General features: G+C 62.1%; 95 protein-coding genes and 1 tRNA gene (2 of these 96 cut by a window edge). 46 read left to right on the forward strand and 50 right to left on the reverse strand.

Annotation, left to right across the window (positions count from 1 at the left end):
• From ACP7D4_RS04920 to ACP7D4_RS04935, 4 genes are all read left to right on the forward strand, one after another.
• Window positions 1-52 carry the 3' portion of a glycosyltransferase gene (locus tag ACP7D4_RS04920; protein ID WP_426207973.1) on the forward strand. Its footprint begins 1,211 nt before the window's first position, so only the last 52 of its 1,263 coding nucleotides appear in the window; the start codon falls outside the window, past its left edge; the stop codon is at window positions 50-52.
• A gap of 41 nt (window positions 53-93) precedes the next feature.
• Window positions 94-2,829, forward strand: coding sequence for a bifunctional [glutamate--ammonia ligase]-adenylyl-L-tyrosine phosphorylase/[glutamate--ammonia-ligase] adenylyltransferase (gene glnE, locus ACP7D4_RS04925; protein WP_426207974.1), 2,736 nt, complete (start codon window positions 94-96; stop codon window positions 2,827-2,829).
• A gap of 404 nt (window positions 2,830-3,233) precedes the next feature.
• Window positions 3,234-6,254, forward strand: coding sequence for a TonB-dependent receptor (locus ACP7D4_RS04930; RefSeq protein ID WP_426207975.1), 3,021 nt, complete (start codon window positions 3,234-3,236; stop codon window positions 6,252-6,254).
• Window positions 6,255-6,437: 183 nt separating this feature from the next.
• Window positions 6,438-9,332, forward strand: a complete 2,895-nt coding sequence (locus ACP7D4_RS04935) for a TonB-dependent receptor domain-containing protein (protein WP_426207976.1) — start codon at window positions 6,438-6,440, stop codon at window positions 9,330-9,332.
• A 102-nt stretch (window positions 9,333-9,434) separates the two neighbouring features.
• Here the strand turns inward: ACP7D4_RS04935 and gap are convergent, their stop codons facing one another.
• Both gap and tkt read right to left on the reverse strand, forming a co-directional pair.
• Entirely contained in the window at window positions 9,435-10,445 is a 1,011-nt protein-coding gene (gene gap, locus ACP7D4_RS04940) for a type I glyceraldehyde-3-phosphate dehydrogenase (RefSeq protein WP_426105581.1), read from the reverse strand.
• A gap of 72 nt (window positions 10,446-10,517) precedes the next feature.
• Window positions 10,518-12,515, reverse strand: coding sequence for a transketolase (gene tkt, locus ACP7D4_RS04945; protein ID WP_426207977.1), 1,998 nt, complete (start codon window positions 12,513-12,515; stop codon window positions 10,518-10,520).
• Window positions 12,516-12,642: 127 nt separating this feature from the next.
• On the opposite strand from tkt, the gene ACP7D4_RS04950 reads away from it, so the two are divergent.
• On the forward strand, window positions 12,643-13,368 hold the full coding sequence (locus tag ACP7D4_RS04950; RefSeq protein WP_426207978.1) for a 16S rRNA (uracil(1498)-N(3))-methyltransferase: 726 nt from the start codon (window positions 12,643-12,645) through the stop codon (window positions 13,366-13,368).
• Between the two features lie 92 nt (window positions 13,369-13,460).
• Here the strand turns inward: ACP7D4_RS04950 and ACP7D4_RS04955 are convergent, their stop codons facing one another.
• Window positions 13,461-16,601, reverse strand: a complete 3,141-nt coding sequence (locus ACP7D4_RS04955; protein WP_426207979.1) for a TonB-dependent receptor — start codon at window positions 16,599-16,601, stop codon at window positions 13,461-13,463.
• A gap of 402 nt (window positions 16,602-17,003) precedes the next feature.
• On the opposite strand from ACP7D4_RS04955, the gene ACP7D4_RS04960 reads away from it, so the two are divergent.
• The gene (locus ACP7D4_RS04960; RefSeq protein ID WP_426207980.1) at window positions 17,004-18,647 is read left to right on the forward strand and encodes an NAD(P)/FAD-dependent oxidoreductase; all 1,644 of its coding nucleotides are present in this window, start codon (window positions 17,004-17,006) and stop codon (window positions 18,645-18,647) included.
• Window positions 18,648-18,687: 40 nt separating this feature from the next.
• On the opposite strand, the gene corA is transcribed toward ACP7D4_RS04960, so the two are convergent.
• From corA to glnA, 5 genes are all read right to left on the reverse strand, one after another.
• Window positions 18,688-19,653: a magnesium/cobalt transporter CorA gene (gene corA / locus ACP7D4_RS04965; RefSeq protein ID WP_426207981.1), complete on the reverse strand. Its 966-nt coding sequence runs from the start codon at window positions 19,651-19,653 to the stop codon at window positions 18,688-18,690.
• 164 nt (window positions 19,654-19,817) lie between these two features.
• A complete protein-coding gene (gene ntrC, locus ACP7D4_RS04970) occupies window positions 19,818-21,305 on the reverse strand; it encodes a nitrogen regulation protein NR(I) (protein WP_426207982.1) in 1,488 nt (495 codons plus the stop codon).
• 79 nt (window positions 21,306-21,384) lie between these two features.
• On the reverse strand, window positions 21,385-22,494 hold the full coding sequence (gene glnL, locus ACP7D4_RS04975; protein ID WP_426105595.1) for a nitrogen regulation protein NR(II): 1,110 nt from the start codon (window positions 22,492-22,494) through the stop codon (window positions 21,385-21,387).
• The gene (locus tag ACP7D4_RS04980; RefSeq protein ID WP_426207983.1) at window positions 22,491-23,006 is read right to left on the reverse strand and encodes a DUF4124 domain-containing protein; all 516 of its coding nucleotides are present in this window, start codon (window positions 23,004-23,006) and stop codon (window positions 22,491-22,493) included. Before ACP7D4_RS04980 ends, glnL begins: the two co-directional genes overlap by 4 nt.
• A 191-nt stretch (window positions 23,007-23,197) precedes the next feature.
• Window positions 23,198-24,613, reverse strand: a complete 1,416-nt coding sequence (glnA, locus tag ACP7D4_RS04985; RefSeq protein ID WP_426105597.1) for a type I glutamate--ammonia ligase — start codon at window positions 24,611-24,613, stop codon at window positions 23,198-23,200.
• A 314-nt stretch (window positions 24,614-24,927) separates the two neighbouring features.
• Between glnA and ACP7D4_RS04990 the strand changes: the two genes are divergently transcribed.
• Window positions 24,928-25,386, forward strand: coding sequence for a rhodanese-like domain-containing protein (locus ACP7D4_RS04990; RefSeq protein WP_426207984.1), 459 nt, complete (start codon window positions 24,928-24,930; stop codon window positions 25,384-25,386).
• Between the two features lie 99 nt (window positions 25,387-25,485).
• Here the strand turns inward: ACP7D4_RS04990 and ACP7D4_RS04995 are convergent, their stop codons facing one another.
• The 4 genes from ACP7D4_RS04995 to ACP7D4_RS05010 all read right to left on the reverse strand — a co-directional run bounded on the left by ACP7D4_RS04995 (window position 25,486) and on the right by ACP7D4_RS05010 (window position 32,224).
• On the reverse strand, window positions 25,486-26,805 hold the full coding sequence (locus tag ACP7D4_RS04995) for a TAXI family TRAP transporter solute-binding subunit (protein WP_426208164.1): 1,320 nt from the start codon (window positions 26,803-26,805) through the stop codon (window positions 25,486-25,488).
• A gap of 185 nt (window positions 26,806-26,990) precedes the next feature.
• Complete coding sequence (locus ACP7D4_RS05000) at window positions 26,991-30,074, reverse strand: transglycosylase domain-containing protein (protein WP_426208167.1); 3,084 nt, start codon at window positions 30,072-30,074, stop codon at window positions 26,991-26,993.
• A gap of 479 nt (window positions 30,075-30,553) precedes the next feature.
• Window positions 30,554-31,345 carry a competence/damage-inducible protein A gene (locus ACP7D4_RS05005; protein ID WP_426105599.1) on the reverse strand — a complete coding sequence of 264 codons (792 nt, stop codon included), beginning with the start codon at window positions 31,343-31,345 and terminating at the stop codon, window positions 30,554-30,556.
• A 60-nt stretch (window positions 31,346-31,405) separates the two neighbouring features.
• On the reverse strand, window positions 31,406-32,224 hold the full coding sequence (locus ACP7D4_RS05010; protein ID WP_426105600.1) for an EI24 domain-containing protein: 819 nt from the start codon (window positions 32,222-32,224) through the stop codon (window positions 31,406-31,408).
• Window positions 32,225-32,349: 125 nt separating this feature from the next.
• Here ACP7D4_RS05010 and ACP7D4_RS05015 point away from each other — a divergent pair, with 125 nt between their 5' ends.
• Both ACP7D4_RS05015 and ACP7D4_RS05020 read left to right on the forward strand, forming a co-directional pair.
• Entirely contained in the window at window positions 32,350-32,706 is a 357-nt protein-coding gene (locus tag ACP7D4_RS05015; protein WP_426105602.1) for an FKBP-type peptidyl-prolyl cis-trans isomerase, read from the forward strand.
• A 2-nt stretch (window positions 32,707-32,708) separates the two neighbouring features.
• A complete protein-coding gene (locus ACP7D4_RS05020) occupies window positions 32,709-32,942 on the forward strand; it encodes a hypothetical protein (protein WP_426207985.1) in 234 nt (77 codons plus the stop codon).
• Between the two features lie 126 nt (window positions 32,943-33,068).
• On the opposite strand, the gene ACP7D4_RS05025 is transcribed toward ACP7D4_RS05020, so the two are convergent.
• On the reverse strand, window positions 33,069-34,541 hold the full coding sequence (locus ACP7D4_RS05025) for a wax ester/triacylglycerol synthase family O-acyltransferase (RefSeq protein WP_426207986.1): 1,473 nt from the start codon (window positions 34,539-34,541) through the stop codon (window positions 33,069-33,071).
• A gap of 145 nt (window positions 34,542-34,686) precedes the next feature.
• Here ACP7D4_RS05025 and ACP7D4_RS05030 point away from each other — a divergent pair, with 145 nt between their 5' ends.
• Window positions 34,687-34,941 (forward strand): acyl-CoA-binding protein, encoded by a 255-nt coding sequence (locus ACP7D4_RS05030; RefSeq protein ID WP_426105605.1) that lies wholly within the window; start codon window positions 34,687-34,689, stop codon window positions 34,939-34,941.
• A 115-nt stretch (window positions 34,942-35,056) separates the two neighbouring features.
• On the opposite strand, the gene ACP7D4_RS05035 is transcribed toward ACP7D4_RS05030, so the two are convergent.
• A complete protein-coding gene (locus tag ACP7D4_RS05035; RefSeq protein WP_426105606.1) occupies window positions 35,057-35,338 on the reverse strand; it encodes a polyhydroxyalkanoic acid system family protein in 282 nt (93 codons plus the stop codon).
• Between the two features lie 93 nt (window positions 35,339-35,431).
• Between ACP7D4_RS05035 and ACP7D4_RS05040 the strand changes: the two genes are divergently transcribed.
• The 7 genes from ACP7D4_RS05040 (at window position 35,432) to nth (ending at window position 42,962) form a co-directional block, all read left to right on the forward strand.
• Entirely contained in the window at window positions 35,432-36,685 is a 1,254-nt protein-coding gene (locus ACP7D4_RS05040) for a putative Na+/H+ antiporter (RefSeq protein WP_426207987.1), read from the forward strand.
• 97 nt (window positions 36,686-36,782) lie between these two features.
• Window positions 36,783-38,237 (forward strand): hypothetical protein, encoded by a 1,455-nt coding sequence (locus ACP7D4_RS05045; RefSeq protein ID WP_426105609.1) that lies wholly within the window; start codon window positions 36,783-36,785, stop codon window positions 38,235-38,237.
• Between the two features lie 212 nt (window positions 38,238-38,449).
• Window positions 38,450-38,773 (forward strand): ferredoxin FdxA, encoded by a 324-nt coding sequence (gene fdxA / locus ACP7D4_RS05050; RefSeq protein WP_426105610.1) that lies wholly within the window; start codon window positions 38,450-38,452, stop codon window positions 38,771-38,773.
• Window positions 38,774-38,860: 87 nt separating this feature from the next.
• Window positions 38,861-39,952 carry an NAD(P)/FAD-dependent oxidoreductase gene (locus ACP7D4_RS05055; RefSeq protein ID WP_426105612.1) on the forward strand — a complete coding sequence of 364 codons (1,092 nt, stop codon included), beginning with the start codon at window positions 38,861-38,863 and terminating at the stop codon, window positions 39,950-39,952.
• Between the two features lie 257 nt (window positions 39,953-40,209).
• Window positions 40,210-41,445 carry a polyhydroxyalkanoate depolymerase gene (locus ACP7D4_RS05060; protein ID WP_426105614.1) on the forward strand — a complete coding sequence of 412 codons (1,236 nt, stop codon included), beginning with the start codon at window positions 40,210-40,212 and terminating at the stop codon, window positions 41,443-41,445.
• Window positions 41,446-41,652: 207 nt separating this feature from the next.
• Window positions 41,653-42,318, forward strand: coding sequence for an electron transport complex subunit RsxB (rsxB, locus tag ACP7D4_RS05065; protein ID WP_426207988.1), 666 nt, complete (start codon window positions 41,653-41,655; stop codon window positions 42,316-42,318).
• Window positions 42,315-42,962, forward strand: coding sequence for an endonuclease III (gene nth, locus ACP7D4_RS05070; RefSeq protein ID WP_426207989.1), 648 nt, complete (start codon window positions 42,315-42,317; stop codon window positions 42,960-42,962). Before rsxB ends, nth begins: the two co-directional genes overlap by 4 nt.
• Window positions 42,963-42,985: 23 nt before the next feature.
• Here the strand turns inward: nth and ACP7D4_RS05075 are convergent, their stop codons facing one another.
• Window positions 42,986-43,681: a hypothetical protein gene (locus tag ACP7D4_RS05075; RefSeq protein WP_426207990.1), complete on the reverse strand. Its 696-nt coding sequence runs from the start codon at window positions 43,679-43,681 to the stop codon at window positions 42,986-42,988.
• 379 nt (window positions 43,682-44,060) lie between these two features.
• A complete protein-coding gene (locus ACP7D4_RS05080) occupies window positions 44,061-44,435 on the reverse strand; it encodes a hypothetical protein (protein WP_426207991.1) in 375 nt (124 codons plus the stop codon).
• Between the two features lie 124 nt (window positions 44,436-44,559).
• Here ACP7D4_RS05080 and ACP7D4_RS05085 point away from each other — a divergent pair, with 124 nt between their 5' ends.
• Window positions 44,560-44,766: a hypothetical protein gene (locus ACP7D4_RS05085; protein WP_426207992.1), complete on the forward strand. Its 207-nt coding sequence runs from the start codon at window positions 44,560-44,562 to the stop codon at window positions 44,764-44,766.
• A gap of 98 nt (window positions 44,767-44,864) precedes the next feature.
• Here the strand turns inward: ACP7D4_RS05085 and ACP7D4_RS05090 are convergent, their stop codons facing one another.
• From ACP7D4_RS05090 to ACP7D4_RS05120, 7 genes are all read right to left on the reverse strand, one after another.
• Complete coding sequence (locus ACP7D4_RS05090) at window positions 44,865-45,947, reverse strand: DUF4272 domain-containing protein (RefSeq protein WP_426207993.1); 1,083 nt, start codon at window positions 45,945-45,947, stop codon at window positions 44,865-44,867.
• Between the two features lie 5 nt (window positions 45,948-45,952).
• Window positions 45,953-47,071: a glutamate 5-kinase gene (proB, locus tag ACP7D4_RS05095; protein ID WP_426105621.1), complete on the reverse strand. Its 1,119-nt coding sequence runs from the start codon at window positions 47,069-47,071 to the stop codon at window positions 45,953-45,955.
• On the reverse strand, window positions 47,068-47,481 hold the full coding sequence (locus ACP7D4_RS05100; RefSeq protein WP_426105622.1) for a DUF4345 family protein: 414 nt from the start codon (window positions 47,479-47,481) through the stop codon (window positions 47,068-47,070). Before ACP7D4_RS05100 ends, proB begins: the two co-directional genes overlap by 4 nt.
• Window positions 47,482-48,591, reverse strand: coding sequence for a GTPase ObgE (gene obgE, locus ACP7D4_RS05105; RefSeq protein WP_426105623.1), 1,110 nt, complete (start codon window positions 48,589-48,591; stop codon window positions 47,482-47,484).
• Window positions 48,592-48,705: 114 nt separating this feature from the next.
• On the reverse strand, window positions 48,706-48,993 hold the full coding sequence (gene rpmA, locus ACP7D4_RS05110; protein WP_426105625.1) for a 50S ribosomal protein L27: 288 nt from the start codon (window positions 48,991-48,993) through the stop codon (window positions 48,706-48,708).
• 52 nt (window positions 48,994-49,045) lie between these two features.
• Complete coding sequence (rplU, locus tag ACP7D4_RS05115) at window positions 49,046-49,357, reverse strand: 50S ribosomal protein L21 (RefSeq protein ID WP_038500602.1); 312 nt, start codon at window positions 49,355-49,357, stop codon at window positions 49,046-49,048.
• Window positions 49,358-49,491: 134 nt separating this feature from the next.
• A complete protein-coding gene (locus tag ACP7D4_RS05120; protein ID WP_426207994.1) occupies window positions 49,492-50,286 on the reverse strand; it encodes a substrate-binding periplasmic protein in 795 nt (264 codons plus the stop codon).
• 190 nt (window positions 50,287-50,476) lie between these two features.
• Here ACP7D4_RS05120 and ispB point away from each other — a divergent pair, with 190 nt between their 5' ends.
• The 7 genes from ispB to ACP7D4_RS05155 all read left to right on the forward strand — a co-directional run bounded on the left by ispB (window position 50,477) and on the right by ACP7D4_RS05155 (window position 59,571).
• Window positions 50,477-51,466, forward strand: a complete 990-nt coding sequence (gene ispB, locus ACP7D4_RS05125) for an octaprenyl diphosphate synthase (protein ID WP_426207995.1) — start codon at window positions 50,477-50,479, stop codon at window positions 51,464-51,466.
• 96 nt (window positions 51,467-51,562) lie between these two features.
• Window positions 51,563-52,462, forward strand: coding sequence for a hypothetical protein (locus ACP7D4_RS05130; protein WP_426207996.1), 900 nt, complete (start codon window positions 51,563-51,565; stop codon window positions 52,460-52,462).
• 331 nt (window positions 52,463-52,793) lie between these two features.
• On the forward strand, window positions 52,794-55,607 hold the full coding sequence (locus ACP7D4_RS05135) for an AMP-binding protein (RefSeq protein WP_426207997.1): 2,814 nt from the start codon (window positions 52,794-52,796) through the stop codon (window positions 55,605-55,607).
• A gap of 13 nt (window positions 55,608-55,620) precedes the next feature.
• Entirely contained in the window at window positions 55,621-57,399 is a 1,779-nt protein-coding gene (locus tag ACP7D4_RS05140) for an AMP-binding protein (protein WP_426207998.1), read from the forward strand.
• A 142-nt stretch (window positions 57,400-57,541) separates the two neighbouring features.
• Window positions 57,542-58,309, forward strand: a complete 768-nt coding sequence (locus ACP7D4_RS05145; RefSeq protein WP_426207999.1) for a hypothetical protein — start codon at window positions 57,542-57,544, stop codon at window positions 58,307-58,309.
• Window positions 58,309-59,421, forward strand: a complete 1,113-nt coding sequence (locus ACP7D4_RS05150; RefSeq protein WP_426208000.1) for an MBOAT family O-acyltransferase — start codon at window positions 58,309-58,311, stop codon at window positions 59,419-59,421. The genes ACP7D4_RS05145 and ACP7D4_RS05150 overlap by 1 nt, the downstream gene beginning before the upstream one ends.
• A gap of 9 nt (window positions 59,422-59,430) precedes the next feature.
• Window positions 59,431-59,571, forward strand: a complete 141-nt coding sequence (locus ACP7D4_RS05155) for a hypothetical protein (protein WP_426208001.1) — start codon at window positions 59,431-59,433, stop codon at window positions 59,569-59,571.
• Between the two features lie 71 nt (window positions 59,572-59,642).
• On the opposite strand, the gene ACP7D4_RS05160 is transcribed toward ACP7D4_RS05155, so the two are convergent.
• Window positions 59,643-60,788, reverse strand: coding sequence for a hypothetical protein (locus ACP7D4_RS05160; protein ID WP_426208002.1), 1,146 nt, complete (start codon window positions 60,786-60,788; stop codon window positions 59,643-59,645).
• A 242-nt stretch (window positions 60,789-61,030) separates the two neighbouring features.
• On the opposite strand from ACP7D4_RS05160, the gene ACP7D4_RS05165 reads away from it, so the two are divergent.
• Window positions 61,031-61,107, forward strand: a tRNA-Pro gene (locus ACP7D4_RS05165).
• Between the two features lie 186 nt (window positions 61,108-61,293).
• Here ACP7D4_RS05165 and ACP7D4_RS05170 read toward each other — a convergent pair.
• The 4 genes from ACP7D4_RS05170 to ACP7D4_RS05185 form a co-directional block, all read right to left on the reverse strand.
• A complete protein-coding gene (locus ACP7D4_RS05170) occupies window positions 61,294-62,466 on the reverse strand; it encodes a hypothetical protein (protein ID WP_426208003.1) in 1,173 nt (390 codons plus the stop codon).
• Between the two features lie 133 nt (window positions 62,467-62,599).
• Window positions 62,600-63,280 carry a hypothetical protein gene (locus ACP7D4_RS05175; protein ID WP_426208004.1) on the reverse strand — a complete coding sequence of 227 codons (681 nt, stop codon included), beginning with the start codon at window positions 63,278-63,280 and terminating at the stop codon, window positions 62,600-62,602.
• 302 nt (window positions 63,281-63,582) lie between these two features.
• On the reverse strand, window positions 63,583-64,326 hold the full coding sequence (locus tag ACP7D4_RS05180) for a LytR/AlgR family response regulator transcription factor (RefSeq protein WP_426208005.1): 744 nt from the start codon (window positions 64,324-64,326) through the stop codon (window positions 63,583-63,585).
• Window positions 64,327-64,328: 2 nt separating this feature from the next.
• A complete protein-coding gene (locus ACP7D4_RS05185) occupies window positions 64,329-65,819 on the reverse strand; it encodes a sensor histidine kinase (protein WP_426208006.1) in 1,491 nt (496 codons plus the stop codon).
• Between the two features lie 711 nt (window positions 65,820-66,530).
• On the opposite strand from ACP7D4_RS05185, the gene ACP7D4_RS05190 reads away from it, so the two are divergent.
• The gene (locus ACP7D4_RS05190; RefSeq protein ID WP_426103938.1) at window positions 66,531-67,952 is read left to right on the forward strand and encodes a methyl-accepting chemotaxis protein; all 1,422 of its coding nucleotides are present in this window, start codon (window positions 66,531-66,533) and stop codon (window positions 67,950-67,952) included.
• A 49-nt stretch (window positions 67,953-68,001) separates the two neighbouring features.
• Here ACP7D4_RS05190 and ACP7D4_RS05195 read toward each other — a convergent pair whose 3' ends face one another.
• A complete protein-coding gene (locus ACP7D4_RS05195; RefSeq protein WP_426208007.1) occupies window positions 68,002-70,629 on the reverse strand; it encodes a molybdopterin-containing oxidoreductase family protein in 2,628 nt (875 codons plus the stop codon).
• 4 nt (window positions 70,630-70,633) lie between these two features.
• Window positions 70,634-71,350: a 4Fe-4S dicluster domain-containing protein gene (locus ACP7D4_RS05200; protein WP_426208008.1), complete on the reverse strand. Its 717-nt coding sequence runs from the start codon at window positions 71,348-71,350 to the stop codon at window positions 70,634-70,636.
• A gap of 451 nt (window positions 71,351-71,801) precedes the next feature.
• Here ACP7D4_RS05200 and ACP7D4_RS05205 point away from each other — a divergent pair, with 451 nt between their 5' ends.
• The 3 genes from ACP7D4_RS05205 to ACP7D4_RS05215 are packed head-to-tail and all read left to right on the forward strand — an operon-like array spanning window position 71,802 to window position 74,389.
• The gene (locus ACP7D4_RS05205; RefSeq protein ID WP_426103941.1) at window positions 71,802-72,440 is read left to right on the forward strand and encodes a choice-of-anchor J domain-containing protein; all 639 of its coding nucleotides are present in this window, start codon (window positions 71,802-71,804) and stop codon (window positions 72,438-72,440) included.
• Between the two features lie 60 nt (window positions 72,441-72,500).
• Window positions 72,501-72,926 carry a post-PEP-CTERM-1 domain-containing protein gene (locus ACP7D4_RS05210; RefSeq protein ID WP_426103942.1) on the forward strand — a complete coding sequence of 142 codons (426 nt, stop codon included), beginning with the start codon at window positions 72,501-72,503 and terminating at the stop codon, window positions 72,924-72,926.
• A 5-nt stretch (window positions 72,927-72,931) separates the two neighbouring features.
• Window positions 72,932-74,389, forward strand: coding sequence for a PA domain-containing protein (locus ACP7D4_RS05215; RefSeq protein WP_426208010.1), 1,458 nt, complete (start codon window positions 72,932-72,934; stop codon window positions 74,387-74,389).
• Between the two features lie 183 nt (window positions 74,390-74,572).
• On the opposite strand, the gene ACP7D4_RS05220 is transcribed toward ACP7D4_RS05215, so the two are convergent.
• On the reverse strand, window positions 74,573-76,309 hold the full coding sequence (locus ACP7D4_RS05220) for a M4 family metallopeptidase (RefSeq protein WP_426103944.1): 1,737 nt from the start codon (window positions 76,307-76,309) through the stop codon (window positions 74,573-74,575).
• A 513-nt stretch (window positions 76,310-76,822) separates the two neighbouring features.
• Between ACP7D4_RS05220 and ACP7D4_RS05225 the strand changes: the two genes are divergently transcribed.
• Window positions 76,823-77,086 (forward strand): hypothetical protein, encoded by a 264-nt coding sequence (locus ACP7D4_RS05225; RefSeq protein ID WP_426103945.1) that lies wholly within the window; start codon window positions 76,823-76,825, stop codon window positions 77,084-77,086.
• Between the two features lie 190 nt (window positions 77,087-77,276).
• Here the strand turns inward: ACP7D4_RS05225 and ACP7D4_RS05230 are convergent, their stop codons facing one another.
• Window positions 77,277-78,533: a M20/M25/M40 family metallo-hydrolase gene (locus ACP7D4_RS05230; RefSeq protein WP_426208012.1), complete on the reverse strand. Its 1,257-nt coding sequence runs from the start codon at window positions 78,531-78,533 to the stop codon at window positions 77,277-77,279.
• A gap of 30 nt (window positions 78,534-78,563) precedes the next feature.
• A complete protein-coding gene (locus tag ACP7D4_RS05235) occupies window positions 78,564-79,781 on the reverse strand; it encodes a urate hydroxylase PuuD (protein ID WP_426208013.1) in 1,218 nt (405 codons plus the stop codon).
• Between the two features lie 136 nt (window positions 79,782-79,917).
• On the opposite strand from ACP7D4_RS05235, the gene ACP7D4_RS05240 reads away from it, so the two are divergent.
• From ACP7D4_RS05240 to ACP7D4_RS05250, 3 genes are all read left to right on the forward strand, one after another.
• The gene (locus ACP7D4_RS05240; RefSeq protein WP_426103948.1) at window positions 79,918-80,856 is read left to right on the forward strand and encodes a LysR substrate-binding domain-containing protein; all 939 of its coding nucleotides are present in this window, start codon (window positions 79,918-79,920) and stop codon (window positions 80,854-80,856) included.
• Window positions 80,857-80,933: 77 nt separating this feature from the next.
• Window positions 80,934-82,691, forward strand: coding sequence for an allantoate amidohydrolase (locus ACP7D4_RS05245; protein WP_426208015.1), 1,758 nt, complete (start codon window positions 80,934-80,936; stop codon window positions 82,689-82,691).
• Between the two features lie 61 nt (window positions 82,692-82,752).
• Window positions 82,753-84,096, forward strand: coding sequence for a sensor domain-containing diguanylate cyclase (locus ACP7D4_RS05250; protein ID WP_426208017.1), 1,344 nt, complete (start codon window positions 82,753-82,755; stop codon window positions 84,094-84,096).
• Here the strand turns inward: ACP7D4_RS05250 and ACP7D4_RS05255 are convergent.
• The 8 genes from ACP7D4_RS05255 to ACP7D4_RS05290 form a co-directional block, all read right to left on the reverse strand.
• On the reverse strand, window positions 84,080-85,240 hold the full coding sequence (locus ACP7D4_RS05255) for a zinc-dependent alcohol dehydrogenase (protein WP_426208019.1): 1,161 nt from the start codon (window positions 85,238-85,240) through the stop codon (window positions 84,080-84,082). The genes ACP7D4_RS05250 and ACP7D4_RS05255 overlap by 17 nt on opposite strands.
• Window positions 85,241-85,360: 120 nt before the next feature.
• Window positions 85,361-86,611, reverse strand: coding sequence for a Zn-dependent hydrolase (locus ACP7D4_RS05260; RefSeq protein WP_426208020.1), 1,251 nt, complete (start codon window positions 86,609-86,611; stop codon window positions 85,361-85,363).
• Between the two features lie 16 nt (window positions 86,612-86,627).
• Entirely contained in the window at window positions 86,628-88,019 is a 1,392-nt protein-coding gene (gene hydA, locus ACP7D4_RS05265) for a dihydropyrimidinase (RefSeq protein ID WP_426103953.1), read from the reverse strand.
• Entirely contained in the window at window positions 88,016-89,488 is a 1,473-nt protein-coding gene (locus tag ACP7D4_RS05270) for an NCS1 family nucleobase:cation symporter-1 (RefSeq protein WP_426104108.1), read from the reverse strand. Before ACP7D4_RS05270 ends, hydA begins: the two co-directional genes overlap by 4 nt.
• A gap of 148 nt (window positions 89,489-89,636) precedes the next feature.
• Entirely contained in the window at window positions 89,637-90,917 is a 1,281-nt protein-coding gene (preA, locus tag ACP7D4_RS05275) for an NAD-dependent dihydropyrimidine dehydrogenase subunit PreA (protein WP_426103954.1), read from the reverse strand.
• Window positions 90,917-92,284 carry an NAD(P)-dependent oxidoreductase gene (locus ACP7D4_RS05280; protein WP_426103955.1) on the reverse strand — a complete coding sequence of 456 codons (1,368 nt, stop codon included), beginning with the start codon at window positions 92,282-92,284 and terminating at the stop codon, window positions 90,917-90,919. Before ACP7D4_RS05280 ends, preA begins: the two co-directional genes overlap by 1 nt.
• Before the next feature lie 155 nt (window positions 92,285-92,439).
• Window positions 92,440-93,942, reverse strand: coding sequence for a CoA-acylating methylmalonate-semialdehyde dehydrogenase (locus tag ACP7D4_RS05285; protein ID WP_426103956.1), 1,503 nt, complete (start codon window positions 93,940-93,942; stop codon window positions 92,440-92,442).
• Between the two features lie 5 nt (window positions 93,943-93,947).
• Window positions 93,948-95,264, reverse strand: a complete 1,317-nt coding sequence (locus ACP7D4_RS05290) for an aspartate aminotransferase family protein (protein WP_426208022.1) — start codon at window positions 95,262-95,264, stop codon at window positions 93,948-93,950.
• Window positions 95,265-95,437: 173 nt separating this feature from the next.
• On the opposite strand from ACP7D4_RS05290, the gene ACP7D4_RS05295 reads away from it, so the two are divergent.
• From ACP7D4_RS05295 to ACP7D4_RS05345, 11 genes are all read left to right on the forward strand, one after another.
• Complete coding sequence (locus tag ACP7D4_RS05295; RefSeq protein WP_426208023.1) at window positions 95,438-96,865, forward strand: PLP-dependent aminotransferase family protein; 1,428 nt, start codon at window positions 95,438-95,440, stop codon at window positions 96,863-96,865.
• Window positions 96,866-96,870: 5 nt separating this feature from the next.
• On the forward strand, window positions 96,871-98,142 hold the full coding sequence (locus ACP7D4_RS05300; protein ID WP_426208024.1) for a GNAT family N-acetyltransferase: 1,272 nt from the start codon (window positions 96,871-96,873) through the stop codon (window positions 98,140-98,142).
• Entirely contained in the window at window positions 98,142-98,897 is a 756-nt protein-coding gene (locus tag ACP7D4_RS05305) for a carbon-nitrogen hydrolase family protein (RefSeq protein ID WP_426103959.1), read from the forward strand. Before ACP7D4_RS05300 ends, ACP7D4_RS05305 begins: the two co-directional genes overlap by 1 nt.
• 113 nt (window positions 98,898-99,010) lie before the next feature.
• Window positions 99,011-99,292, forward strand: a complete 282-nt coding sequence (locus ACP7D4_RS05310) for a hypothetical protein (RefSeq protein WP_426103960.1) — start codon at window positions 99,011-99,013, stop codon at window positions 99,290-99,292.
• Window positions 99,293-99,296: 4 nt separating this feature from the next.
• The gene (locus ACP7D4_RS05315) at window positions 99,297-100,187 is read left to right on the forward strand and encodes a sensor histidine kinase (RefSeq protein ID WP_426208025.1); all 891 of its coding nucleotides are present in this window, start codon (window positions 99,297-99,299) and stop codon (window positions 100,185-100,187) included.
• A 1-nt stretch (window position 100,188) separates the two neighbouring features.
• Window positions 100,189-100,965, forward strand: coding sequence for a LytR/AlgR family response regulator transcription factor (locus tag ACP7D4_RS05320; protein ID WP_426103962.1), 777 nt, complete (start codon window positions 100,189-100,191; stop codon window positions 100,963-100,965).
• Between the two features lie 36 nt (window positions 100,966-101,001).
• A complete protein-coding gene (locus tag ACP7D4_RS05325; protein WP_426208027.1) occupies window positions 101,002-101,550 on the forward strand; it encodes a hypothetical protein in 549 nt (182 codons plus the stop codon).
• 13 nt (window positions 101,551-101,563) lie between these two features.
• Window positions 101,564-102,100: a hypothetical protein gene (locus ACP7D4_RS05330; RefSeq protein ID WP_426103964.1), complete on the forward strand. Its 537-nt coding sequence runs from the start codon at window positions 101,564-101,566 to the stop codon at window positions 102,098-102,100.
• Window positions 102,101-102,175: 75 nt separating this feature from the next.
• Window positions 102,176-102,598, forward strand: coding sequence for a VOC family protein (locus tag ACP7D4_RS05335; protein ID WP_426208029.1), 423 nt, complete (start codon window positions 102,176-102,178; stop codon window positions 102,596-102,598).
• Window positions 102,599-102,610: 12 nt separating this feature from the next.
• On the forward strand, window positions 102,611-102,997 hold the full coding sequence (locus ACP7D4_RS05340; protein WP_426208031.1) for a VOC family protein: 387 nt from the start codon (window positions 102,611-102,613) through the stop codon (window positions 102,995-102,997).
• Window positions 102,994-103,386, forward strand: coding sequence for a YybH family protein (locus ACP7D4_RS05345; RefSeq protein ID WP_426103967.1), 393 nt, complete (start codon window positions 102,994-102,996; stop codon window positions 103,384-103,386). The genes ACP7D4_RS05340 and ACP7D4_RS05345 overlap by 4 nt, the downstream gene beginning before the upstream one ends.
• Window positions 103,387-104,009: 623 nt before the next feature.
• On the opposite strand, the gene ACP7D4_RS05350 is transcribed toward ACP7D4_RS05345, so the two are convergent.
• The 9 genes from ACP7D4_RS05350 to xapA form a co-directional block, all read right to left on the reverse strand.
• Window positions 104,010-104,354: a YnfA family protein gene (locus ACP7D4_RS05350; RefSeq protein ID WP_426103968.1), complete on the reverse strand. Its 345-nt coding sequence runs from the start codon at window positions 104,352-104,354 to the stop codon at window positions 104,010-104,012.
• Window positions 104,351-104,860, reverse strand: a complete 510-nt coding sequence (locus tag ACP7D4_RS05355) for a MerR family transcriptional regulator (protein ID WP_426103969.1) — start codon at window positions 104,858-104,860, stop codon at window positions 104,351-104,353. The genes ACP7D4_RS05350 and ACP7D4_RS05355 overlap by 4 nt, the downstream gene beginning before the upstream one ends.
• Window positions 104,861-105,953: 1,093 nt before the next feature.
• Entirely contained in the window at window positions 105,954-107,171 is a 1,218-nt protein-coding gene (locus tag ACP7D4_RS05360) for a nucleoside deaminase (protein WP_426103970.1), read from the reverse strand.
• Window positions 107,172-107,576 (reverse strand): cytidine deaminase, encoded by a 405-nt coding sequence (locus ACP7D4_RS05365; protein WP_426103971.1) that lies wholly within the window; start codon window positions 107,574-107,576, stop codon window positions 107,172-107,174. It lies immediately after the preceding gene.
• 12 nt (window positions 107,577-107,588) lie between these two features.
• Window positions 107,589-108,911, reverse strand: a complete 1,323-nt coding sequence (gene deoA / locus ACP7D4_RS05370) for a thymidine phosphorylase (RefSeq protein WP_426208034.1) — start codon at window positions 108,909-108,911, stop codon at window positions 107,589-107,591.
• 133 nt (window positions 108,912-109,044) lie between these two features.
• Window positions 109,045-111,423, reverse strand: coding sequence for an aldehyde dehydrogenase family protein (locus ACP7D4_RS05375; protein ID WP_426208036.1), 2,379 nt, complete (start codon window positions 111,421-111,423; stop codon window positions 109,045-109,047).
• Window positions 111,424-111,463: 40 nt separating this feature from the next.
• Window positions 111,464-112,420: a deoxyribose-phosphate aldolase gene (deoC, locus tag ACP7D4_RS05380; protein ID WP_426208037.1), complete on the reverse strand. Its 957-nt coding sequence runs from the start codon at window positions 112,418-112,420 to the stop codon at window positions 111,464-111,466.
• A complete protein-coding gene (locus tag ACP7D4_RS05385) occupies window positions 112,417-113,610 on the reverse strand; it encodes a phosphopentomutase (RefSeq protein WP_426208039.1) in 1,194 nt (397 codons plus the stop codon). Before ACP7D4_RS05385 ends, deoC begins: the two co-directional genes overlap by 4 nt.
• Window positions 113,611-113,644: 34 nt before the next feature.
• Complete coding sequence (gene xapA / locus ACP7D4_RS05390; protein WP_426103976.1) at window positions 113,645-114,487, reverse strand: xanthosine phosphorylase; 843 nt, start codon at window positions 114,485-114,487, stop codon at window positions 113,645-113,647.
• A 280-nt stretch (window positions 114,488-114,767) separates the two neighbouring features.
• On the opposite strand from xapA, the gene ACP7D4_RS05395 reads away from it, so the two are divergent.
• On the forward strand, window positions 114,768-115,343 hold the 5' portion of the coding sequence (locus ACP7D4_RS05395) for a carbohydrate kinase (RefSeq protein WP_426103977.1). 570 nt of this gene lie beyond the right edge of the window; only the first 576 of its 1,146 coding nucleotides appear in the window; its start codon is at window positions 114,768-114,770; its stop codon lies off the right edge, out of view.

Raw genomic sequence — 115,343 nt, forward strand, 5'->3', positions numbered from 1 at the left:
CATCACGCTGGCGTGTGACGTCCTGCTGGCAAAAGTGATTCAAGCGCTATAGTACGTGATGTACGCCTTCGACATTCCACCTAAAGCACCGACATGACAACACCCTCCCTGACCGCCGCCTCGCGCTTCTATCAACGCTGGCTGGCCGCCGCCCCCACGCGCGGCGCCGCCATCGATGAACTGGTGCTGCACAAGCTGGCCACGCTCGACTTGGCGGCGGCCCTGGCGCGCGAGGCGGCCACCGGCCTGCCCCTGCCGCGCGCCATGCGGCGCCTGCGCAACTTGCTGGTGTGCGGCCTGATCCGGCGCGACCTCGACGGCCAGGCCGACCTGGCCGAGGTGGTCGAGAGCATGACGCGCTTCGCCGACTTCGCCATCCGTACCCACCTCGACGCCCTGATGGCCGAGATGGTCGCCAGCCATGGCATGCCGATGGGCTATGAATCGCTGCTGCCGCAACACATGCTGGTGCTGGCCATGGGCAAGCAGGGCGGCGGCGAACTGAACGTGTCGTCCGACATCGACCTGATCTTCGTCTATCCCGAGGATGGGGATACGCTGCTGGCCGAACCGGGCCAGCGCCAGCTGTCGAACCACGAATTTTTTGCGCGGCTGGGCAAAAAGCTGATCGCGGCGCTGTCGGAAATCATCGAGGACGGTTTTACTTTTCGTGTCGACATGGCACTGCGGCCAAACGGTAATTCGGGGCCGCTGGTGGCCAGCCTGAACATGGTCGAGGAATACCTGATCGTCCAGGGCCGAGAGTGGGAGCGCTATGCGTGGGTCAAGGCGCGCGCCGTCACCGGCACGCCTGACGACATCGCCGCGCTCGACGCTATCGTACGGCCCTTTGTGTTTCGGCGCTACCTCGATTTTGGCGTGATCGACGCGATCCGCAACATGCACGCGCAAATTCGCGCCGAGGTCGACCGCCAGGAGCGCCTGCACCCGGACCGCAGCAACAATGTCAAGCTGGGGCGCGGCGGCATCCGCGAAATTGAATTTTTGGCGCAAGTGTTCCAGTTGATCCGTGGCGGGCGCGACGCCGCGCTGCGCGAGCGTTCCACCCGCGCCACCTTGCGCGTGCTGGCCGACAAGGACCTGCTCACGCCCGACACCGTCGAGCGCCTGCTGGCCTCCTACAGTTTCTTGCGCAACCTGGAACACCGCCTGCAATACCTGGACGACGCCCAGACCCACACCCTGCCCGCCAACGACGCCGACCGCGCCACCGTGGCGCGGATGATGGGCTTGCCCGATACGGCCACGCTGCTCGCGCGCCTGGACGCGGAACGGTCCTTCGTGGCCGGCCAGTTCGACGCCATCTTCAGCGACAAGGCCGGCAATGGCAACAGCGCCGGCAATGTCGACCCGCAGTCATCCAGCGAACTGGCCGACCTCGACCGCCAGCAAGCGATCCAGGCGCGCCTGGCCGAACTGGCCTTCGACGACCCGGCAGGCGCGGCGCGGCGCCTGATGGCGACCTGGCAAAGCCCGCGCGTCCAGGGTTTGCCGGAGGCGTCGCGCACGCGCCTGCTGGCGCTGGTGAACGCGGCGCTGCCGCTGATCGGCAAAACGGCGGCCACCAGCGCCGGCGGCAGTTCGAGCGCCACGCTGGGGCGTCTGCTCGACTTTTTCGAGGCCATCGCGCGCCGGTCGGCCTATCTGTCGCTGCTGACCGAATACCCGCACACGCTCGAACGCGTGATCCGCATGATGTACGCGTCCGGCTGGGCGGCCACGTTCCTGACCCGGCACCCGATCGTGCTCGACGAACTGCTCGACGACCGCATGCGCCACGCCGCGCCCGACTACGCGGCGCTGGCGCTTGAACTGCGCGCCCAGCTGCTGGAAGCTGCCGGCGACACCGAACGCCAGATGGACATCCTGCGCGAAGCCCACCATGCCCAGCTGTTCCGGCTGCTGGCGCAAGACCTGGCGGGTGACCTGTCGGTCGAGCGCCTGGCCGACTATCTGTCGGCGCTGGCCGACACCATCGTCGCGGCCACCATCGACGCCGCCTGGAACACGATCGCCAGCCGCCACTGCGACGTGCCGCGCTTTGCCGTGATCGCTTACGGCAAGCTGGGCGGCAAGGAACTCGGCTACGTCTCGGACCTCGACGTGATCTTTTTGTTCGACGATGACGACCAGGACGCGAGCGCCAATTACGCCAAGCTGGCGCAGCGTTTTATTACGTGGATGACGGCGCACACCTCGGCCGGCATCCTGTTCGACATCGACACCGCGCTGCGCCCGGATGGCGCGAGCGGCATGCTGGTCTCAAAACTGACTGCGTTCGAGCGCTACCAGGACAACGCGGCCTGGGTGTGGGAGCATCAGGCGCTCACGCGCGCCCGTTTTTGCGCCGGGGATGCTGCCATCGGCGCGCGCTTTGAAGCCATCCGCGAGCGCGTGCTGCGCAAGGAGCGCGCCACGCAAGAACCGCAACTGAAGGCGGAAGTGCTCAAGATGCGCAAGAAGATGCGCGACGCCTACCCCAACCGCGGCGCGCTATTCGACCTCAAGCACGACGCGGGCGGCATGATCGACATTGAATTCATCGTCCAGTATCTGATACTGCGCCACGCGGCGCAGTATGCGCAGCTGACCGCCAACGCCGGCAATATTGCCCTGCTGCGCGTGGCCGGCGAACTGGGGCTGGTCGATGCCGCCCTCGGGCTGGCGGTGGGCGACGCCTACCGCGCAATGCGCCGGATGCAGCACCAGTTGCGCCTGCAGGGGCAGGACAATGCACGCATCGATCCGGCGCTGGTGGCCCAGCACAGCGCCAGCGTGGTGCAACTGCGGCGCCAGATTCTGGGATGAGGGCTGCCGTGGCCGGTGGACGGCGCAAGTTGTGCTACAAGCGACGGCGTCGTTGCACAAATATTGCTTGTATTGACCCGGCCATGTCGGCAATTTCTGCGCACCAGACGACGCACCACCACCCTCGCTTGACGGTGCCGACTGCGCTGCGCGCGATCATACCGCCTGTAACGACAGGTGCCCCCGCATTGATACCATAGTGAAAACAGGATACCGGAATTGGCACCTCCGGCGGCTCCAAGCGTTGTTTCTTGCGCAGTTGGCATGCATATAAATTGACATCAAATTGCAATAGTGTTGAGATAGCTCTAGGCGCAATCTTGTATAGAAGACTTATAGCCGGACCTGCCCTTACGCAGTTCTAACAGAACTCACGAGCGACATAATAATTTAAGGAAATTAGAATGAAAAAAATTGCATTTCGGCAGTCTGCCTTGACCCGTACCGCACTGGCCGTCGCCGCCAGCTTGCTAGTTTCAAGCGTAGCCTACGCGCAGCAGTCAGAAGGTTCCATTTTCGGCAAGGCGGCCGCCGGCCAAAAAGTCACCATCACGAGCGTGGATACCAATACCTCGCGCCAGCTCGTGGCGGATGCCAACGGTTCGTTCGTACAATCGAAGCTTCCGCCAGGCCAGTACACGGTAACATCGAACGGCATCGCCCGCGAAGTCACCGTGTCGATCGGTACCGGCACCCAAGTCGTACTGACCGAAGCCGGTCAAATCCAACGCGTGCTGGTTTCGCGCCGCCGCAACAAGATTGACGTCTCGAGCGTGGAATCGACCACCGTATTTACCGCCGAGCAGATGCAGGCGCTGCCAGTGGCGCGCGACGTTAACGCGATTGCCATCCTGGCCCCTGGCGTGGTCAAGGGCGACGCCGACCTCGGCGCCGGCAACCTGCCAGCCTTTGCGGGCGCGTCCGTTGCGGAAAACGGGTATTACATCAACGGCTTTGACGTTACCAATATCCGCAACTTCTTGTCCTACGCCAACCTGCCATTCGACGCTATCGGTTCGCAGCAGGTGAAAGTGGGCGGCTACGGCGCCGAGTTCGGCCGCTCGCTCGGAGGCGTGATTTCGCTCGCGACCAAGCGCGGCACCAACACCTGGAAAGGCGGCGCTTCGGTCATCTACAGCCCGGACGCGGGTAGAGCCAAGGGCCAGAACGTCGAGAACCTCGATTCGCCTGGCGAGTACACGGTTCACCGCGCATACGACCGGTTTAACGATATCAGCGCCAACGTCTTCCTTGGTGGCCCGATCATCAAGGACAAACTGTTCTTCTTCGGTGTCGTCGAAGGCAAGCGCGATTCCGAGCACCGCTTTCGCGGTTCGAACAGCAACACGTTCATTGACACGACCCCGAACGGCATGATCAAGCTCGATTTCACGCCGAGCGACAAACATCGATTCGAGTTCACCGGCATCACGAACAAGAAAGAAATCGACGTCACTGATTACAAGAACGCGCTGACCAACCAGTATGCCTCCAGCCACGTGGGTACCGGCAAGGAATCGAAGCTGACTTCGGGCGGACATACCCTGATCGGCAAATACACCGGCTACCTGACGGATGCGTTGACCTTGTCGGCCTTGGTGGGTTCCGTGGACGACAAGGTAGAAAAAACCACGGGCTTCCGCGTGGCCGACCAGTCTTGCCCTGTCGTCGTGGATGACCAGACCGAAATCGGCTGCTGGACCGGTCCTTTCCCAGGTGAATCGATCCGTGACCCGTCCGCAAAGGACGACAAGGACAGCCGCCGCGCCTTCCGCATCGACGTCGACTACGTGTTGGGCGACCACACCCTGCGCGGCGGTATCGACACCCAGAAGTTCACGTCGGCTGCAGCCGGTTCCTCGACCTACTCGGGCGGCCTCTACTGGCGCTATATTCCTTCGCCCACCGGCACTGTGAATGGCGTGCCCAATACCGTGGCACCCGGCGCGAAATATGCGCGCAAGCGCATCATCACCTCGACCTCGGGTGAATTCGAAGTCAAGAACACGGCGCTGTACATCGAAGACAGCTGGAAAATTACCAAGAACGTGCTCACGTACGGTGGCCTGCGCTGGGAATCGTTTGACAACAAGAACTCCGACGGCGTGAGCTTCGTCAAGGCCGAACGCCTGCTGGCCCCGCGCCTGGGCGCCGCTTGGGACGTCAATGGCGACGCGTCCATGAAGGTGTATGGCAACCTGGGCCGCTACTATATTCCAGTCGCTGCCAACACCAACATCCGCGCCACCCGCGGCGAACTGTTCACCCATCAGTTCTACACCTACACCGGCCGCGACCCGGTCACCCAGGCGCCATTGGGCACGGTTGAAATCGGCAATAAGCAGGTCAATGGTGACGGCGCTTTGCCATTGCCCTCGACCATCGCCGACGTCAACCTGAAGCCGATGTCCCAGGATGAACTGATCCTGGGCGCCGAGAAGCTGGTGTTCAACGGCTGGCGCGCCGGCATCAAAGGCACTTACCGCAAGGTCCAGAACGGCATGGATGACTACTGCTCGCACCTGGGCTTTGAACGCTGGGCCGCCGATAACGGCCACCCGGACTTCGACTCCAGCACCATGGCACCGTGTGCCATCGTCAATCCGGGCAACGACGTGACGCTCAACGTTGACCTGGACAACAACGGCAAGCTGGCCCAGACCACCTTTCCAGCCAGCTACGTCGGCCTTGAAAAGTACAGCCGTAGCTACAAGGCGCTGGAATTCACTTTGGATCGTCCATGGGATGGCAAGTGGAGCGTTAACGCGTCGTACACGCTGGCCAAGACCAAGGGGACCGCTGAAGGCTATGTGAACTCGGTCATCAACCAAGAAGACGCCGGCGTATCCCAAGACTTCGACTTCCCTTCGCTGACCCATGGCTCGAATGGCTACACGTCGAACGACCGCCGCCATGTGCTGAAGGTATTTGGCAACTACGCGCTGACCGATACCCTGCGCCTCGGCATCAATGCCACCGCATCGTCGGGCCGTCCAACCAGCTGCATCGGCTTCGTTCCAGGTACCCAGCCTGATTTCTCCGACGCAGAAGGCTACTCGACCGCATCGTCGTACTATTGCCTGCGCTCGGATGGTCCGGACGCCGGTCGCACTTCCGTGCTGGGTCAGCGCGGAACGGCAGGCCGTACGCCTTGGACCAACAGCCTGGATGTCCAGCTGGCTTACATGCCAAAGATCTCCAAGGGAAAGCTGAGCTTGCAGATGGACATCTTCAATCTGTTTAACACACAGAAGGTTGTGGAATGGAACGAGACGCGCGACTACAGCCGCGCAACTACAGTCAATGAAATCGATCCCGACACGGGCACGCGCATTATCGAAGGTCAGCTGAGCAACAACTACCGGCGCCCTACGTCGTTCCAGCAGGTGCGTAGCGTTCGCTTGACGGCGCGCTACGAGTTCTAAGCACAATTTCGTTGAACGCTAAAAACCGCCTTCGGGCGGTTTTTTTTGCCCTGTTTTTCGTCGGCGGATTGACTGGCCTCAAGCCCGAAGCATTTCCCAGAACTCCGTCAACAGGGCCATTGTCCATTGATTGATGCCGCGATGTGCCCGGCCTGCCCCCACCTTTACAGAGAGAACAACATCATGCCGTTTCCTTTTCGTCTAAAAAAGATTGTCCTTGCCGTCGCCCTGACCTTCGGCCCGGCGCATGCTGTGCTGGCCCAGGATGCTGCCGCGCCGAACGCTCCGGTCCAGCGCGTGGTCATCACCGGTTCCAACATCGCGCGCATCGATGCCGAGACTGCCACGCCGCTGCAAGTGATCAAGCGCGCCGAGATCGATCGCCTCGGCGTCAATTCGGTGCGCGAACTGGTCGACACCATGACCGCCTCGACCAGCAGCCTGTCGGACGTCGGCGGCAGCAGTTCCTTCGCCGGCGGCGCCTCGTCGGCGTCGCTGCGCAACCTGGGCAAGCAGTCAACGCTGGTGCTGCTCAATTCGCGCCGCGTGGCGCCGTACGCGCTGGCCGACTACAACGAAGTGTTCACCAACCTCGACAGCCTGCCGCTGGACGCGATCGAGCGCGTCGAAGTGCTGCGCAGCGGCGGCTCGTCGATCTACGGCTCGGACGCGGTGGCCGGCGTCATCAACATCATCACCCGCGGCGACTACCGCGGCCTGACCGCGCGCGCCACGCACGAGCAGGCGAGCAAGCACAGCGGCTTTCACGAGTCCACTGCCAGCCTCACCGGCGGCATTGGCGACATGGCCGTGGACGGCTACAACGTGCTGGCCAACGTTGAATTCTTCAAGCGCGGCAACGTGTTCTGGCGCGAGGTCGTCGACGATATCAATCCGGCCTACGGCAGCAAGTTCGCCACCCTGCGTCCCGCCAGCGGCCTGATGTTCGGCAACCGTGGCGCGCCGTCCACCTTCAGTTTTCCGGGCAACCTGATCGGCCAGGGCGCCCTGCCCGGCTGCACCACGCTCAATGCAGCAGGCCTGTGCGTGTACGATCGCTTCAGCCGCTTTGAAGTCCAGCCAAAGGCCGATCGCGCCAACCTGCTGTTGTCCGGCAAACTGCGCTTTTCCGACACCATGGAAGGCTTTGCCGAAGTGTTGTACTCCAAGACCAAGACCACCTACGGCAGTACTTACGCCACCTACGATTCGGCCGCCGGCGTGACCACCTGGGGCAACCCGGCCACAGGCCAGGCCCGCACTTTCGACCATGGTCCGATCCCCGCCGGCCACCCGCTGAACCAGTCGGGCCGGGACCTGGACCTGCGTTACCGCTTCCTCGACGACCCGGGCTTTCGCCAGTCCGACAGTTCGCAATACCGGGCGCTGGCTGGCCTGAAAGGCAACTGGCGCAACTACGACTGGGAAAGTGCGATCGGCATCATGGGCAGCAAGTCGACCGACCGCAGCCGCGGCACTTTTTTCAGCGTCAACGGTTTCACGCAGGTCATCGGCACGCCCGGCTATGACGAAGACGGCAACCTGCGCGACCAGCAATTCTTCAACCGCAGCTACCGCCTGGGCCAGCTCAATTCGCCCGAAGTGATCAACGCGCTGTTTCCCGAAAACGGCTATGACGGCAAGATCACCCAGCAATTCTGGGATGGCAGGATCAGCGGCGAAGTTGGCCAATTTCGGGGCCGCAAGGTGCTGATGGCGCTGGGCGCCGACATCCGGCACGAGAAATTCCTGATCTCACCGACGGCGAACCTCCTGGCCGGCGACATCGTCAGCAACGGCGCAGCCAGCGCCGACGCCGCGCGCACCTCGACCTCCGCCTTCGCCGAGGCCGAGGTGCCGCTGACGGACGCGCTGAGCATGACCGGCGCGGCGCGCGTCGACAAGTTTCCCGGCTTTGGCGCGCACGTCTCACCCAAGCTGGCGATGCGCTTCGAAGCGTCCAAGGCGCTGCTGCTGCGCGGCACCATCGAGACCGGTTTTCGGGCGCCCAACCTGACCGAGAGCGCGCAGTCGAGCAAGTTCGCCTTTTCCAGCGGCACCCAGGACCCGCAGCGCTGCTCGCAAGCACAGGCCTACGCCAACGACTTGCGCGCCCGCTCCGACGCCCTGCCCGAGACCGATCCGCTCAAGGCGATCACCTCGGCCAAGGCCGACGCGGTCGAGAGCAAGGAATGCTTTGGCGGCGTGCCCAGCATCGTGCGCAACAATCCCGACCTGAAACCGGAAGTCTCGCGCAGCGCCACCATCGGCTTCGTGCTGGAACCGATGAAGGGTTACAACCTGTCGCTGGACTACTGGCGCATCCGGCGCAAGGATGAAATTTCGCTCAAATCGAACGACGAGCTGCTGGCCGCCGAGGCGCAGCAAGCGCCGGGCGTGATCAACCGCCTGCCGCTCACGCAAGAGTCGACCTTCACCTCGGTCGAGGGCGAAAGCACGGCCACCGTGCAGCAGCGCTACGGCGTCACGGCCGGCCCGCTGTCGTCGATCAACGGCACCTTTTTGAACGTGTCCAAGACGCGCACCAGCGGCTTTGACGTGGGCGCGGCAGCGCGCATCGATTCAGGCATCGGGCGCTGGGACTTGACGTTCAACGCTACGCGCCTGCTCGACTTCAAGACCTTCTTTGCCGAGCGCGACGGTGGCAGCTACGGCGACAACCTGGCCGGGCGTTATGGCTACTCCAAAACGGTGGCCAATTTCACGGCCGCGCTGCAGACCGGCAGTGTGAACAACAGCTTGCGCTTCGCCTGGAACAGCCCGACCACGCTCAACGGCGACTATTTCGACGACCAGTACACGGACGCCGGCTGCGCCGAGCGCGACTGGTCGGCGCAGGAATGCCGCGTCGCCTCGTATGTGCGTGCGGACTACAACGTCAGCTACACGGGGATCAAGAACCTGACCTTGTCGGCGCACGTGGGCAATTTGTTCAACCGGCGCCCGCCGATCGACTACCGCTCGATCAACGAGTCGGGCGGCGGCGTGATTCCGCAAGACCGGGAAGATGTGCAGGGACGCAATGTGCGGGTGACGCTGGTGTACAAGTTCAAATAGCCGCCGCACGCATTGACCGCATGGGCACGCGGACGATGCGCGGACGATGATGGCAAAAAAACGCCCGGCAAGCCGGGCGTTTTTGTGTACAGCCAAGAACGATTACTTCGCGTTCATCAGCGCCACGGTGGTGTCGAGCATGCGGTTCGAGAAACCCCACTCGTTGTCATACCACGACGATACCTTGACCAAACGGCCCGACACTTTCGTCAGCGTCGAATCAAAATTCGACGACGCCGGGTTGTGATTGAAGTCGATCGATACCAGCGGCTCGGTCTGGTACGTCAGCACATCCTTCATGGCGCCTTCGGCGGCCGCCTTCATCAGCGCGTTGACTTCATCGACTGTCGTGTCGCGCTTGGCGATAAAGGTCAGGTCGACCAGCGAGACATTGATGGTCGGCACGCGAATTGCGAAACCGTCCAGCTTGCCATTGAGCTCAGGCAGCACCAGGCCGACCGCGGCGGCAGCGCCGGTCTTGGTCGGGATCATGCTCATCGTGGCCGAACGGGCGCGGCGCAAGTCTTCATGCATCACGTCCGACAGCACCTGGTCGTTGGTGTACGCGTGGATGGTTGTCATCAAGCCAGTTTCCAGGCCAATGGCGTCATTGAGCGGCTTGACCAAAGGAGCCAGGCAGTTGGTGGTGCACGACGCGTTCGAGATCACGGTATCCGTGCTTTTCAGTACGTCCTGGTTCACGCCGAACACGATGGTGGCGTCGACATCCTTGCCGCCCGGAGCCGAAATGATGACTTTCTTGGCGCCGCCCTTCAGGTGAGCCGATGCCTTTTCCTTGGTGGTGAAAAAGCCCGTGCACTCCAGGACCACGTCCACACCCAGGTCGCCCCAAGGAATTTCAGCAGGATTGCGCTGTGCAAACACGCGGATCACGTCGCCGTTGACGATCATGTTCTCGCCCTCGACCGTCACGGTGCCGGGAAACTTGCCGTGGGCCGTATCGTAGCGGGTCAGGTGGGCGTTCGACTTGGCATCGCCCAGGTCGTTGATGGCCACGATCTGGATGTCATGTTTCTTGCCGCCTTCGTAGAAAGCGCGCAGTACATTGCGGCCGATGCGGCCATAACCGTTGATTGCAACTTTGATCGTCATGCTTATGCTCCTGATGATTAAAAAAAGAGGGTCCCTGAAGTTGTTGATGCGCCTGCCAGTTGTTTGTCAGTTCTATGCAGCCAGTACGATTTTGGCCTTGGCCACGACGTTCTCGACCGTAAAGCCGAAGTGCTTGAACAGCACTGGCGCCGGGGCCGATTCGCCGAAGGTGTCGATGCCGACCACTGCGCCTTCAAGGCCCACGTACTTGTACCAGAAGTCGGTCACGCCGGCCTCGATCGCCACCCGCGGCACGCCGCGCGTAAGCACCGACGCCTTGTAGGGGGCGTCTTGGCGGTCGAACACGTCGGTCGACGGCATCGACACCACGCGCACGGCCACGCCTTCGGCCGTCAGGGCGGCAGCGGCCTTGGTGGCCAATTCGATTTCGGAACCGGTGGCAATCAGGATGATCTTGGCATCCGGTGCATCTTGCAGCACGTAGCCACCGCGGGCGATGTCGGCAATTTGCGCCTCGCTGCGTTCCTGGAACGGCAGGTTCTGGCGCGAAAAGATCAGCGTCGACGGGCCATCCTTGCGGCGCACGGTGGCACCCCAGGCAACGATTGACTCGACCGTGTCGCACGGACGCCAGTTATCCAGGTTCGGGATCAGGCGCAGCGACGAGACGTGTTCAATCGACTGGTGCGTCGGGCCATCTTCGCCCAGGCCGATCGAGTCGTGCGTGAACACAAAAATCGAGCGCAGTTTCATCAAGGCAGCCATGCGCAGCGCATTGCGGCTGTAGTCCGAGAACGTCAGGAAAGTGGCGCCGAAGGGGATATAGCCGCCGTGCAGGGCAATGCCATTCATGATGGCGCTCATGCCAAATTCGCGCACGCCGTAATTGATGTGGTTGCCCGGCTTGCCGGAACGCAGCGCGACGCACTCTTTCCAGTTGGTCAGGTTGGAACCGGTCAGGTCGGCCGAGCCGCCTAGAAATTCCGGCAGCGCGGGCGCGAGCGCTTGAATGGCGTTCTGGCTGGCCTTGCGGGTGGCGATGTTTTCCTTCTTTTCCACGCACGAGGCAATGGCAGCGGCCAGCACGGCATCAAAACTGGCCGGCAAGTCGCCCTGCATGCGGCGCTCAAATTCAGCCGCCAGCGCTGGAAACTGCGCGCGGTAAGCGGCAAACTTGTCGTTCCAGGCAGCTTCAGTAGCTGCGCCCTTGGCCTTGGCGTCCCAGGCCGTGTACACCTCGGCCGGGATCTCGAACGGGACCGAAGTCCACAGCAGGTGCTCGCGCACGGCCGCCACTTCCTTGTCGCCGAGCGCGGCGCCATGCACCTTGTCGCCGCCCTGCAAATTGGGCGCACCCTTGCCGATGATGGTCTTGCAGCAGATCAGGGTGGGCTTGTCGGCCAGCTTGGCTTGCGCAATGGCAGCGTCGACCGCGGCCACGTCATGGCCGTCGACGGCGCGAATCACATTCCAGCCGTATGCTTCAAAGCGCTTGGGCGTGTCGTCGGTAAACCAGCCTTCGACCTTGCCGTCGATGGAAATGCCATTATCGTCGTACAGCGCGATCAGTTTGTTCAGTTTCAAGGTGCCGGCCAGCGCGCACACTTCGTGCGAAATGCCTTCCATCAGGCAGCCGTCGCCCAGGAACGCATAGGTGTAGTGGTTGACCACGTCGAAACCGGGCTGGTTGAATTCAGCCCCCAGCAGGTATTCCGACAACGCCATGCCGACCGCGTTGGCGATGCCCTGACCGAGCGGACCGGTGGTCGTCTCAACGCCCGGCGTGATGTCCACTTCCGGGTGACCAGGGGTTTTGGAATGGAGTTGGCGAAATTGCTTGATGTCATCCATGCTCAAGGCGTAGCCCGACAGATGCAACAGCGCGTAATGCAGCATCGAGCCATGCCCGTTGGAGAGCAGGAAGCGGTCGCGGTTGGCCCACTTCGGGTTGGCCGGGTTGTGCTGGTAATGGCCGGCCCACAATGCCACGGCGATGTCGGCCATCCCCATCGGCATGCCGGGGTGGCCGGAATTGGCCAGTTGAACTGCGTCCATTGCCAGTGCGCGGATCGCGTTGGCCATCAAAGTCGTCGGTAGCGTAGGTGTCATGGTAGCTTGGGTCTGAGGATTGGGAATGCGGGGCGGCGTTGCAAGAGATCTGAGCCAACTATTTTACCAGACCAAGAGGGGTCGAATTAAAATGAAGCTTTGTTTCTGATCGACGAACAGGATTTGCATGCCCCGTTTCTACTGTGATACCCCGCTCGCTGCCGGCCTGACCATCGCCCTTCCCGACGCCGTGGCCCACCACCTGCACGTGCTGCGCCTGCTGCCGGGCGCCGAACTGCGCCTGTTTAACGGCGACGGCGCCGAGTATGTCGCCCGGCTCGACAGCGTCGAGAAGCGCCGCGCCAGCGCCAGCATCAAGGCGCAGGTGGCGCGCGACGTCGAGCTGCCCTTTGAAATCACGCTGGTGCAGGCTCTGCCCGAAGCGTCCAAGATGGACTGGATCATCGAAAAAGCGGTCGAGCTGGGCGTGGCGGCGATTCAGCCGCTGACAACGCAGCGCTGCGTGGTGCGCCTGGCTGGCGAGCGCGCCGAGAAAAAACTGGCGCACTGGCGCGGGGTCATCGTGGCCGCGTCCGAACAAAGCGGACGGAACCGGCTGGCGCGGATCGCGCCGATGGAAGATTTTCATGCATGGACGGGCCAGCAGAGCATGCACAAGCGCATCCTGCTGACACCGCGCGCGGAAAAAACCGTCTCGGTCTGGGCGCGCCACCAGCCGCCCCAGGCATTGTCGCTGATGATCGGCCCGGAGGGCGGTTTCACGCTGCAGGAAGAAGACGCAGCCATTGCCAGTGGCGCGCTGGCGCTGTCGATGGGACCGCGCATTCTGCGCACTGAAACGGCTGGCATGGCGGTGGTGGCGGCGCTGGCCGCGCTGTGGGGCGGCCTGTAGCAAAAACGCTGCGCGCATAAAAAAACGCAGGCCGAGGCCTGCGTTTTTTGTTGCAGATGCGAAGCGGGTTTGCACCCGCCTCCCAACGGCAATTAGAACTTCATGCTGTATTCCGCGGTGAAGCGGAAAGCACGTGGGTTGGAGTAGCTCTGGATGCGGTTGTATTCTGGGGCGACAACGTTGGGACCGCTGTTGTAGGTCTCGTCCACACGCTGCACAACTTGCCTGTCAAACAGGTTGAACACATCCATACGCAGCGTCAGGCCCTTGACTTCCAGTGGACGGTAGGCCACGTTCATGTCGAAACGCACATCCTTCGGCAATTCACCCAGCGAGCCGCGTGGCGTTGGTTTGTTAGCAGCGCTGGAGAGACCACCGCCGCAGTAGTGGTAGTTCGAACCGTAGTCGTACGATGGATCGACGGTCGGATGATTACCGAAGCAACTCTTTGGACGACCCGACGCGAGCAGCGCGTTACCGCCCAGCGTAACAGTTGGGCTAACTTCCCAGAAACCAAAGGCTTTGATCTGGTGCTTGCGGTCGTTTGGCAGGCGCCCATAGGTGTACTCCGGCAGTTCGCGAGTATCCCAGGTCGTCGTTGCACCAGGGTTTGCCTGGGCGTTATCCGAACGCGTCTGGCCTTCAGTGTTGCCTTCGCTACGCGACAATGTGTAGTTCACGCGACCATACCAGCCGTTGCGCAGTGGATGCTCGGCAAACACGTCGACTGCCTTGTAGACGCGCTTGGCCATTGGCAAACCGATTTGCGCTGCGGTCAGCTTAACCGTGGTGTACGTCTTGCGGGCCAACGCCGGATCGGTATCGTTCAGGTCGACGAGGAAGGTGTTGTCTTCGCCCGGATTGAACGTTGCGCAACCGAAACCGCCGTATTTGCTGGTGTCGAGTGTCGGATGGGCTGCGAAATACTCCTCGAACGGACGTGCATCGCACAGGTCGTCCAGCGTCGACTTCAGCTTGCGGTACGTTGCCTTAACGCCGAAGTTGAGCGATGGCGAGTAAGCTTTTTCAAAGCCGACCGTCATTTCATCCTGGAAGTTCGGCTTCATCTTGAGCGCGCTGACAACCAGCGGGTCCTTGGCCTGGTTGTACTCGTTGTTGGTCGAGAACGGTTCGGTCAACTTAACGAGGCCGGTTGGGGCACCGTTGGCGTCCATCCCGGTGTAGCTGAAACCTTGACGCGTGAACAGCGAGCGCGCTGCACCACGCACACCGATACTGCCTGGAACTTGCAGGTAGTAACGACCGGCAGTACCGAACACTTTCAAGCTGGCATCACCGTTGACGTCCCAAGAGGCACCCAGACGCGGGGAAATCTGATTTTTCATTTCCAGGAATGTTTCGCCGTCGCCGTTGATGTTTTTGAACTGCTCATTGCGCAAGCCAAGTGACAACAGGACGTTCTTGCTGACTTGCCATTTATCTTCGATAAATTGCGATGTCTGCTCCGACCCTACTGGCGTTGCCGAGCTGAAAATCTCCTGACGTGCCCAGTAACCCTGAGCAGCCAATGGACCGCTGCCTTTGGTTGCCACGGCAACTTTGGCGCCGGTGGAAGACAGGCTCTGAGCCACGGTCGGGTTGGCCTGCTTGTAATAGCGCCAGATCGAGCCACCGGCCGTAATGAAGCCCGTGTTTTCGTTGAGCAACTCAACCTTGTCGGCGCCGACGCGCAGGGTGTGCGCGCCAACTTTCCACTCCAAGTCCAGACGGGTGTTCTTGACCGTGTCTTTACCGCCTTTAGGCATGATGGTGCCGGTCAGTGGCTGGTTGTTCACGCATGGCAGCGATGGCGGGCACACCGACAGCGACGACACTTGTGGAACCGCCGAGGCCAGGTTGTACACGTCATAGCCGTCGAACGTGTTCGAGTGCTCCGAGGTCAACTTGCCATGCATGGCGGTCAGGGTCAGGTTCTCGGTCAGGTTACCGGTGTACTTGAGCTGATTGAAGTCGCCGCCCACACCTTGGGTTGTGGCTGGATCGTTACGATAGTGTTCACCGGAATTGACAACCGAACCGCGGGCCCGGGTGTTGTAGTTGTAGCCGTAGTATTCGGCGTCAAGCTTGCTGTTGTCGCCGACCGACAGGAATTCCAGGCGATGGTTGTCGGTGAGGTTCCAGTCGACTTTGGCAACGTAGCGGGTGATCGTGTCTTTCAGTTCGCCGAAGCCCCATTTGCTGATCGCATTCAGGCCGCCGTTGTTAGCCCGCGAAACGATGTCGCGATCAACCCGGTTTTGCTCAGCAGCCACGAACATGAACAGCTTATCCTTGATGATCGGGCCGCCAACAAAGGCGCCCACGCGCACTTCTTGGCGCTCGTTGTCTTCGCGACGGGTACGCAGCAAGCCGTCGGTACGGTTTGTCGTTGGAAAGCCGTTAGCATTCACATCAGGCGCGGTGGCTGGATAGAAACCGGTGTCCGCGTAATGGAAATCCTTGTATTTGGCGCGCATCCTAGACGGCTCGACGCTTACCATGCCGCCCGCTTCCCAAGTATTCGTACCACCCTTGGTGGTAATGTTGACAACGCCGCCGATCGAACGGCCGAATTCGGCACCGAAACCGCCGGTCAGGATCTGTGCCTGGGCAACGGCGCCGAACGGCAGTTCGGACGAACCGAGACCGGTGATCGGGTTGGTGACAGGGAAACCGTTGATGTAGTACGCGTTCTCGGACGCGCCCGCGCCGCCGAACGATGCGCCTGCATAGCGGTCATCTGCGCGCGTGGTGTTCGGCGCGAGCTGGATGATGGCGTCGACGGTAGGACGGATTGGCAACTTGGCCAGTTCTTTGGCCGAGAAAACGGCGCCGTTGTTGGTGTTCGACACGTCGATACGCTTGCGCCCGCCGGTCACGCGCACCGTTTGAACGCCGCTCACGCTGGCCGAAGCGTCAACACCCTGCCCCAGCAATACATCGACTTCCGACGTTTTGACGACGGTGTCGCCCTTCATGACGTCAACTTTGTAGCGGCCGACCGGCAATGCGGTAACGGTGTAGCGGCCCGACGCGTCAGGCGTGGCGCGACGCTGCAGGTTGGTTTCCAGATTACGAACAACAACGGTGGCGCCGGTAGCGCCTTCGACGTTGCCGTAAATCGTACCGGCAGCGTTCGACTGGGCCATGGCAGGCTGAACAACTGCTGCACTCAGCGCCGCAGCGCTGAAAGCCAATGACAGTGCGCGGACCAAAACTGATTTTCTCAACATGTGATTTCCTAATTAATTTTAAGCGTTTCGGTAGATCTGCTCGTGCAGTATTGCTTTCATTGAATCATTGCGTTTGAAATAACGCTCAAAGCTTTTGAAAGCCACCTCATGGGTGTTCTATTAAACATTGTCTGAGTTGATCAACAATATTCAAGTCAGACATAAAACCATAGCGCCCCGAACGGTGTCAAATTTCGCTATCGAATAGTATGCGGAGAAACAACACATTTAGAAATTTGGCCTCTCTGTCAATTCTGCTCAGCTCGCTTCTGCACAGCTCGTAATCGAAGTCAACCCAAGTTTTGGAACCATTTCAAGGCCCCGGACACACTTACTGCCACCGCCTCCATACCGGGTAGAATAGTTCCCTCGAATGCTTGCGAAACTGTTTCCACTTACTCTATGTTGCGAATTAATGAACTAAAACTTCCACTCAATCATTCGGACGAGGAACTGCGGTCTGCGGTTCTGGACCGGCTCGGTATACCCCACACCGAATTACTTGGATTTACGGTTTTCAAGCGCAGTTACGATGCGCGCAAGCGCAGTGCGATCCTGCTCATTTACGCCATCGACGCCGACCTTGCCAACGAAGCGCAAGTGCTTGCACGCCTTCAGCATGACGTCCACGTCATGCCATCCCCCGACACCAGCTACCGCTTCGTCGCCGGCGGCTTGCAGGCGCAAGGCCACGACAGTGGAGAGCGCCCGATCGTCATCGGCACCGGCCCCTGCGGCCTGTTCGTGGCGCTGGTGCTGGCCCAAATGGGCTTGCGTCCCTTGATCCTCGAACGCGGCAAGGTAGTGCGCGAACGCACCGTCGACACCTTCGGCTTTTGGCGCAAGCGGGAACTCAATCCCGAGTCCAACGTGCAGTTCGGCGAAGGCGGCGCCGGTACATTTTCAGACGGCAAGTTGTATAGTCAAATCAAGGATCCCAAGCATTACGGACGCAAGGTGCTGACCGAGTTCGTCAAAGCCGGCGCGCCGGAAGAGATCATGTACGTCAGCAAACCGCACATCGGCACCTTTCGCTTGGTCAAGATGGTCGAGCAAATGCGCGAGAACATCATCGCGCTGGGCGGCGAATATCGCTTCAGTTGCAAAGTCACCGATATCGACGTCGAAGGCACGGGGGACGCGCGCCAGATCCGCGGCGTGACCCTGGCCAGCGGCGAGCACATCGCCAGCCGCCATGTGGTGCTGGCGATTGGCCACAGCGCGCGCGACACCTTCGAAATGCTCCATGCGCGCGGCGTGTATGTGGAAGCCAAGCCGTTTTCGATCGGCTTTCGGGTCGAGCATCCGCAGTCGCTGATCGACGCCTGCCGTTTTGGCCCCAGCGCGGGCAACAAGATATTGGGCGCAGCCGACTACAAGCTGGTACACCACGCCAGCAACGGCCGCTCGGTCTACAGTTTTTGCATGTGCCCGGGCGGCACCGTGGTGTCGGCCGCGTCCGAACCGGGGCGCCTGGTCACCAACGGCATGAGCCAGTATTCGCGCAACGAGCGCAACGCCAACAGCGCCATCGTGGTCGGCATTACGCCTGCCGATTACCCGGGTCACCCGCTGGCCGGCATCGAACTGCAGCGGCGCCTGGAGGAAGGTGCTTTTGCGCTGGGCGGGGGCACCTACGACGCGCCGGGCCAGCTGATGGGCGACTTCGTCAAGGGGCGCGCCTCGAGCGCCTTTGGCTCCGTGGTGCCGTCGCTCACGCCCGCAGTGCGCCTGACCGACCTGGCCACGGCGCTGCCCGATTACGCGATTGTCGCCATGCGCGAAGCATTTCCCGCCTTTGACAAGCAGATCAAGGGCTACTACCAGGAAGACGCGCTGCTAACTGGCGTGGAAACGCGCACCTCGTCGCCGATCCGCATCAAGCGCAACGACGGCGACCTGCAAAGCCTGAATACGCGCGGCCTGTTCCCGGCCGGCGAAGGTGCCGGTTACGCGGGCGGCATCCTGTCGGCGGCGGTCGATGGCATCAAGGTGGCCGAGGCGGTGGCGCTGGCAATGCTCTCCTCTAAAGCCAGCCGGTGTTAGCGGGGAATGAGGATCGCATGCGATTTTCCCGCGCAACAGCTTATAACCAGCCAGACTTCCTGAAGCGGTAGTACAGGTAGCCGCACAGGCTGAACATGAACGTGATCGCCAGCGGATAACCCCAGCGCGATTTCAGTTCGGGCATGTACTCGAAATTCATCCCCCATACGCCGGCAAAGGCGGTGAACACGGCAAAGATCGCGGCCCATGCGGCCAGGCGTTTGTTCACTTCGCCCTCGTCGATGGCCACCATCGACAGGTTGACCTGGATCGCGGTACTGATCGTCTCGCGGATGGTGTCGAGCGCCGAATTGATGCGGTACAGATGGTCGTGCACGTCGCGGAAGTATTCCTGAGTATCCATGCAAAAGGCGGGCACGCGCCCGCCGTGCAGCTTGCCCACGGCGTCTAGCATGGGCGCGACTGCATGGCGCAGCAGCAGCACCTTGCGTTTAAGCTCATACAGGCGCTCGATGTTGGCGCGCTGCGAACCCTTGATGAAGATCCGGTCTTCGATTTTTTCCAATTCTGATTCGAGCAAGTCGACCACGGGAAAATAGCGGTCGACGACCGCGTCCATCAGCGCGTAGAGCACGAACGACGAGCCTTTGGCAAGCAGGTGCGGCTCGCGCTCGGCGCGTGCACGCACGCCCAGAAAGCCGAGGTTGACGTTGTTGCGGCACGAGAGCACGTAGTTGGCGGCGACAAAAATATCGACCTCGCCGATATTGAGTTCGTCGCCCGCCAATTCAACGGTCTGGATGACGACGAACAGCGACTCGCCGTATTCCTCGATCTTGGGGCGCTGGTTGCCGCGCATGGCGTCTTCAACCGCCAGTTCGTGCAAGCCAAATTCTTCCTGCATGGTGAGCAGTTCACCGTTTTCGGGCTCGCGCAAGGCAACCCAGACGAAGGTTTCGGGCATTTCGATGTAATCGCTGATGGCCTCGACCGTGATGTCGGAAAGTTTTTTGCCCTCTTGGTAGGCGACGCAGTTAATCAGCATACAGCTCCGTGAAATGACTTTTTTCTTGAGAGCAGAGCTTACTACATTGGCCGGGGAGCGTAGGGCGCAAAAGCGCAGCGCATTGCGCCATGCTCGCGTCGCGTTGACGCTGACATGGCGCATTGCGCTATCGCTTATGCGCCCTACATTCGTGCGCTTTGCCTCTACTCGTCCTTCGCGCCGTCGATGCCCAGCTCCGCGATCTTGCGGGTGATCGTGTTGCGCCCGATCCCCAGCCTGACAGCCGCATCGTTCTTGCGCCCGTGCGTATGGCGCAGCGCCGTCTTGATCAGCGCCGACTCGAACTGCCGCCCCAGCGCATCCATGATGTCGGACTGCCCCGCCGCCAGCATCCCGGCCGCCTGCAGTTCCAACAGCCCGATCCAGCCGCCGCTGTTTTCCAGCGAGGTCAGCGAAGGCAGCGAGGTCAGACCCGCGCCGCCGGCCGCAAGCGCGTCCTGCACCGGCGGCGCCGCACTGGCGGCAATGGCGCCCTCCTGCCCCTGGGTCAGCTCGAACGGCATGTCTTTCACTTCCACCGTCTGCCCCGGCGCCATCACGGTGATCCAGTTGCACAGGTTTTCAAGCTGGCGCACATTGCCCGGCAAATCGAGCGAGGCCAGAAACGCCATCGCCGGCTCGCTCATGCGCTTGGTCTCCACGCCCAGTTGCTTGGCGCTTTGCACCAGAAAGTGGCGCACCAGGATGGGGATATCTTCGCGCCGCTCCCGCAAACTGGGCAGACGCAAGCGGATCACATTCAAGCGGTGAAACAAGTCTTCGCGAAACAGGCCCTCGCGCACGCGCTGTTCCAGGTTCTGGTGGGTGGCGGTAATGACGCGCACATTGGCCTTCATCGGCTGGTGCCCGCCGACCCGGTAAAAGTGCCCGTCCGACAGTACGCGCAACAGGCGCGTTTGCAAATCAAAAGGCATGTCGCCGATCTCGTCCAAAAACAGCGTGCCGTTTTCAGCCTGCTCGAAGCGCCCGCGGCGCGTGGTCTGGGCGCCGGTAAAGGCGCCGCGCTCATGGCCGAACAGTTCGGACTCGAGCAAGTCCTTGGGGATGGCCGCCGTATTGAGCGCAATGAAGGGTTGCTGCGCGCGCGGGCTGTGCTTGTGCAGGGCGCGCGCGACGAGCTCCTTGCCGGTGCCCGATTCGCCCGTGATCAGCACCGTCACATTCGATTGCGACAGGCGCCCGATGGCCCGAAACACTTCCTGCATCGCCGGCGCCTGGCCCAGAATTTCGGGGGTGTCGGTGGGGCCGGCTTCGACGCTGGTTTCGCGCAGGCTCTCGTCGAGCGCGCGCCGAATCAGCTCGACCGCCTTGTCGATATCGAAGGGCTTGGCCAGGTATTCAAAGGCGCCGCCCTGAAAGGCGGCAACGGCCGAATCAAGATCCGAAAACGCGGTGATGATGATAACCGGCAGCCCGGGATACTTGGTCTTGACGGTCTGCAGCAAGTCCAGGCCCGATTCGCCCGGCATGCGGATGTCCGAGACCAGCACTTGCGGGGTCTCCAATTCGAGCGCGGCCATGACGTCGCGCACGTTCGAAAAACTCTTGGTGGCCAGGTTTTCGCGCGCCAGGGCTTTTTCGAGCACCCAGCGAATGGAGGCGTCGTCGTCGACTATCCAGATTGGTTTCATGTATTCAAGCTTCCTGCGATAGGGTCTGCGATGTGGTCGGACCCGGGTCCAGGACGTGCCGCCTGCCGCTTTTCACCATTTATGGCAGTGGCAACAGAATCCTGAAATCCGTCAATCCAGGCCGGCTTTCGCACTCGATTACACCCATGTGCTGTTGCACGAAGGTTTGCGCGAGGGTCAGTCCCAGGCCACTGCCGCCCTCCCGTCCCGATACCAGGGGATAGAAGATGCGCTCGCGAATCTGGGGCGAAATGCCCGGTCCATTGTCGATGATATGCAAGTCTAATGCCAGGGCGTAGCGGACCTTGGCCAACGTGACCTGGCGCGCCACGCGCGTGCGAAATATGAGTACGGCGTCGCCGCCGGCAATCTGTCCGGCCAGCGCCTGGGCCGCATTGTGGGCGATGTTGAGCACGGTCTGGATCAACTGTTCCTTGTCGCCGCGGAACTCGGGAATCGACGCATCGTAATCGCGCTTGATGGAGAGGCCCACGGGAAACTCGGCCAGCATCAGGCTGCGCACGCGTTCGCACACTTCGTGGATATTTACGTCGCCCACGATGTGCGGACGCCGGTGTGGCGCCAGCAAGCGGTCGACCAGGGTTTGCAGCCGGTCCGCTTCCTTGATGATGACCTGGGTGTATTCGCGCAGCGCCGTCAAGTGCAGCGCCGGCAGCTCAAGTTCGAGCAACTGGGCGGCGCCGCGAATGCCACCCAGCGGGTTCTTGATTTCGTGCGCGAGGTTGCGCACCAGTTCCTTGTTGACCTGGCTCTGGTCGAGGATGCGCTCCTCGCGATCGAGCTTTAATTGCTGCACGTTTTCGCGCAGCTCCACCACAATGCCGGCGTCGCCGGCGGCGCTGACGATGCTGTGCACATGCAAGGGCGCGCGCCCGTTGCGCTCGAGCGTGAGGTCCTGGCGCAGGTCGGCGTATTTGTGCGCGAGCGCTTGCGCGCACAGGCTGAGCAGCTCGTCGGCATTCACGAACAGCATACTGAGCTGCTGACGCTGGAGCGCCTTGAGCGAGCTTTCGAGCAAGTTTTCAGCGGCCGCGTTGGCAAACGTGATCATGCCGTCGGCGTCGACCAGCAGCACCGACGAGGCCAGCAAATCGAGGCCCGCCAGCTCGCCGTTCTTGTATGGTCCGTGCTGCCCGTTTTGCCCGGGTTGCACTTGTCGCTCCGTCATTTGATGTTCGCGATTTCGCGTTTCAGCGCCTCGATGTTTTTCTCGGTACGGCTAATACTGTCACGCATCATTTCCACGCGCTCCTGGTACTTGGCAAAGTTGCGCTCATTACCCTGGCGCTCCGGCTCGCCGCCGTTGAATTCCTTGCGCGCTTCGGCCAGCTTTTTTTCTTCACCGCGCAGCTCGTCGTTCAAAATTTCGCGGCGGTCATTGTCGCGCGCCTTTTGCTGGGCGTTGTCCACTTTCGGGAAATCGGTGGGCGTCGACACGGGCGCGGCCGGCGCGCGCGGCGCGCCCGACTGGCGCGCTCTGGACGGCGCGGGGATGGAATTGGGCAGGTTCAGCGTCTTGCAACCGGGCCTGTAGCTATCGGTCAATTCCCTGCCGCCGCTGGCGTTGGTGCAAAGATAGACGCCGTTCTGGGCCTGGGCAGGCGCTTGCGCGAACGCGCCGCACAGCAGGGCCAGCGCGACGGCCAGCTTGCGCATCCTGATCTGTGGCTTGATCGTCATCGTCTCCATCGCTTTCCGTTTGTCCGTACAGTAATTAAGTTCACCGAATATACAACATCCAATGCAAAACGCGAGGAAAGCCGTAGCGATCCTCGCGTTTTTCTCACCACAATTACAATGCGCTTACACTTTCGATGTCGGCACGACTACAGGTGCTAACAGCTTAACAATGCGCGCAATGACAATGGCACTTACAGCGAATAGTACATGTCAAATTCGACAGGGTGGGTGGTCATGCGCATGCGCTGCACGTCCTGCATTTTCAGTTCGATGTAAGCATCGATCATGCTGTCGCTGAACACGCCGCCGCGGGTCAGGAATTCGCGATCCTTGTTGAGCGCGTCGAGTGCTTCTTCGAGCGATGCGCACACCGTCGGGATCAGCGCGTCTTCTTCAGGCGGCAAATGGTACAGGTCTTTGGATGCCGCTTCGCCCGGGTGGATCTTGTTGGCGATACCGTCCAGGCCAGCCATCAGCAGCGCGGAGAAACACAGGTAGACGTTGGCCAGAGGATCGGGGAAACGCGTTTCAATGCGGCGCCCTTTTGGATTGGCAACGTGCGGAATGCGGATCGAGGCCGAACGGTTTTTAGCCGAGTACGCCAGCTTGACCGGTGCTTCGTAGCCAGGCACAAGGCGCTTGTACGAGTTGGTGCCCGGGTTGGTGATGGCGTTCAATGCCTTGGCATGCTTGATGATGCCGCCGATGTAGAACAGCGCATCGTCCGACAGGCCGGCATAGCCGTCGCCGGCGAACAGGTTCTTGCCGTCTTTCCAGATCGACTGGTGCACGTGCATTCCCGAGCCGTTATCGCCAACGATAGGTTTTGGCATGAAAGTGGCGGTCTTGCCGTAGCTGTGGGCCACGTTCCAAACCACATACTTCAGGTTCTGGGTCCAGTCGGCGCGCTCGACCAGGGTCGAGAACTTGGTGCCGATTTCATTCTGGCCGGCGCCTGCCACTTCGTGGTGGTGCACTTCAACCGGGATGCCCAGCGATTCGAGGATCAGGCACATTTCCGAGCGCATGTCCTGGAACGAATCGACCGGCGGGACCGGGAAGTAGCCGCCCTTGACGGTAGGACGGTGGCCGCTGTTGCCGCCTTCGGTCTTGGCGTCGGTCGCCCACGACGACTCGTCGGAGTCGATCTTGACGAAGCAACCCGACATGTCGATCTTCCAGCGCACGGAATCAAAAATGAAGAATTCAGGCTCAGGGCCGAAAAAGGCGGTGTCGCCGATGCCGGTCGACTTCAGGTACGCTTCGGCGCGCTTGGCGATCGAACGCGGGTCGCGGTCGTAGCCCTTGCCGTCGGCAGGCTCGATGACGTCGCACTGCATGAACAGGGTCGTCTCTTCCATGAACGGATCGATGTTGGCCGTGTTCGGATCTGGCATCAGGATCATGTCCGACGCTTCGATACCCTTCCAGCCGGCGATCGACGAACCGTCGAACGCATGGCCCGACTCGAACTTGTCGAGGTCGAAGTGGGAAACAGGCACGGTCACGTGCTGCTCTTTACCACGGGTGTCGGCGAAGCGGAAATCAACGAATTTGACTTCGTTGTCTTTTACCATTTTCAAGACTTCTGCGGCGGTCATTGCCATGCGTAACTCTCCTGATTGAAATAAGGGGCTTGTCGAAGCTGCGACAAAACTCAAGGGGATCATAGCAGAAACCATGCCAGTCACATGCGGCGGGGCTTTTGCACATTGCGTCGTTGAATCTGCTGGCAATTGATCTTAAAATTGCATGTTCCCGTTTTGACACCGTCATTGCACACCATCAACAACGCACTTGTTTGGTGCGAAATCAAAAATCTGCACCGAAATTGGGCGCACTGCACAACAATGGCGAAAATGCGTCCTGTTGGTGCAGGGTTGCTTATATTAAACCTGTTTCCTCACTTTGGAGCAACGCCATGAGTACCGTTGAACAACTTTTAGCCGCCGCGCGTGCGCGCGCGCCAGGCCCAGGGTACGCGGGTGCGGTCACGCCGCACGAGGCCTATGAGCTGGTGCAAGCCGACACGCGCGTGGTGCTGGTCGACGTGCGCACCAATGCCGAGCGCGACTGGGTGGGACGGGTGATGCTGCCCGAGAACCAGCACCGCGCCGTGCAGTGGAGCACCTGGCCGGGCGGCGTGCCCAATCCCGATTTTGTGCAGCAACTGGAGGCGGTGGCGCGCAAGGACGACGTGCTGCTGTTTTTGTGCCGTTCGGGGGTCAGGTCGCGCCATGCGGCCACGCTGGCTACGCAGCACGGGTTTGCCAACAGCTATGACATTCTGGAAGGCTTCGAAGGCGACAAGGATGGCGAGGGGCACCGCAAGACCGTGGGCGGATGGTGCCACGCCGGTTTGCCGTGGATGGGCGCCTGAGCAGTTCCGCCAATGCACGCGGTAACGTAACGCATGCATTGGCGGAATGCGAGGGGAACTCAGAGCCCGGAGCTTTTCCGCCCTACATTGTGCTTGCGACTACGCTGGCGCCATCGCGCTCTTGACCCGGTTGCGAACAAAATTGATATGGCTGCGCAGTCCGTACAAGCCATCGGCAAAGGCCAGCGGAATCGAGATCTGGTTCACCAGCTCTTCAATCTCATCGAGTCGCTTGAGCAATCCCGCGCACACCTCTTCCTTGCCCTGCCCCGCCTCGAGCTCCTGCTCCACCGTGCGCAACTGCCCGTACCAGCGATATACGCGCGAGCGGATACGCCACACGTACAGCGGCGGCACGATTTTCGACAGCGGCAGCAGCAGCGCGGCGAGCGCCACCACGACCACCCACATGCGGTCGAAGAAATTGGCCAGCCAGAACGTCATGTAACGCTGCAGCAGCGGCGGGCCATCCTTGTAAAACTTGGCCGCTTCGCGCGAGACGGGAATTTCGGTATAGCGCTCCGACGGAAACTGCCCCTGCTGCTGGAACCAGCCGGTGCCGCCGTGGATCTGGCTGGCCGCCTGCACGAACAAATCGATCAGCGCCGGATGCAAGTCGTGGCGTGCGACCAGCGTGGCGGTGGGCGCGATCAAGTGGTAATCCTGGGACGGCAAGTCGCGCCCCACGTCCACGATCCCGCGCGGCAGCACCACGTGCGACATGAACGGCAAGCGCCGCGTGTAAGCCTCGGCCTGGGCAAAGTCGAACAATTTTATCCCCGGCGTTTGCAGCAGCATCTGCACCATCAGCGCGTCCGGTCCGGACGAAAACACCAGGCCGTCGATGCGCCCTTCGAGCAGCTCCACCGTGCCGGGCGTGTTTTCAAGTGCTCCCAGGGTCAAGTCGGTGGGAGCGACGCCGTTCAATTCCAGCACCTGGCGAAACAGCTTGGGCACGCCCGTGCCTTCGGGCCCGACATTGATTTTCAAGCCCTTTAGCTCGTTGATCTGGGTGACCTTGGTCGGCTCGCGCAAAAACAGCCACACCGGCTCGGTGAACAGGCTGCCAAGCGACACCAGGCCCGTCTTGGAGGCGGCGCGCTGGTCGGTCGAGCCGCTTTGCACAAAGGCGATATCGACCTTGCCGTCATCCAAGCGCTGCAGGTTTTCCTGCGAGCCCAGTGTGCGCACCAGCGTGACCTTGATGCCCTGCTTGGCCAGCAGGACCGCGTATTTTTTGCCCAGCTCCTCGTAGGCGCTGTTTTCCTGGCCGGTAGCGAGCGTGACGCTGCGCGGCGGCGTCGGGTCGACCAGGAAGTAGGCCAGCAGGCACAGGCCCGCGATGACCAGCACGGTGGGACCGGCCGCCGCCACCAGGTCCCGAAACGAGAACTGGGTGAACTTGCGAATTTTTGACATGGCGCGTTGCAGTGGTTTCATGGGACTGGACAATGCCAACATTTGTCGAAACATGCAAGTGCTCATGAGCAGGGTGCAAAAGCAGGACGCAAAAGCAAAAGCGCATTGCGCCAGAGGCGTGCGTCGCGTTGACACTCGCCTTTGGCGCAATGCGCTTGCGCTTTTGCGCCCTACAACATGTCAGGTCAGCGGATGCATTCCTTGGCGCCGCTCTCCACCGGCGGCTCGATCAGCGGCATCAGCGAAGGCGCCAGCGCCGTGAGCAACTGCACCGGCAAGGCGCTGGTGAAGTCGTACTTGCCGGCCTGGGGGCCGTGCACATAGGCCGTCATGCTGCCGAAAAAACGCTCGCCGATATTAAAGACAAAGGTCGCCGAACGGTTCACGAAGCGCGATTCGATCAGCCGCCCGCCGGCGCCATAGACTTCAAAGCGCTGGTCGCCGGTACCGGTCTTGCCGCCCACGGCGATGATCGAGCCGTCGCGCATTTTGAAGGCGTTCTTGACGCGCTTGGCAGTGCCTTCCGAGACTACCGCGCGGACCGCGTCGGCCGCCGCGCGCGCGACAAAAGGATTGAGGATCTGTTCACCCTTGGGCGCCTGCGCGTGGCGCACCAGCGTTTCGTAGGGCGTGCCCATAGCGAAATGCAGTGAGTCGATGCGCTGCACCGGTTTGCGCATGCCGTTGTTGACGATCACGCCCATCAGTTCGGCCAGCGCAGCCGGGCGGTCGGCCGACGCGCCCAGCGTGGTGGCGTAGGACGGCACCAGCGAATCGAAGGGATAACCCATCTTCTTCCATTGCGCGTGGATCTTGAGGAACGCTTCGACTTCCAGCAGGCCGGCGATGCGGCTGTCCTGGGCATGCTTGCGGTGCGTGCTGAACAGCCACGAATAAACTAGCTGGCGTTCCTTGACGCTGGCAGCGACGATGTCGGCAAAGGTGGCCTTGTCGTGCGCGCGCATGTAGCCGACCATCCACAATTCAAGCGGGTGGATGGTGGCGACGTAGCCGCGGTCGGCCAGCGACATAGTGGCCACCGAGTACTGGTCGTACATCTTGGCAATGCGCTCGTCGGGCACTTCATTGGCCGACGGCAGGTTGGCCTTGATGAAGGCGCCAAAATCCTGCAGCGACGCATTCGGCGCGATCGTGCGGTGCACCGTGGCAAGGCGCGAAGGGGTCGGGCGCAAGCTGGCCAGCAAGACCTTCTCGGCTTCGGCCGCCGTCTTGCCGCGGTACTTGGCGTAAAACCTGTTCATGAACTCGCGCCCTTCGCGGTCGGCGAAGCGGGCCAGGTATTCGGCGCGGCGCGGGTCGTCCGCATCGTGCAGCAGCGCCGCGGACGAACCGGGCAGCTGGAACATGTAGTAGCGCACCACGTCGCGCATCAGGCGCACGAACACCAGGTTGTTCGACGTTTTCAGCCCGTCGCGCACCATCATGATTTTGCCGTTGTCGTTCTTGTTGAAGTTGCCGAAGGTGTGCAGGCCGCCGCCGGTAAAAAAGCTCTCGCCCGGGTTGGCCGAATACTTGCGGTCGAGCGCTGCCTGCAGCATTGGCGGCAGCGTGCGCTCGTCGTTCGAGGGCAGCGCCAGGAAGTAGGCAACCGCCCACTGGGACAGCATGTCCTTGGGATCGACGACGACTTTTCTCAGCCCCGCCGCGTCCATGTTGCCGTAGCGCTGGTGCAGCTGGTCGACGATGTCAAGATAGGTAACCAGCGTGCGCAGCTTGGCCGTGGAACCGAGGTCGAGCTTGGCGCCTTCGTTGATGTCGAGCGGCTGGTCGTAGTTATCGGTCTGCACGCGCAGGTAGTTGACGTTCTCGCCGCGCTCCATCAGCGTAAAGCTGTAGACCACCGCGGCCGGGTCCCCATTGCCGAGCATGCCCTTGCCGGTCAGGCCGGCAGCTTCGGCCGAGACGGCGTCGCGCAATTCGCGCAGCTTGGCTGTCACGGCCTGCTGCGCGTCCGAGTCCAGCGTGCTGACCACCGACAGGTCGAGCCGGTCGACGTTGTACAGGCGGCCGTCGCCCAGCAGGTTGCCCAGGTGGGTGCGCACGGCGTTGGTGGCCTTGCGCGAGACAAAGGTATTGGCCGCCGGGGGCGTGACGCCCGAACCGGTGGACGGCGCCAGCTTGACCTTGAGCGCGGCGTCGCGCAGCGCGGGCGGGATCACGCCGGCCTGGGCCAGCACCCGCAGGTGCGTGTTGGTCAGTTCTTCCAGGTCCTTGTCGCCGGCGCCAAGGTAGTGGGCGGGGCGGCGCTGGGCGATCATCAGCGAGAGCGCCTGCTTGTAGGTGAGGGCCGCGTCCGGGCTGTCGATCCTGCCCTTGAGGGTTTTGTTGACGGTGGCGAAATCGCGCCCGTACCAGACCCACATGCCGTCGCCGATGCCGTTCACTTCGCCGTAACCGGGCTTGGCCGACAGCGGCACGGTATTCAAGTAATCGATGACGATCTGGCGCCGCGCCAGCGTGGTGTCTTCGCCGTACTGGTAGGCGCGCAGCGTGGCCGATCCCATCTGGATGAACTTTTCGGACAGCGAGCTGGTACGCCCGTCCGGCGAGTGGCGGTATTTTTCGATCTGGGTGGCCAGCGTGCTGCCGCCGGCCGAGCGCTTGTCGTCGCCCGGGATGAACATTTGCAGCACCTTGTCGAACACCGCCTTTGAGAAGCGGTCCCACTCCACCGCCGGATTGCGCTTGGGGTAGGTGGTGTCGAGCAGTTCGCGGTTTTCAATGAACAGCAGGCTTTGCACCAGCAGCGTGGGCGCGTCGGTAAAGCCGGCGTAGTAACGCTCCGGGAACAGGCTGGTAAACAGCGGCTGGCTCTTGCAGTCGAGGATGGTCAGGCCGACCTTGGTCTTTTCGCGGTAAGTGGCGAACAGGCCGCGGTCGGCCAGCTCCACCATCTTGGGCGAGATGCGGGCCTGGGCGGCAATTTCATAATCGCGCGTTTTCAGTTTGCCCAGGTAGTCGGGCAAATTGGCGTAGCCGAGCCGCTCGTCGTACGGACTGTCGTGCGGGAAGCGGATCGCATTGCTCGGTCCCTTCTCGACCTTGTAGCTGATTTTTTTCGCCATCTTGGCGAACACCTTGGCCTGCATCGACGAGGTGCGCGATTCGCGCCAGGCCCAGACCGAGGCGATCGAGAGCAGCATCAACAGCAGCAGAATCAGCGCCGGCTTGATGCGGCTGCGCCTTTTAGGCGGCGCGGGCGGGGTCGGCGTCGTCGCGACCTCGGGGATGTGTGTCTGTTCCAGCATGCCTTCACCTTCCAATTGCGGTCCCTCGGGCACCAGCGACAGGTGGGGATGCGGGGTCGGGAGCTCGGCCTGGCCGGGCTCGCCGTTGGCAGTCATCGATGCAGACCGGGCGCGCAATTTGCGCACCGCGTGCACCACAATGCGGGGTCGTCGAATTCGACGATTACTTTCCATGATGGCTCAACCGGTCTGAATCAATCGTACCTGCAATCACCGCACCACCCTTGCCATCTGCTACAGGCCTGTCGGTAGGATCGAGTGGTCAATCTTGTCGCTTTGTTTTACTTAAAATGTCACTGGAATGTCATCTTACTTCCAGTGTACGCAGGACTACCATTCCACCACATCGGGACGACCGGCACGCAGCAGTGTTCAAGAAATGTTGGCGCAGTGGTTTGTTTTTCGCAAAAAAACAACGGCTGAGTATACCGGGCGAAATGCACGCGCCGAAATGCGGTAGCGCCGTTGTCATAAACTCTTCACGTTCCGACATCGCGGTATTCGGCCTGCATCTGGTCGAGCGCGGCGCGCAGGTGCGCGAACGCGGCCGCCGTTTGCGCCGGCTCGCCCTTCACCCCCAGTTCGATGTGCGCGCGCGTGTCGGCATCGCCCACGCTTGGCAGGCTGAACGCCTTGACCTGCGGCCAGGTGGCCTCGATATATTCCATCAGCGGCACCAGCGCCGACTCGGCCTTGGCGAACACGATCACCGAGCGCTCGCTGCGCGGCGCCTGGTTGAACAGGTGCGCATACAGATTGTCGAGCACCCAGGCGATCATCGGTGTGGCCATCACGGGAAAGCCCGGCACGAAATGGTGGGTACCGAGCGTGAAGCCGGCGATCTTGTTGAAGGGATTCGGGATCAGCGTGGCGCCCTGCGCGAACACGGCCATTTGCAGGCGCTGCTGGTTTTCCGGCGAATCGAGCGCCGGCACAACGCCCGCTTTTTCGGACATCTCGATGATGCGCTCTTCGATATTGCGGCGCCCTTCCGGATGCAGCACCAAAGGGCGGCCGAGCGCGCGCGCGGCGCACTGGCGCGTATGGTCGTCGGGCGTCGAGCCAATCCCGCCGCATGAAAAGACAATGTCGCCAGTAGCCATGGTGCGCTCGAAGGTAGCGCTCAAGCGCTGCGGATCGTCGCCCAGATATTCGGCCCAGGCCAGCTGCAGGCCGCGCTCGGCGAGCAGCTTGAGCACGGCCGAAAAGTGCGCATCCTGGCGCTTGCCCGACATGATTTCGTCGCCGATGATGATCAAACCGATTGCCATGCGCGTTTCCTTCAGTTGAGGTGATTCAGTTGCCGGCGATGTGGGCCGAAAACTGCCGGCTCAGTCATGGACCGCTACCGCGTCCTTGCCGCGCCGCGCCGCGCGCAGTTCTTCCAGCGCCTGCATGCAGTAGTACTGGAACCACAGCGCCGTGAAAATGAACACCATGATGAACAGCCAGATCGACAGCGGCGCCAGGACCGGGAACATCAGCGTGATGGCGCCGCCCAGCCACACCAGGCCGGGAATGGCGCCACAGGCGCCGGAGATGACGCCGATGGTGGTCAGGTCGCGCGCATGCAGCTTGACGATGGCGGCAAACTCCTCGGCGCTGGCATGGTCGGCCAGCGCATCGTAGGCCATCACGCGCGCGTTCAGGCGCCCGAACAGGATCACTTGCACCGCAATGGCCAGCGGCGGAAAAATATACAGCGGCAGCGTGACCAGCCAGATCGGCACGAACTTGAGCATGGTGACCAGATTAAGCCACAGGCCGCCGGTCATGGTGCCACCCTTTTTTTCTTCCAGGCCGGCATACTGGCGCGCGGCCACGTGCTTGACGATGGCCGGCATGGCCGCCACGTTCATGATCAGGGTGACGATGACGAGCGTGAGCGGCAGCAGCAGCACCATCAGGATCAGCGGCACCACGATCATCTTGAACATGCTCGCGCCCGTATAGTCGTTCAGGTTGTAGCGCGAGAAAATCGACTGGATCACGTCCATCAGGGGATTGGCCGCGAAATACAGGATCGTAAAACCGATCACCAGCGACAGCAGCAGCGGCACGAACGACATGCGCAGGATCTTGAAACTGAATTGCGAACTCAAGGCGCGGCGGTAGGCGGTGACGACGGGGCGAAGCGTAGGCTGGCTCATGGAAAAATCGTTCAAAAAAGACAATGAGACCGAAGCATAATCGAAATTCGCGCGCGCGAGGCGTGAATAGCGCTTTGGAACGCCATCGTCTACAATCGCCAATCATCCAACACGCAAGGAATATCATGTCCATCATCACTAACGACTCCGGCCTGCAATACGAAGACACCACCGTCGGCGACGGCGCCCAAGCTGCAGCGGGCCAGCACGTGACCGTGCATTACACCGGCTGGCTGCGCAACGACGACGGCACCAAGGGCGCCAAATTCGACTCGAGCAAAGACCGCAACGACCCATTCCAGTTTTCGCTGGGCGCCGGCCAGGTCATCAAGGGCTGGGATGAAGGCGTGCAAGGCATGAAGGTTGGCGGCGCGCGCACGCTGACGATCCCGGCGGCGCTGGGCTACGGCGCGCGCGGCGCGGGCGGCGCGATTCCACCGAACGCGACCTTGATTTTCGACGTCGAACTGCTGGCGGTATAAGCATGCACGCCGCCCGCGCCGCGCTGCTGGCGATAGCGCTGGCAGCGCTGGGCGGCTGCACGGTCATCGCGGTGACCGGGGCGGTCGTCGGCACCGGCGTCGCGCTCGGCTCGGCGGCGGTCAAGGGCGGCGTCATGGTCGGCAAGGGAGCGGTGGCCGTGGCCACCTACCCGTTTCGCGACAGTGAAGCAGAAAAACATGCAGAAAAAGAAGCGAACGCCGCGCAATCCAGGTAAAACATCGCCCCCGGGGTTAGTTCCCCCATTACGACACGGCCTCGTCTGTAAGCTGCATTACAGACGAGGTTGTGTCGTAATGGGGGAACTGACCCCGGGGGTGGTTTACCAGGCTGGATAAGCGTTTTATTCCCACTCACCCATCAATGCCAGCATGACGAGTTTTTCGAATTCGGGGGCGAAGCGGTGGATGATGTTGTCGGGGTCCTTGACCAGCGCGTCGTCGGTGACGATGCCGAACTGCACGCCGCCGTTGTAGCTCAAAATCGATACGCCAATGCCAATGTCGCCCGACTGCGGCACCCAGAACATGCACTGATCAAGCTGGCTGCCGGCCAGGTACAGCGGCTGCTGCGGGCCGGGCACGTTGCTCATCACGGCCGTCGCCTTGCGCGTAAAATAATTCTGGATTTCGTTTTGTACCTGCTTGGGCGTCGCGCCCAGCACACCGAGCACCGACATGGCCACCAGCGCCGTATAGCTGCCCTTGAGTTCATTCATCCGGTGGCGCACCTCGAACAGGCGCGCGACCGGGTCTTCCAGGCCGACCGGCAGCACCAGCGGCACCAGCCCGAAGGCGTTGCCCAGCTTTTGGCGCCGGCTCGGCTTGCGCAAGTTCACCGGCACCATCACGCGCACGTCGCAATCATGCTCGATGCTGTCGCCCTTCTCGCGCAGGTAAGCGCGCAGGGCCCCGGCCACGCTGGCCATCAGCACGTCATTGATCGAGCAGCCAAAGGCCTTGCCGATGGCTTTCACTTCCGCCAGCGGCAGCGGCTCGCTCCACGACACGTGCTTGATGCCGTTGGGTTTGCCCTTCAAGCGCGTGCGGCTGTCTTCTTCCATCGTGGTTAGCTTGATGGCGTCGATCGCCAACTGGCCGGCGGTGTGCCCGAGCGCGGAAATCTGCCCGGGCAGCTTGTCCATGTCGGTCACCATGCCCAGCGTTTTGAGCAACACGTTCGACGACAAATCGATCGCCTTGATCGAGGCGGCCGTCACCGGCAGCATGATCTGCTCCCACGGATTTTCTTCGGCCGCGGCCGACGAGGCGGCCGCCGCGCGCGGCGTTGGCACTTGGTGCTCGGGCTCGTCCTTCGATTCGTCGAACATCGACATGAACACGCCCACCAGCGCCACGCCGTCGGCGATGCAGTGGTGGATGCGGATGATCAAGGCCTGGCGCAGCTTGCCGTCTTCGCCGAGGCAATTGTCGACCAGGTGCATCTGCCACAGCGGCTTTTCCGGGTCGAGCGGCTGCTGCGAGAGCTTGCTCACCAGTTGCTGCAGGGCCGGCTTGTTGCTCGACTTGTCCTTGTTCGAGGCCAGCGCGGTGTGCACTACATGGTTATCCAGGTCCACTTCCTGCTCCAGCCACCAGGAGCCCGACAGGTCCGTCACGACCCGGCTGCGAAAGCGGCTATAGACCAGAAAGCGCAACGCGAGCGCGTGCTTGAGGCCTTCCACGCTGACCGGTTTGCTGAGCATGGACACGCCCACGATCATCATCAGGTTGCCATCAGAATCCATCCTTAGCCAGGCGGTATCGACAGTAGACATCTTTTTGCGGCTAAATGCGGACAGAGCTTTCGACAACATGGAGCATCTCCTCTAATAAACAGCGGTAGTTCTATTATGTAGCGCAATATGTTTATTGTTGCGATAAGATTGTAGGCACATTACTCTAGCGACAATTTTCCAGCCGCCAGTATTACATCAATATCACTAGCCACCAGGAGACTTTATGAGTTTGCAAGAACAGTTCGACCAGGCCCAGCTCGATTCGAAGAATCTGTCTGAGCGTCCGGACAACATGACGCTGCTGAAGATTTATGCGCTCTACAAGCAGGCGGCAACGGGCGACGCAGAAGGCAAGCGCCCCGGCTTTACCGACATGGTCGGGCGTGCCAAGTTCGATGCATGGGAGGCGCTCAAGGGCACCAGCAAGGATGAAGCGATGCAGCAGTACATCGACCTGATCGAGGATTTGAAGGGCTAAATTTTTCTATCGGTAGGGCGCAAAAGCGTCAGCGCATTGCGCCGTGAGCCGTTGGCGGCGCGTGGCGCAATGCGCTGCGCTTTTGCGCCCTACGTGCCTACGTGCCGTTGCGCTTCTACGCCGCCCCGAACACCTTTTTCATGTTCTCTTCCACCTTGGCCTGAATGGTCGGCGCGAATGCGCTCATCAAAAAACCCAGCCGGATAAACATCTCGGCCTTCTTCTTTTCCAGCGTCAATTGCCCCTGCACGCCGCTGCGCTCGAACCGCAGCACGTCGCCTTCCCATTCGCATTCCAGGCCGTATTCGTCGGCGATCACGTCGGCTACCTTCTGCGCCGCCTCGCGTGCTTTTTTGTGCGTCAGTTTGTGTTCTTGTACGATGCTGATGTCTGCCATGTAAATCTTCCCGTGTCAATTTCGGCAATGATACCACCGGCGCCCCGCACTCTATAATGCGATCACGTCAATCACCGTCCATCACCAGCGCCCATGACCGACCTCCAGCTGATCGCCGCCATCCTGTTCGCACTCGCCCTGGCGCATACCTTCGCCACCAAGTCGTTCGAGCGCCTGGCCGACCGCTTCCCGCGCCACGCGGGCCTGTGGCATTTTTTCGGCGAGGTCGAGGTGGTGTTCGGACTGTGGGCCTTCATCCTCATCATCGCCATCGCCTTTGTCTCGGGTGGCGAGCAAGCCATCGCCTATGCCGAAAGCCGCACCTACACCGAGCCGCTGTTCGTATTCGTCATCATGGTCGTGGCCGCATCCAAGCCGGTGCTCGAAAGCATACGCGCGGCCATTGCCGCTCTCGCCCGCCTGGTGCCGCTGCGCACGCCGCTGGTGCGGGTCTGGCTGTGCCTGGCAATGGTCCCGCTGCTGGGCTCCCTGATCACGGAACCGGCCGCCATGACGCTGGCCGCCCTGATGCTGGGGCCGCAAATCTTTCGCCAGGATCGCGGCATGCCGGAGTGGATCAAGTACGCCGCGCTCGGCGTGCTGTTCGTGAACATTTCAATCGGCGGCACGCTGACCTCGTTTGCCGCGCCGCCGGTGTTGATGGTGGCCGCCGCCTGGCACTGGGACAGCGCCTTCATGGCTGCCACTTTCGGCTGGAAGGCGGCGCTGGCGGTCGTCATCAACGCCACCGCCGTCACCATCCTGCTGCGCCGCCACGTCGGGGCCGACGACCCGCACGCGGCCCCCGCCGCGCCCATCCCGCTGCTGGTCTCGGCCATTCACCTGCTGTTCCTCGCGGCCGTGGTGGGGTTCGCACATCACCCGGTCATTTTCATGGGCCTGTTCATGTTTTTTTTGGGCTTTACCACCGCCTACGAGCAGTATCAGAATCCGCTGATCCTCAAGCAAGGTTTGCTGGTGGGCTTTTTCCTGGCCGGGCTGGTGGTGCTGGGCGGAATGCAGCAATGGTGGCTGCAGCCGATCGTCTCGAGCCTGGAACCGGGCGCCCTGTTCCTTGGCGCCACCGCCTTGACGGCGGTGACCGACAATGCCGCGCTGACCTACCTCGGTTCGCTCATCGCGGGCATGAGCGATGAGGCCAAATACATGCTGGTGGCCGGCGCCGTGGCCGGCGGCGGGCTGACCGTGATCGCCAACGCCCCCAACCCGGCCGGCGTCTCGCTGCTGCGCGACGGCTTTGCCGACGAGTCGATCGGCGTGGCCGGCCTGCTGGCCGGGGCGCTGCCGCCGACCTTGGTGGCGATGGCCGCGCTTTTCTTTCTATAACGACAATCTATTGATCAGGATCAAAGGATGAGCCTGCCTGGGGCTGCACTATTTCCGCTAGGGCCGTAGGATTCGGCCGAACACTAGCGGAGGTTGTATGGAAAGTCGCGTCACCCTGGTCGATGCCGAGCATCCGGAGCGCACTGCTGCGCCGGTCAGCTATATCCCCACCCCCAGCGCGCAATATCGCCAGCACCGCAAGGCCGCAGCGCTGATCCTCGAACCCGGTCGCCCGCGCGTGGGCCTGGGCGCGGAGCCGCCCTCCCCGTTCGGCATCGGCGCGCGCGTGCTGATGTGGAAGCAGGACCCGTCGGTCAGCGAAATCGGCACCCGCAAAGTGTTTTTGCCCGGCCTGGTGCTCGACGGCCCGCGCGACGCGCGCATCATGTTCGGCCAGCCGGGCATCACGCCGGTCAGCCCGAATGCGTTCGGCGACTTTGTCACCATGCCCGATACGCCCCAGTTTGACGCCGTGCACACCTACGCCGTGGTGCGCCAGACGCTCACCATGTACCAGCGCGCGCTGGCCGACGGCAGCGACGACACGCCACTGCCGTGGCAATGGAACAGCAGCGCCGACGTGGCGCCGATTGACATTTTTCCGTATGGGCTGCCCAACGTGATGAACGCGTTCTACAGCCGCTCGCAATGCTGCCTGAAATTTGGCGACTTCATTCCCGGCGGCCAGGCCGAACGGGTATTTACCTGCCGCTCGTTCGACATCGTCTCGCACGAAACCGGGCACGCCGTGCTCGACGGCTTGAAGCCCGAGTGGCTGCTGGCCGACAATCCGCCCCAGACCGGCGGCCTGCACGAAGCTTTTGGCGACCTGACCGCCATTTTCCTGTGCCTGTCCCAGCTTGACCAGTGCGAGGCGATCGTGGCCCAGACCAAGGCGCGCCTGCATGACAAAACCTTCCTCGCCGATATCGCCGAGGAGTTCGGCCTGGCGCTTGGCCGCTCGAACGGTTTGCGCAACGCCGACAACGACATCACGCTGTCGCAGGCCGGCAACGAAGTGCATGCCATTTCGCAAGTGTTCACCGGGGCCGTCTACGACATCCTGGCCGACCTGTTCGCCTTTGAGCGCAATCCGGCCCTGCGCGATTGCGCCGCAGTCCTGCACGAGGTGGCCGCCTACCTGCGCTCGGCGCTGCTGCGCGCATTGATCGCCGCGCCCGATCACGCCGCCACCTATGCGGACGTGGTCAACGCCATGCTGCGCACCGTGGCCGAGGATGGCAAGCCGGTCGACTACCGCAATGCGATCCGCAACCGCTTCGTGCTGCGCGAGGTGGTGCGCTCGCCCGTGCCGCTGACCGAAGACCATGTGGCCGGGACCGACCTGTTGCCGGCGGTGCAGGACGCGCCGGACGCAGTGCAGGACAGGAGCGCCTGCTGCGGGACCATGAACCTGGCCGAATACCATGACGTTGAACGGCTGCTGGCGGCCGAACTGGACGCGCTGGCGCAGTGGTGCGCCACGCACGGGCGCGGCGCGAGCGCGCCGCCGCTGCTGCCCGAACCGGCCCCGGACGACCCCGGCCTATAGAGCATGCCCACGCTGCAAAAGCCGCACTTGTGCGGCTTTTGCCGTTAAAGTATCGACAACATCGGTGGGGGCGCGCGCATTTGCTTATGTGTATTGTGTCTAAGCCTAATTTGTGGGAACAGGCGAATTGCCTTAAAATACAGTGCTTTGCTTTAGCAGACGGCGGCGGTACGCACGTCGACGCGCAGCACCCCTCATTTGATAGGACTGTTATGACCCACGTTGTCACCGAATCGTGCATCAGCTGTCGTTACACCGATTGCGTCGATGTATGCCCGGTCGATTGTTTCCGGGAAGGCCCAAATTTCCTGACCATCGACCCGGACGAGTGCATCGATTGCGCCGTCTGCGTGGCCGAATGCCCCGTCAACGCCATCTTCGCCGAGGAAGATGTGCCGGCCGACCAGCAAGCTTTCATCAAGATCAACGTTGAACTGGCGCGCAACTGGCCGTCGATCACCAAGACCAAGGCGGCCTTGCCTGACGCCGAGCAGTGGAAAGACGTCAAGGACAAGCTCGGCCAGCTGGTCCGCTAGATTCTCCCGGCGCCGCCGCCCGGCGCGCCTGCGGGCGCTTGGGGCAACCGTGCCCGTATTACCGTTTAACACCTACAGGAAGTGCGCATGTCAACCACCCACGAAGCGGGCAGCATCGCTGCCAACAGTTCTTTTGCCGGCGCCATCGATACCGATGCCGTGATCATTGGCGCAGGCCCCGTCGGCCTGTTCCAGGTGTTCGAACTCGGCCTGCTCGAGATCAAGGCCCACATCATCGACTCGCTGCCGGCCGTTGGCGGCCAGTGCGTGGAACTGTATCCTGACAAGCCGATCTACGACATCCCCGCCGTGCCCGTATGCACCGGCCAGGAATTGACCGACAACCTGCTCAAGCAGATCGAGCCGTTCGAGCCGACCTTCCACCTGAACCAGGAAGTGACGCTCGTGCAGCGCCGCGAAGACAGCCGCTTCAATGTCGAAACCTCGGCCGGCACGCGCTTCATCACCAAGACCATCTTCATTGCCGCCGGCGTCGGTTCGTTCCAGGCGCGCACCATCAAGGTCGACGGCATCGACGTATTCGAAGGCTCGCAGCTGCATTACCGCGTCAAGGATCCGTCCCAGTTCGAGGGCAAGAACCTGATCATCTGCGGCGGCGGCGATTCGGCCCTCGACTGGGCCCTCAATTTCGTCGGCAAGGCCGAATCTGTTGTTTTGCTGCACCGCCGCGAAGATTTCCGCGCCGCGCCGGCCTCGGTCGCCAAGATGAAGGCAATGTGCGACGCTTACGAAATGCAATTGATCATCGGCCAAGTCACCGGTTTCGATACCAAGGATGACAAGTTGACGGAAGTAAAAGTCACCGGTGCGGACGGCGTCACGCGCCGCGTGCCGCTCGACATGCTGCTGGTGTTCTTTGGCCTGTCGCCGAAACTGGGCCCGATCGCCGACTGGGGCCTCGATATCGAGCGGCGCCAGCTCAAGGTGCAGAACACGGAAAAGTTCGAGACCAACGTGCCGGGCATTTTTGCCGTGGGCGACATCAACACCTATCCGGGCAAGAAGAAACTGATTCTGTCGGGCTTTCACGAGGCGGCGCTGGCCGCTTTCGGCGCGGCGCCGTACATCTTCCCGGATAAAAAGATCCACATGCAGTACACCACCACGTCGCCAAAACTGCACAAGATCCTCGGTGTCGAGAGTCCCGTATTTGACTGATATCGTTCAGTAACTCGCACGCAACAATGCCCCGTCCAGCCGGGGCATTTTCAATTTGCGTTAGGTAGCTCATAAACGCACTGCACCATTTTGTGTTAAAACTGCTTATCGATCACGGTTTGCTTACGCGAAATTTACAGAATGTTCAATTTCTCTCAAGCACCCAGAATTGCAAACCCGCCGCCCAAATAGCCTATAATTAATCTGCGTACCCTGCAAACGATTGCAGACGTGTCGATTATCTTGAAGGAATATGTATGCTTTACCAACTGCACGAGATGCAACGCTCATTCCTAACGCCGCTGATGCAGTGGGCTGACGCTTCATCCAAATTATTCACGAATCCGGTCTCGCCGCTGGCACACACGCCCTTTGCGCAGCGCATCGCCGCCGGATACGAACTGATGTACCGCCTGGGCAAGGATTACGAAAAGCCAGCCTTTGACATCCGCGACACCACGATCAACGGCGACACCGTCGGCATCCTGGAACAAGTGGTTGTCGAACGCGCTTTTTGCCGGCTGCTGCACTTTAAAAAAGACTTGACCGACAAGCAGTATGCCAAGCTGCAGCAACCAAAAGTGCTGTTGGTGGCGCCGCTGTCGGGCCACCACTCGACGCTGCTGCGCGACACGGTGCGCTCGCTGCTGACCGACCATGACGTGTACATCACCGACTGGACCGATGCGCGCATGGTGCCGCTGTCAGAAGGCGCTTTCCACCTGGACGACTATATCTACTACGTGCAGGATTTCATTCGCCTGCTGGCACCCGATCTGCATGTCATTTCCGTGTGCCAGCCGACGGTGCCGGTACTGGCCGCGATCTCGCTGATGGCCACGGCCAAGGATCCGCAACTGCCCAAGACGATGACGATGATGGGCGGCCCGATCGACCCGCGCAAGTCGCCGACCGCAGTCAACGACCTGGCCATTGAAAAGCCGTTTTCGTGGTTCGAAAACACCGTCATCTACGCGGTGCCGTCGAACTATCCGGCCTACGGACGGCGCGTCTATCCGGGCTTTTTGCAGCACGCCGGTTTCATTGCCATGAATCCGGGGCGGCACGCGCAAAGCCACCGCGAGTTCTACATGCACCTGGTGACGGGCGACGACGATCCTGCGGAAGGCCATCGCCGCTTCTACGACGAGTACAACGCCGTGCTCGACATGCCGGCCGAGTACTACCTCGACACCATCAAGACCGTGTTCCAGGAATTCAGCCTGCCGATGGGCACCTGGGTCGTGGGCGGCAACCTGGTGCGTCCGCAAGACATCACCACGGTCGCGCTGTTTACGGTCGAAGGCGAACTCGATGATATTTCGGGCGCCGGCCAGACCCAGGCGGCGCATGATTTGTGTTCGGGCATTCCAGCCAACATGCAGCAGGATTTTGTGGCGCCTGGCTGCGGCCACTACGGCATTTTTTCCGGTCGCCGCTGGCGCGATGTGATTTGCCCAAAAATTGGCGCCTTCATCAAGGAACATGGCTGATCGTCATTCGCTTGAAAGAAAATGCCGCCGCGACGCGGCATTTTTTTCGCCCATACGCATGGGCAAAACCGTAGGGCGGATAAGCGATAGCGCAATCTGCCATGGGCCGACGGCGGCGCGTGGCGGATTGCGCCGTCGCTTATCGGCCCTACATGTACGCCGGCGCCCAGACGACTATAATGACGCTTTGCTACCCACTCGCGCGCCGTGATCAAAACCCTCGCCGACCAGGTCGAAGACCTCCTCCCGCAAACCCAGTGCACCAAGTGCGGGTACGCGGGCTGCCGCCCCTATGCGCAAGCGATTGCCGACGGCACGGCCGACATCAACCAGTGCCCCCCGGGCGGCCTGGAAGGCGTGGCCAGCCTGGCTGGCCTGCTGGGCAGAACGACCATTCCGATCAACCCGGTCAACGGCATTGAACGCCCGCGTCCGGTCGCCTTTATCGACGAAGCGCTGTGCATCGGCTGCACGCTGTGCATCCAGGCCTGCCCGGTGGACGCCATCCTGGGCGCGGCCAAGCAAATGCACACGATTTTGCCCAGCCTGTGCACCGGCTGCGACCTGTGCGTGGCGCCCTGCCCGGTCGACTGCATCTCGATGATGCCGGTCACGGGCGAGCGCACCGGCTGGGACGCCTGGACCCAGCCGCAGGCCGACGCGGCCCGCGCGCGGCATGACTTCCGCACGCTGCGCCTGCAGCGCGAACGCGACGAAAACGATGCGCGCCTGGCCGCCAAAGCCGTCGCCAAGATGAAGGAAGTCACCGCCTCGGAAGCGAACACGCCGGAACAACTGGCCGAAAAAGAACGCAAGCGCGCCATCATCGCAGCGGCCATGGAACGCGCGCGCCAGAAAGCGGCAGGCCAATGAATCCCGCAAAACGGCAAGCCATCTTCGAGCGCCTGCGCGCAGCGAACCCGAATCCAAAAACCGAACTCGAATACAGCACGCCGTTCGAACTGTTAATTGCCGTGCTGCTGTCGGCGCAAGCCACCGATGTGGGCGTGAACAAGGCCACGCGCAAGCTGTACCCGGTGGCCAATACGCCGGCGGCTATTTTGGCACTGGGCATCGACGAACTCAAGTCGTTCATCCAGACCATCGGCCTGTACCCGACCAAGGCCAAGAACGTGATGGCCACCTGCCAGATTCTGGTCGACCAGTACGGCGGCGAAGTGCCGCGCACGCGCGAGGCGCTCGAATCACTGCCCGGCGTGGGCCGCAAGACGGCCAACGTGGTGCTCAATACCGCCTTTGGCGAACTGGCGATGGCGGTCGATACGCACATCTTCCGCGTCTCGAACCGGACCCGGATCGCGCCCGGCAAAGACGTGATCGAAGTTGAAAACAAGCTGATGAAGTTCGTGCCCAAAGCGTTTTTGCTGGACGCGCATCACTGGCTGATCCTACACGGCCGCTACACCTGCATTGCGCGCAAGCCGCTGTGCTGGAACTGCATCATCGCCGACCTGTGCGAGTACAAGGACAAGACGCCGGCACCAGACGGCGTATAGTCGATCGCCTTGCCGGCGGCCACTTAATACCAGAGCATGTGCGACGTGATCCGGTCGTTCCAGCCGTGAGGCACCAGATTTGGCACCCATGAATTGCCTGGTACCCAGAGCGTATTGGTGAAATCGCCGTAATCCAGATTGGGCGCATCAAAGAAGACAACAAAACGGGCGCTGACCGTAATATCCATGCTCGAGACGACGTCGTTCGCGTTCTTCCAACCCCACCACAGAAATCCGCAAGCCCATAGATTGCTATAGTCTCCCACTGTATGGTTGTCCTGCTCTAACAGCCGCCAGCTGCACCCGTCAAAATCGATATGTTCATACAGTTCCATGTAGCCGCCGTCGGGTGGAACTGCTGTTTCTGCTGATTTCGCTGTTTTCACCGCTTCAGCGCTCGTCGCTGCTAGCTTGCTTCGCTGTTGCTCACGGCGGCTGAGCGCGTACGCGGATGGTTTTCTCTGCGGTATGGATCGAGCAAACTCTTCCGCCTGGATTTTGCTCGTAAATAAATTCAACATCTTGCCGTCAATCGCGTCATGATCGACGACCGTGTGCAACGCTGTGCCGGTCAGGTCACGCACATCGGTTGGGTCGGCGTTTTGCTGATCGATCATGACTGGCATGCGTGGAACCTTGTGAACCTTCGGACTCTTGCAATCGCAAGCGCGGCTGCCGGACGAGAAGGGCATTAGCATGGTGTTCATGGAATTCATCATTTCATTCTCCTTAGATTCAGTGAGGCGTCAAACTGCGTCGTCGTCCCGGACACGTGATACCGCTATCCAGCGTACGGGCGCTGGCGAGCGGCGTATGCGGTTGAATCAAAGGGAGAGGTTCTGCGGCGTAGACACTGAACCATGCCATGATTTAATAATGGAACTTATCGCAAGCACACAAACGGTTTCACATCTCCTTGTGCGTCCGCGTCACTATCCGCATCGCAGGCATTTTTGGACGCAGCGTCGCTACCTCCTGGAAGCGCGACGGCTGCGCCTTGGTGAGCTTAGCGGCGCACTGCCTCGGCCACGACCTTGCCTTCCTCGCGCACCGTAAGCGAGCGCCCGCGGCCGGCCGGGTCGCGCCCGAACGTCATCGTCAGCGGGCGATCGCTGACAAAAATTCGTTCTTGTCCGCTGCCTTGAGCACGAACACCGACGGCCCGCTGGCAACCGACAGGCGCTTTCCGTCGCGCCGAACGTCCATGAAAGCGCCGTCTTTTTCGACATAGTGCCCGGCCAGCTGGTCCAGTTGCGCCGCGCTGATGCTCGCTTCGGCGCGCAGCGACTCCTGGCGCGCAGGCCCATGGTCAAAACTGAGCACGCGCGACACTTTCCATTGGCCGCCCTCCAGCAACAGCATGTGGGTGAACCGCGCCTGGCCGGTCAGCACTTCCTTGCCGCCCTTGGGTATTTCGTAAAAGCGGTGCTCGCCCGAGACGACCGCGCCGTACAGCCTGGCGCCGTCGCGCATCGGAAAAAAGACGCATGCTCTCGGGGACCGCTTCACGCCGCACGCGCACGCCGGGGCGCCCGCAAATGTTCTTCCCGACCGATTCGGAAAAGATGGCCTTTCCCTTCGAGATGCCGCCCACATCATGGTAAAACTCGAGGTCGTCGGTGTTCATGGCGGTCAGCTTTTCAATCTCGCACTCGTTGAATGCCTTCCAGTACTGGGTGTCGAACTGGCGCACGTCGACTTCCCACGCGTTCGACTGCTGGGCGAAGGCCGCGCACGGCAAGACAAGCAGGGACAGGACGGCAGCGCTAGCGTGCTTTTTCATGTGGGGCCCGGGGTGGATTGATCGAAACGGGACAATACACGAGGCGCGGCGCAATGGCACGGGCGAAGGGACTGGCGGCAGTGCGGACAGCTTGAACGGCAATTGGCGGCGACGAACGGTCAGGTCGGCGTGTCGACCTGGTCCCAGGGTGCGTGCTGGAAGCGCACCAGCCAGTTGAGCGCGCGGTGGCGTTCAATGACGACGTCCGCATCGAGTCCGGCGGGGGCAACGCCGTTTTTCAGGCGCGACTGGCGGATATGCCAGTGCAGGCGGTAATGCAGGTCGAGCGCATCGAGGATCTCGGCGGCCGGGCGCAGGTGCGGCCCGCGCATCTCGATCAGCGTTGCCACCACGTTGGCGGGATCGGCCGGCGCAGTTGGATATGGCAGCTCAGCGACCAGGCCAAGCGCCCATTCCAGCAGGTACAGGCTTTCGTAACGCCAGATGAACTGGGCGCAATCGGCCTGCGCTGGCGCTTCCTGGTCCAGGAAGGCCTGCTCCTGGGGCGAGAGCGCGTCGTCCACCAGGGGCATTTTGGCAAGCAGCGTCTCGACCGGCATCGCCTCGCCAGAGGCGACCGACTCGGCGCGCAGCGCAACGAGCAGCAAGGCGCGCGCACGCTCGACTGTCTCGTCCCGGCTGCGCAATGCCAGTTCGGCTTCGCACACAAGGGGCGGCAGCGTGACGGGCACGTCAACGCCGCGCGCGGCGAGCATGGCAACGGTGGCGTCCTTGCGCGCCAGCGCCTGCTCGGGATACGGCAGCCGAGCCTGCGGATCGGCCTTGCCGTCGTCCACGCCGACCAGCACGCGCCCTTGCGGGTCGGTGACGCTGCCGTCCGGCCCGATCAGCAGCGCATTGGCTTGCGCGGCCCATGCATAAAACGCCGCCAGACCATCAACGCTCACGCTGATGCTCAGGTGATGCTGCACCCGCTGCAGGTGCAAAATCACGTGGTATTTGTCGCGTGACATCTCGCCGTCGCCGCGGCTCAATACATAGCCGCAAAAATCGTTCAGGTCGGCCAGCAGCGCCGGATCGGACAAATCGAAGCGCTCGTGCAGCGTGTGCGCAAAAACAGGCTGCGCGATCTCGAGCCGCGTGCAGTATGCATTCAACAGGATCGTCTCGCCCACCGGCGCCGGGACTGGCGCCGGCGAGCTGCCCTTGCGCGCGAACAGCGCCTTGAATCGCTCGATCATGTTGCTCACACCAGGACCAGATTATCACGATGGATCAGCTCAGGACCCTCCAGGAAACCGAGCAATGCTTCGATCTCGGACGAAGGCCGGCGCATGATGCGGCGCGCCTCCGTGCTGGTGTAGTTGCTGATGCCGCGCGCAATGGCGCTGCCGTCTTCGGCCAGGCAGGTGATGACGGCGCCGCGCCCGAATTCACCCTTCACTTCGATCACGCCGATCGGCAGCAGCGACTTGCCTTCGCGCGTGAGCTTGGCCACGGCGCCCGCATCAAGCACCACCTTGCCGGCGGTATGCAGGTGATCCGACATCCACTGCTTGCGTGCCGTCAGGCGCCCGGTTTGCGCAAGGAGCTGGGTGCCGATCGCTTCGCCGGCGGCCAGGCGCGTGAGCACATCGCTGTCGCGGCCCCAGGCGATGATGGTGTGCGCGCCGGAACCGGCCGCGCGGCGCGCCGCCAGGATCTTGGTCAGCATACCGCCGCGCCCGATGCTGCTGCCGGCGCCGCCGGCCATCGCTTCGAGCGCCGGGTCGCCCGCCTTGCCCTGGGCGATCAGCACCGCGTTCGGATCCTTGCGCGGGTCGGCCGAAAACAGGCCGTGCTGGTCGGTCAGGATGATCAGGGCATCGGCCTCGATCAGGTTGGCCACCAGCGCGCCGAGCGTGTCATTGTCACCGAACTTGATTTCATCGGTGACGACGGTATCGTTCTCGTTGATGATGGGGACCACTTTCAGGCGCAGCAGCGTGGTCAGCGTCGAGCGCGCGTTCAGGTAGCGTTCGCGGTCGGCCAGGTCGGCGTGCGTGAGCAGCACTTGCGCCGTGCCCAGGCCATGCGCGCGAAAGCTCGACTCGTAAATTTGCGCCAGCCCCATCTGTCCGACGGCGGCGCAGGCCTGCAGTTCGTGGATGTCGGTGGGGCGCTTTTCAAAGCCCAGGCGCAGCATGCCTTCGGCAATCGCGCCGGAGCTGACCAGCACCACTTCCTTGCCGAGCGCGCGCAGCGCGGCGATCTGGCATGCCCAGCGCGCGATGGCGCCGTGATCGAGCCCGCGCCCGTCGTTGGTGACGAGCGAGGAGCCTACTTTGATGATGATGCGGTTGGCTGTTTGTATGACGGATTTCATCGGCGGGTCGGAGTCGGCGTGGGCGGGCGCAAGGCGAGCAGCGCGACGCCGCACAGCACTTCGAGCCCGCAAAGGACGAGTAAAAATCCCTGTGGCAGACCGATGGCAAAGGCCGCGATGAAGCGGCCGACCGGCTGCGCCAGGACGAACAAAGCTGTGATATCGCCGAGCAGTGGCTGGTCGCCGTGCCTTGCCGCCAACAGCGCCAGGGCCGCGGTAGCGAGCCTGACGCCGACGTACATGGCGTAAAACTGGCTGTAGCCGTTTACGCCAACGAGTAACATGCCCAGGCCCGTCGCGATGCGGTCCGGGTCCAGCAGCGCCCACAGGGCGGCCAGCGAACAGACGAGCGCAACGACCTTGAGCAGCGTGGCGCGCTCTACGGTCCTGGACTTTGAAACAAACAACACTTAATCGAGGATCTTGAAGCGCGGATCGTCCGGATCGATCGACGCAATGCCGCGTGCTTCTTCGGTCATCTGCGTTTCTTCGGCGCGGTGTTCGCTTTGCTTCTTGGCCTCGAGGTGCTGGTAAATCGCGTTGACCAGTTCAGGACAACCCTGGTGGTTCAGCGCCGAGATCTCGAACACGGGACCCTTCCAGGCCATGCGCTTGACGAAATCCTTGACCAGCTTTTTGCGGTCTTCTTCCGGCACCACGTCGAGCTTGTTGAGCACGAACCAGCGCGGCTTGTCGACCAGCGACTCGTCGTACTTTTCCAGCTCTTTAATGAGCGCCTTGGCTTCCTTGACCGGATCGACGTTGGTCTCGAACGGCGCCATGTCGACGATGTGCAGCAGCAGGCCGGTGCGCTGCAGGTGGCGCAGGAACTGGTGCCCGAGGCCCGCGCCTTCGGAGGCGCCTTCGATCAGGCCGGGAATGTCGGCGATCACAAAGCTTTTTTCGTGCGAAACGCGCACCACGCCCAGGTTCGGGTGCAGCGTGGTGAACGGGTAGTCGGCGATCTTCGGCTTGGCGTTCGACACGGCCGTAATAAATGTCGACTTGCCGGCGTTGGGCATGCCCAACAGGCCAACGTCGGCGAGCACTTTGAGCTCCAAACGCAGTTCGCGCCGCTCGCCTTCCTTGCCCTCGCCCTTTTGGCGCGGTGCGCGGTTGGTCGAGGACTTGAAGTGGATGTTGCCCCAGCCGCCCTCGCCGCCCTTGGCCAGCAGTTCGGTCTGGCCGTGTTCGGTCAGGTCGGCGATGATCTCGCCGTTGTTGTTATCGACGATCAGCGTTCCCACCGGCATGCGCATGAAAATGTCGTCCGCGCCCTTGCCATAGCAATCAGCGCCGCGGCCAGGTTCGCCGTCTTTGCCCTTGTGCATTTTGGAGTAGCGGAAATCCACCAGCGTATTGATGTTGCGGTCTGCAACTGCCCAGATGGACGCGCCCTTGCCGCCATCGCCACCGTCCGGTCCGCCAAATGGGCGGAACTTCTCGCGACAGAACGAGGCGCAGCCATTGCCGCCGTCGCCGGCGATGACTTCGATTTTTGCTTCGTCGATAAACTTCATATTTTTGCCGCCATAAAACTAAAAAGGCTCTACCTTGGGGAGAGCCTTTCGATTGAAGGCTCGCGCCTTACAAATGCGCGCCATGACGGCGCGCTTTACAACTGAACTGCCAACTTACGCTGCTGCTACCACTGCTGCTGGCGCTTCGTTCGGGATCACGGTGACGAATTGCTTCGAACCGGCACCCTTGACAACGAACTTGACCTTGCCGTCGACCAGCGCGAACAAGGTGTGATCCTTGCCCAGGCCGACGTTTTCGCCTGCGCGCACCGGAGTGCCGCGCTGACGGATGATGATGCCGCCGGCATTGATCGCCTGGCCGCCGTAGACCTTAACGCCAAGGCGCTTTGATTCTGAGTCGCGGCCGTTGCGCGTTGTGCCGCCGCCTTTTTTGTGTGCCATTTGTTACTCCTGATAGCTGGTTAACCGGACGAGATACGTCGGGCAACGGCAATTAGCCGTTAATCGATACGATTTGGATTTCGGTGAAATTCTGACGATGGCCTTGGTGTTTCTGGTAGTGCTTACGACGACGCATCTTGAAAATCTTCACTTTATCGTGACGACCGTGTGCCACAACAGTGACCAGTACCGTTGCACCTTCGACCAATGGCGCACCAAACTTAATGGTGTCGCCCGCTCCTACTGCGAGTACTTGATCGATGGTGATTTCGGAACCAATGTCTGCCGGTATCTGTTCTACTTTAAGTTTTTCGCCAGCGACAACTTTATACTGCTTGCCACCGGTTTTTATGACCGCATACATGATATGAAACCTCATCAAATGTTAAAAGATTTCCCTGGCCTAAGCCGGGGGAACCGCAGATTATACATGGATTGTTTTTTTTCGTCAAAAGGTAAGCACAGCGCCGCTGGTTCGTGGTATGTCGACAACTTGACTCACTGGCCGCCGTAAGAGCGGCGGATCCGCTCGAGCACGCCGCGCCGCTGCAGGCGGACAATGGCGGCGTCAATCCGCTCGACGTCGGCCTGGGGCACGGTGGCACGGTTGAACATCAAATGCACGGGGGCCTGCACCACCCAGAACGGGAGCGGCTGGACCTGGACGCCCGCGCGCACAGCGGCGTGCTCGACTGCGGCAGCGTCGCCCAGCATGAGACTGACGCGACCGGCAGCGAGCATGTGGATGCCCTGCGCAAAGTCGCCAAAGCGCGACAGGCGCCCGGCGCCGCGCAAGGCAGCGGCCTCGCGCTCGAACACCGGGCCGTACCAGCCGGCGCGCGGCGCCACCAGCGATACGGGCGCGGCCAAAAAGTCGGGAAAGCTGCGAATGGCGCGAAAGTGCTCGGCCTGCTGGGCCAGCGCAAACAGGCCGATCGTCTCGTCCCGGTAGGGTTGACTGAAATGGGCCAGTTTCAGCCGCTCTGGCGTGCGCGAGGCGCCCGACATCAGGTCGATGTCACCTTGTTCGAACAGGGTCATGTTGCGCGTGGCGGGCTTGTAGTCCAGCTCGATCAACTGGCAGTCAGCCTCCTTGAAGATGGCGCGCACCATGTCGGCATCGATTCCGGTGAAATGCATGGCGGCATCGTAATACGCATACGGTTCCCAGCGCCCGGTAGCCATGCTGATCGAGCGGCTGCAAGATTGCGCCTGCGCCACGGCGGGCCACGCAAGGGCCAGCGCCGCCAGGACCAGGCCCAACTCCTTGCATCGTCGCATCATCCACACCATTGCACTCTCCATTCTGCCAGCATAAAGGGCAATCGGCCGGCACGAGCGCCCATCCGGCCCCAAGGGCGCTTTTGTTGCATGGCCGGATTGTCGCGATTGCAACGTTTTCACGCCTTGCAAGTTGCAAACACGGCGGCGTCGCGGGCCATGTCGTATAATCTCCGCACCCAACGTCTATTGCAGGTTCGCCTTGTCCGCCGCCATCCTTACCGCCCCACAAAATAATATCGCCCACTCGATCGCCGCCGACATGGCTGCGGTCAACACGGTGATCCGCGAGCGCCTGCATTCCGAGGTCAGCCTTGTGAACCAGATCGCCGAGTACATCATCAGTGCCGGCGGCAAGCGGATTCGTCCGGTCTTGGTGCTGCTGGTGGCCAACGCGTATGGCTACCAAGGCACGGCGCACCATGAGCTGGCGGCGGTGGTTGAATTCATCCACACCGCCACGCTGCTGCACGACGACGTCGTCGACGAATCGTCGATGCGGCGCGGGCGCCAGACGGCCAACGCGCTGTTCGGCAATGCCGCCTCGGTGCTGGTGGGCGACTTTTTATATTCGCGCGCCTTCCAGATGATGGTGGGTTTGAACAATATGCGCGTTATGCAAATTCTGTCGGACGCCACCAACGTGATCGCCGAAGGCGAAGTGCTGCAGTTACTGAACATGCACGATCCGGACGTCAGCCAGGAAAGTTATTTGCGGGTGATCCGCTCCAAGACGGCCAAGCTGTTCGAAGCGGCCGCTGAACTGGGCGCGCTCATTTCCGGCGCCAGCGACGCCGACATTTTGGCCGCTGGCGATTATGGCCGTTCGCTGGGTACGGCGTTCCAGTTGATCGACGACGTGCTCGACTATGCGGGCGACGCCACTGAAATCGGCAAGAACGTGGGCGACGACCTGCGCGAAGGCAAGCCGACGTTGCCCCTGATCTACCTGATGGAAAACGGCACGCCGGAACAGCGCGAGCTGGTGCGCGACTGCATCGAGCAGGGCGACGAGCAGCATTTCGACGCCATCCTGGCGGCCATTACCAGCAGCGGCGCGCTCGACTTTACGCGGCGCGCGGCCGAAGTGGCCGCCAAGCGGGCCTCGGACGCCATCGCCGGCTTGCCGGACAGCGTATACAAACAAAGCTTGCTGCAGCTGTGCACGTTTGCGGTCGACCGCAACCATTAACAGACACCCTTCGCGCCGCCCAATCTCGGCCGCGCTGGCGACGATTCCAAACTTCATTGAAGCACGGCCGCAATCGCGATGACCGGGTTTCACCTGATGCTCACTACGGACAAAGTTGACGCCATCGCTGCGGCACTGCGCACCATTATCGCGCGCGACTATGGTGCGCGCGGGCTCCACGACATTGGCCCCTTGCAGGTCGTGGCAGGTAAGGATGCCGTTGGCGACGATGACTATGGCAGGAACGGTATCGTCACGGTCTCGGGGAACGGCATTGTGTTTTGGCAGCGGATAGAACACGACAGGGGGCCGTATTCGATCCTGCGCGTGCCAATTGACGGCCTTGCCGGCTTTATGAGCGTGGTGATGTGGCCGCGCCTGATAAAAGCGTGGGATGCACACCGGCTGATGGCCGACAACGCCTGGACCGGGCAAGAACGCGCCGCGATCGATGCCTGGGAATTGGCGAAGGCGCGACTGCGGCGCCTGATTCACCGGGATCATCTTGAGCGCATGGCGCCCCATCCGCAATTGCGCGATTTTTATCTGGCAGTGCACAGCCGCGATGCGCCCGCGCTGCGGCGCTACGCGGGGGAACTTCCAGGCCACGTGGCGCAAATCGATGGCGCGCAAATCCAGACCCTGGCCCAGGCCCAGGCCATCCAGGATGGCGATCGCGAGCTTACGCTCTCGCAGGAAAGCTTCCTGGTCTTTCGCGCAATGTTCATAGCCGTCATGGAGAACGGCGACTACGATTACCGGAGCGACGAGCAGGGTGCCAGTTTGAACGAGGTAATGGAACAGAGCACCGCCGTCTTTCGCGCGGCGCAGCGGCGCTATTCGGCGCAGTTCCTGGCATTATGTTTATCCCCGCAGCTGCTCGGCATTCGGGCGCTGCATTTCGCCGGCATGCCGGAGGGTGAATGCGCCGCCTATTGCGCCCTGATGTCGGACTTCGTCGATGCGAAGCTGGCGACCTACGAGCAGCCGTCATAGTGCCGCTAGCTGCAGCGCCTCAAAACAGGCGGCTGTGGCGGCTGACCGCGCAGCGATACACAGGCGGTTCACGCGGTCAAGGCACAACCGGACATTAGTCCGCTTCCAAACAAGCATGGTTTCCGCCATTCCGGCGCATAAGCAACTTGCGCTTTCCTCAGCCATCGAAGCTTGTGACGGACGGCCACCGAACGCGGACCACCCAAGCCCTGGATCCAGCCGCCCTCACCGGGACCACGCGACTGGACAGAAATAAATTAGGCCGTATCATGCACAACCTCCTTGGCACAATTACCGATCGGCATACGCCGCGCCGCTCCCCACCTTCATGTTGAAATCCACGCTAGAGCTACTTGCCTGTCCTGCCTGCCGGGTTGCCCTGCACACGGGATCGGCGCAGCATTCCGGCAGCCGCCTGATGTCGGGCGTGCTGTCGTGCCCGCATTGTGCGCTCCAGGTCCCCGTGACAGAAGGCTTCGCCTTGTTCACTTGCACGGCGCCAGGCACGCTCCCGGAATCAGCCAAGGAACAACTCGGTGCGTCGGCCGCCTACCGGTCCTTCGTGCACCAGCGCCACACGCGGCGCCTGCCCGACCGCTACGCCGCGTTCCAGCCGTTTAACGAGTCGACGCGCGCCTTTTACGCCCTGCTCGACCTGATTCGTCCGCGCTTGAAGCCCGGCGACGCGATCCTCGACACCTGGGGCCGCACCGGATGGAGCGGCGAAATGCTGGCGGCGGCGTTTCCAGAGCAACACATCGTTTCCATTTGGGAGGGCAATTTTGACGTGCTGGGCTATGCGGGCTATGCCCACTGGCTGCCGGCCGCGCGCCGCGCGCCCAATCACGACGTCATCTTCGTCGCGCCGGGCGGCGGCTTGCCTTTCCTCGATCACGCATTTGCGCTGGTGCACGGCCTGGACTCGCTGCACCGCTATGCGGCGTCGATGTTCGCCGGCGAAGTCTTGCGCGTGGCGCGCGCGGACGGCGTGATCGTGTTCCCTCATGTGCATTTGTCGAACAGCGAGCCAACACCTTTTTTCGAACGCGGCGGCAATATCGTGCCTGGCCGCAGCTACCAGCAACGCTTTGAGCAGGCCGCCGCACGGGCCGGGCGCAGCGTGGTGGTGATGGCCGAAGCGGTGCTGTTTGCCGGCGGCGAGCGTCTGCGCTCGGACCCCGAGACGCCCCACTACAACGCGCTGGTGGCGCTGGTGCCGCCCGCCTTCGACGGCGCGCCGCTGCGCAGCGCCAATCTGGATCTGTGCCTGCCGCACGCGCGGGCGGTCTTCAATCCCTTGCTGCGCGTCGATAGCCTCGATGGCAGCGCGGCGCCCGATCCGCATGCGTTCGGCGGCCTGACAGAAGAGTTGTTGCTGCGCCACCCCTGCTACGCCCAGCGCCTGGCCGCACTGGGGATGCAGCGGCTCGACGCTACGCAACTGCGCATCCTGTTCCAGTTGAGCCAGCTGCTGACGCTGGAAGAAACCGCGCAGCGCCTCGCTATGCCGTTCGAGACCGTGGCGCTGCTGGTCGGGCGCATGGTGACCCAGGAAATGCTGCAAGTGGCGCCGCTGAGCGGCGCGATGCATCAGCTGCAGTCGTACTACAGCGACCAGATCGTGCGGCCCCTGCCGCGCGAAAGCAACTTTGAATATCTGTGGCGCTTGCTGCCGGACTTGTACGGCGACAAGCCGTTGCTCGTTTCCGGTGCTGACGACAGCGCGTTCGGCTGGGACGAGGTCCAGCTGCTGGTGCCGGCGCTGCAGCGCGGCTTGCTCGCGCTCGGCGTCAAGGCGGGCGACCGGGTGGCCATGCTGAGCGCGCCACATCCGGAAGCCATGCTGCTGACCTGGGCAATCTGGCGCAATGGCAGCGTGCTGGTGCCGCTGCGCAAAGAACTGGCCGAGAACCCGACCGAGCTGACCGAACTGCTGCAACGCATCGCGCCGGCCTTGGTGATACTGGACCGTCCGCGCGCCGCCGCTGCCGCCTTGTCCGCCGCTCCGATACTGCTGCTCGACGATTGTGCCGGCGACGCCGGCGACGCGCTGCCCGGCGAGCCGCAACTGGCTCACTTGCTGCCCGACTGGCTGGACCTGCCGGCCGCCGCCACCCCGGCCGTTGCCCCGGACGCTCCTGCCGTCATTCTGTTCACGTCCGGCAGCACGGGCCGGCCGAAAGGGGTAGTGCTGAGCCAGCGGGCGCTGCTGCTTAGTGGTCAACTGGCCGCTACCGAATTTGGCTGGCACGACAAGGACGTCCTGCTGTCCCTGGGCGAGCAGCACACCATGAGCGGCTTGCGCAACCCGGCGCTGGCGGCCCTGTTTGCAGGCGCCACCGTCTACCTGCCGAGCGCGGCCCAGCGCGCGCATCCGGGCGCGACCTTGCAGGCAGCCGCCGAACACGGCGTCACGCTGCTCGCTGCCGGCCCGGCCTGGCTGGCGCTGCTGGACCGGCTGGCGCCGCACCTGACTTGCCATCCAAGCGCGCTGCGCCAGATCGTCACGACCGGCGCCACCTTGCCGTCGGCGCTGCACGCTGCATTCTGCGCGCGCATGCGGGTGCAGATCGTCGATTATTTCGGGCTCACCGAAACCGGCGGCCTGTGCCTCGTGTTCGAGCACGACGGCGGTGCAACGGCGTGCGGCCGACCCGCTGGCGCGCTGCTGCAAATTTGCGACAGCGACGATCAACCGGTCGCCCCCGGCATCGCCGGGCAATTACGGGTGCACAGCAATCAGTTACTGAGCGCCTATTGGGGCGACCAGGCCGGCAGCGCCCTGCGCGGCGGCTGGTTTTATACGGGCGACATCGCCAGCCACGACGGCCAAGGCCGGATCGTGCTGCTGGGAAGGCGCGACGACCAGCTGAAAAACGAATTTGGCGAAGTGGTCCACCCGGCCCCGCTCGAGCGCCTGCTGGCCGGCCACCCGCACGTGCGCGAGGCCGCGCTGGTGCAAGGGCCGCACGGGCTGGTCAGCCTGCTCGTCACCGACGCCGGGTTCGACCTGCCCGACTTTGCCAACTGGTGCCGCAGCCGCAGCGCCGGCACCTACCTGCCGCGCGCCGTGGTCCAGGTTGCGGCGTTGCCACAGACGGCGGCGGGAAAACTGGACCGGCGCCGCCTTGCAGCACTTCTTTAACAACAGGAATCTCATGTTTCAACCACGCCCGACAGCCTTGCAATTTCTGTGCGGCCCCCACCCGCTGACCTACGCCGCGCTGGAACAGGCAATTGCCCAGGTTGCCGCCCACTTGCTGGCGCGCGAACTGGGTGGCAAGCGGGTCCTGTTCGCAGTGGCCGACGACCACCATGCGGCGCCGCTGCTGCTCGGCTGCATGCGCGCGGGGGCGCTGCCGCTGTTGCTCGATCCCGGCACGCCGGCCCTGCAAGTAGGTGCCATCCTGGCCGCGCACGCCATCGACGGCATGATCGCCGACGCCGCCCTGATCGAACGCTGGGCCGGCCAGCCTCTGCCCGCAAAGCAACTGCGCGTGACCGCCGGCGCCGGCAAGGGCATGCTGCTCAACAAGCTGCTGGGACGGCGCGCACCGGCCGACCTGGACAGTTGGCCTGGCTTGCTGGCCGGACCCAAGGAACCGGTGTTGCCGCCGCCGCAACAGCATGGCAGCGCCTATGTCGTGTTCACTTCCGGCAGCACGGCGCGCCCGAAGGGGGTCGAGATGAGCTGGCCGGCCCTGCACAGCCACCTCGATACCATCGAGCGCCAGTACGCGCTGCAAGATGATGCCCGCCTGATGAACCTGATGCCACTGTCGCATGCAGACGGCCTGGTGCAAGGCTTGCTGCTGTGCTACCGGCGCGGCATCACGCTGGTGCGCCCGGCGCCGTTTTCCATCCCGGCAATTGAACGCATCCTGATCGCCCTGTACCGTGATCGGGTCAGCCACCTGGTGGCGGCGCCAACCGCGCTGGCGCTGCTGCAGCACTACGGCAGCCATCTGGCGGAAAATTTTGCGACCGAGCATTTTCGCTTCGCCATTTCCTGCAGCGCGCCCCTGAGCAGCGCCGTCTGGAATGGCTTTAGCGACACCTTCAAGGTCAAGCTGATCAACACCTATGGATTGAGCGAAACGGGGAGCTGCGGCCTGTACGCGGGCCCGGATGAGGCCAGCCACAAGATCGGCAGCGTGGGCATGCCGCGTGACATGGCCGCGAAGATCCTGCGCAGCGATGGCAGCGAAGCGGGCAGTGACGAGGATGGCGAACTGTGCCTTCAAGGCGCCAATCTGATGCAGGGCTATCTGGACGATCCGCAAGCGAGCGCGAAAGTGCTGATCGACGGCTGGCTGCACACGGGCGACCAGGCCCGGCGCGACGCCGACGGTATTTACTGGATCGTGGGACGGATCAAGGACTTGATCATTTGCGGTGGCTACAACTTGTCGCCGGAAGCGATCAACAGCGTGCTGATGCTGCATCCGGCTGTGCTCGAAGCGGCCGCGCTCGGCGTGCCCGATGCGCTGTGGGGCGAAATTCCGGTCGCGTGCGTCGTCTTGCGCCCCGGCATGCATGCCGACAGCGTGCAGCTGCTGGCCCATTGCGCGCTGCACCTGGGCGTGCATGAATTGCCGAAGAAAATACAGTTCGTCAGCCAGTTGCCGCGCACGCCATCGGGCAAGGTGATGCTGGGGCAGCTGCAGCAGGCGCTGCACCAGGAAAGCCGGCCGGACGCGGGCGGCGACCTGCAGGCGCAAATTTTCGCGCTGGCCGCCGGCTTGTTCAACCTGGCGCCGGGTCAGCTGCGGCCCGATTCGGGACCGTCGAATACGCCCGGCTGGGATTCGCTGGCGCACATCAATTTTGTCATTGGCCTGGAAAGCATGTTCGACATCCGCCTGCAGCCGTCCGATGTGGTGCGCATGGAAAGCATGGATGCGACCGTGGCGCTGGTCAAGCGGCTGCGCGCCTGAGATGCGACAGGCCCCTCCTTTGTACGTGTGGGTCGCCGCCGGCGCGCTGGCGCTGGGCATTATCGCCATCGCGTTCCTGCGTCACGCCTCGCTAAACGTCCCGCACGATCCATTGGCGAGCGCCGCCTTGGCAAGGCAGCTGTTGACGGCGCCACGCGCGGCCGGGGAAATCCGGGTATTGGGGCTGGGCTCCTCGCTGCTATGGGCAGCCACACCGCCGGGGCAATTCGACCAGCAATACAAGCAAAGAGGGTTGCACTGGATGCGCCTGATCAAGACAGATGTTGGCCTTGGCGCACTGGGGCCAAGTTTGACGGAAATCGAACACGCACCGCCGGACATTCTGGTGATCGAAAAAAATTTGTTTTTTCTGGATCCGGGCAGGACACGCAACGACGAGGTGACGATCGAAATCAAGGGAACGCTCAAAGCCGGCTTGGCCAAACTGGCTCCCGGAGTATTGCCGCCGCAACCGGTGCAGCAGCAAGAGGCGTTGCCAATGGCAGCGCAGCATTATGCGCTGCCATGCGCGCCGCAGCCTGCGCCGCTTAGCCCGCTACAGCGCGCCCAGTATTTCCGCGGCTCGCAGCTCGCCTACGCCCAGGCGCAGATCGACCCAGCATTGGTCGCCGGCCTGCTGCGCCTGGCGCGGCGTGGCGTCCGTATCATGATTCTGGACATTCCGCGCCATGCAGATCTGGAGCAGAGCACGGCCAGCGTAAAAGAACACTGGTTTGCCCGCCTTCGCCAAGCCCTGCCGCCCGGCCCCGCGCTGAGCTATCACACGGCACCCTCGCACCGGCAAACCGATTTGTATTGCGACGGCGCACACCTGAGTGCCGCCGGCAGTCGCTTGTTCGGCCGCTGGTGGCTGGACGAACTGGCTACCAGCATGAAAGATGCACCCTGATGGTCTGGCTGACCAGCTTTGGATTGCTCTTCATGGCGGGTACCATCTTGCTGTACTGGAGTGTAGCGGCTGCTTGGCGGCCCGCTGTACTGAGTGCTGCCGGCGCGGCGCTGGTGGCACACGACGGCTGGTCCAGCCTGCTCGCCTGGAGCGCGCTGGTCGCGTGGCTGGCCGTGCTGTGCGGCCCGCGCTGGCAGCGCGCCGCCCTGGTCAAAAACATCGGCCTGGCCGGCTTGCTGCTCGGGTTCGGACTATATCAGTATGCCAAGGCTTGGCACGGGATGGCTGCCTACCTGGGGTTCGCATTCGTCAGTCTGAAGGCCTGGCATATGCTTGCCGAGCACGGCGAGGGCGCATCCAGCCAGGGGCGCATGCCAAGTTCGCTGGCCTACCTGCTCTTCCCGGCCACGATCGCGGTCGGCCCGGTGCAGCGTTTTGACGCTTTCAGACTCGAATTGATGCGCGCGCGATGGGCCAGCCAGGACGCATCGCGCGCATTGGAACGCATGCTGTATGGCTATTGCAAGGTGGTTTTGCTCGCCAACTACCTGCTGGCCCGCAATCTCAACGCTCTGCAAGGATTCACCGGCGACCCCTGGTGCGAAACTTACCTGGGGCTGGTGGCCTATGGCCTGGACCTGTACTGGCAATTTTCCGGCTATTGCGATATCGCGATCGGGTTTGCAGCCTTGCTGGGCATACGGGTGCCGGAAAACTTCCGCTTCCCGTTCGCGGCGCGCAGCCTGCCCGACTTTTGGCGGCGCTGGCATATCACGGTGTCCGAATGGTGCCGCGATTTCGTGTTCCGGCCGGTGCTTGCGCGCAGCCATCAATATTTGCTGGCGAGCCTGTGCGGCATGATGGTGCTCGGCCTGTGGCACGAACTGTCGCCGCGCTACCTGCTGTGGGGCGCCTTTCACGGGCTCGGCCTGGGCATCGCCCACCTGTGGTCCAAGCACGCCCCTTTCGCGGCAAAGTTACGCGATTACAAGGCATGGCGCATTACGTGCTGGTGGTTAACGCTGCAATTTGTGATCGTCAGCTTTGCCTTCACCTCCACCGACTCGCTGGCTGACGCTGTCGGGCAAATCCGCATCCTGGCGGGATTTTAAAGGGACATCATGCGCATCTATGCAATGCTGCGGCGGTGGCTGCCCGCGCCGCTTGCCAATCTGGTGATGGTGCTGTGGTATGGCGCCTTGCTGCTCGCACTCTGGCTGGCGCCCGCGGTCGGTTTGGGGTTTCGCTACGGGCAAATATAGCGGGCGATCACCCTCTTGCGAATCGAACAGCCCGTATCAACGTCGTCCGCGATAGGGCCGCCTTGCAACGCCTAAGGTTTCGCGATGGTCTGGAGCAGCAAGACCTTGTCAGCCTTCCTGGAGACCACATGCAAGGCCCCATCGATGGGATAGCTGAAGACCGGCTCGCCTACGATACCCGCCACGCCGGTTTCAAGCCCTGTTTTCCTGCTGAACGCCATCAGCCGGGCCCCTTGCCCCGCCTTGGCGCAGCTCGCGCGCACCGCATACACCACCTCGGCCGAGGCACTCATCGACGTCACCTTGCATGCACTGCTCTTGAACGTCAGCGCCGGCGCCAACTTGCCGTCAGCGCCGACCACGGTCAGCGTGGACACGCCGCGGGCGTCAGCGAGCGAGACGACCTCGTCGGCCGGGGAGATGGCCGTGGCAACGTCTTGCGCGTGTCCTGTTTGCGCCTGCGGCCGGACGCTGAACTGGTATTTGTCGCCAACGATCTTCGATACCGCGTAATCGTTGACTGCTGCGGTATCGGCCGCGGTGGCTGGTAAAAAGCTGCCGCCCAATAGCGCGCTTTTCGCCGCCAACTTTACCGTGGAACCATTCATGAAAGCGCCAGTGGCCAACTTGCTGTAGGTAGCTTTTTTCAGCGCGGTATCGAGCCTGGCGAAATAGATCGCGTTCAATTGGCTGGCGCCCTTTCGATCATTGACCATGCCAACCACCGTCAATGCGCTGGCGTCGCGGTCGAGGTCGAGGTCGTAGACAAACGCATTGCGCCCTCCGACCAGCAATTCTTTCTTGCCGAGTAGTTTGCCGTGCTGATCGAACTTGTAGACGTAGGCCAGCGTCTGGCTCAGCGACGGCGAGGAATTGGTTTGCACGTTTCCCGCCACGTAAGTGAATGTGCCGTCCGAACGGCAGGCGGCAAAACCGAGCATGTAGCCCTCTTCGGGAGCATCGATGGTTTGCTGCCATACCACCTGATTTTTATCAGTGTTAAAGAGAATGATCTTGCCCCGCGTTTGCAGGTCACCGTCGGGATCCATTGTTTCGCCGGCCAGACAAATACGGCCTGCACCGGCCCGGCTGATCTGGGAAATGAAGGTGGCGATGTCGGGCGGACTCAGTGCAACCGGCGCGCCATGGGCCTGTGCAAGTACGCTGCCGGAAAGGAAGAAGAACCATACGAGACGAGGGAAAGTTTTTGGATGCATAGGCTTGTCGTGAATGTCCATTTGGTACGAATGCCCATTTTACTAAGGATTAAGATTGCAGGGATAGCATGAATACCGCGCGGAGTAGCGAGGCTATGGTGCAGTCGATAGCGGCGCTGCGGAAAAAACTGTCTGCTCCACAAATCCTACTGGCATGATGTAGAGAGAGTTTGAGGCGTCCCATGGCCGTGACGCGCGACCGTTGAAGGCGGCGGAAATATCTGCTGTAATGATTCTTTCGTCAGGGTGTGGCTCAGCCTGGTAGAGCGCTGCGTTCGGGACGCAGAGGCCGGAGGTTCGAATCCTCTCACCCCGACCAAGTGGAGCGTTTCGCACGGCCCAACAGGCGCTCGGGGAATCGCGGCAAGGCGTCAGAATAGCGTTACCGCTGTTGAGTGTGCGCCGGCTCCACATTCCAGGAAAGAAAACGGTTGTTCAGAGTTTGCGAAGACACTCTGGCCGCTGGTCCGGCATCAAGTAAAGCGGCGCAGCCTCCGGGGCCGGTTCACTTCAGGTTGCGGCTGCTGTTGGCAAGCATGCGCGCTTGAAAGTCCGCCATGCGACGGGCGACGTCCGTGCACGCCGCAGCCGGGATCTGGCCCTTGACGTCCAAAGGGTAGAAGGGGTAACGGTCCGTGAAAGCGCCCTTGACGCCGTTCTGGCAAGCGTAGGAGACCATGCCTTCCAGAATAATGTAGCGGCTAATCATGTCCGACACCTTCGGTGCAACGCACGTGCCGCCGCTGTCGGCAACCTTGATTTCGTCTAGCGTCTTGGCGCTCATCAAGGTCTTCAGACTGATCGGAACGGTCGTATCGAAGCTGCCATTAACCCAGGCTCCGACGTTGACGGCCGCACCAGCGCCATCAATGGCTGCCAGCGGGTAGCTGTTTTCGCCAGCCGCTGCAAGGACACGCCACACTTGATTCTGTGGCAAGTCATACATGATGCCGAAGCGCTCGATTCCCATCAATAGCTCGCCCATGGTCAGTGACTGAAACTGGCTATAGCCCTTGTCGGTGGCGATGCTTCCTTTCAGTACATTCAGGTACACCGAGGTGTCATCCTCCAATGCGAGGTTGGCGACGTCGAGCTGCAGTGTGCGAGCCATCCCGAACTTGAAGGCGTCCACCAGCGTCGACCCGGTCTTGGCCTTGTAGGCCATGATATGGCTTGCGATATCGCTGACTGGACTGATCTGCAGGTGATTGTAAGCCGTGGTGACGAACGGCGCTGTCAGCGCCATCGACTCGACCGGATGGTGACTGTTGTCTTCTCGACGAACGATTTTTCCGCCACGCGAAACCAGGCGCACCCATGAAGTTGGCGCAGACGACAGCGTCAAAGTGAAGACACCACCCACATCGGAGGTGGTTGGCGCGCTCAGCACGGTGCTGGAACTACCGTCAGGATTGACCAGGTAGGCGGTCACGACGCCGTACGGATTGGTCATGCCGGACAAGGTCGTGGTTGCAGTGCCAGGGGCAACGCCGCCGGTGAGTGGATTGGTGAGTGGATTGGTGAGTGGATTGGAGAGTGGCTTGGCGATGGGTGCGGATGCAGGCGGTGGTGCAACCACCACCGAAGGGGGCGTGCTCGGGCCAGTGCTGCCGCCTCCGCCACATGCGCTCAAGAGAGCCGCCGCCGACAGCGTAAAGATATAAATTAATTTTTTCATCATAGTCACCTTGGTATCCTGGTTATGCCTTCAATTCGTCCTTAGCACTTGACACTCTCAAGTCTGGGAGCGCAGTTCATTGGCGGTCGCAAACGCGCTGGCAACCGCCGGACTTGACGGGGGCGGTACTCGCTCAGTTCTTGCCGAAGAGGATGCCGGTTGGAAGTTCAGTGAGTTCCGGCTGGCCTTCGAGGCGCACACTCTTGGCGCCAGTCGCCTTTTCAATGGCGCGGACGGTATCGAGAATCGTCTTGTTGACCCACTGTTCCGGTGTGCCGACCAGCGAATTGGCGATGGTGCGTGAAATCTGGTACACGCCGCCTTCAGTCTTTTTGAACACCGCATAGGTGTTGAGGCGGTAGCCGGCCTGATACTTATACAGGCAGCTGTACAGCGTCAAATTGCTGGAGCCGGCGATAGTGCGCTGCGCGCGCGACGTCCAGACCGCGTCATCGCATCGCGCAGCCTTGATGCTCACGCCGCCGTTCTGCATCGCAGCCATTTGCATCATGGCGCCGATTCCCGTGTTAGAGCCCGCCAGCTTCGCACCTATGTCGTCGATAACAAAACGACCCGGTTCGACAGGAACCGTCTTGCCCATCTGCAGCGGCAACGTTTGATTCAGGTCGCTTGTATTTTGTGCCAGCCCGTCAGCTGCGGCCTTGGTCAACACGTTCGTGCCAGCCATCGTTTTAATATCGAAAATATGGTACATCTCGACAGTCGTATTGCGGTTTGCTAAGTAGCTATTGCCCGTGGCGCAACCGGTGAGTGCGGCGACGACCGGAAGAATGCAGAGCGCAATTTTTTTCATGAGTACCCTTTTGGTCAGTTGAGATTGCCAAGCAGCAATTTGCCTGCACAAGAAGCATCCTATTGCCAACAGAAGCGTCGCGCCATTGTCGTGCGACGAGCCGATGGATTTCCGGAACGGATGAAGGAAAAATTGGCATTGGGCATCATTTTTTTCTACCTGATGCAGCTTTGGGTGGGATGGGGACGCGATCTCATCGGCCCATATCATTGGCCTTGACGTGACGGATGCGTACGCGGCAATAATGGCGGCATTGGCGTCGGCAGATGACTCAGGCGATCAATTGGAGACTGCCAGCCCGATTACAGCTGACGAAATGCTGCCTGATAGCCGACACTGACATTCAAGCGTTCATCGCGGTCCCGGAGCCGAACCTCCATGTGGCCATCGGCGCGGTAGATCGACTCGACGCGACGCAGGTTGACGATTGCGCCGCGGTTCACCTGGATGAAGTCGTCCGGATTGAGTTCGCCCATCAGGTCCTTGATAGGCTTGCGAATCAGTGCCTCGGCATGGGCCGTGACGACCCGCGTATACTTTGCATCGGCCTGAAAAAAATAAATTTCATCCGTGGTAATCAGGCGCAGAAGGCTGCCGACCGAGGCTTGAATCCAGCGCAGATATTTCGGTTCGGCTTTTGGCGGTGCAAGCGCCTCCCACACGGCAGTCGGGACGGGCGCTTGGTCACGGCCAAGCGTGCCCTTCAAGCGCTCTATCGTCTGCATAAGCCGGCCGCGATGCAAGGGCTTGACCAGATAGTCTACGGCGCCGAGGTCGAACGCCTCAAGCGCATGCTGGTTGTACGCCGTCAGGAACACGACGGCGGTCTTGCCTTGGATGACCTTGGCGACTTCCAGTCCGGTCAACTGCGGCATATTGATGTCGAGAAAAACCAGGTCGGGTGCGCGCTCCTGAATTGCGCGCAGCGTACTGATGCCATCGCTGGTTTCAGCAAGAATGTCCAGTTCTGGCCAAAGCACCGATAAGGCCTCATGAAGTTCCGCACGAAGAATCGGCTCATCTTCTGCGAGGATTACTGTTGGCATCTTTACGCGCTTTCTGGAGTTGGAATGATGATGCTTGCCATGAAACCGCCGGTGGCCATGGCGCCTACCTCAAGCCAGGCGCGCGTGCCGTACATTGCCTCAAGACGCTGCCGTATATTGCTCAGGCCAACACCGCTTCCCTGTACGCTTGAAAATCCTGCTCCGTTATCAAGAACGGTTACCCTCAGGTGCTGCCCTTCCCGAGCGGCGCTGATTGTCAGCTTACCATCCGGCCTGTTGTTCAGACCATGCATGATTGCATTCTCGACCAGTGAAATGAGCATGGCAGGCGGAAACGCCATGGCTGCGACCTGCTCCGAACTGATAAACGCATACGCCAAACGCTCGCCCATCCGGATCTTCATGATGGCAAGGTAATGCAGTACCAAGTCCATTTCCTTGCCAACCGTGGACACATCCGAGCGGAGTTCTTCCAGGGTGCTGCGCAGGTACACGATAAGGTGGTCCATCATCGACTCCCCTTCCTCGACGTTAGAGCGGTACAAATGGCGCACGTTTGCAAGTGTATTGAACAGGAAATGCGGCTCAATCTGCGCCTGCAAAATGCGTAGTTGCGATTCAACTGCTTGGCGCCGCATTTCTTCTTGCTTGCGCACTGCGCCCGACAGCGCCATCTCGCTGGTCAGCGGTTCAATGAGGTTCGTTTGCAGGTATTGCAGAACGGGGAGCACGACCGCCGGATTGGGGAACAACTCAAGCCGATGGATTCCACCTCTCAGTTCGCAGCGGACGCGCAGTTCTGCGGCGCCCGCGCCAACAGCGGCAAGCGTGACGATCACGCGAACCGGCAACAGCACCCAGCTTAAAGAATATGCATGCTGGCCATCGCTGCGGGTGCGAATGATGGAGATATTCGCTTGATAGAACATCCTGGAAAAACGCGGGGTCATCTTGCTCATCAACCTCACGACGTGTTTGTCGAGCACCACGGCTACCGTCTCGCATGGGGCAAGGATGGCAATCCGTTTGTCGCTAAAAGTACCATCAAGCAGGGCGCTGAAATCGGCGCCGTTTCGCTTCAGCGACAAACACCGCCACCACGAAATCGATATTGAGTACACGATAGCCAATTGCGCAAAAAACGAGAACACCGGCAGATAAACGTGCGCCGGCACGCGCGCGGCACCCTGCACTGGCGCAAATGTCAGCTCGTCGATTCCGATCACAACAATCAGGATAACGGCGCCGCGCGTGAGCACTTGCAGAGCGACCTGTAACTGGATTCTTAACGCAAAGGCTCTAACAGTCCTGGGCAGTACGGACTTTGGCGCGCAGGCGGTCATCCATGCGAGAAACGCCCCCTCAAACCCGGCGTACGCTACAAAGAATGCGAGCGTAACGGAAATATCGATCATCCCGGACGAACTATCCATGAACAAACCAATGGCGCGGCCCGTCAGCACTGGAATAATCACAATCAAGAGAAGCAAGGGAAGGTCTGCAAGGCGCCAACCACGGGTCGATATTTTCATGCAAGGTCCTTTGGCTCTGCTTTGTCATCCATGATGGCCAGATGCTGCATCTCAAGCGCCCGGGGCCAACATGCCTGCGGCACTCGGCCTGACCAGCGCACGCAAATAGCGCAAATCGATCACACGGGCAAAAACTAGTTGGCTGCTCATATTCATCGTTCACTCCAGGGTTGTTCAGATGCAGTGAGGATGCCCCTTTGCCGGCGCCTTGGCACCTTCATTGCGACGAACTCAGGAAAATGCGGAAGCAGACCCGGCTTTTGTTGGAATATCCAGATGGCAAATTTCAATGGCAATTGGCAAAGCCTCCCCGCCTTCCTTCGACCGGTCGCCCAAAGGTGCTCGATTTTCAGCGATTTCATGCACCCTGTCTAATTTATTTCCCATATGCACTATTTTTGACAAGCTTTACGGGCGGACGTGCGTGCCCGCCCGATGCGTTGCACACCAGCACGGCACGATACGATTGAGAAATTTTCAAAAGAAAATGCGGTATCATCGTCGTCATGCAAGCGGCTTCTGTCGTCGGCCCGGGCCCCAAACGTGCGGCCCGCACCCGACCACCGATACAATGTGGTTCCGCATGCGCCGCCTCTACGCGGCGAACCGACCTGCGGCCAAGCCTCCCGCCGCACCACTGACCACCGCGCACCGGCCCGCCTTTCGCTCCGTGGCGCGGCATAGCGCGTGCCTTCCGGCCGGGAGTATCTTATGCAGAACCACCACGACCCCTTGCGGACAATTGCCATCGAGGCCGATAAATTGATGCTGTGCGTGCTGTGGGCATTGCAACTGTTTTCACTCGCGCTGGCCGGCATCCACAATACCTGGACTTTGGCGCTCCTGGTCGGACTGCCCACGGCCGGGCTGCCAACCATCCTCTACCTGCAGGCACGCGGGACGCTCCTTACGCGCTGCGTGGTAGCCGTTGCCGTGATGGTCTTTGCGGCGCTCAATATTCACCAGGGCGCTGGCTTGACGGAACTGCACTTCGGCATTTTTGTCTACCTGGCATTCTTGCTCGCTTACCGCGACTGGCGCCCGATCGTCGTCGCTGCCGCCACCATTGCCATCCATCACCTGAGTTTCCATTATCTGCAGGAAATGAACTACGGCGTGCTTTGCTTCACGCGGCCGCAGTTGTCCACGGTATTCATCCACGCAGCCTACGTCGTGGTCGAATCGGGCGTGCTCATTTTTCTTGCGACCGTGCTGCGCCAGTCGGCCTGCCAGGCGGCGGAATTCGAGAAAATCGTGTCGGCCTTGGCAGCAGTGGAAGGCCGGATCGACCTGTCGGCAATTGGCGAGGCGCCGCAAGGCCGCCTGGCCCGCTCGCTGTTCGAGATGCTGGTCACCATGCGCGATACGATTGGTGGCATGCGCGAAGGCGCCCACACCATCGCCGGCAATTCAGGCGAGATCGCGCACGGCAATGCCGAGCTCTCGCTGCGCACCGAGCGCCAGGCCGGCGGCATTGAGCAGACCGTCGCATCGATGGCACGGCTGGCCGCCACCGTCCACCAGCACAATGACAGCGCGCGCCAGGCCAATGCGCTTGCGCACAGTGCATCTGCGATCGCGCTCGAGGGCGGCAATGCGGTACGGCAGGTAGTCAATACGATGGGCGAAATCAATGCCTCGTCGCGCAAGATCGTCGACATCATCAGCGTGATTGACGCGATTGCGTTCCAGACCAATATTCTCGCGCTGAACGCGGCGGTGGAAGCGGCGCGCGCCGGCGAACAGGGCCGCGGCTTTGCCGTAGTGGCGGCCGAGGTGCGCAGTCTGGCGCATCGTTCGGCGGCGGCGGCCAAGGAAATCAAGGAGCTGATCAGCAATACGGTCCAGACGGTGGAAAGCGGCAGCCGGCTGGTCGACCAGGCCGGCGCGACCATGTTGCAGGTGGTCGACAGCGTTCAGCGCGTGACGGCAATCATGGGCGAAATGAGCAACGCCAGCGAAGAACAGAACCAGGGAATCAAGTACGTCAACGAGGCGGTCGTCGAGTTCGACGCCAGCACGCAGCAAAACGCCACGCTGGTCAAGCAAGTTGCGGCGGCGGCCGATGCGCTGGCCGACGAGGGCCAGCGCCTGAGCGCCCTGGTGACGGCATTCAAACTCGAGGCCGGCTAAGGGTCATGCTGAAAAAAGCTGGTTCCCGCAAGTGGAACCAGCCTTGTTATCACACTGCTTTGCGGATCGTGCAGACCGTATCGAACCACGACTGCATTCCCACCAGCGGCTGGGGATTGATCGGCAAAATGGCATTGATATTCACCCCGCTGCCGCGCCCGCCGTTCTTTTCGTCCCACCACAGGCCGAACTCAAGGTCGTCGACCGCCGGGGCCGGCCCGAACGCCAGCGCCGCATCCGGCGCCAGCCCTTTGGCCGCCACCTCCACCCGCCGCCCGCGTTCGCCCTCGGCCGCGCGGCCGCCGGTGATCCAGCCTAACGAATTGGACACCGCCACCACGCGCGGATGAATGCCCTTCGTCACGAACGCCTTGACCTGCGCGGAGCCAAGCACTTCCCCGTTGCCGCGATAGGCCTTGTCGCCCAGCACGCCGCTGACGGGCCGGTACGTGGTCAGCTCCACCGTGTCGCCCGTCTTGATGCCAAGTTTGCCGGCGGTCGTGGCATGGATCCACATCGGATTGTCATGCACAATCTCGGCCAGGTACTTTTGCGACGCGGTCCTGCCCTGCGTGTGAACGTTCCATTTGAACGTGGTCAAGATCAGGCGATCGGCGCCAAGGTCCACGTGCGACGGCACCTCGTGGAACGTGGGCAGCCCGTCGTCGCGCATGCCCATCGTGGCGGCCACTTTCTCCACTTCCGGCGCATAGATTTCGAACTTGCGCGACGGCGTGGCAAAGCCGCGCACCGGTGTCGCATCCACCATCAGCCCGATCGCTTTTTCCTTGCCCTTCTCGTCGGCCTGGTAGATCACGCGCGTTTTCTCGTCCACCCGGCTACCCTTGAGCGCGGCCGGGGTCAGCGCCTTGCGGTACACCTCGTACGGCTTGGGCGCGGCGCTGTCGACGTACACCCCGTAGTGCTTCATGAACTCGAAGCCATCCTTGAATACTTTGCCGTCGGCGCCCTTGGTCGGCAGTTTTGAGCATTGGTGCCGCACGAAGTCTTCGTGCTTGCCGAACTGAAAATACTTCGACTGCTCCGGCCCCAGCCGCTTGCCAATTTCGAACAGCACATCGGCAAAGCTGGTTGCGCCTTCGGGCGGGGTCACCATGGGCTGGCGCAACGTGACGAAATGCTGCAATTCCATGTTGTTGCGGATGTCCATGCCCCAGCGTTCGAGGTAGGTCGCGTCGGGCAGGATCATGTCGGCATAGTGCGCCATTTCCGAATACACCACGTCCGAACAAGCGTGAAAGGGAATCAGTTTTTCATCCTTGAGCACGTCGACCGTGGTGCTGCGCCCTTCCGGCCAGGTCATTGGCGCGGCAATCGTGTAACTGAGGTAGACGTCCAGCTTGGCGCGGCCCTGGCGCAGGTAGTCGAAGACGACTTGCCCGACCTTCATCTTTTGCCAGCGGTTGGCCAGCGGCCACTCCGGCGGGTCTTCCAGGTCGGTGCGGACGGCCGGTTTCGGCGGCCTCGGTTCGGGAGCGGGATAGCGCGCCTGCGACAGCTTTTCATCCAGCCCGTAGCAGTAGCCGCCCACCTTGGCCACCGATCCCACCAGCGCATTGAGCATGACGACGGCGCGCTCGGCGTTAAAACCATTGTAGTGGGCGCCGGTGCCGCGGTTGGTAAAGGCGGCCACCGCCGGGCGCTTGCGCGCGAACTCCAGCGCCAGCCGGGTGATATCGGCGGCAGCGACGCCCGAGAGCTTTTCGGCCCACTTCGGCGTGCAAGGCGCCAGCCAGGCGCGGATGGTGTCCAGCCCGGGCTGCACGAATTTGTCGATGAAGTCATGGTCCACTTCATTGTCACGCACGATCACGTGCGCCATCGCCAGGGCAAGCGCGCCTTCCGTGCCGGGAAACGGCTGGTGCCATTCGTCGCTGCGCCCGGCCGTATTGGACAGCCGGACGTCAAAGGTGACCAGCTTGGCGCCATGGTCGTAGCGCGCCTTGACCACGCGCGAGACCAGGTGCAGACCGCCCTGGTGCGCCTCGTAGAAATTGGCGCCGAAGTTGAGGAAATAGGTGCAGCGCTCGGCGTCGATCGACTCCCAGTCGGTCTCCCCGAGCGAGACGTAATTGGCCGCGCGCTTGTTCGACGAACAGATCGCGCGGTGATTGAGCAGCACCGGCGTGCCGATGGCGTCCAGAAAGCGCCCGATCTCGGCCTCGATGCGCGAGCGGCCCTGGTGGATGCACACGCGTTCCGGGTGGCCGGCGTCGATGCTGGCGCGGATGCGGCGCGCGACTTCTTCGTAAGCTTGCTCCCAGGTGATGCGCTTCCACAGGCCCGAGCCGCGCTCGCCGGCGCGCGCCAGCGGGTACAGCAAGCGCTCCGGATAATCGTTCACGTTGGGGCCAGACTGGCCCTTGGCGCACGTCATGTGGCTGCCCATGTTCGGGTCGAGCGGATTGCCGCGTATCTTGATGACCTTGTTATCCTGCACAAAGCCTTCAATGCCGCACACGGTGGAGCAATTGAGGCACACGCTGGTGACCCGCTTTGCCGTCCTGTAGTTGTTTTTGATCTTGCGCTGGTGGCCGTCGGCCAGCGGCCGGTACGACATCGCCTGCGCGGTGGACGGCGTGAGCATAATGAGTTCGCCCACGCCAAGCGTGGCCATCGAGCCGATGCCGTTCCTGATGAATGTTCTGCGGTCCATGTCGTCAGCCTTTCTTGACCGGGGACCGGGCGAACTGCGACTGCAGCTGGCCCCAGGTATCGATCTCGTAGGAAAACGGGTCGTGGTTGTGGCCCTTGGGGATTTTCTTTTCCATGGCACGCGGCGCGACCGTGCCGATGCCGCGGTATTTGACTGCCGGCCTGGTTTTTTCTTCGGGCTTGAGCACCGACAATTCCTTGCCGTGCTTCTTGTTGAAGGCATTGATCTTGCTGGCCGGATCATTCAGGTCGCCAAAGGCGAAGACATCGGCCGGGCACACTTCCACGCAGGCGGGCAGCAAGTGTGCTTCCAGACGATGCGAGCAAAAGTCGCACTTGTCGGCCAGCTTGGTCACCGGGTCCTGGTGGATGGCGCCGTACGGGCACGCCTTGATGCATGCGCGGTCGCTGTCGCACTTGTTTTCGTTGATGCGCACAATGCCGTCGGCGTCGCGGGTGATGGCGTCCTGCTCGCAGGCGCTCAGGCACGGTGCGTCTTCGCACTGCATGCACAGCGTGGGCAGGAAGGCGCGCTTCATCGTTTCCTTCTTGTTGAAGGGGTTGATGGCGGCGAAGTCATAGTAGTAAACCTTGGTGCGGAAATTGCCCAGTGGGACGGAATTTTCGACTTTACAAGCAACCGAACAGGCGTGGCACCCGATGCAGCGTTCCAGGTCAAGCGCCATGCCCCATTTCGGGGTGGTCGCGGGCAGTGAGGGCATCTGGGCTCCAATGGGAAAAGCTACCTAGTTAACCACAGTTTGGGACGAGCTCTTCAGCCTCCCGTTTCTGCCCATATTGCCGAGATTTGCTGCACTGCACAGCGTCATTTGGGGACAGCGGCGCGCCCGTAAGGTGCACGGCGCGCTTGGCTGGCGCACTGCTGTCACGCAAAAACGCTTCATTTCTGTCGGAAAACTTTACACTTGATCAAATAAACACGTGATAAAAATCCAAAGGCGAACAGAATCAAGGTGTTGGGGATCTGGTATGAAAGTTGCTCATATTATGGCCTGTCCGTAGACATTTCGTCGCCAAAACGCGCTATCAAAATGTTAACGTTCAGAAAAACCAGTTCTTTACTGCACTGCAATAAAACAGGGAATCATGCATTCGGTCACAAACTTTATGCATAGAAGATCCCGCTATTACTTACTTCGGAGAAATAAGAGAATGATCAAGCAAGCTTTAGGCGCCATCGCCCTGATCGGGACCATGGCTACAGCAAATGCAAGTGTTCTGGTAAGCCAGGATTTCAATAATGTTGCCGCCCTGACTAGTGCAGGTTGGGTGCTCAACAATGCCAGCCCGAACGTCGGCGTGGCCGCAGACTGGTTCCAAGGTGTGCCAAGCCTGATGCATGCCCAGGCAGGCGCCACCCATCAATACATCGCAGCGGGCTATAACAATGCAAGCCAGGGCGCGATCAACAACTGGCTGATCTCGCCGACGTTCTCGGTGGTCAGCTCGGGCAGCATTTCGTTCTGGGCCAAGGCTGATGCGGCTGACGGTTTCAGCGACCAGCTGGCCTTCGGCATGAGCAACGGCAGCAGCGCCCTGAATGCGTTCACGCTCAATCCCGTGTTTACCGTGCCGACCGGCGAGTGGACCCGCTATGTGCTCAATTTCGCCGGCATGGGCTCGGGCGTGGCGCGCTTCGGCATTCAGTATTCTGGTTCCTACGAAGCGTCCAACTTCGTCGGCGTCGATTCGCTTCTGATCACGACCGTACCGGAACCTGCGACCATGTTCATGTTTGGCGCCGGCCTGCTCGGCCTGATGGCAGCACGCCGCCGCCAGATTCGCCGTTAATGAACCACTGGCGTCCTATCGCAAACGCCACTGATCGCACCACCAAACAAGGAGATTGACATGTCTGACCAAATCAAATCGCAGCGCGCCCTGCGCGCTGCCGCACTGTGCCTGGCACTGGCCGGCGCGTTCGCGCTGCCCCACGCAAATGCGCAAGCCGCAAATGAACTCACGCAGGACGACGCTGTCGTCGTACGCGACAAGGATAGCGGCAAGCTGCGCGCTGCCACGCCGGAAGAACACAATGCACTGCGCGCGGCACGCAAAGCAAAAATCGCGGCCATGCGCATCGCACCGGAGCCGATGCGCAGCAAACACCATCGCAGCGGCGCTGCCGGCCTGCGCCTGAACGACGACATGATCAGCAGCGCCACCGTGGTGCGCGCCGCCGACGGTACGCTGGTCCATGAGTGCCAGGATGCCGCTGGTCACGCCAATCACACCCCGCATGCCGTCACCCCGGCACCAACCACGGTCACGGAGTAAGCCCAATGCGTATGTTTTCTATCCCAACAGCAACCCGCACCTTCATCGCTCTGGCCTGCGCCGTCACCTGCCTGGCCTCGTCGGCGGCCACCATCACCATTTCCAAGCGCGACGCGCCGGGCGTGGGCTTCAATGACCCGACCCCGGTCGCGCCAGTTGGCGGCAACATGGGCACCACGCTGGGCGAGCAGCGCTACATCGTGTACCGCCACGTGGCCGACATCTGGGAACGCAACCTCCAGAGCAACGTCAACATCACCGTCAGCGCCGGCTGGGAAGCACTGACCTGCACCGCCAACTCGGCGGTACTGGGCAGCGCCGGCGCGTGGAACATCTGGCATGATTTCCCAGGCGCTCTGCCTAACACCTGGTACCACCAGGCACTGGCCAACAAAATTGCCGGCACCAACCTGAGCGAAGGCGAACCGGACGACGGTACGGGCTACGGCAACGTCGACATCAAGACCCAGTTCAACGCCAACCTGGGCAATCCTGATTGCCTGGCCGGCAGCTCCTTCTACCTGGGCCTGGACGGCAATGCTGGCTCCAACGTCAACTTCGTTGAAACGCTGCTGCATGAACTGGGTCACGGACTGGGCTTTTCGGCACTGACCATCACGACCTCGACCGGCGCGCGCGTGCAGAACCGTCCAAGCGTGTGGGAACAGTTTATGTACGACAACACGGCCCAGAAGACCTGGCTAAACATGACGGATGCCGAGCGCAAGGCATCGGCTGTTAACCCGCTCAAGCTGGCGTGGATCGGCACCAACGCAGTCAAAGCGGCGGCACTGCTCAAGGCCACGCCGGTACTGCAAATAACCTCACCGCAGCCTGGCGCCTCGCGCGTGATCGACTACAACCCGTCGCCGTTCGGCGCCGTCCCGGTCACGCCAAGCACCTTCGGCGCGCTGGCCAACATCAAGGCCCAGGCTGGCGAAGCTGGGCCTGGCTGCGCCCCGTACGAGGCTGCTAACACAATGGCCGTCAAGGGCAAGGTCGCCATCATTTCGCGCGGCGGTTGCACCTTTGTCATCAAGGTGAAAAATGCCCAGAACGCCGGCGCAATTGGCGCCATCCTGGTCAACAACGTGGCGGGCGCCTTGCTGCCGGCCGGCGCCGATGGCTCGATCACGATTCCTTCGGGCGCCGTAGCGATGGCTGACGGCGACCTGCTCAAGGCCGCCGTACCGGGCGCGGTGCCTTACGGCTCGCGCAATGGTCCAGGAACCGCGACGGCGCTGTGGTCGTCCGATCCAACCCGCATCGCTGGTGCTGACTCGCGTGGCCGTCCGCTGCTGTACACCCCCTCCGTGCTCGCCTCTGGTTCGTCGGTATCGCACTGGGATGTCTCGGCCTCGCCTAACCTGCTGATGGAGCCGAACATCAACGCCGATCTGGGCATCGTGCTGGACGCGCCGAAGGACTTGACGCTGCCGCTGATGCGCGACATCGGCTGGTAATCTCGCCGCTCAGCGTACGATGAAAAATGCCGCTAGCAATAGCGGCATTTTTTCGTCCCATCAAAACTGGGGGTCAGACCACTTTTGCCGAACCCCAAAGCTTGCCGTAAACGCGACGCCCCCGCAGGTGGCGGGGGCGTTTGCTGCTTGAAAAGATCGTCCTGGTGAACGGCCCGGTCTTGCTTACTCGGCGATGTCGGCGCCCACGTTGATGGCCGCGTAGGCGCGCTGGACAGCCTTCGCTTCCCTGCTGCCCACGCCATACAGTTCCTGCGCGGCGGCCAGCACCTTGGTGCGGGCGTCGGCATAGTTGGTCGTCGAGGTGAACTTGGTGCTCAGCGCCTTGAACCAGATGCGCATCGCCTTGTCGCTGCCAATGCCGGTCATGGCCTTCGGCGCCTGGACCAGGTACTTGCTGTAGTACTCGCTGGTGCTGGTAGCGTTCGAACCTTGCGACAGGAAATAGAACATGCGGTTGTTCGGGCCGCTGCTGTAGTGCACGTCCAGGCGCTTGAGCGAGGTGCTCCATGCGTCAGGGCTGGCGCCATCCTTGCTTGGCTTGTACATGTAGCGCAGCGGCAAGCCATCCTTGGCGATTTCCTTGCCGGTCACCCAGTCGTTGCCCGTGTTCGGGATGACGGTGCCAGTGCCGCCGGCGCGCGCGTAGGCTTCGGTCATGTCGCCGCCGATATCCGAGTTCGACTCGTTCAGGCCGCCGGACTCGCCGCGGTAAGCCAGGTTCGACGTGGCAGCGGTGATACCGTGCGACATTTCGTGACCGATCACGTCGATTGAACCCAGGTTGTTGAAGCCGCTGCCGCCGTCGCCGATGTACATGCATTTGCACGTGTCGGTGTAATAGGCGTTGTCGTAAGCGGTGTTGACGTGCACGGCAATGTAGGTCGCGGTGTTCTGGCCGTTCAGCGACTGCCAGCCCAACACGTTCTTGTACATGTCGTAGGTGTTCATCAAGCCCCACATGGCATTGACCGCCGCGGTCTCGCCGTTGGCATTGGTGGTGCTGCCGCCGGCGATGTACTGCTGGCCGTCGCCCCAGGTATTGGTTGTGTTGCTGTAGAGCGCGCCGGCCGTGGTGCCATGGTTGGCGTTGGTGATCGCCATGCCGCCGTAAGTGCCGGCCACGCCGCGCGAGGTGTCGATCATCTGGTAGGCGGAACCGACCAACTTGGTGTTGAGCGGCACGCTGCCGTTGTACTGGCTGTTACCGGTGCCGGCCACGGTCTGCAGCGCATCCCATTGCTCGAGGATGGCGCCGGTCTTGGCGCTGACGATGGTGTCGTGGAATACGCGGCGCTCGCCGGCCAGGGTCCGGGTCTTGACCAGGTAGGCCAGTTCGTAGCCGGAAACGACTTCTTCCAGGTCCATCGCGTTCAGTTCGCTCTCAGCCTTGTTGGCGGCGGACGCAACGCGTACTTCCTTCATGATCGGGTAGAGCATCAGTTCGGCGCTTGGCGGATCGATCGCCGCACCTTTTTGTACCGAGCCTGCGGCTTTGGCAATGGCGGCTGCTGCCGTTACCGAGGCGTTCACGTTCAAGGCGCCTTGCCGGCCCAGCGACGAACGGCGGTCGGCGATGGACTCGCTGACGATTTCGCCACGCGAACCGGTCACCACGACCGACTCCGAACCGTACACGCGCACGCCCTTGTAAGTGTGGTGCAGGCGCGAAATCGTGGTGCCGGACACGCCCGGGTGCTGGGCCGCGACTGCGAAGCCGTGCTCTGCGCCAAGGCCGTTCTTGCCGCGCTGGGACATCAGCGCGCCGACCACGCCTGCTTGCGCAGAAGCCGAGATAGCGACCGGGCCGCCCATCAATTGATTCGATGCGAACGCCGATTCCGCAGCCAGCAATGGCAAGGCAGCAATGGCGGCGGCCAGCAAAGTCTTTTGAAAATTCATGTTTACTCCAAGAAGGTAAATATATTGTATGGGTCCGACTGGATCGCAGCCAGATGCGTCGCTATGCGCATCGATTGAGGCTAAGGCGCGCGCACGAGCTTGGTCAATTGATTTATCGAAATGAGTCCAATTGTGTCTTGATGTTTATTTTGAGACAGAATTCTTGTCGTAAAAGATTCCAATTAGAATCTTTTAACCCGTATTCAATATCAATTTACAAATTTCTACAACTTCAACGACAAATGGTGACTTGCAGGCGGCGCAAAGTGTGCTGCGATTCCTGTGCAATTTCCCGACTATCGGCTTGAAGAGGCGCGCTTGAACTTCTCTAAGAGCAATAAAAGTTTCCATACGTCAAGTGAATATCTCGTATTGGCGGCGGTGATCGCGCGGCGTGCAGGCGTCCTCAGATATTCGTATTTTTTATGACGACCATCACAAATCTAAATTTTCTTTATTTCTTGTGGACTCATATAATTGACAGCAACAACTTAATGCACTCGAGGATACGCCATGAGCACCGCCACTTTCCACTCCACCGCCACCTTGCGCAGTCATCTGCGCGATGCCGTCAAGGCAGCGCGGACTTTCGCCAAGGCCCTGTTTGCCGCACAGGAGCGCCAGTTCGTCGCGCAGGAAATTAAGGCCGGGACGCCAGGCGTGTCGGGGCGTCAGCGCGCGAAAAACCACATGAAATTGATCTCGATGGCGAACGAATACCAGGACATGCAGCCAAGCCTGGCGGCCGAGCTGCGCCAGCTGGCCTCGCGGGGCTGATCGTGGAACTGGTTGAGTACATGCCAGGCGCGCTGGCCGCCGGCTGGATGGCCTTCAGGATCGTTATCCTGTTACGGAACGGGCAGCCGAAAGTTGCGCACAACAAGCAAGACGGCTGAACCGGCGAAGAATCGGTTTTGAAAGCGTCCCTTCCCCCTGCCGGGTGCAGGGGGTGGGCCGAGCAGCCGGGCTAAGCAGCCGGGTCAGCGTTCTGAGCACCCAGAAAATCAAGCAGCGTCAAGGCCACCACCTTGGTCGCCTTGCGCAAATCATCGAGCGCGAGCCGCTCGTCCGCTTTTTTCGCATTCGACTCGGGCACCGTGCGCGGCCCCGCCCCATACAGCACTGCCGGTATCCCATGCTCGCCATACAGGCGCGCGTCGGCATACAGCGGCGTGCCCAGCGCCGTAATCTCCTGGCCCATCAGCTGCCTGCCGTTTTTCTGCAAACTGGCCACCAGTTTGTCCGACCCCGGCAACGCTCGCAGCGCATGCGACAGCAGCAGGCGCCGAATCTCCAGCCGGATCCCCGGCAGACCGGCCACCGCGCCTTCGATCAGCGCGCGCACCTGCGCCTCTACCACCACCGGGTCCTCGTCCGGAATCATGCGCCGGTCCATCTTCATGACCACTTTTCCCGGCACCACGTTGGTGTTGGTGCCGCCGTCAATCCGGCCCACCAGCATGGTCGGCGAATCGATGCCCGGCACGGTCGACTTGATTTTCCCCAGCGCCGGCAGCGCGTCGTAGATCGCGGTGAGGATCTTGTTCGCGGCCTGCAGCGCATCGTGCCCCGTCTCCGGCATGGCGCCGTGCCCCGATTTGCCGTGCACGGTCACTTCAAGCTGCAGGCATGCGTTGTGCGCGGTGACGATGTTGTAGCTAAATCCCGCCGCGATGACGAAGTCGGGCCGGGTCAGCTTTTGCTCCAGCAGCCAGAGCGGTCCCAGCAGGCCGCCGAATTCTTCGTCATACGTAAAGTGCAGCTCCAGCGCGCCGGTGAGCGGCACGCCGATCGCTTCGAGCGCGCGCACGGCGAATATATAAGTCGAAAAATCGCTTTTTGACACCGCCGCCGCGCGTCCGTAGATATAGCCGTCGGCCACTTCGCCGCCGTACGGATCATGGGTCCAGCCTTCGCCCGGCGGCACCACGTCGCCATGCGCATTGAGCGCGATGGTCGGGCCGCCGTCGGCATACGGCCGGCGGATGATCAAGTTGGTGATGCTTTGCATGCCGTAGTCGTGCACGGCCTGCGCCGGCACCGCATGCTGCTCGGCGTGCCAGCCGAAGGCCTCGACCAGGCCCGCCACCAGTTCGGCGTGCGGCGCGTTGTCGCCGGGCGGCGTATCGGTGCTCTTTTGAATCAGCCGCTGCAGGAACGCGATCTGTTCGTTGAAGTGGGCGTCGATCCAGCCGGTGAGTTTTTCCTGGGTTTGCATGGTCATCGCTTTCCTTGTTTTGGTCGTGCTTCGTTTTTATTTGGCGCCCGCTTCGAACCACGCAGCGAGCTGCGCCCGTTCGGCGTCCGTCATGTTGGTCAGGTTCGCCAGCGGCATGGCCTTGAGCTGCACGGCCTGCTGGTAGATCTTGGCCGCATTCTTGCGGATCTCCGCTTCGCTGTGCAGCATGATGCCGGCCGGCGCGCTGGCAAAGCCCGGCTGCGTGGGACTGGCCGCGTGGCAGCTCACGCAGCGCTGCGTGACGATGGCCTGGACGCGCGCGAACTGCACCGCAGGGTCGGCAGCGGCAGCCGCGGTTACAGGTGCCTTGGGCGCAATCGCCACCGCAAGGCCAAACAGCAGCGCCACGCCCGCCACCGGATAGCGCCACGCCACCCGGCCCTTGTGGCGCAGGTTGAAGAAGTGGCGGATCAGGACTCCTGCGGCCATCATCACCGCCAGCACCGCCCATGCATGCTGGTGGCGGTAGGTCATCGCGTAGTGGTTGCTGATCATGATGAACAGGACCGGCAGCGTGAAGTAGTTGTTATGCACGCTGCGCTGCTTGGCCTTCTGGCCGTGCACCGGGTCGGGCGTTTGCCCCGCCGTCATGGCCGCGACCATCTTACGCTGGCCGGGAATAATCAGCATCAGCACATTGGCCACCATCATGGTGCCGATCATCGCACCCACGTGGATATAGGCCGCGCGACCGCTCAACAATTTGTTGAGCACAAAGGCGCTGGCGACCAGGAACAAAAAGATCACCACGCCGAAGGCCAGGTCATGCTTGCCCAGCCTTGACCGGCACAGCAGGTCGTAGACGGTCCAGCCGACGACCAGGCTGCCAAGGCCGATGCCCACCGCCTGCCAGGACGACAGGTCGGCCACGGCCTGGTCAACCATCATCGCTTGCGCGTTGAAGTAGTACACGATGGTGAGCAGCGCAAAGCCCGACAGCCACGTCGAATACGCTTCCCACTTGAACCAGTGCAGCTCCTTGGGCAGTTCAGGCGGCGCGTTCAGGTACTTTTGCGGATTGTAAAAGCCGCCGCCGTGCACCGCCCACAGTTCGCCCGAGACACCCTTGGCGGCCAGGCTTGACCCCGGCGCGGGAGGGCGGATCGTGTTATCAAGCCAGACAAAGTAAAACGAAGCGCCGATCCACGCAATACCGGTGATCACGTGCAGCCAGCGCACGATCAGGTTGAGCCACTCAAGGCCATACGGGACCAGATATGCAAAAACTTCCATGGGGTTCCTTGGTTTTCCTTGTTGCGAGAGCGAGGGATGCAGGAGTGCTATCTTATCAACGATAGCCTCATTCTCAGCCTTCAACATGAAATATCGCGTATATTTGACATACCCGAATTCATATATAGAGCGCATCATGGCCAGCCTCCCCCAGCACCTCGACCTGCACCTGATCCGCATCCTGTACCTGCTGCTGGTCGAAAAAAACGTTTCGCGCGTGGCGCTCAAGCTCAACCAGCCGCAGCCTTCCATTTCAGCCTCGCTGCGCAAGCTGCGCGAACTCACCGGCGACCCATTGCTGGTGCGCGGCGCGCGCGGCATGGTGCCCACCCAGCACGGCGAAAGCTTGCTCAAGCCGGCCAAGCGCATCCTCGACGAAACCGAGAGCCTGTTCACCCGCAAGGCGCCCTTCGTGCCGCAGGAAGAAGCGCGCACCTTCCACATCGCCGCGCCCGACTACCTCGACAGCCAGTTCCTGCCCAATGTGGTGGCCGACCTGCGCCGCGGTTCGCCCAACAGCCGCGTAGTGATCCACAGCCTGGGCCCGGGCGTCGACTACATCCGCATGCTCTCGGACGGCGACATGGACCTGGTCATCGCCAACTGGGACGAGCCGCCCGCGCACCTGCATATTTCCAAGCTGTTCGAAGACCCGATCATCTGCGCCATGCGCGCCGACAGCCCGTACGCCAGGCGCACCGAGGCCGACGCCATGACCATCGACGACTATCTGGGCCTGCCGCACGTGGCGCCGTCGCAGATGCTGCCCGGCTACCATGGCGTGATCGACGCCTTCCTCGAGCGCCAGGGCATGCAGCGCAAGGTGGCGGTGGAGTCGGCCTACTTTGGCCTGATCCCCTACATGCTGACCCAGACCGACCTGGTGCTCACCACCGGGCGCCAGTTCATCCGCTTCTATGAAAAAACGCTGCCGCTGAAAATTTTCACGGTGCCCGTCAAGTTCCCGCCGATGCGTTTTTATCAGCTGTGGCACGAGCGCGTGCACCAGGCGCCCGAACACAAATGGCTGCGCGACCAGGTCAGCGCCGCGGCCAGGGCGCTGGTGCAGCGATAAGACTTATCAGCCATGCCATATGAACGGGAGCGTCGTCGGCGCTATCATCTGAAGACATTCCACATGATACCCACACCATGACGACACTTGCCCACTTGAACAGCTGCGCGCCGAGCGACTTTGTCGCCACCCTGCGCGGGATCTACGAGCATTCGCCCTGGATCGCCCAGCGCGCCGCCGGCCAGCGCCCGTTTGCCAGCGTGGCTGCGCTCAAGTTCGCCCTGCAAGGCGTGGTCAGCGCCGCCAGCGTCGACGAGCAGCTTGCCCTGTTGCGCGCCCACCCGGAACTGGCCGGCAAGGCGGCAATCGCGGGCCAGCTGACGGCCGAGTCGACGATCGAACAAGCCAGGTCAGGCCTGAACCTGTGCAGCGCGACTGAATTTACCGCGCTGCACGCGCTCAACGCCGCCTACAACGCCAAGTTCGGCTTTCCGTTCATCCTGGCCGTCAAGGGTCCCACCGGTCAAGGCCTCACGCGCGAAGCGATTATCGCGACCTTTGCGCGCCGGCTAAGGCTATCTAACGCGCGCGTCGGCGAAATGGCCGAATGCCTGCGCCAGGTCCACCGCATCGCCGAACTGCGCATCAACGACCTGCTGGGCGTGCAGCACGCGTTCGGACCATTGCTGATGGAGTGGCTCGACACCATCGGTGCCTGGAGTGAAATGGAAGACGGCCTGACCTGCTCCTACATGACCGGCGTGCACCGGCGCACCGCCGAACAGCTGGCCACATGGATGCGCGAGGCCGGCATGCAAGTGCAGATCGACGCCGTCGGCAACGTGGCCGGGCGCTACCTGTCCGACGTAGCGGGCGCCAAGACCTTGATGACCGGTTCGCACTACGACACCGTGCGCGACGGCGGCAAGTACGACGGGCGCCTGGGCATCGTGCTGCCCATCGCGCTGGTGCGGCACCTGCACGCGCGCGGCGAGCGACTGCCCTTTCACCTGGAGGTAGTGGCCTTTGCCGAAGAAGAAGGCGTGCGCTTCAAGAGCACTTTTTTGGGCAGCAACGCGGTCACCGGTGCGTTCGACGTGGCGCTGCTCGACAAAATTGACGCCGACGGCGTGACGATGCGCGAGGCGCTGGCGGCAGCCGGCCACGACCCGGCTGCCATCCCATCCATCGCGCGCGACCCGCAGGCGCTGCTCGGCTTTTTTGAAGTGCACATCGAACAAGGCCCGGTGCTGCTTGAGCACGGCCTGGCGGTCGGCGTAGTGAGCGCGATTGCCGGCAGCTCGCGCTATCTGGTCGCGCTGACCGGGCTGGCCGGCCACGCCGGCACCACCCCCATGCACATGCGCCGCGACGCCGCTGCGGCAGCCGCCGAAATCGTCCTGCTGGTCGAACAGCGCTGCGCCCAAGGGCCGGCGCTGGTGGGCACGGTCGGGCAGCTTGAAGTGCCCAATGGCTCGGTCAACGTGATCCCCGGGCATTGCACACTCTCGCTCGACATTCGCGCCGCCGACGACGCGGTGCGCCTGGCGGCCGTGCAAGACATCCTCGACGGCATCGCTGCCATTTGCGCGCGGCGCCAGGTGGAAGCGGGCGTCGAGCAGATTGTCTCGGCGGCGGCCGCGCCGTGCGCGCCGTGGCTGATGGCGCAGCTTGGGAGCGCCATCGAACGGGCCGGCCTGCCGCGCCACGACCTTGCTTCCGGCGCCGGGCACGATGCCATGGCCATGGCCAGGGTGACCGACGTCGCCATGCTGTTCGCGCGCTGCGGCAATGGCGGCATCAGCCACAACCGGCTCGAGACGATGACGGCCGACGACGCCGAACTGGCCGCGCAAGTCGTCCTCGACTTCCTGCGCAGTTTTCGCCCCGCATAAATTCACGCCGGGCCGGGTGTGTTATCGTTGCATCATGGAATTACTTTAGAAGTGCACCGACATGGTCAACGATGAGGCAAGCATTGCGTCCGACAGCAGCGACGCGGCGTTGATACTGGCCGTTTCCCACAGCGGCATCGGCGTGTGGGATCGCGACATCCCGAGCGGCCGCATTGTCTATTCGCGCGCCTGGAAGGCGATGCTGGGCTATGACGAGCACGAAGTAAGCGACCGCATCGAGGAGAGCTACACGCGCGTCCATCCTGCCGACCTGCTTGGCGTGCAGGCCACTATCCGTGCCCACTTCGACCAGGTCAGCGACAACTATGCGGTCGAACACCGGCTGCGGTGCAAGGATGGCAGCTATATTTGGGTACTTAGCCGGGGGCGGGTCGTCAGCCGCGATGCGCACGGCAAGCCGCTGCGCATGAGCGGCGTGACCACCGACATCACCGACACCGTGGCCCTGTCCGACAAGCTGCGCCGCAGCGCCGAACTGCTCACCAACCTCACCGATGAAGTCCCGGGCCTGGTCTACCAGTATCGCGAGGATGCCGACGGCGTGGCCAGCTTCCCGTATGCCAGCGCCGGCATCGAGGCCATCTTCGGCACCACCGCCACACTGGCAGCGCTGAACGCCTCGGTCGTCGAGTGCGTGATCCATCCCGAGGACTTGCACGCCTACCGCGATTCGCTGGCCGCATCCGGCGCCGCGCTGGAGCGTTGGCACATGCAGTTCAGGGTGCTGCTGCCCGACGTGGGCGAGCGCTGGCGCGAAGGTGAAGCGCGCCCGCGCCGCCTGGGCGACGGCAGCACCGTGTGGCACGGCTTCATCTCCGATATTACCGTCCACAAGCAGCTTGAACTCAAGCTGCACGACGCCGCCGCCACGGATTTTCTTACGGGCCTGCCCAACCGGCGCCAGATCATGGCGCGCATGGAGCAGGAACTGGCGCGCGTGCAGCGCGACGGCTCGGCGCTGGCGGCCGTGCTGATGTTCGACCTGGACCTGTTCAAGGAAATCAACGACCGCCATGGCCACGCGCGCGGCGACGACGTCTTGCGGCACTTTTCGCAAGTGCTGCTGCACGAGTTGCGCAAGGTCGATTCGGTGGGGCGCATCGGCGGCGAAGAGTTCGCCATCATCCTGTCGGGAGCCGACATGGCCGACGCTTTCGGTTTTGCCGAACGGGTACGCGCACGCCTGGCCGACTTCCCGCTGCGCGACGGCGCCTTGTGCATCGACGTTACCGTCAGCATCGGCATTTCGGTCATGGCGCGCGAGGATGCTGCCATTACCGCCTCGCTCTCGCGCGCCGACGCGGCGCTCTATCAGGCCAAGCAGGCCGGGCGCAACTGCGCCAGGATCGCCGCGCACGGCATGCACATCAAGGCGTCAGGATAACCTTGCGGCACTCGTCCTCCTTTTTGTCGAACATCTTGTAGCCTTCGGCGGCTTGCGCAAGCGGCAAGCGGTGCGAAATGATTTCGTGCGGGCGCAGGTCGCCGCGCTCAATCGCTTCAAGCAGCTCGGGCATGTACTTTTGCACGTTGGTCTGGCCGGTCTTGAACGAGATGCCCTTCTCGAACACGTCGCCAAACAAAAAGCCGTGGATGAAGCCCGCATACAGCCCCGGCACGCTGATGGTGCCGCCGCGCCGGCACGCCGCGATGCACTGGCGCAGTGCCTTGCCGCTGCTGCCTTCGAGCTTGAGGTTGGCCAGCACCGTTTCGACCGTGCTGCCCTTCGCTTCAAAGCCGACTGCGTCGACCACGCCGTCGACACCGCGAAAATCCGTATTATCGATGATGAATTCGGCCGCATCGCATTCATCAAAATTGACTGGGATGACGTTATAGGTCTTGCGCGCGAACTCCAGCCGGAACGGGTGATGGTCGACCATGAAGATTTTTTCGATGCCCAGCATGCGTGCCGATGCCGCCGCCATCTGGCCTACCGGGCCTGCGCCAAAAATGGCCAGGCTGCCGCCCTTGCCGACGCCCGTGTTCAAGACCGCCTGGTAGCCGGTGGGGAGGATATCGCTCAGGAACAGCACCTGCTCGTCGGTCAGCGTCATGGGGATCTTGATCGGACCCACGTTCGCCTTGGGCACGCGCACGTACTCGGCCTGTCCGCCCGGAATACCGCCGTACAGGTGACTAAAGCCAAACAGCGCGGCACCCGAACGCAGGCTTTTCTTGTTCATGATGGAGCCGCGCCCGGGATTGGTTTTTTCGCAGGCCGAAAAGGCCTCGAGGTCGCAGAAAAAACAGCTGCCGCAGGCGATCACGAAAGGCACCACCACGCGGTCGCCCTTTTGCAGTTTTTTGACGTCGGGACCGGCGTCGACCACTTCGCCCATGAATTCGTGGCCCAGGATGTCGCCGCTTTCCATGGCCGGGATCTTGCCGCGGTACATGTGCAGGTCGGAGCCGCAGATGGCGGTGGCCGTCACCTTCAACAAAATGTCGTCCGGCTCCTGCAAGATGGGGTCGGGGACGTTGTCGACCTTGACGTCGTGGCTGCCGTGGTACGTGAGTGCGCGCATGTCGTTATCTCCATAGAAATAGACAGCCTAACAAGCTAACGCACGTACCAGAATCGGATGCTCCCGCCTGCACCGGTAGGACTTCGCCGACGAGATTTCCGCAGTGAATTTTGAATAAGTCTAGCTCGCAACTACTGCCCGCTCAAGCATTGCGTGCAGCAGTACATTGCAGCCCGCTTCCAGGTGTTCCGGCTTGGCGTCTTCGATCTCGTTGTGGCTGATCCCGTCCTTGCACGGCACGAAGATCATGCCGGACGGCGCCAGGCGCGCGGCGTAGATCGCATCGTGGCCGGCGCCGGACACCACATCCATGGTCGAGTAACCGAGCATTTCAGTTGCCGCGCGCACCGCGCCTACGCAGGCAGGATGGAACGGGCATGGCGGGTAGTACGACACGCGCTCGATGCTGATGCCAAGGCCCGACTCGGCGCGCGTGCGGTCGATAAAGGCCAGCATTTCCTCGTGCATGGTGTTCAGCAGTTGGTCGCTCACATTGCGCAGGTCGATGCTGAAGGTGACCTGGCCGGGAATCACGTTGCGGCTGTTGGGGAACACCTGCACCATGCCGACCGTGCCGCGCCCGTAGGGCGGATAGCGGTTTGCAATGGCCACCACTTCCTGCATGATGCGCGTGGCGACTTGCAGCGCATCCTTGCGCAGCCCCATGGGCGTGGGCCCGGCGTGGGCCTCCATGCCGGTGACGACGCAGTCGTACCACGACAGTCCCATCACGGCCGGCACCACGCCGATCACCTTGTCGGCGTCTTCCAGCACCGGGCCTTGCTCGATGTGGGTTTCGAAATAGGCGCCGATCGGATGCTGGCCGGGGACTTGCTCGCCCAGGTAGCCGATGCGTTCGAGTTCATCCCTCACGCTCTTGCCTTCGGTGTCGCGGGCGGCGTAGGCGATTTCCAGGCTGAAGGCGCCGCAGAACACTCCCGAACCCATCATCACGGGCACGAAGCGCGAGCCTTCCTCGTTGGTCCAGAACGCCACTTCCAGCGGTGCTTCGGTCTGGATGTTCATGTCATTCAAGGTGCGGATCACTTCAAGGCCGGCCAGCACGCCATAATTGCCGTCGAATTTTCCGCCGGTGGGCTGGGTGTCGATATGGCTGCCGCTCATGACAGGCGGCAGAGATGCATTGCGCCCTTCGCGGCGCATGAAGACGTTGCCGATCTGGTCGACGGTGATGGCCAGGCCGGCTTCTTTTGCCCAGCCGACGACCAGGTCGCGGCCTTGCTTGTCGAGGTCGGTGAGGGCCAGGCGCTTGACGCCGCCTTTGGGGGTGGCGCCGATGCGGGCCAGTTCCATCAGCGACGCCCACAGGCGCTCGCCGTTGATGCGCAGTTCGTTCCGCAGTTGGTTCATATCGGTTCCAGATTCTTTATGCGTGGGTTTTGGTAAATGCTGGCCGCTCGACGTGCTTGCCCGCGCCTTGCACGGCGCGCAGCGCGCCCCGCTCAAAAACGACCTTGCCGGCAGCGAGCGTGTATGACGGAATCCCCTTCACGGTGCGGCCTTCAAATACATTGAAGCCACCCTTGGCAAACTGGGTCTTGGCCGAAATGGTCCTGGTCCCATCCGGATCCCAGACCACGATATCGGCGTCCGATCCGACCGCCACCACGCCCTTGCGCGGATACATATTGAAAATTTGCGCAGCATTGGTGGACGTCACCTTGACGAACTCGGACGGCGTCAGCTTGCCGGTATTGACCCCGGCATCCCACACCACCGCCATCCTGTCTTCCACTCCGCCGCAGCCATTGGGAATCTTGGTAAAGTCGTCCGCCCCGGCCGCCTTTTGCTCGGCGCAGAAGGTGCAGTGGTCCGTCGCCGTGGTGTGCAAATTCCCGCCCTGCAGTCCCTGCCACAGCGCGCCCTGGTGATGCTTGCTGCGAAACGGGGGGCTCATCACGTGCGCGCGCGCGAAGTCGAGGTCCGCACTGCGGTAGACGCTGTCGTCGATCACCAGGTGCCCGGCCAGCGCCTCGCCATACACGCGCTGGCCCTTGGCGCGCGCGCGCGCAATGGCGTCGAGCGACTCGGCGCACGATACGTGCACGATGTACACCGGGGTGCCCAGCACATTGGCAATCGCAATGGCCCGGTTGGCCGCTTCCGCTTCCACCTCGGGCGGGCGCGACAGCGGATGCGCGCTGGGGCCGGTAATGCCCTTCTTGAGCAAATCTTGCTGCAGCTGGAATACCAGCTCGCCGTTTTCGGCGTGCACGGTGGGAATCGCCCCCAGCTCCAGCGCCCGCGTAAAGCTCTTCACCAGCGTTTCGTCGTCCGCCATGATGGCATTCTTGTAGGCCATGAAGTGCTTGAAGCTGTTCACGCCGTGCTCGTGCACCAGCGTGCCCATATCCCGGTGCACCGACGCGTCCCACCACGTGACCGCCACGTGAAACGTATAGTCGCCGGCCGACTTGGCGGCCCAGCCGCGCCAGGTGTGATACGCCTCCAGCAGCGACTGCTGCGGATTGGGAATCACAAAGTCCATGATGGTGGTTGTGCCGCCGGCCAGGCCCGCCGCGGTCCCGGTGAAAAAATCATCGGCCGTGACGGTTCCCATGAAGGGCAGCTGCATGTGGGTGTGCGGGTCGATCCCGCCGGGCATCACGTACTGGCCGCCGGCGTCGATCACGGTGGCGCCGACGGGCGCCTCGAGGTTCTCGCCGATGGCGACGACCTTGCCGTCGCTTACCAGCACGTCGGCGCGAAATGCCCGGTCTGCGTTGACGACGGTGCCGCCGCGGATAATCGTTGTCATGACACTTGTCTCCTGATGTGTAGTTTGGGCACGCGGCCTTGCATGAAGGCGCCGTAGATCACCGCCGAGATCGCGACGCCCACGAACCACGCGTAGGTATAAATCGTTTTGAACAGGTCTCCCACGTCGGGGAACGATGCGGGGAAGGCCTTGTTCAGGAAGCCCGGAATGTTCGGCAGCACGCCCACCACAAAGGCGACGACGGCCACCATGTTCCAGCCGCTTCCATAGGAATAAATACCATCATTACGATACAGTTGTGGCACATCTAGCTCTGTTTTCCGTATCATATAATAGTCGACGATCAGGATCCCGGCGATCGGCCCCAGCAGCGCAGAATAGCCGACCAGCCAGGTGAAGATGTAACCCTCCGTGGACGCGAGTATCTTCCACGGCATCATCACCAGCGCGATACCGGCCGTGATGTAGCCGCCCGTGCGATACGAAATGTGTTTGGGCGAAAGCGACGAAAAATCGTACGCCGGCCCCACCAGGTTGGCCGCAAGGTTGACGCTGACGGTGTCGATCAGCAGCACGATCAGCGCAATCAGTACCGCCGCGCCCGTCATGCGGCTGGCCAGCTTGACCGGATCCCACAGCGCCTCGCCATACATGACGACGGTAGCTGAGGTGACGATCACGGCCAGCATGGCCAACAAGCCCATCGGCACCGGCAGACCGACCGACTGCCCGATCAGCTGGTCGCGCTGGGTTTTGGCAAAGCGGGTGAAGTCGGGGATGTTCAGCGCCAGCGTGGCCCAGAAACCCACCATCCCGGTCAGCGACGGCCAGAACGCGGCCCAGAACTGGCCCGCCTTCTTGCCCCCTTCGACAAACTGCGACGGCTGCTCGAGCAGCGCACCAAAGCCGCCCGCCTTGTTGTAGACCCAGCCGAGCAGCACGAAGCAGATCACGATCTTGAGCGGCGCGGTCCACGTTTCAAGCTTGCGGATCGCTTCCATGCCGTGCACGATGTACCAGAACTGGATGGCCCAAAAGCCGACGAAGCACAGCAGCTCGGCCCCGTTGATGCCCAGGCCGGCGATGGCGTCGCCGCCGATCGGCGCGCCGCGCAGCACGCCGAGCAGCGTGTAGATCATGCTGCCGCCAAACCAGGTCTGGATGCCGTACCAGCCGCAGGCGACGATGGCGCGCATCAGCGCCGGGATGCGCGCGCCCGTGGTGCCGAACGAGCAGCGCGCCAGGACCGCGTACGGAATGCCGTATTTGGTGCCGGCGTGGCCGATCAGGAGCATCGGCAGCAGGACGATGGCGTTGGCGATGAAGACCGTCATCACGGCCTGGTAGGCCGACATGCCGCCTTCGATCAGCCCGGCCGACAGGGTATAGGCCGGGATGCACATCACCATGCCGACCCACAGCGCGGCAAAATGGTACCAGCGCCAGGTGCGCTGGGCCGCCGTGGTGGGGGCCAGGTCTTCGTTCCAGAGCGCGGTGTTGGCCGACATGTCTTTATTCACAGGCGATCTCCATCAAAGAGAAGCAAACGGGAAACGTGGAACGTAGGGCGAAAAAGCGCAGCGCATTCCGCCGAAGGCCGAGGTCACGTTGACGCAGGCATGGCGGATTGCGCGTTCCGCTTATCCGCCCTACGTTCTACACTACCACTTCAGCACGTGGATTACGCGGATCCTGGGTCCAGTTCATGTACTTTTTCCCATTCGCCTGCGGCACCATCGTAATGCACGCTTCCACCGGACAGGTAATCTCGCACAGGTTGCAGCCCACGCACTCGGAGGTGATCACTTCATAGGTGCGCACGCCACTGGCCGCGTCGATCAACTGCGCGATCGACTGGTGCGAGGTATCCTCGCACGCCACATAGCACTTGCCGCACTTGATGCACTTGTCCTGATCGATCTGGGCAATCACCTCGTAGTTCATGTCGAGGTATTTCCAGTCGGTGGTATTGGCCACCGCCTTGCCCGAAAACTCGGCGATGCTCTTGTAGCCCTTTTCATCCATCCAGCGCGACAGCCCGTCCTTCATCTCTTCGACAATCCGGAAACCGTGCAGCATCGCCGCCGTGCACACCTGCACCGACCCCGCGCCGAGCGCGATGAATTCGGCCGCGTCGCGCCAGTTGCCAATGCCGCCGATGCCGGAAATGGGCAAGCCCTGCGTCTGCGGGTCGCGCGCGATCTCGGCCACCATGTTCAGCGCAATCGGCTTGACGGCCGAACCGCAATAGCCGCCGTGCGTGCTGGCATTGCCCACGATCGGGAACGCCACCATGCGGTCCAGGTCCAGGTGGGTGATCGAGTTGATGGTATTGATCAGCGACACCGCATCGGCGCCACCGGCCTTGGCCGCGCGCGCCGGCGCGCGCACGTCGGTGATATTGGGCGTGAGCTTGACGATCACCGGCAGCGACGAATACTTTTTGCACCAGCGCGTGACCATTTCGACGTACTCGGGCACCTGGCCCACGGCCGCGCCCATGCCGCGTTCGGGCATGCCGTGCGGGCAGCCGAAATTGAGCTCGATGCCGTCGGCGCCGGTCGCCTCCACCTTGGGCAAAATGGCCGCCCACAGCGCTTCTTCGCACGGCAGCATCAAGGACACCACCATCGCGCGGTCCGGCCAGTCGCGCTTGACCTGGGTGATTTCCATCAGGTTGATTTCCAGGCTGCGGTCGGTAATGAGCTCGATGTTGTTAAAGCCGAGTACCTCGCGGTTCTTGCCGTAGTGGGCCGAATAGCGCGACGACACGTTCACTGCCGCCGGGTCTTCGCCCAGCGTTTTCCAGACCACGCCGCCCCACCCTGCTTCAAAGGCGCGCACCACGTTGTAGGCTTTGTCGGTCGGCGGCGCGGACGCCAGCCAGAATGGATTGGGCGACTTGATGCCGCAAAAATCGATGCTCAGGTCAGCCATTATGCAGCCCCCACTGTTGATTGGATGTCGTCGTGAATGGCCATTGCAGCCAGTTTGCCATGCTGGACCGCCTGGACCGTCAGGTCCTGTCCCGGTGCCACGCAGTCGCCGCCCGCGTAGATGCCCGTCAGCGCCGTGCGAAAGCTGGCGTCAACGTGGATCTTGTCGCCTTCGCGCGTGATGTGCTGCGCCATCTCGCCCACAAGGCCGGCCGGCGCCAAGCTCTGGCCAATGGCCTTGAACACGGCGTCCGCCGCGATCTCGATAAAACCGCCCGTGCCGACCAGCTTGGCGCCATCCATCCGCGTTTCTTCAAAGCGCATGCCGCGCACGCGGCCGGCGTCGTCCAGCAGCACTTCCAGCGGCGCCGCCCAGGTCTTGATGCGCACCTGGTTTTGCTTGGCGATGTCCTGTTCGTGGTGGGTCGCCGTCATGGATTCAACACCGCGCCGATACACCAGCGTGACGTCTTCGGCGCCAAGCCGCTTGATCTGGACCGCCATGTCGATGGCGGTGTTGCCGGCGCCGATGACAATGGCGCGCTTGGGGACCGGGAGCGACGCCAGGTCGCTCGCCTGGCGCAGGTCGGCGATGTAGTCGACCGCCGCCATCAGGCCGGGAGCGTCTTCACCGGTCAGGCCGAGCCGGCGGCTGGCGTTCAAGCCCAGGCCCAGGAAGACGGCGTCGAACTGGGCATGCAGGTCTTGCAGGTGCAGGTTGGCGCCGAGCGTGCGGCCGTGCAGCACTTCAATGCCGCCGATTTCGAGCAGGAATGCAACTTCCTGTTGCGCAAAGTCGCCCGTCAGCTTGTATTTGGCGATGCCGTATTCGTTCAAGCCACCGGATTTTTCACGCGATTCAAAAATGACGACGTCGTTGCCGAGCATGGCTAGGCGGTGCGCGCAAGCCAAGCCGGCAGGGCCGGCGCCGACCACGGCGATCTTCTTGCCGGTCGAGGCGGCGCGCTGGAACGGGTGCGCCTTGAAGCTGGCGTGATCGAGCGCGTGGCGCTGCAGCAGGCCGATTTTAACAGGCTGGCCTTCTGCATCGTGGTTGCGCACACAGGCGTCCTCGCACAGGATTTCGGTCGGGCAGACGCGGGCGCAGCTGCCGCCCAGGATGTTCTGCCTCAGGATGCCGGCTGCGGCGCCGTTGATGTTCTGGTCGTGGATGTTGCGAATGAAGCTTGCGACATCGATGTCGGACGGGCAGATGCGGGTGCATGGCGCGTCGTAGCAGTACAGGCAGCGCGCGCTCTCGATGGCGGCCTGGCGCGCAGTTAGCGGCGGCGCCAGATCAGTAAAATGCTGCGCCAGTTCGCTGTTCGAGCCACCTGCGTGCGGCAGGTGCTTGAGAGATTCAATCATTGTTTGTCCCTATTCTCGTTCTAGTTATAAGTTCACCACCACGTCGTCCTCGCGCACGCGGGGACCCATAGAACGGTGATCTATAGGAAGCGCTATGGGTCCCCACGTGCGCGAGGACGATGTGGTAGTAGTGTTCCTCTACCTTGGCCTCTCTATTACTTCATCTGCGGAAAAGCAAACTCCACCCCCGCACTGGCCGTATTCGGCCAGCGCTGCATCACCGCCTTGTGCCGCGTATAAAACCGCACGCCTTCCGGGCCATAGGCATGATGGTCGCCAAACAAACTCTTCTTCCACCCGCCAAAGCTGTTGAACGCCATCGGCACCGGCAACGGCACATTCACCCCCACCATGCCGACCTGGATCTGCCTCACGAACTCGCGCGCGGTGCCGCCGTCGCGGGTATAAATGGCCACGCCATTGCCGTACTCATTCGCATTGATCAGCGTGACGGCGGTGGCCACGTCCGGCGCGCGCATCACGCACAGCACGGGCCCAAAAATCTCTTCCTTGTAGATCGTCATCTCCGGCGTCACGTGATCGAACAGCGTGCCGCCCACAAAAAATCCTTTCTCGCGTCCGACCACCTTGCAATCGCGTCCGTCAACCACCAGCGTCGCGCCCTGCTCCACGCCTTCGCCAATCAGTTTTTCGATGCGCATCTTGGCCGCAGCCGTGACCACTGGCCCCATTTCGGCATCGGCCGCCATGCCGTCGCGGATCTTGAGCGCGGCCGTGCGCTCGCCCAGTGCGCCAATAAGTTTGTCGCCCGAATCGCCCACCGCCACCACCACCGAAATGGCCATGCAGCGCTCGCCCGCCGAGCCAAAGGCCGCTCCAATGAGCGCATCGACGGCCATGTCGATGTCCGCGTCGGGCATGACGACCATGTGGTTCTTGGCTCCGCCCAGGGCCTGCACGCGCTTGCCGTTGGCCGTGCCGCGCGCGTAAATGTATTGCGCAATCGGGGTCGAGCCGACAAAGCTGATCGCCTGCACATCATCATGGTCGAGCAGTGCATCGACGGTGACTTTGTCACCCTGTATGACGTTAAATACCCCATTGGGCAAACCCGCCTCGGTCAGCAGTTTGGCGTGCAGCAGCGACGCCGAAGGATCGCGCTCGGACGGCTTCAAAATAAAGGTATTGCCGCACGCGATCGCCACCGGGAACATCCACATCGGCACCATCACCGGAAAGTTAAATGGCGTAATGCCCGCTACCACGCCAAGCGCCTGGCGCATCGACCAGGCATCGATGCCGCGCGAAATCTGGTCGGTGAATTCTCCTTTCAGCAGATGGGGAATGCCGACCGCAAATTCGACCATCTCGATACCGCGCGCCACTTCACCCTGAGCGTCCGAAAACGTTTTACCGTGCTCGCGGGTCAGCATGGCGGCAAATTCGTCGGTGTGCTGCTGGCACAGCTGCAGGTATTTGAACAGCACCCGCGCGCGCGTCAACGGCGGCGTGGCCGACCAGGCAGGAAAGGCCGCGGCGGCGGCGGCAACTGCCGCGTTGACGTCGTCCGCAGTGCCCAGCGCCACGCGCGCGCAAGGCTCGCCGAGCGCCGGATTGAACACGTCCGCATAGTGACCGCTTTGCGTATCGACCTTGGCGCCGTTGATGAAGTGGGTGATGGTATCGAGATTGCTCATGTTGTTTAATCCAGGTTTTTCAGTACGGTGGCAAGCTTGCCGAACATATCGTCGATGTGCTGCTTTTTAAGGACCAGCGGTGGCGAGAGCGCGATGATGTCACCGGTGGTGCGGATCAGGAGGCCGTCGGCGAACGCTTGCTTGAAGGCGGCGAACGCGCGCGCGCCCGGCTTGCCGTCGATGGCTTGCAGCTCGATGCCGGCGATCAGGCCAATGGTGCGAATGTCGATCACATGCGGCAAGCCCTTGAGCGAGTGCACAGCGTCAGCCCAGTAATCCTGGATGCCTTTGGCGTGCGCCAGGATGTCCTGTTCCTTGAACACTTCCAGCGTTGCCAGCGCGGCTGCGCAGGCCAGCGGATGGCCCGAATAAGTGTAACCATGGAACAGCTCGATGCCGGCCGGGCCGTCCATGAAGGTGTCGTGGATATGCTTTTTGGTGAACACCGCGCCCATCGGCACGGCCGCATTGGTCAAGCCTTTGGCCACCGTGACCATGTCCGGCTCGACGTCAAAGTAGTCGAACGCGAATGGCGTCGTCAGGCGCCCGAAGCCGGTGATGACTTCATCGAAAATGAGCAGGATGCCGTGCTTGGTGCACAGCTCGCGCAGGCGTTTCAGGTAGCCTTTGGGCGGAATCAGCACGCCGGTGGAACCGGCCACCGGCTCGACGATGACGGCGGCAATGGTCGAAACGTCGTGCAGCGCGATGATGCGTTCGAGGTCATCGGCCAGGTGCGCGCCGTATTCAGGTTCGCCGCGCGAGTAGGCGTTCCTTTCAAGGTTATGCGTGTGCGGCAAATGGTCGACCCCTGGCAGCAGCGGGCCGAACGTGCGGCGGTTGCCGCCGATGCCGCCCACCGAGATGCCGCCAAAGCCCACGCCATGGTAGCCGCGCTCGCGCCCGATCAGGCGGGTGCGCCCCGCTTCTCCGCGTGCACGGTGATACGCCAGCGCCATCTTGAGCGCCGTGTCGACCGCCTCGGAACCTGAATTGGTATAAAACACGTGGCCGAAGCGATAGCCGGTGTAATCCATCAGCTTTTCGGCCAGGTCGAAAGCGGCCGGGTGGCCCATCTGGAAGGTTGGCGCAAAGTCGAGCTGGCCGGCCATTTCACGGATGGCGGCGGTGATCCTGGGTTGAGCGTGTCCGCATGGCACGCACCACAGGCCGGCGGTGCCGTCGAGGATCTCGTTGCCGTCCACATCTTTGTAGTACATCCCTTCCGCGGAAACGAGCAAACGGGGGTTGGTCTTGTAATCTCGATTGTTGGTAAATGGCATCCAGAACGATGACATCGACTCGGGTTTGGATTCGTTCATACAGCTCTCCAATGATTTTTACGAGCAAAAAAATAATTTACCAGTTGGCAAAATGATGATGCAATAATAGTCAGCAGTACAACTATGGCACATATACACAAATTGCAAAACCGGCCAACCGTATCGGTGGCGCAAACAATACACTTTGTGTGTGTGCAGCAAAAGGAGTGGTGATGGAGCAGACGGAGACAGGCTGGCCGGTCCTGGTCATCGATCGCAACAAGCGCGGCAGCCTGGTCGACCAGATTGTGGCAGCGATCACGGAGATGGTAAACAGCCGCGAGCTACGTGTTGGCACCAAGATGCCCTCGGTTCGACGTTTCGCAAAGTGCAACGCGGTGAGCACCTTCACGGTCGTGGAATCGTATGACCGCCTGCTAACGCTGGGCCTGCTTTCATCGCGCCGCGGCTCGGGCTTTTTTGTTGCCCGCAGCGAAGCGCAAGCGCCGCAGCGGCTTGCCCTGCAGGCAACGCCGAGCGCCATCGACGCCCTCACCCCCGACCTGTATTCCGGCGTCTCGGATGCGCTGCCGGTGGGCGCCGGCTGGCTGCCGCCGGAATGGTACGGCGAGACCACCATCCTCGACGCCGTGCGCCACGCGATGAAGATCCCTGCCAACCGCCTGCGCGGCTACGGCCATCCGCTCGGCTTTCCCACGCTGCGCCAGCACATGGCCGCCACGCTGTCCGAAGAACTGTTCCAGGTCGGGACCGATCAGATCGTCCTGACGCACGGCGCCACCCACGCGTTCGACCTGATTCTGCGCACGCTGACCAAGCCGGGCGACACGGTGTTGGTCGAGGACCCGGGCTACAGCAATTTGATGTCGCTGGTGCGCCACCACGGCTGCATCCCGGTCGGCATAGCGCGCGGCGAGCATGGCCTGGATGTGGAGGACCTCGCGCAACAGGCCGCTGCCACCCAGCCCAAGCTCATGTTCGTCAATACGGTGCTGCAAAATCCGCTGGGCACCTCGCTTAGCCAGGCGCAGGCGCACCGGCTGCTGGGCGTGGCCGAGCAGTTCGATTTCTGGATCGTGGAAGACGACATCTACCGCGACTTGGCCGCGCGCGGCGAGGCGTCGCTCGCCGCCATGGACGGCTTGCGGCGCGTGATCCGGGTTGGCAGCTTTTCCAAGACCTTGTCGCCGGTGCTGCGGGTCGGGTCGATCTGCGCCTCCAATTCGCTGGCGCCCGAACTGCTGCGCGTGAAGATGCTCACTGGCCTGACGACGTCCGAAATTAACGAGCGCGCCGTGTACCACGCGATTTCTGCGCGGCCGTATCGCAAGATGGTCGAAAAGCTGATTGACCAATTGACGGCGGCCCGCGAACGCACCACGGAGCGCTTGCTCGATGCCGGCTTGACGCCGCTGGCCAAGCCGCGCGGTGGCATGTTTGTCAGCGCAGCTTTGCCACTGGCCCCAAGCGCGGACCTGAACGGCAGGGTGATTGCCGACCGCGCGCTGGCGTCCGGCATTTTGCTCTCGCCGGGTGAATTTTTTACGCTGCAAACACCCTCCAGCATCTGGTTCCGTTTTAACGCGGCCTACGCGGCCGACGCCCCGGCGCTGACCCAATTCCTGTTATCGATAGGCTGATCGACATGGCAAGCAAGAAGAACGAAAACATGACCGCCAGCGCGCGCCGCGTGATCAATCGCGACAAGCTGGAGGCCGACATCGTCGCCGAAGCGGTGCGGGTGTTCGCCGCATCCGGGTACGAGGGCGCGTCGATCGCCACCGTGGCCGAAAACGCGGGGCTGTCGAAGCAGAACCTGATGTACTACTTCCCCACCAAGCAGGCGCTGTACGAGCGCGTGCTTGACGGCGTGCTCGATGACTGGCTGGCACGCATGGACAGCCTGGCCGACCCGCAGCAGGATCCGCGCGATGTGCTGCGCGCGTACGTGCAGGCCAAGCTGAAGTTTTCGCGCGAACAGCCGTGGGCGTCGCGCGTGTATGCGATGGAAGTGATCAGCGGCGCGCAGTTGTACGGCGACCAGATCCAAAAGCGCGTGGTGCCGCTGCTGCGCAAGGATATCGAGGTGTTCGAGCGCTGGATTGGCGAGGGCAAAATCGGTCCCGTCAATGCGACCCATTTGTTGTTTGCGATTTGGGCGATGACGCAGTCGTATGCGGACTTTTCCACGCAGATGGCGCTGGTGTTGAACCGCAAGCAGCTGTCGAAAAAGGATTTTGAGGATGGGGAGATGATGATTACCAATATGGTGTTGGCGGCAGTGGCGCTGCCGCTTTTCCGACCTACGGTTCGCAGTGGGTGGTGTATGCTTGTAAAACAACAGCCCCACTCCAACAACCCAATGCCCGCCTTTTCCCCCATCACCCTCACCACCGACCGACTCACGCTGCGCTGGCTGGGCCATAGCGACACCGCCGCCCAGTACGCGATCTACGCCGACGACATCGCCATGCGCTACTGGAGCAGCGCCGCCTGGACCGACATGGACCAGGCCCGCGCCTCCATCGAGCAAGCCATCGCCGACTACGCCAGCGGCAAAGCGCTGCGCCTGGCCATCGAACTGCGCGACAGCGGCGCCATGATCGGCAACTTCAACCTGTACGCCTTTTCAGAATCGAACCGCCGCTGCGACGTCGGCTATGCCCTGAACCGCGCCCACTGGGGCCAAGGCTACCTGGGCGAAGCAATGACGGCAGCCCTCAACTACGCGTTCACCGCACTCGACCTGCACCGCATCGAAGCCGACATCGACCCGCGCAACGCAGCCTCGGCCAAACTCCTCGAGCGCAAGGCGTTTCAAAAGGAAGGCTACCTGCGCGAGCGCTGGATCGTCAACGGCGAAATCTGCGACACCGTCTTCTACGGCCTGCTGCGGCGCGACTGGGAAGCACGCTGATGGCCGGCCTGCGGATCGCTGCGGCGCAATCACACTCGGCCCCGGGCGACATCGCGGCCAACGTCGCGCGCCACTGCGTCTTCATCGACGCCGCAGTGGTAGCGGGCGTCGACCTGCTGGTGTTTCCCGAGCTGTCGCTAAGCGGCTATGAACCAGCGCTACTCGAAGGCGCCGCGCTGGGGCCAGGCGAAGCATTGCTAGCGCCACTGGCCGCGCGCGCCGTCACCAACAACATGACCATCGTCGCCGGCGCGCCGCTGCGCAATCCAAACGGCTTGCCCTTCATCGGCGCCATCGCCTTTCATCCCGATGGCCGCCACACCACCTATCGCAAGCACTTCCTGCACCCGGGCGAAGAACAAAATGCCGCGGCCGGCACCGCGATCAGCCAGGTGATCGACGTGCGCGGCGTGCCCGTCGCGCTGGCCATTTGCGCCGACACAGGCAACCAGCAGCATCCGCACGCAGCCGTCATGGCCGGCGCCACACTGTATGTGGCCGGCTCCGTAATCACGCCCGCAGGCTATGCGAAAGAGGCGAACCTGCTCTCCGGCCATGCAAAATTGTTCAACATCGGCATCCTGCTGGCCAACCATGCCTTTGAAACCGGCGGCTACCAGAGCGCGGGCCGCAGCGCCATCTGGCTGGCGGACGGCCAACTGCTGGTGGATGCCCCCGGCACCGGCGAATGCCTGGTCATTGGCGACCAGGACAACGGCGCCGTGGTCCCGGTCAGCACCCTTTCCTGCCGTTAGTCTCCTGTAGCGACCGGCCGACCCTTGAAACCGGCACTTCGTCACACTGTGCTGGAAGGCCCCGGCAGCGCTTGTTACAGTGAGTCCATCAACAAACCGATGGGAGAAGCAAAATGAACAACACCACTTTTAATTCCTTCTACGAAACCCTGGAGGAAATGGGCCGCGCGATCGCCAAGGCAGCACGCTACGGGGCCGCAGCCGTGGCCACCATGTCGTGGCCGGCGCTGGCGGTGTGCTGCGTGATGCTGGCCCTGGCCGTCACCATCGTGCCGCTCGCCTTGTTCCTGTTCGTGATGTTCATGGCGATCAAGCTGATTTTCAGCGTCATCGCCGAGCGCGGCCAGCGTGGCGTGCCAACGCCGTACAAGTCGTCCGACAACAAGGCTGAGTAAAACAGTGCGTGCCAGTCAACTCAACAAAGCCATGGACTTCCTGCGCGACGCACTCGCCGAAGCGAAGCTGCTGTGGTGGAGTTTTTTCGACTGGCTCGCCGTCGTCGAATGGCGCCAGCTGTACATCACCTGGTTCCTGCTGGTTTCGCTCGCCTCCATCTTCAAGGTGGTGGAGACGGCGGTCTGGTTCATCCTGCTCTCGTTCGGCGTCAAGGTGCTCGCCGGCGGCAAGCGCAAGGCCGAGCTGGCAGCGACCGAAGCGACCGCCAAGGCCGACGTGGCCACGCTGGAGCGGCGCCTGCTCGAAGCCCAGATGGCCACGCTGCAAGCCCAGATCGAGCCCCACTTTTTGTTCAACACCCTGGCGCTGATCGGCCAGCTGATCGAAACCGACCCGCCGCAGGCGGCCAAGATCCACATGAACCTGATCGACTACCTGCGCGCCACGCTGCCGCAGATGCGCGCGAACGGCGGCGGCACGCTCGGGCGCCAGGTGCAGCTCTCGCGCTCCTACCTAGCGATCATGCAGGCGCGGATGAAAGAGCGCCTGACCGTCAACTTTGACATACCCGCCAACCTGGAGCATGCGCCCTTCCCGCCGATGATGCTGCAAACGCTGATCGAAAACGCGATCAAGCATGGACTCGAACCCAAGATCGAAGGCGGGCGCATCGACATCAGCGCGCACCTGGATGGGGGCATCATGCAAGTCAATGTGCGCGACAACGGCGCCGGCTTCAACACGCATGCTGACGAAGGCGTAGGCCTGGCCAACATTCGCGAGCGCCTGCGCCTGCTGTACGACGACCGCGCGGAACTGGTCATCGAAGCGCCGCTGGACGGCGGCGCCATCGCCGCGATCCGCGTCCCCTTTTCCATACTCGACAAACACTGACATGATCACAGCTTCCAAGCCCGTACGGGCCCTGATCGCGGACGACGAATCGCCGATGCGCGACCAGTTGCGCGCGCGCCTTCGCGATGTGTGGCCCGAACTGCAGATCGTGGCCGAGGCAGCCAATGGTATCGAGGCGGTGGCGCTGGCCAACGAGCATGCGCCCGACATCGTCTTCCTGGACATCCGCATGCCCGGCCAGAGCGGCATCGAAGCCGCGCGCCATCTGTACGAGCGCTGCCACATTGTGTTCGTCACGGCTTACGACCAATACGCGGTCGACGCATTCGAGCATGGTGCGATGGATTACCTGCTCAAGCCGGTGGTGGCCGAACGGCTGCAGCTGACCTGCGAGCGCCTGCGCCAGCGTCTGGACAAGTCGCCCGAAAACATCGAGGCCCAGCTGGAACAACTCACGCGCATGGTGCAGCGCGGCGAGACCAAAAAAGTCGACTACCTGCGCTGGATCCAGGCCCAGGTTGGCAACAGCCTGCGCATGATCAGCACCAGGGAAGTGCTGTTCTTCCGCTCTGACGACAAGTACACGCTGGTGCAGACCGCGCAGGCCGAGATGCTGATTCGGAAAACGCTCAAGGAGTTGGCCGACGAACTCGATCCGAATGAATTCTGGCGCATCCACCGCTCCACGCTGGTGCGGGTGGACGCGATCGCCGAAGTGTCGCGCGACGATCGCGGACGCCAGATGATCAAGGTGCGCAACTTCCCCACAGCGCTGGAAGTGAGCCGCAACCATTCACACCTTTTTCAGCAAATGTAAGCCCACCACAAGATTTAAAATCAAGACAAGGAACGCATGAAGAAAACAACTGCAGCAGCACTGGTTTGCAGCGCAATGTTGGTCGCCGCCCCCGCTTTCGCAGCCGCTGAACCAAGCGAGCGCGAGAAGATCGAGCAAGTCGTCGAGACGTTCCGCGTGTCGATCATCAACAAGGACGCGGACAGCTTCATGAAGCTGTTCTACAGCGACACCATCCCGTGGATCGGCGTTACGACCGACAAGAGCCTGGCGCGGGAGAACGCGAACAAGCCGAAGCCGGACATGCCGGACGAGCAAAAGATTTCTGCGGGTGGCAGCCCCCGGAAATTTATTGAAGGGATTGTCAAACGTACCGACATGACCATCGAAGAGAAATTCGACAACGTGCGCATCGATTCCGACGGCGACGTGGCGCAGGTCTGGTTCGACTACAGCTTTAATCGAGACGACTACAAAAGCAACTGGGGCAAGGAAGCCTGGCACCTGGTGCGCACGGACGCCGGATGGAAAATCAGTTCCGTGATCTGGTCGATGGAGTTCAATCCCGAACCGCCGCCCAAGGTGAAAAAGAATACAAAACAATAAGCACGAGGTCTACATGAAGAAAATATTTGCAGCAGCACTACTCTGCAGCGCGCTGGCGACCTTCGCCGCACCTTCCTATGCTGCGTCCAAAGCGGGCGACCGTGAGAGCATCGAACAAATCGTCGAGACCTTCCGCGTCTCGATCATCAAGAAGGACAAAACAAGCTTCATGAAGTTGTTCTACAGCGACAAGATTCCCTGGATCGGCGTGACCACCGACAAGAGCCTGGCATGGGCTAAGGCGCACAAGCCCAAGCCAGACATGCAGGACTTGAAGAAAATTTTTGCCGCTGACAATCCCCAAAAATTCATCGACAATATCGAGGCCGGGGACGAAGAAAAATTCGAGAACGTGCGCATCGATTCCGACGGCGACGTAGCGCAGGTATGGTTCGACTACAGCTTCAATTTCAACGACTACAAGGCCAACTGGGGCAAGGAAGCGTGGCACCTGGTGCGCACCGATGCCGGATGGAAAATCAGTTCTGTCATCTGGTCGATGGAATTTAACCCGGAGCCGCCGCCCAAGGTCGAGAAGAAAAAGCCTTAAGCAAATGTGAGGCAGCGGATTCATAACTCCACTACCATTGGCTGTTCAATCATGATTCTTTAAAGGGAGAGTGACATGGCAGCCAATTCCAAGGCCACGCTGATTCCCTGCCTGCGCTATCGCAATGCGCCGGCAGCCATCGAATGGCTCTGCAACACCTTTGGTTTCGACAAGCAGATGGTCGTGCCTGGAGAAAACAATACCATCCTCCACGCACAACTGGCATTCGGCAACGGCATGCTGATGCTCGGCTCGGCCGATCGCAAGGACAGCGAGTTCGACAAGCTGATGAAGCAGCCCGACGACATCGGCGGCGCGCAGACCCAGACCACCTACCTGGTGGTGCCCGATGCCGACGCCGTGTACGAACGCGTGCGCCGCGCAGAGGCGGAGATCGTCATCGACATCAAGGATGAAGACTACGGCGGGCGCGGCTTCACCTGCCGCGACCTTGAAGGCCACGTCTGGAGCGTTGGCACCTACGACCCTTTTGCCTGACCGGGAGCAGCCATGTCACGAGCAGTCCACTTCGAAATCCATGCGTCCGATCCGCAGGCGTCGATGCATTTTTATTCCGCCCTGTTCGGCTGGTCCTTCAACAAGTGGGAGGGCGGCGACTATTGGCTGATCCATACCGGGCCGGACGACCAGCCGGGCATCAACGGCGGCCTGTTGCCGCGCCGCAGCGCCGTGCCCGAGTCCATGGCGGCGGTAAACGCCTTCGTGATCACGGTTGATGTGGAAGACGTCGACAATGCCGTATCAAGCGCCTTGGCGGGCGGCGGCGTGACGGCCGTGCCCAAAATGGCGGTGCCCGGGATCGGCTGGCTGGCCTACCTGAAGGACCCGGACGGGAATATTTTCGGCGTAATGCAAGCCGATACGCAGGCCAGATGAACACCGACGAACAAGCGATCCGCGATCTGATCGCACGCTGGATCGACGCCACGCGCGCCGGCGACGTGGACGCGGTGCTGGCACTGATGGCGCCGGACGCCACCTTCCTGATGGCTGGCCAAATGCCGATGGTTGGGCACGAAGCATTTGCCAACAGCCTGCGCGCTGTGCTGGCCGATCACGCGATCGAATCGAGCAGCACGGTAGACGAGGTGGCCGTCAGCGGCAACATGGCGTACTGCCGCACCAGCCTGACGGTGACGGTGACGTCGAAGCACGGCCAGTTGCCACTGCAGCGCACCGGGCACACGCTGACGATCCTGCGCAAAGGTGACGACGGCAAGTGGCTGCTCACGCGCGACGCCAACATGCTCGCCGCGCAGGGGTAAGGCAACATCGCAGCCCACGGCAGGGACGCACTAGCGCCAGCGCGTATTCGACATGAGCCATCGACGACGCTTGTCGGAATGCGCGCTTCGCGCTTTTCCAACCTACTGCCCGGCCGGTCAAATCGTCGCCATTCCGCCCTGCACGCTGGCCTGGCGAGGCTAAGTCAATAGCGCGTCCCGTGCAGGGTAAATACCGTGATCGACGCAGCGATGACCGTCTGCCCGCAGAACTCAGGGCGCCGGCAGCAGCGGCTTGAACGCCGCGCGAAACGCCTTCAGCGCGGCCGGATGGTCGATGGTGGCGTGCGTTTCATCGGGCCAGTCGTCATGGCGCAAGCTCAAGTTGGCGTCACCGGCGCTCTAGAACTTTATCGACAGTTCGCTCACTTGCGCTGCGATTTGCGCCTGGCCGCTGGTAGCCAGGTATAGCGCTGTGCGGTCTTTGAAGGTGGGCAGCGCACGCCGGCGCGATCGACAACCAGGCAAGTCCCAGGCATCGGATATTGCTGAGGCGACGAACTGGATCAAGCAAGCCCTGGACGAAGCAACAGCGGAAAAACCGATCAGCCAGTCGGTAACGCAGCCTGATGGGTGCTCTTTAAAACACAGCAGCGCCGGATGAATTAGTCGGCTTGACGGCCGGCAGCAATGACGGCGGCACCTGCGAGAGCCAGGCCGGCGCCGAGGTAATCGTTCCACTTGAGAGGCACGCCATCGACCAGATACAGCCAGAGTAGCGCTGTGGTAATGTACACGGCGCCGTAGGTCGCATACACACGGCCACTTGCACTCGGATGAAGTGTCAGCAGCCACACAAAAATGACGAGGCTTGCGGCAGCCGGGACCAGGAGCCAGGCCGAACCCTTTCCGGTGAGCCAGAGCAGGGGCAGGTAGCAACCCAACAGCTCGAACACTGCAGTTATGCCAAATAAGCCGAGCATCCGCGGTAGGCCGGTACCGACGATCATGCGCGCTTCAACTCGCGGGCAAACAATGGCTTGGCCGGCACGACAGGAGCACTACTGCAGCAAGACGCGGCTTTTGCACTGCTCGGCGATGGGCCGGCAGAAATATCGGTGATGATCACGCAGTCTGTTGTCGGGCCACCGATGCAGGAGGAATCACAGCCACCGATAAAGGCTTGAAGACTCGCCTCGAGATCTCGCATGTCAGCTATTTTCGCGCGGACCTGATCAAGATGGACTTGTGCCAGGTCGCGCACCTCAACGCATGGCCGAGCGCCATCATCAAACAAGTGCGCAAGGTCGCGCACCTGTTCGATAGGGAATCCGAAATCGCGGCAGCGTTTGATAAATGCCAGTCGACTCAAATCGGCAGCGCGGTAGTAGCGGTGCCCATTCTCGGCGCGTTCCGGCTTGGGTAACAAGCCGATTTGTTCGTAATACCGGATCGTCGGTACTGTGCAATTTGTCTGTTTCGAAAGCGCCCCGATGCTAATTCTGCAGGTATTCACGTTTTCCCTAAAAAGAACTTGCACCTCAAGTGGCTTGAGGTATTACCTTGGCACTTTATCAGATATCCACACGAGGAGAAATTCATGACATCGTCGAGCAAACGACCTGGCCTGGTAAACGGGCTGACCGGCGCGACTGGGATTGCACTGTTTGCCTGTACGGCGTGCTGTATTCCTATGCTGGCGCCGGCGCTGATATGGGTCGGAGTCGCAGCCTCCGCGCTGCCAGTGTCGAGCAGCTGGATTGCCGTCGGAACGGGGGCCGTCGTCGTTGCGGGTGTAGTAGCGTGGCGCCAACGCCAGCGTCGGTCTTGCGGCACCTCAGCAGCCAATGGGTGTGGTAATCAATGCAAGCCGAACGGCATTGACCAGCCAAAGCGCGACCTGGATGTGTAGGCATCAAAGATATTACCCCTGTTCCGGTTTCATTCCTTGGTAGAGACAGCAATCATGTCCTATTCCTACTTGAGTGATCTTGTTGAAGCCTTCACGGTTTCAGCCTGCCGTTACCGATCGCGATATTTTTCCTGTTGGACGCGCTTGCGACTGTTGGGCCGCGGATGGCGCCTCAAAGGACAGGGGGCCGGACGCGGCCGCGTGGAACTAGCGCCTCAGGACAGGCGTGCTGGCGGCGGTCAAGGACTATGTTGAACTGGCCAGCACGCACCCGATGACGCCCCCGATTGATGGCATCCATGCGCGGATAACGAAGCCGGGGGCATAGCCCACATCATGTGTGCAGGTCGCCGCCGCACGAAGAACGATCTAACTCTGCTGCATAGCTTTGCCCGGCGTTTTTTCGGGATGGGGCGGTAGGTCGGATTGCGCTCGCGCTTATCCGACCTACGCTCCGCATGGTTGCTGACTTTACCGTGGTCGTCATGCTTGCCGGGGTTGCTGGTGTACTGGCAGCGAACCGTCGAGGTTCCATCTGCGCAGCTAGCTTGTTGGCGCTGACCGCGAAAGTATAAGCGGACGATTTCACGGATGCGTGCGCTGCAACGGCCATGGATGGCGCCAATTAGGTCGCCCTTCGCAAGCAACTATCTGTTTTTGTGGAGCGGACTTCGGCCAACCGCTCCGGCGCAACTGGCTAAGTGAGCGCGGCAATCAGCGCCTGGTCCAGCACCTGCACCGGATTGATGCGGATGATGTCCCGGTACAGCGGCGGCATGTGTGCGCACAAGGCGGCAAGTTCGCTCGCCGTCACCGACGCCAGCACATACTGGAACTGCGCCAAATTATGCTCCGGCAGCGGGCCTTCCATCGTCGAGCCGTAGGCGCCCAGGTCCATCACGCTGTGCGCGCTCGCGTCCGGCCCGCGCGCAAACACAAAGGTACCCTCGCGCGGATGGGCCAAGTAGCGCCGCACCTCGGCCACGGCTGCCTCGCTGGCGCCTTGCATCAGCGTATAGCGCAACTGCGCATAGCGGCGCGTGCATTCCATGAAGGCGGTGCAGATTTGCGATTGCGAACGGCGGCCCGGCGCGCACAGCAGCAGGTTGCCGAACGCGTCGAGCAAGGCGACGGCGTCGCCCTGCCCGCCTTGCGCGACATCTTGCGCCATGGACGCGCGCAAAAATACCGCCAGCCGGGCGTCTGGCCGGTGCGGCGCGCAGCGGTAGGCCAGCGCGTCCGGATACAGCATCCTGAGTTTGCGTATTATCTGGTGGTTTGGCGCCAGCGTCGCCGGGTCCTTCAACTGTTCGCGCGGCAGGTCGGCGTTGAGCAGCGCCTGCACCTTGTCGCCGGTCGCCTCAAAGGCAAGCGAACACAGTGCCTGCGTCGGTTCGGCGATCGTTTTGCCGATGAAGAAGGACTTGGGCGCGGCGCCGGCGCTGTCGCGCGCAAAGCATGATGCACCGAGTACCGCTGGATAGAAAAAGCGGGCAGCGGCGCGTTCGCGCAGCGCCTCGGGCAGGCCCTCGAAGGCAAAGCCGGCGTCGTAGTTGATGCCCGCCTTGGGGTCGGTGGCGGCCGCCACCACGTTAAAGCCAGCCGTCAGAAGCGCACCGGTGCACATCGCGCATGGATCGAGCGAGGTGACGACAGTGATTTCGTTGGGCGGCGGCAGTGTGCGCCCGCGCGCGCGCTCGGCAAAATACCAGTCGATCAACTGGCGTTCGCCATGCGCGGTGGGGTCAAAAATAAGCCCTTCGCAAACGACGTTGTTCTGCAGCGCCTTGAGGACGTTGCCCTGCTGGTCGAGCAGCACCCCGCCGACACCATAGGTGCCCTGCGTCCTGGCGGCGATCGCCTGGGCGGCGGCCATGGCGACCGCCGTCTGTATGTCAATGGCCCTGGCTAACACTTACTTTTTCAAGTCCCAGCCGCCGAAGGCGTTGGGAAGCTGCCCCGCCGCCGTCGTTTCCAGGATGTCGCCATGCAGGTTGGTCAGCACCACCGGCAGGTCGTTGCCGCCCAATTCAAGGATCACCTGGCGGCAGGCGCCGCACGGCGCGATGGGGCCATCGGTCGCGCCGATCACGGCCAGCGCCGCAAAGTCACCGGGCTTGTAGCCGTGCGCGATGGCGCTGAAAAACGCCGTGCGCTCGGCGCAGTTGCACAAGCCGTAGGAAGCGTTTTCAACGTTACAGCCGCGAAACACACGGCCATCCTTGCATTCGAGCGCAGCGCCCACCTGAAAGTTGGAGTAAGGCGTGTAGGCCAGCGCGCGCGCGGCAGATGCTTCTGCGATCAGTTTTTCGTAGTTCATTGTGCAGTCCTGTTATGGGCGGATGGTACGGTAGATGACCGGGTTCGGCGCGCTCTTCGCGGCGCCTACCTGGTAGGCGGCCTGCACTTCGCGTACTGCCTGTTCGGCAGACGCCTGGGTGCGCGCGTGGACCATGGCCAGCGGCTGGCCAACGGCGATCTGGTCGCCCAGTTCCGCCAGGCCGGTAAGGCCCACGGCGAAGTCGATCGCGTCTTGCGGACGGCGGCGCCCGCCCCCGAGGCTGACCACCGCCAGACCAAGGCCGCGGCAATCGGTTGAAGTGGCAAAGCCGGCTTGCAGTGCCGGTACCGGCACAATGATCGGCGCCTTTTCCAGGTAGGCGTCGGGACGCTCGACCAGGTCGGCCGGGCCGCCAAGCGCTGCCACCATGCGCGAGAAGCGCTCGGCCGCTTCGCCAGAATCCAGGCCCGTCTGCAGTTTTGCGCGCGCCTCGGTCTCGTTGGCGGCCAGTTTGCCAAGAATGAGCATCTCGGCGCACAGCGCCATCGTCACTTCGTGCAGGCGCGCCGGGCGCGAACGGCCGGTCAGGTAATCCATCGCCAGGCGCACTTCAAGAGCGTTGCCGGCGACCGGGCCGAGCGACTCGTTCATTTCGGTCAGCAGGGCCGAGGTATGGGTGCCGGCACCGTTACCGACGGCCACAATGCTTTCAGCCAGCTCGACCGATTTGTCGTAGCTTGGCATGAAGGCGCCGCTGCCCACTTTGACGTCCATCACCAGCGCGTCCAGGCCGGCGGAGAGCTTCTTCGACAGGATCGAGCCGGTGATCATGGCCACCGATTCGACCGTGGCGGTGGTGTCGCGGATGCTGTAAAAGCGCTTGTCGGACGGCGCCAGTTGCGCCGTCTGGCCGATGATGGCCACGCCCACATCCTTGACGACGGTGCGAAACAGTTCAGGATCGGGCACGGTGCAGTAGCCGGGGATGGCGTCGAACTTGTCGAGCGTGCCGCCGGTGTGGCCCAGGCCGCGGCCCGAAATCATCGGCACAAAACCGCCGCAGGCAGCGATCATGGGTCCGAGCATCAGCGAGACCACGTCGCCCACCCCACCGGTGGAGTGCTTGTCGACGACCGGGCCGGGCAGATTGAGCGACTTCCATTCCATGACCTGGCCGGAGTCGCGCATGGCCAGCGTAAAGGCGACGCGTTCGTCCATGTTCATGTCGTTAAAAAAGACGGCCATCGCCAGTGCGGCGATCTGGCCTTCGGTGACGCTGTTGTCAGTGATGCCGCGGACAAAAAACTGGATTTCTTCTGCGCTCAAGGCGCCGCCGTCGCGCTTTTTGCGGATGATTTCTTGGGTTAAAAACATGGTGACTCCGGTTTGCTTCTTGTGTATGCGAGCAATGGCGGATTGCGCGTTCCGCTTATCCCCCCCACGATATACCGATACCGCTACCGTAGGGCGGATAAGCGCAGCGCAATCCGCCAAGCTATGTATTGGCTCAAACCCCGTAAGGGATCCAGACATTCTTAACCTGGCTCGCATGCGCCAGCACCGCGCGCCCGCCCGACTGCCTGGTGTCGTACCAGTCGCGCCCCTTGCCTCCGCCCACCCAGGTGCGCTTGAGCGACGTGGACGACAAGCGCTCAACTTCCGCGCAGCCTTCCAGCGAGCCATCATGCCGCCACACCGCATCCACATCCGAATGCGACGCCAGCGTTTTAGCCAGTTCGTCAGCCGACCCGGTCACGATATTGAGCGCTCCACCCGGCAAGTCCGAGGTATCGAGCACCTGGTACAGGTCCGTCGCCGCCAGTGGATACGCTTCCGACGGCACCGCCACCACGCGGTTGCCCAGCGCCAGCGCCGGCGCCACCAGCGAAATGAAGCCCAGCAGCGGCGACTCGTTCGGGCAAATGATCCCGATCACGCCCACCGGTTCGTTCAGCGCCACGGTAATGCCATGCATCGGCGGCTGGTGCGCCAGGCCGTCATACTTGTCGGCCCACGCAGCGTAGTAGAACAGGCGCTCGATCGACGCCTGCACTTCCTTCATCGGGTCTTTTGCACCCGTCATCGCGGTTAGACGCGCGGCAAATTCGTCGGCCCGGATCGCCAGGTTCTCGGCGATGTAATACAGCACCTGCGCGCGGTTGTGCGAGGTCGCCTTGGCCCAGCCGGACGCCTTGTGCGCCGCTTCTACCGCATTGCGAATGTCCTTGCGATTGCCCTCGCCTACATCGGCCAGAAAAGCGCCATTGGCGCCGGTGATCGCGCGGCTGTAGGCGCCGTCCGGGCGCGCCTGCTTGCCGCCGATGTACAGCTTGGCCGTGCGATCAATGCCAAACACGTCGCCCGCCCCGCTAGCCTTGACTTGGCCCTTGGCTTCAATCAATGGCAGCGCAGGACGCGCGTCTTCCGACAACGGCGTCATGTATTCATACATGCCTTCCTTGCCGCCTTCGCGGCCAAAGCCGGACTCGCGATAGCCGCCAAATCCACATGCGGCGTCGAACTGGTTTGCGGTATTGATCCATACAACGCCGGCCTTGATCTGCGGCGCCACGTCCAGCGCCAGGCTGATCGACTCTGACCACACGCAAGCGGCCAGGCCGTAGACCGTGTTGTTGGCCAGCTGGATGGCTTCAACCGGGGTACGGAAACTCATTGCGACCAGCACCGGTCCAAAGATTTCGGTCTGGGCGATGCCGGCCGAGGTCGATGCGCCAGTGATCAAGGTGGGCGCAAACCACGACCCGGCAGCGGGGATTTCGCAGGCCGGCTGGTAGATGGTGCAACCCTCGAGCCGGGCCGATTCAACCAGCGCTTCAATGCGCTGGCGCTGGACCGGATCGACCAAGGCGCCGATGTCCATCGACTTTTCAAGCGGGGAGCCCAGGCGCAGGTTGTCCATGCGGGTGCGCAGCTTGGCCAGGAAACGCTCTTCGATCGATTCTTGCACCAGCAGGCGCGAACCGGCGCAGCATACCTGCCCCTGGTTGAACCAGATCGAGTCGACCAGGCCCTCGACGGCGGCGTCTAGGTCCGCGTCTTCAAAGACGATGAAGGGCGACTTGCCGCCTAGTTCCAACGAGAGCTTCTTGCCGCTGCCCGCAGTGGCCTTGCGAATCAGGCGCCCCACTTCAGTCGAGCCGGTAAAGGCGAGCTTGTCGATGCCCGGATGGTTGACCATCGCTTCGCCCACGCGTCCGTCGCCGGTAACGATATTGACCACGCCCGCCGGCACGCCGGCCTGCTGGCAAATTTCGGCGAACAGCAGCGCGGAGAGCGACGTGAATTCGGCCGGCTTGAAGACCACCGTGTTACCGGCGGCCAGTGCCGGGGCGATTTTCCAGGCCAGCATCAGCAGCGGAAAATTCCAGGGAACGATCTGCCCTACCACGCCCACGGCGCGGTAGTCGGCAAATTCTTCGGCCATCAGTTGCGCCCAGCCGGCGTGATGATAGAAGTGGCGCGCGGCCAGCGGCAGGTCGGCGTCGCGCGTTTCGCGGATCGTCTTGCCGTTGTCCAGCGTTTCGATGACGGCGAACAGGCGCGCGTGCTTTTGCAGCAGGCGGGCCAGCGCATAGAGCACGCGCGCGCGGCCATGGCCGCCCAGCGCCACCCAGCCCGGCTGCGCGCGGCGCGCCGCGGCCACTGCCCGGTCGACGTCCTCGCCCGTGGCCTGCGTGATTTGCGCCAGTTCCTTGCCGTCGGCCGGATTGGTCGAGGCAAAGGTGTCGGCGGCACCGGTCCAGGCATTGTCGATGAACAGGCCAAAGCGGCCGGCGCGCTGGGCTAGCCATGCTTGCGCTTCCTTGGTGCTCTCGGGTGCAGGGCCGTAGTCCATAGTCTGAAGAATCTCGTTAATTGTTGGCATGACGAATCCGATGCTGAGTTTGATTACCTGAGTGTGATAACTATGGTTGCGCGTGGCGATGGTTGGCCGAGTAGTTCCCGGTGACGTAGTGTTCGAGCTGGCGCTCGATGTCGGTCAGCAGGCTCGATGCGCCAATCCGGAACAGGTGCGGTTCCAGCCAGTCGCGTCCCAGTTCTTCTTTCATCAGCGTCAGGTACTGCAGCGCGCTCTTCGCGGTTGCCACGCCGCCGGCGGGCTTGAAGCCGATCTGAAAGCCCGTCTGCTCGTGGTATTCGCGAATCGCCCGCACCATCGTCAGGGCCACGGGAATGGTGGCGTTCACGCCTTCCTTGCCGGTCGAGGTCTTGATGAAGTCGGAGCCGGCCATCATGCACACCCACGAGGCCTTGGCCACGTTTTCGAGCGTGAGCAGATCGCCCGTGGCGAGAATTGCTTTGACGTGCGCTTGGCCGCACGCCAGGCGGTAAGCGAGCATTTCGTCGTACAGCGCCTGCCAGTTACCGGTCAACACGTGCTGGCGCGTGATGACGATGTCGATTTCGGTGGCGCCGGCGGCGACCGACAGTTCAATCTCGCGCACCTTGGTTTCCATGCTCGACAGGCCGGCCGGAAAGGCGGTGGACACGGCGGCGATCGGCAAGCGGCCGTTCAGGATTTTTGCGGCCGGCGCGATCATTTCGTGGTATACGCAGACAGCGCCCGTGGTCAGGTTCGATACGCCGAGCGCCTCCATGAGGTCAGCGCGCAGCGGGCGCATGGCCTTCATGCACAGGCGCTCGACGCGGCCCGGGGTGTCGTCCCCGCCCAGCGTGGTCAGGTCGATGCATTGCAGCGCCTTGATCAGCCATGCGGCCTGGTATTCCTTCTTGACCGTGCGGCGGTTGGCCAGACTGGCGGCGCGGCGGTCGGCGGCGTTGCGGTTGACCTTGATCTGGTTGACCCAGCCCAGGTCCAGAGGCATGGCTTCATTGCGCTTGAATCCAAAGTCGTGACTCATAACAGGCTGGTTCCATTCGAAAGTGGTGGGACGCCGAGATGCTTGGCCAAGGTGGCGCCGATATCGGAAAACGTGTCGGACACCGGCAGCGCGCGCGGCGCGACGCCAGGTCCGAAGAAAATCATCGGAATGTGCTCGCGTGTGTGGTCCGACCCCGGCCAGCTTGGGTCGCAGCCATGGTCGGCGGTGATGACGACCAGGTCGCCAGCCTTGAGCTTGGCCATGAATTGCGGCAGGCGCGCGTCCAGCTCGTGCAGCGCGTTGGCGTAGCCGGCGATGTCGCGGCGGTGGCCAAAGGCCTGGTCGAAGTCGACGAAGTTGACGAACGTGAGCGACTTGTCGCCCACTTCATCGGTCACATTGAGCAGCGCGTCGAACAGCGCCATGTTGTCGACGCCCTTGACCACGCGCGAGACGCCCTTGGTGGCGAAAATATCGCTGATCTTGCCCAGGGCGACCACTTCGCCGCCCGCATCCTTGACATGGTCGAGCAGCGTGGCGCTTGGCGGCGGCACGGCGTAGTCGTGGCGGTTGCTGGTGCGCTTGTAGTTGCCGTTTTCGCCCGTGAAAGGACGCGCGATTACGCGTCCGATGTTGTACGGCTTGACCAGTTCGAACGCGGCCTCGCACAGCGCGTACAGGCGCTCAAGACCGAAGTGCTCTTCGTGCGCGGCGATCTGCATCACCGAGTCGCCCGAAGTGTACAAAATGACCTTGCCGCTGGCGACATGCTCGTCGCCGTGCTGGTTGATGATTTCCGTGCCCGAGGCGTGGCAGTTGCCCAGAAAGCCAGGCAGCTCGAACTGCTGTTGCAGCACATCGGTGATCGCGGCGGGAATCGATGGCACCTCGCGCGGGAAGTAGCCCCAATCGAAGGTGACGGGCACGCCGGCGATTTCCCAGTGGCCGCTCTGGGTGTCCTTGCCGGTGGAGCGCTCGCGCGCCGCGCCGTAGACGCCGGTAAAACCATCGCGCCGGGCAAAGCCTGCGGACCATTCGCCGCTGGCCAGGTGGGCGGCGGCGCCAAGGCCGAGCTTTTCAAGGTTCGGCAGGTCCATCGGCTTGCCCTGCGCCGCAGCCCAGCTGGCAATGTGGCCGAAGGTGTTGGCGCCTTCATCGCCAAAGGATGCGGCATCGGGCGTGGCGCCCAGGCCGAAGGAATCAAGCAGCAGGATGAATGCGCGGGACATGGTCGGCTCGCTATAAAAGGTGATTGTACGGGGCTTACTTGGCGGCCGGCGGCTGCTCCGACACGCGCTTCAAGAACGCGAGGATCAGCGTGACCAGGCCCTTGGCGCCGATGGCGGCGTACTTCAGGGTCTGCTCGTGCGACAGCGGGAACGGCGACATGCCTTCGGCCAGGTTGGTGATCACCGACACGCAGGTGACCTTCAGGCCGCAGTGGCGCGCCGAGACGACTTCGGGCACGACCGACATGCCGACCACGTCCGCGCCCAGAATCGCCATCATGCGAATTTCGGCGGCGGTTTCAAAATTGGGGCCCGGGTAGGCAATGAACACGCCTTCGTGCAGCGTGATGTCGTTTTCAACTGCGGTGGCCAGTACTTGCTTGCGAATGTCGCTGTCGTAGGCGTTGGCCATGCTGAAAAAACGCGGACCGAAGCGCTCGTCGTTGGCGCCGATCATCGGCGTGCCGGGCAGCCAGTTGATATGGTCGGTGATCGCCACCAGGCTGCCCGCATCGACGTCGGCGCGCAGCGAGCCGGCGGCATTGGTCACAAACAGCATCTCGCAGCCGAGCAGCTTGAGCGTGCGCACGGCGCTGGTCATCACGCCCATGCCGTAGCCCTCATAAAAGTGACCGCGGCCCTTCATGCACACCACCTGCACGCCCGACAGGGTGCCCATCACCAGTTCGCCGGCGTGGCCATGCACGGTGCTGATCGGAAAACCAGGCAGTTCGTCGAAGCCGATCGTGACCGCGTCTTGCATCTGCTCGGCCAGCACGCCCAGGCCGGAGCCAAGGATCATCGCCACGCGCGGTGCAAAACCTGGCTTGCGCGCACGGATGATATCGGCGGCTTCAAATGGGGTGTTGTTCGACATGACGGTTTTCCTTGTTGGTCTCAATGATGGGTCGACGGCAGCATGGAGGGCACATTGCTGTCACTTGCTAAGTATTATAACTATGCATGAGGGCCTATATGTATGGCAAATACCATTTTTCTTGCCAATTTATAGGCAAAAAATATAAATCACGTAGAAATCTTGTTGGAAGTAGGCAACACCACTTCCGACAATTACAATAGCGAAAGTTAATGATTGATTGACACGATTAAGACAACTGTCTAACATCAAAAACAATTGTTTAACTGGAATGCCCACTGTGACCGAACTTTCCAAAAAAGACCAGTTGTACGAGCTCATCCGAGCTAATCCCTTCATTTCGCAGCAGGATCTCGCCGTACAGCTGCGTCTGTCGCGCTCTGCGGTGGCAGGTTACATCGCCGGCCTGATCCGCGACCGGCGCCTGCTCGGCCGCGCCTATGTCCTGCCGGATAACCGGCCCATCGTCTGCCTGGGCGCCGCTAATCTGGACCGCAAACTGCGCTCGCACGCGACCATCAAGATGGGCACCTCGAACCCCGCGCGCCAGGACGAATCTTTTGGCGGCGTGGCGCGCAACATCGCCGAAAACCTCGCGCGCCTGGCCGCGCCGGTGTCCCTGATCACCGTGATCGGCGACGACACGTCCGGCAAAGCCTTGATCGATCACGCCGAGTCGGCCGGGATCGACACGCGCGGCACGCTCAAGCTGCAGGGCATCTGCACCGGCACCTACACAGCGGTGCTGGACGACCATGGCGAAATGATGGTGGCGCTGGCCGACATGGCCCTGTACGACTCGCTCACGCCCGAGTTTCTGGCCACGCGCCAGCCGCAGCGCACCGTCGGCGCGCTG

The organism is Massilia sp. TWP1-3-3 (genome assembly GCF_049897805.1).
GTDB lineage: Bacteria > Pseudomonadota > Gammaproteobacteria > Burkholderiales > Burkholderiaceae_D > Telluria_A.

Excerpts from the sequence above, each read along its gene's own strand:
- ACP7D4_RS04960 (WP_426207980.1), top strand. The coding sequence starts at position 17,004 with ATGTTGCGAATTAATGAACTAAAACTTCCACTCAATCATTCGGACGAG.
- ACP7D4_RS05385 (WP_426208039.1), bottom strand. The coding sequence starts at position 113,610 with ATGTCCCGCGCATTCATCCTGCTGCTTGATTCCTTCGGCCTGGGCGCC.
- ACP7D4_RS05040 (WP_426207987.1), top strand. The coding sequence starts at position 35,432 with ATGACCGACCTCCAGCTGATCGCCGCCATCCTGTTCGCACTCGCCCTG.
- ACP7D4_RS05260 (WP_426208020.1), bottom strand. The coding sequence starts at position 86,611 with ATGAACCAACTGCGGAACGAACTGCGCATCAACGGCGAGCGCCTGTGG.
- ACP7D4_RS05375 (WP_426208036.1), bottom strand. The coding sequence starts at position 111,423 with ATGCCAACAATTAACGAGATTCTTCAGACTATGGACTACGGCCCTGCA.
- ACP7D4_RS05210 (WP_426103942.1), top strand. The coding sequence starts at position 72,501 with ATGTCTGACCAAATCAAATCGCAGCGCGCCCTGCGCGCTGCCGCACTG.
- ACP7D4_RS05160 (WP_426208002.1), bottom strand. The coding sequence starts at position 60,788 with ATGCATCCAAAAACTTTCCCTCGTCTCGTATGGTTCTTCTTCCTTTCC.
- ACP7D4_RS05175 (WP_426208004.1), bottom strand. The coding sequence starts at position 63,280 with ATGAAAAAAATTGCGCTCTGCATTCTTCCGGTCGTCGCCGCACTCACC.
- ACP7D4_RS05155 (WP_426208001.1), top strand. The coding sequence starts at position 59,431 with ATGCGCATCTATGCAATGCTGCGGCGGTGGCTGCCCGCGCCGCTTGCC.
- ACP7D4_RS05325 (WP_426208027.1), top strand. The coding sequence starts at position 101,002 with ATGAAGAAAACAACTGCAGCAGCACTGGTTTGCAGCGCAATGTTGGTC.
- deoA (WP_426208034.1), bottom strand. The coding sequence starts at position 108,911 with ATGTTTTTAACCCAAGAAATCATCCGCAAAAAGCGCGACGGCGGCGCC.
- gap (WP_426105581.1), bottom strand. The coding sequence starts at position 10,445 with ATGACGATCAAAGTTGCAATCAACGGTTATGGCCGCATCGGCCGCAAT.
- ACP7D4_RS05190 (WP_426103938.1), top strand. The coding sequence starts at position 66,531 with ATGCAGAACCACCACGACCCCTTGCGGACAATTGCCATCGAGGCCGAT.
- ACP7D4_RS05170 (WP_426208003.1), bottom strand. The coding sequence starts at position 62,466 with ATGAAAAAATTAATTTATATCTTTACGCTGTCGGCGGCGGCTCTCTTG.
- ACP7D4_RS05140 (WP_426207998.1), top strand. The coding sequence starts at position 55,621 with ATGTTTCAACCACGCCCGACAGCCTTGCAATTTCTGTGCGGCCCCCAC.
- rplU (WP_038500602.1), bottom strand. The coding sequence starts at position 49,357 with ATGTATGCGGTCATAAAAACCGGTGGCAAGCAGTATAAAGTTGTCGCT.
- ACP7D4_RS05030 (WP_426105605.1), top strand. The coding sequence starts at position 34,687 with ATGAGTTTGCAAGAACAGTTCGACCAGGCCCAGCTCGATTCGAAGAAT.
- ACP7D4_RS05075 (WP_426207990.1), bottom strand. The coding sequence starts at position 43,681 with ATGATGAATTCCATGAACACCATGCTAATGCCCTTCTCGTCCGGCAGC.
- ACP7D4_RS05085 (WP_426207992.1), top strand. The coding sequence starts at position 44,560 with ATGGTAAAACTCGAGGTCGTCGGTGTTCATGGCGGTCAGCTTTTCAAT.
- ACP7D4_RS05225 (WP_426103945.1), top strand. The coding sequence starts at position 76,823 with ATGAGCACCGCCACTTTCCACTCCACCGCCACCTTGCGCAGTCATCTG.
- preA (WP_426103954.1), bottom strand. The coding sequence starts at position 90,917 with ATGGCTGACCTGAGCATCGATTTTTGCGGCATCAAGTCGCCCAATCCA.
- fdxA (WP_426105610.1), top strand. The coding sequence starts at position 38,450 with ATGACCCACGTTGTCACCGAATCGTGCATCAGCTGTCGTTACACCGAT.
- glnL (WP_426105595.1), bottom strand. The coding sequence starts at position 22,494 with ATGACGGAGCGACAAGTGCAACCCGGGCAAAACGGGCAGCACGGACCA.
- ACP7D4_RS05285 (WP_426103956.1), bottom strand. The coding sequence starts at position 93,942 with ATGAGCAATCTCGATACCATCACCCACTTCATCAACGGCGCCAAGGTC.
- ACP7D4_RS05230 (WP_426208012.1), bottom strand. The coding sequence starts at position 78,533 with ATGACCATGCAAACCCAGGAAAAACTCACCGGCTGGATCGACGCCCAC.
- ACP7D4_RS05005 (WP_426105599.1), bottom strand. The coding sequence starts at position 31,345 with ATGGCAATCGGTTTGATCATCATCGGCGACGAAATCATGTCGGGCAAG.
- ACP7D4_RS05340 (WP_426208031.1), top strand. The coding sequence starts at position 102,611 with ATGTCACGAGCAGTCCACTTCGAAATCCATGCGTCCGATCCGCAGGCG.
- rpmA (WP_426105625.1), bottom strand. The coding sequence starts at position 48,993 with ATGGCACACAAAAAAGGCGGCGGCACAACGCGCAACGGCCGCGACTCA.
- glnE (WP_426207974.1), top strand. The coding sequence starts at position 94 with ATGACAACACCCTCCCTGACCGCCGCCTCGCGCTTCTATCAACGCTGG.
- ACP7D4_RS04935 (WP_426207976.1), top strand. The coding sequence starts at position 6,438 with ATGCCGTTTCCTTTTCGTCTAAAAAAGATTGTCCTTGCCGTCGCCCTG.
- ACP7D4_RS05035 (WP_426105606.1), bottom strand. The coding sequence starts at position 35,338 with ATGGCAGACATCAGCATCGTACAAGAACACAAACTGACGCACAAAAAA.
- ACP7D4_RS05330 (WP_426103964.1), top strand. The coding sequence starts at position 101,564 with ATGAAGAAAATATTTGCAGCAGCACTACTCTGCAGCGCGCTGGCGACC.
- ACP7D4_RS05015 (WP_426105602.1), top strand. The coding sequence starts at position 32,350 with ATGTCCATCATCACTAACGACTCCGGCCTGCAATACGAAGACACCACC.
- ACP7D4_RS04930 (WP_426207975.1), top strand. The coding sequence starts at position 3,234 with ATGAAAAAAATTGCATTTCGGCAGTCTGCCTTGACCCGTACCGCACTG.
- obgE (WP_426105623.1), bottom strand. The coding sequence starts at position 48,591 with ATGAAGTTTATCGACGAAGCAAAAATCGAAGTCATCGCCGGCGACGGC.
- ACP7D4_RS05320 (WP_426103962.1), top strand. The coding sequence starts at position 100,189 with ATGATCACAGCTTCCAAGCCCGTACGGGCCCTGATCGCGGACGACGAA.
- ntrC (WP_426207982.1), bottom strand. The coding sequence starts at position 21,305 with ATGAAACCAATCTGGATAGTCGACGACGACGCCTCCATTCGCTGGGTG.
- ACP7D4_RS05010 (WP_426105600.1), bottom strand. The coding sequence starts at position 32,224 with ATGAGCCAGCCTACGCTTCGCCCCGTCGTCACCGCCTACCGCCGCGCC.
- ACP7D4_RS04950 (WP_426207978.1), top strand. The coding sequence starts at position 12,643 with ATGCCCCGTTTCTACTGTGATACCCCGCTCGCTGCCGGCCTGACCATC.
- ACP7D4_RS05060 (WP_426105614.1), top strand. The coding sequence starts at position 40,210 with ATGCTTTACCAACTGCACGAGATGCAACGCTCATTCCTAACGCCGCTG.
- ACP7D4_RS05195 (WP_426208007.1), bottom strand. The coding sequence starts at position 70,629 with ATGGACCGCAGAACATTCATCAGGAACGGCATCGGCTCGATGGCCACG.
- ACP7D4_RS05240 (WP_426103948.1), top strand. The coding sequence starts at position 79,918 with ATGGCCAGCCTCCCCCAGCACCTCGACCTGCACCTGATCCGCATCCTG.
- ACP7D4_RS05185 (WP_426208006.1), bottom strand. The coding sequence starts at position 65,819 with ATGAAAATATCGACCCGTGGTTGGCGCCTTGCAGACCTTCCCTTGCTT.
- ACP7D4_RS05290 (WP_426208022.1), bottom strand. The coding sequence starts at position 95,264 with ATGAACGAATCCAAACCCGAGTCGATGTCATCGTTCTGGATGCCATTT.
- glnA (WP_426105597.1), bottom strand. The coding sequence starts at position 24,613 with ATGGCAATGACCGCCGCAGAAGTCTTGAAAATGGTAAAAGACAACGAA.
- ACP7D4_RS05150 (WP_426208000.1), top strand. The coding sequence starts at position 58,309 with ATGGTCTGGCTGACCAGCTTTGGATTGCTCTTCATGGCGGGTACCATC.
- ACP7D4_RS05025 (WP_426207986.1), bottom strand. The coding sequence starts at position 34,541 with ATGTTGTCGAAAGCTCTGTCCGCATTTAGCCGCAAAAAGATGTCTACT.
- nth (WP_426207989.1), top strand. The coding sequence starts at position 42,315 with ATGAATCCCGCAAAACGGCAAGCCATCTTCGAGCGCCTGCGCGCAGCG.
- ACP7D4_RS05080 (WP_426207991.1), bottom strand. The coding sequence starts at position 44,435 with ATGCGCGACGGCGCCAGGCTGTACGGCGCGGTCGTCTCGGGCGAGCAC.
- ACP7D4_RS05215 (WP_426208010.1), top strand. The coding sequence starts at position 72,932 with ATGCGTATGTTTTCTATCCCAACAGCAACCCGCACCTTCATCGCTCTG.
- ACP7D4_RS05120 (WP_426207994.1), bottom strand. The coding sequence starts at position 50,286 with ATGGTGTGGATGATGCGACGATGCAAGGAGTTGGGCCTGGTCCTGGCG.
- ACP7D4_RS05280 (WP_426103955.1), bottom strand. The coding sequence starts at position 92,284 with ATGATTGAATCTCTCAAGCACCTGCCGCACGCAGGTGGCTCGAACAGC.
- ACP7D4_RS05090 (WP_426207993.1), bottom strand. The coding sequence starts at position 45,947 with ATGATCGAGCGATTCAAGGCGCTGTTCGCGCGCAAGGGCAGCTCGCCG.
- ACP7D4_RS05365 (WP_426103971.1), bottom strand. The coding sequence starts at position 107,576 with ATGAACTACGAAAAACTGATCGCAGAAGCATCTGCCGCGCGCGCGCTG.
- ACP7D4_RS05245 (WP_426208015.1), top strand. The coding sequence starts at position 80,934 with ATGACGACACTTGCCCACTTGAACAGCTGCGCGCCGAGCGACTTTGTC.
- ACP7D4_RS05345 (WP_426103967.1), top strand. The coding sequence starts at position 102,994 with ATGAACACCGACGAACAAGCGATCCGCGATCTGATCGCACGCTGGATC.
- ACP7D4_RS04955 (WP_426207979.1), bottom strand. The coding sequence starts at position 16,601 with ATGTTGAGAAAATCAGTTTTGGTCCGCGCACTGTCATTGGCTTTCAGC.
- deoC (WP_426208037.1), bottom strand. The coding sequence starts at position 112,420 with ATGAGTCACGACTTTGGATTCAAGCGCAATGAAGCCATGCCTCTGGAC.
- ACP7D4_RS05235 (WP_426208013.1), bottom strand. The coding sequence starts at position 79,781 with ATGGAAGTTTTTGCATATCTGGTCCCGTATGGCCTTGAGTGGCTCAAC.
- ACP7D4_RS05020 (WP_426207985.1), top strand. The coding sequence starts at position 32,709 with ATGCACGCCGCCCGCGCCGCGCTGCTGGCGATAGCGCTGGCAGCGCTG.
- ACP7D4_RS05180 (WP_426208005.1), bottom strand. The coding sequence starts at position 64,326 with ATGCCAACAGTAATCCTCGCAGAAGATGAGCCGATTCTTCGTGCGGAA.
- proB (WP_426105621.1), bottom strand. The coding sequence starts at position 47,071 with ATGAAATCCGTCATACAAACAGCCAACCGCATCATCATCAAAGTAGGC.
- hydA (WP_426103953.1), bottom strand. The coding sequence starts at position 88,019 with ATGACAACGATTATCCGCGGCGGCACCGTCGTCAACGCAGACCGGGCA.
- ACP7D4_RS05350 (WP_426103968.1), bottom strand. The coding sequence starts at position 104,354 with ATGATCGTCGGTACCGGCCTACCGCGGATGCTCGGCTTATTTGGCATA.
- ACP7D4_RS05305 (WP_426103959.1), top strand. The coding sequence starts at position 98,142 with ATGGCCGGCCTGCGGATCGCTGCGGCGCAATCACACTCGGCCCCGGGC.
- ACP7D4_RS05335 (WP_426208029.1), top strand. The coding sequence starts at position 102,176 with ATGGCAGCCAATTCCAAGGCCACGCTGATTCCCTGCCTGCGCTATCGC.
- ACP7D4_RS05295 (WP_426208023.1), top strand. The coding sequence starts at position 95,438 with ATGGAGCAGACGGAGACAGGCTGGCCGGTCCTGGTCATCGATCGCAAC.
- ACP7D4_RS05200 (WP_426208008.1), bottom strand. The coding sequence starts at position 71,350 with ATGCCCTCACTGCCCGCGACCACCCCGAAATGGGGCATGGCGCTTGAC.
- ACP7D4_RS05130 (WP_426207996.1), top strand. The coding sequence starts at position 51,563 with ATGCTCACTACGGACAAAGTTGACGCCATCGCTGCGGCACTGCGCACC.
- tkt (WP_426207977.1), bottom strand. The coding sequence starts at position 12,515 with ATGACACCTACGCTACCGACGACTTTGATGGCCAACGCGATCCGCGCA.
- ACP7D4_RS05055 (WP_426105612.1), top strand. The coding sequence starts at position 38,861 with ATGTCAACCACCCACGAAGCGGGCAGCATCGCTGCCAACAGTTCTTTT.
- ACP7D4_RS04980 (WP_426207983.1), bottom strand. The coding sequence starts at position 23,006 with ATGACGATCAAGCCACAGATCAGGATGCGCAAGCTGGCCGTCGCGCTG.
- ACP7D4_RS05250 (WP_426208017.1), top strand. The coding sequence starts at position 82,753 with ATGGTCAACGATGAGGCAAGCATTGCGTCCGACAGCAGCGACGCGGCG.
- corA (WP_426207981.1), bottom strand. The coding sequence starts at position 19,653 with ATGCTGATTAACTGCGTCGCCTACCAAGAGGGCAAAAAACTTTCCGAC.
- xapA (WP_426103976.1), bottom strand. The coding sequence starts at position 114,487 with ATGTCGAACAACACCCCATTTGAAGCCGCCGATATCATCCGTGCGCGC.
- ACP7D4_RS05270 (WP_426104108.1), bottom strand. The coding sequence starts at position 89,488 with ATGTCGGCCAACACCGCGCTCTGGAACGAAGACCTGGCCCCCACCACG.
- ACP7D4_RS05205 (WP_426103941.1), top strand. The coding sequence starts at position 71,802 with ATGATCAAGCAAGCTTTAGGCGCCATCGCCCTGATCGGGACCATGGCT.
- ACP7D4_RS05300 (WP_426208024.1), top strand. The coding sequence starts at position 96,871 with ATGGCAAGCAAGAAGAACGAAAACATGACCGCCAGCGCGCGCCGCGTG.
- ACP7D4_RS05310 (WP_426103960.1), top strand. The coding sequence starts at position 99,011 with ATGAACAACACCACTTTTAATTCCTTCTACGAAACCCTGGAGGAAATG.
- ACP7D4_RS05255 (WP_426208019.1), bottom strand. The coding sequence starts at position 85,240 with ATGCGCGCACTCACGTACCACGGCAGCCACGACGTCAAGGTCGACAAC.
- ACP7D4_RS04990 (WP_426207984.1), top strand. The coding sequence starts at position 24,928 with ATGAGTACCGTTGAACAACTTTTAGCCGCCGCGCGTGCGCGCGCGCCA.
- ACP7D4_RS05045 (WP_426105609.1), top strand. The coding sequence starts at position 36,783 with ATGGAAAGTCGCGTCACCCTGGTCGATGCCGAGCATCCGGAGCGCACT.
- ACP7D4_RS04995 (WP_426208164.1), bottom strand. The coding sequence starts at position 26,805 with ATGTCAAAAATTCGCAAGTTCACCCAGTTCTCGTTTCGGGACCTGGTG.
- ACP7D4_RS05000 (WP_426208167.1), bottom strand. The coding sequence starts at position 30,074 with ATGCTGGAACAGACACACATCCCCGAGGTCGCGACGACGCCGACCCCG.
- ACP7D4_RS05220 (WP_426103944.1), bottom strand. The coding sequence starts at position 76,309 with ATGAATTTTCAAAAGACTTTGCTGGCCGCCGCCATTGCTGCCTTGCCA.